Here is a 114785-nt window from a genome sequence, read left to right on the forward strand (position 1 = left end):
GTCAGTTCAGGTCTCGGAAGTACGTCCACGCTCTGAAGAACGCTGGCCTGCGCGGCTCGATGGGCAGGGTCGGCGCGTGCGGCGACAACGCCGCGATGGAGTCCTTCTTCGCGCTGTTGCAGAAGAACGTCCTGAACCGGAAACGCTGGGAGACCCGCGAGGAGCTCCGCCTCGCGATCGTGGTCTGGATCGAGAAGACCTACCACCGACGACGACGCCAAGCAGCCCTCGGGCGACTGACCCCGATCGAGTTTGAGACCATCTACTCAGCAGCAGACGCTGCCTGAGAACCACCCACCCCGAGTGTCAACCAGAGCCTGGGCAGTCCCTTCCGCCAATGCTCCTGCCGCCGGGAGTTCTCGAGAGCCGCTGTGACGGGCTCCCACGGTAGGCGCTGTCGGCTCGAACAGCGCGTGGAGCGATTCTCCTGCGGAATCCCTGCGGAATCTGGCCCATTCTGAGCCAACGGAAACGGCCCCTGATTCTGCGTTTCCGCAGGTCAGGGGCCGTTTCGCGTTCTACGAGAGCTCAGATGTCGTAGTAGAGCTCGAACTCGTGCGGGTGCGGGCGCATCTGCACGGGCAGGATCTCCTGGGTCCGCTTGTAGTCGATCCAGGTCTCGATCAGGTCCGGCGTGAAGACGTTGCCGGCCGTCAGGAACTCGTGGTCGGCCTCGAGGGAGTCGAGGACGGCGTTCAGCGAGGTCGGGACCTGGGCGATGTCGGCCATCTCGTCGGGCGGGAGCTCGTAGATGTCCTTGTCGATCGGGGCGGGCGGCTCGATCTTGTTCTTGATGCCGTCGAGGCCGGCCAGCAACAACGCCGAGAAGGCGAGGTAGGGATTGGCCGACGGGTCGGGGCAGCGGAACTCGACGCGCTTGGCCTTGGGGTTGGACCCCGTGATCGGGATCCGGACGCAGGCCGAGCGGTTGCGCTGGGAGTAGACGAGCGAGACCGGAGCCTCGAAGCCCGGCACCAGGCGGTGGTAGGAGTTGACCGTCGGGTTGGTGAAGGCCAACAGCGACGGGGCGTGCTTGAGCATGCCGCCGATGTAGTAGCGGGCCATGTCCGAGAGGCCGCCGTAGCCGGTCTCGTCGTAGAACAGGGGAGTGCCCTGGTTCCAGATCGACTGGTGGACGTGCATGCCGGAGCCGTTGTCACCGAAGATCGGCTTGGGCATGAAGGTCGCGGTCTTGCCGTTGCGCCAGGCGGTGTTCTTGATGATGTACTTGAACTTCATCACGTCGTCGGCGGCCTTGAGCAGCTCGTCGAAGCGGTAGTTGATCTCCGCCTGGCCGGCCGTGCCGACCTCGTGGTGGGCGCGCTCGACGATGAGGCCGGACTTCTCGAGCTCGATGACCATCTCGTCGCGCAGCTCACCGAAGTGGTCGGTCGGCGCGACGGGGAAGTAACCACCCTTGTACTTGACCTTGTAGCCGCGGTTGTCGTTCTCGAAGCTGTCGCCGGTGTTCCAGGCGCCGGCCGAGGAGTTGATCTCGTAGTAGCCGGCGTTGGCCTTGGTCTCGAAGCGCACGTTGTCGAAGACGTAGAACTCTGCCTCGGGGGCGAAGTAGGCGGTGTCGCCGATGCCCGTGGTGCCGAGGTAGGCCATGGCCTTCTTGGCGATGTTGCGCGGGTCGCGGGAGTAGGGCTCACCGGTCAGCGGGTCGTGGATGAAGAAGTTGACCACGAGCGTCTTGGCCACGCGGAACGGGTCGATGAAGGCCGTCGTCGGGTCCGGGAACAACGACATGTCGGACTCGTGGATGGCCTGGAAGCCGCGGATGGAGGAGCCGTCGAAGCTCAGTCCGTCCTCGAAGACGGACTGGTCGAAGGACGACACCGGGACTGTGAAGTGCTGCATGACGCCGGGCAGGTCGCAGAACCGTACGTCGACCATCGCGACGCCCTCGTCCTTGATGTACTTGAGCAGCTCGTCGCTGTTCTGGAACATTCGTCCTCCTTGGCTGCGACCCGTGGTGGCAACCGTCAAAGCAAGCGAGTGGACACCCGACGCGCCGTTGCGTCGAGGTTATGCCCGCAACGTACGAACGGGCCGTGACGCGACGGTATCGGGAATGTTTCTGCGATGTAACAGGTGGCCCAGCGGCGAGACTGTCACGGGGCCGCCACTAGCCTGGGGGAGTGGTGACCGCCGGCTTCGAGACTGCCTCGTGGGCCCGTCGTGTCCTCGCACTGTTCGTCGACTGGGTCGCCTCGACCCTCGTGGTGATCACCTTCGTCGGGCTGGCGGACTACGCCGAGCCGGGCAGCACCGCGCAGCTCTACGTCCTGCCCGTCTACGTGCTCGAGTCGGCGATCCTCACCTGGCTGCTGGGAGGGTCCTTCGGCAAGCTCGTGACGCGACTACGGGTCGTCCCGGCCGACGGTCGCCTGCGACCGCTGAACCCGCTCAAGACCCTGCTCCGGCAGGTCCTGATCGCATTGGTGATCCCTGCTCTGGTCTACCGACCCGACGGTCGCGGCCTGCACGACGTCCTGGCCGGCACGGCGACGGTGACGCTGGAGGAGTTCAACCGGCTGCTGCGCCCGGTCTGAGCGGCTCCCACCAACTGGTCTGGGCCGGGTGCCAGGCGTCCTGCGGATCGCTAGCCTGAGGGGACCCACCCCCGAAAGGTGCTCCCATGTCGCTCATCCTGCTCCGTCGTACGGCCTCGGCTGCCACGCTGACCCTCGCCCTGGCCGGCCTCGCTGCCTGCGGTGGCGACGACTCCTCCGCGTCGGACCCCAGCTCCGACTCGTCCAGCTCGAGCGCTCCCGACGAGGTCGGGGAGGCGGACGGCGGTGAGGACGTCGGTGCCGAGGAGACCGAGGCGGCGGTCCCCACCGCGGGCGAGGAGATCGACGCCTCCGACATGGCCGACGTGTTCAAGCAGGCCTTCGAGGAGGCCTCGACCGCCACGATCGCCATGTCGATCGGCGGCGCCGCACAGTACGACGCCACGGGCGTCGTCGACTTCACCACCACGCCGGTGTCGATGGCGATGGCCATCGAGCTGGCGCAGGCGCCCCAGCCGATCGAGATGATCATCGTCGACGGGTTCATCTACCAGAACCTCTTCGGCGACAAGTTCACCAAGATGGCCCTGGACGACCCGAGCAACCCAGCCGGCAACCTCAGCGAGCAGCTCGACATCGGCGCGCAGTTCGACACCTTCGAGAAGGCGATCACCGCGGCGACGTACGTCGGGGAGGAGGACGGGCTCGAGCGCTACAGCCTGGTGCTCGACTCCGCGATCCTGCTCCAGGAGCAGGGCGCCGACGTCGGCTCGCTGCCGGCCGGGTCGATCCCCGACGAGTTCACCTACGACCTCTGGTTCGACCAGGACGGCCTCTTCCGCAAGATGGAGAGCAACCTCGGCGGGCTCGGCGGAGACCTCACGGCAACCTATGACAACTGGGGCGAGCCGGTCGAGATCACCGCGCCGGACGCCTCACAGATCGTGGAGTGACTTCGTCACTCCGTCGGGAGTTCTCGCTGCGCTCGAACATCCAGGACCGCAGGTCTTCAGGGGTCAGCGGCCGCGCATGTTGCCGCGCATCCCCTTCATGCTGTTGGGCACAGGGCCCTTCGGCAGGGGGATCGCGGAGCGGTTGGCGTCGAGGGCCTTGAGCCGGTTGAGGACGTCGGTCATCTCGGCGGGCTTGACCTGACGGCCGAGCTTGGTGACGTGGCGGACCAGCTTGGCGAGCGGGACCTGACCCTCCTCGGAGCCGACGACGATCTCGTGGATGGGCGTCTCGGAGGCGACGCGCTCGTGCTTGCGTCGCTCGCTGAGGAGCAGCTGGCGCACGCGGTGGGCGTTGCCCTCGCCGATGAGGACGATGCCCGGAGGGCCGACCACGCGGTGCACGACGTCCTGCTGCTTGGTGAAGGCGATGACGGGGTCGGACTTCCAACCGCGCTTGAGCAGCGTGAGGGCGCTGGCGGCCGCGCCGGGCTGGCCGGCCATGCGGTCGTAGGCCGTGCGCTGGGCGCGGCGCGAGAAGACGATCATCATCGCGAGGAGGCCGAGCATCAGCCCTCCGACGACGGCGATGACCAGGCCGATGGTGCCGCTGCCGGGCAGGACGTAGAAGATCCCGAAGCCGAGGGCGCCGAAGAGCAGGAACGCCCCGAGCATCCACAGGCCGATGCGCTTGTCGGTCTGCTTGGTCATCCGGTAGGTCGCCACGATCTGCTGGCGACGACCCATCTCGGAGGGGTCGGTGGGCTGAGCCTTGTCCTTCTTGGCCATGGAGCAGTGCTGCCTTGTCGACTCGGGCTGACGAGGTCGTTCGTCAGACGGTGGCGGGGGTGACGGCGCCCTCGCGGGCGTCCATCGCCTGACGGTACAGGCGTCCGGCCCGGTAGGACGAACGGACCAGCGGGCCGGACAGGACACCGGAGAACCCGATCTCGTCGGCCTCGTCCTTGAGCTCCACGAACTCCTCCGGCTTGACCCACCGCTCGACGGGGTGGTGCCGCGCGGAGGGGCGGAGGTATTGGGTGATGGTGATGAGCTCGCAGCCGGCCGCGTGCAGGTCGCGCAGGGCCTGTGAGACCTCCTCGCGGGTCTCACCCATGCCGAGGATGAGGTTGGACTTGGTGACGAGCCCGAAGTCGCGGGCCTGGGTGATCACGTCGAGCGAGCGGTCGTAGCGGAACGCCGGACGGATGCGCTTGAAGATGCGGGGGACCGTCTCGACGTTGTGGGCCAGCACCTCGGGCCGCGACTCGAAGACCTCACGGAGCAGGTCGGGCTTGCCGTTGAAGTCGGGGATGAGGTTCTCCACGCCGGTGTCGGGGTTGACCTCGTGGATCACCCGCACGGTCTCGGCGTAGAGCCAGGCGCCGCCGTCCGCGAGGTCGTCGCGAGCGACGCCGGTGATGGTCGCGTAGCGCAGCTGCATCTTCTGCACAGACTCCGCGACGCGACGCGGCTCGTCGCGGTCCAGCGGTTGGGGCTTGCCGGTGTCGATCTGGCAGAAGTCGCAGCGACGCGTGCACTGGTCGCCGCCGATGAGGAACGTCGCCTCGCGGTCCTCCCAGCACTCGAAGATGTTGGGGCAGCCGGCTGCCTGGCAGACGGTGTGGAGCCCTTCGGACTTCACCAGGCTCTGGAGCGCCTTGTATTCGGGCCCCATCTTGGCCCGCGTCTTGATCCACTCGGGCTTCTTCTCGATGGGGGTCTCGGCGTTGCGGACCTCGAGGCGGAGCAGCTTGCGGCCTTCAGGGACAGGAGCGTTGGTCACTCCCGCAACTGTACGCCGCTCCCACAGGGAGGCGAACTCGCCGTGGGGTCGCGATCAGGGCACGTCGCGACGACGGAACGAGAGCACCGAAGCGGCTCCGGCCAGCAGCAGGAACGAGCCGACGTAGATGCTGCCGTTGGCCGCTGGGAGGACCTTCTCCTCGTCGCACGCGATGCCCGGGGGAGGTCGGTCGGTGAAGCACTCGTCGGGGACCTGGACGTAGTAGTCGGCGCCGTCGAGGACCACCGCGGCGATGTTGGTCTGTGGCTGGAACTGCGCGTCGATGCCGAGCACGGCGATCAGCGCCCCTCCCGCGACGGCCACGGCGAAAAGCACCCCGAGCGTCGCCACGGTGCTGCGGAACAGCATGGTGAGGGCGTAGCCACCCAGGGCCGCACCGGCGGCGACGAGGGCGCCGCGCAGGCCGTCCTGGAGGCAGTCCACCAGGATGCCGGTCGAGGACGGGAGGTCGCGTGAGCGCGCCGCCGCCCACAGGGCCAGCCAGTAGCTGGAGAAGACGACGAGCGAGAGGACCAGCGACACCGCGAAGACGACCAGCGCCTTGGCCGTCCAGACCCGGGTGCGCCGGGTCTCGAAGAGCAGCTGGTTGCTCATCGACCCGCTGTTCCAGTCGTGCCCGACCAGGGTGGTGCCGGCGAGCAGGAGCAGCACCGAGACCAGGGCGACGACGGCCAGGCCGGTCTCGTCGCGTTCCTGGACCAGGTCGAGGGTCTCGTAGTAGAGGAACCACTCGCGCTGGGGGAGGACGAAGGACTCGCACTGGGCCTGGAGGTCTGGGTCGTCGGCCGCGAGGCCGAAGCGCTGCGGCTTGGCCAGGCAGCGCTCGAGCTGCTTCTGGACGTAGGGCCGGGCGGTCTCCTCGGCAACCTGCTGGTCGACCCTGGCGAGGTCCTCGGCGGAGGGAGGGGTGGTGCTCCACGCGCGGGCGACGCCGAACACCACGGGCAGCGCGACGACGGCCAGGAGCAGGAGCAGGACGGCCCGCCGCCAGCGCAGGCGGGTGAGCTCGACGTGCAGGAGGCGCCTCATGCGGCACCACCCGACGTGGGGTGGGCGACGTGCTCGTGGCCGAGGGTGTCGGCCTCGGTGAGCTCGAGGAAGACCGACTCCAGGTCGCGGCGTACGGGGGTCAGGGCGGTCAGCCAGATGCCGGCCTCGCCGAGCACCCGCGTGACCTCGGCCGGGCTGTCGGCCTCGACCAGGAGATCCGGCTCGTCGGAGGCCGCCGGCGACACGGCGAAGCCGGCGCCCTCGAGGACGGACCGGGCAGCCGCGGGATCGGGCGCCTCGACGCGTACGACGGCGGGGCCGCCCTGCAGCAGCTCGTCGACGCGGCCGCTGGCCAGGAGCCGACCGTTGCCGATGATCGTCGCGGAGGTGCAGACCTGCTGCACCTCGGCCAGGATGTGGGAGCTCAGCAGGACGGTGACCCCGCGCTCGCCGAGGTCACGGATGGTGTCGCGGATCTCGCGGATGCCGGCGGGGTCGAGGCCGTTGGTGGGCTCGTCCAGGATCAGCAGCTCGGGGTCCTTGAGCAGGGTGGCCGCGATGGCCAGGCGCTGCTTCATGCCCAGCGAGTAGGACTTGAAGCGGTCACGGTCGCGCCCGGTGAGGCCGACCGTCTCGATCGCGGCGTCGACGCGGCCGGTCGGCGCGCCGATGGTGCGAGCCAGCAGCACGAGGTTCTGCCGACCGCTGAAGTTGGGGGAGAACTTGGGGGACTCCACGACGGCGCCGACCCGGTCGATGACCGCCGGCAGCGACTGCGGGACCGGGTGACCGAAGAGCTCCATCGATCCCTTGCTGGCGCGGGCGAGGCCGAGCAGCATCCGGATGGTCGTCGTCTTGCCGGACCCGTTGGGTCCGAGGAAGCCGTGCACGCCGCCCCGGGGGACCGCGAGGTCCAGGCCCTGCACGGCGACGCGCAGGCCGCCCCGCCTGCTGCGGAACTCCTTGTGGAGCCCTGTCGTCTCGATCACCAGGTCATTCACTTGTGTGTTGTCTCCGTCCGTCCCGAGGAAGACGATCCAAACAGGCGAAAGGGTGGTGCTGTGGAGCCGCGCCGTGGGTCCACGTCAGGTGGTCGGGGTCGCCTCGTCCGCGAGCGCCGCCTTGAGATGGCGCCAGATGACGTAGGGCGAGCGCAGCCACCGCAGGTCGTAGACGCCGTCGACGATCTCCAGCACGGGTCCGGGCGCGTGCACGGCCCGGGCCTGCACCCGCTCGTGGGCATCGGTCCAGGCCACGACCTGCTCGTCGACCAGCCGATCGACGGCCGCGCGGCGCTCGTCGCGAGGAGAGCGGGCGAGCGTCTCCGCGAGATCCTGCTCGAGCCGGGCCCAGACGAAGCCGGGGCTGTCGTGGGGCCAGGTGGCCGGCGGTTGCGATGCGTAGGCCCTGCGGCAGGTCCACCGGTGCTGCTGCCACCGGGACCGCAGCTCCACCTCGTCCTGCACCCGGTGCAGCCGTAGGCGCATCTGGGCGGTGGCGGTGCGCATGCGCAGCGGTGGGTCGTCGCGGACCTGCCGTGGCACCCGGACGTCGCGACTGATGTCGCCGAGGCTCTTCGCCAGCCCGACGGTCAGCTCGTCGACCGCTTGCCGAGCCCAGTGCTGGGTGGTGGTGAGCATGGTCGCGACCAGGGGCTGCCAGACCCCACGCCCCGCCAGCTCGAGGCTGGTCACGAGCTCGTCGCTGCCGTCGGGTGCGGCCTCCACGCTCGCGCTGAGTCGCACGCTGAGCCAGGGTAGGTCGACCGCGAGCCGGATCAGCCGCCCCGGCTCCGGCAGCGCCGTGAGGTCCCACGTCAGCTCGGGCAGGGTGCTGGCGGAGCGGAGGGCGACGAAGCGCTCGAGGCAGTCGACGCTCGCGCCGGCGTAGGCCGCCCGGGCTGGAGGTGGGCGCCGCGCAGGAGCCGCATCGGCGCGCTGGCGGCGTCGAGGCGGTAGTGGCCGTCGTCGTCCTGGCTGCGCAGCTCCAGGTCGGCGAGCGAGTCGGCCCAGGCGACGTCGAGCTGGGTCGGCGTCGGCCACGAGACCGGCGCCCGCGAGGTGAGGATCAACGCCCCGGGGTCACCAGGGTGATGCGAGGGGTTCGCCCCGGCTCCGGCCGGGCGTCGTAGTCGGGCGTCGGGACGTAGGCGCCCCAGGCGAGGTAGCGCGCGAGGTGGCGCTCCACGACCGGGATGACGTCGGGGACGGTGACGCGACGGCCGAGCTCCTGGCTGAGCGTGGTGACGCCGGCGTCGGCGATGCCGCACGGGACGAAGCGGTCGTACCAGCCGAGGTCGACGTCGCAGTTGAGGGAGAAGCCGTGCATCGTCACCCCGCGGCTGACCCGGATGCCCAGAGCGGCCACCTTGCGCTCGGGACCCTGGTCGTCGGCGCGCAGCCAGACGCCGCTGCGTCCTGGCACGCGGGCGGTCGTGACCCCGAGCTCGCCGCAAGCCTGGATGAGGGCCTCCTCCACCCGTCGTACGTAGTCGACGACCTTGACGTGGTCGGGGAGCCGGACGATGGGGTAGCCGACGAGCTGGCCGGGGCCGTGGAAGGTGATCTTGCCACCGCGGTCGACGTCGATGACGGCTGCACCGCCGGGGTCGGCGGGCCGCTCGTGGGGCTCGGTGCGCTTGCCGGCCGTGTAGACGGGCGGGTGCTCGAGCAGCAGCACGGTCGGGGGGCGGGTTGCGTCGACCACACCGGCGTGGACCTCGCGCTGCAGGTCCCAGGCCGCGAGGTAGTCGATCGCGTCGGCACCGAGGCCGACCTGCTCGAAGCGAAGCTCACTCACGGGGCGAGGCTACCCCTGCGCCGAGGAAGGCGAGCTGGGCCGGCAGCACGCGGCGCCAGTAGCCCGCGGTGTGTCCGCCAGGCTCGAAGGTCGCGGTGACGTCGGCGTCGGCGGGGAAACCCTCGGCGTAGTCCTCGACGGCGCGGTAGAACGGGTCGCCCGTGCCGCAGTCGAGCCGGAGGGTGATGCCGTCGAGGTCGTCCTGGCGGCCGAAGGGCGTGAACGCGGCCCACTCGGCCTCGTCGTCGAACGCGCGCGGGGTCGCGTTCGTCGCACTCGGTCCAGATGGCGGCGCTCGTCGCCACCGCAGCGGGCACCCGGTCGCTGCCCAGGATGCCGGCCAGGTGGAGGGCGCCGAAGCCGCCCATCGACCAGCCGATCAGGCCGACCTGCTCCGTCGGGACGTCGCGCTCCTGGAGGAGCGGCAGCAGCCCGTCGACGATCATCGCGCCGGCGTCCTCACCATCGGGACGCTCGTGCCAGTAGGTCGTGCCGCCGTCGGCCATCGCGACCTGGAACGGCGGTGCCCCGGCCGCGACGGCCGCGGCGAGGTGCTGGGGGAGGCCGAAGCCGGGACCCAGGAGGGTCTCGACGTCGTGCCCGTAGGCGTGCAGCGCGACGACCAGGGGGAGTGGGCCCGTGATCCCGGGCGGTCTCGCCAGGGCCCACCGGGTCGGAGCACCCAGTCGCGCCGCGGAGACGAAGCTGCCGCGCGCGACCGGGCCGGGCTCGACGTCCGGCACGCCACCCGTGCCCCCGTTGAGGCGCAGCTGCCCCTGGAGCCAGGGTCGCCCCGGCAGGACGCCCTGCTGGATGCCGACGCCCCCGGCCGCGCCGACGGCGAGGGTCGACGAAGTGCCCAGGAGCAGGGCACGGCGGCTGAGCACCCACCCAGGATGTCAGCAGGGTGTCAGGGGGGACCGGTGCCTGTGGATGACGGGTCGCGGCGGGCGGCGGGAGCCGGTAGGAGTGAGGGGTGACCCGAATCCTGGCCTCCGTCCTGGTGCTGCTCGGCCTGCTCGCCCTCCCGGCCTGTACGCCGGACCCGACGGCCGCGAGCCCGGCCGACGGGTCGATGGTGGTCCCGGTGGGCGAGCGAGCCGGCCGGTCGCCGGTGGCGGTCCTCCAGCAGTGGGACCGTCAGCGCGCCCGAGCCTGGGCGGCGGGCGACGCCGAGGGACTTCGCGCCCTCTACGTGCGCGGGTCCCTGGCCGGCGAGCGCGACGTCGCGATGCTGGGGCGGTGGCTCGACCGGGGGTTGAGCGTCGACACGCTCGAGGTGCAGGTGCTCCGCGGCCGCGTCGTCGCTCGGGCGCCCCGGCGACTCACCGTGGCGGTCAGCGAGCGACTGGCACACGCGACGGCGAGTGCCGGCTCGCGCCGCTGGTCGCTGCCCGCAGGTGCGGTCGCGGAGCGTCGCGTCACGTTGTGGCGGACCGGCGGCACCTGGCGGGTGGCGCGGGTGTCAGTCGAGGGCGGCCAGGCCTGAGGCCACGACGGCCTGCACGTCGGGGTCGGCGAAGACGTAGCCCGCGGCCTCGAGAGCGGCCGGTCGCACGTTCAGGGAGCCGAGCAGCTCCGGGCCCATCTCGCCCGCTGCCACCTTGAGGATCGCCCGGGGCACCGTGACGAAACCCGGCCGGGACAACGCCGTGGCGAGGGTCTTGGTGAACTCGGCGTTGGTCGGCGTCCTCACGCAACAGAGGTTGAAGGCGCCGGACGCGGTCGGGTGCTCCGCGAGGTGGGAGACGGAGCCGACCCAGTCGCGCAGCGAGATCATCGCCATGTGCTGCTTGCCGTCGCCGAGCTTGCCGCCGAGGCCGGCCTTGAAGAGCAGCCGCAGCTGCAGCAACGGCGCTGCCCGGCGGTCCATCACGGGAGCGGTGCGCAGGATGCAGACCCGGGCGCCGGCGTCGACGGCGGCATCGGCGGCAGCCTGCCACTCGCGGGTGACGTCGGTCAGCAGCGCGTCGCCGCGGGTGTCGGAGGCCTCGGTCAGGACCTGGTCGCCGTGGTTCCCGTAGTAGGAGATGCCGTTGCCGGCGAGGAACGCCGGCGGGCGCTCGGCCGCGGCGATCGCCCCGGCCAGCACGCGGGTGGTCGTCACGCGGCTCTCACGCAGCTCGCGGGCCCACTTCTTCGAGTGCGGGTTGCCCGCGGTCGGCGACCCGGCGAGGTTGACGACGACGTCGGCGGAGGCGACCAGGTCACGGTCGACCTGGCCTGAGTAGGGGTCCCAGGTGGACTCGTCCGGACCGCTGCCGGCTCGTCGTACGAGCGTGGTGACGGTGTGCCCCCGGCGGACCAGATCGGCGCGGAGGTGGGTGCCGAGGAAGCCGGAGCCCCCGGCGAGGACGACGTGCAGTGGAGCGTGGGGAGGAGCCATGCGGCAAGCCTCCCATCAGGGCCAAGCCGCGGGCACGGGGCCCGCACGAGACGACGCAGCCCCCGCACGAGGAGCTCGTGCGAGGGCGGCGGCGGTGTTGGGGTGGTGCTGCGGTGGTGCTCAGATCTCGAACTGACCCGCCTCGAGGCGCTTCTTGACGTCCTGCAGGAAGCGGCCGGCGTCGGCACCGTCGACCAGGCGGTGGTCGTAGGTGAGCGCGAGATAGACCATGTGGCGCACCGCGATCGTCTCGCCGAGGTCGGGGTCGTCGATCACGACAGGGCGCTTGACGACCGCGCCCGGCCCCAGGATGGCGACCTGCGGCTTGTTGATGATCGGCGTGTCCCAGAGCGCCCCGACGCTGCCGAGGTTGGTGATCGTGAACGTGCCGCCGCCGAGCTCGTCCGGCCCGATCTTGTTGGTGCGGGTGCGCTCGGCGACATCGGCGATCTTCTTGGCCAACCCCGCGATGGAGAGGTCGCCGGCGTCCTTGACGACCGGGGTGATGAGGCCCTTCTCGGTGTCGACGGCGAAGGCGAGGTTCTCGACGTCGTAGTAGGTGATCGTGCCTGCCTCGGTGTCGATCGTCGCGTTGAGCTTGGGGTGCGTCTTGAGCGCGTCGATCGAGGCCTTGGCGAAGAACGGCAGGTAGGTCAGCTTCACACCTTCGCGGGCCAGGAAGTCGGCCTTGGACGCCTCGCGCAGGCGGGCGATGCGAGTGACATCGACTTCGATGACCTGCGTGAGCTGGGCTCCCGAGTGCAGCGAGTCGAGCATCCGCTCACCGATGATCTTGCGCAGTCGGCTGATCTTCTCGGTAGTGCCGCGCAACGGCGACGCTGCGGCCGACGGCGCGGGCGCTGCGGCGGCCGGAGGAGCAGTGGCGGCTGCGGGAGCTGCGGCCGGGACCTCCTTGGCCTTGGCGGCATGGAGCACGTCCTGCTTGCGGATGCGCCCACCGACCCCGGTGCCGGTGATCGTCGAGAGGTCGACGTCGTGCTGGTTCGCGAGCTTGCGGACCAGCGGGGTGACGTAGCCGGCGCTGTCGTTGGACGGAGCGACCTGCTGGGTGTCCTGCTGAGTGTCCTGCTGGGCAGGCTCGGGTGCCTTGGCGGGCTCGGGCTCGCTCTTCGCAGCCGGCGCTGGCGCCTTCTGCTCGGGCTCGGGCTCGGGCTCGGGCTCCGGCTCCGGCTCGGGGGCCTTCTCCTCCTCCACCGGCGCGGCGTCGGCGGCGGCGGGTGCGGGGTTGCCTGAGCCGATGACGGCGAGCTCGGCGCCGACCTCGACGGTCTCGTCCTCCTCGACCTTGATCTCGAGCAGGGTGCCGGCGACGGGGGAGGGGATCTCGGTGTCGACCTTGTCGGTGGAGACCTCGAGCAGGGGCTCGTCGACGGCGACGTCGTCACCGACGGCCTTGAGCCAGCGGGTGACGGTGCCTTCGGTGACGGACTCGCCGAGGGCGGGCAGCGTCACGGACGTGCTGGAGCCAGCGCCGGTCCCGCCGGAGCCGCTGTCGGGACCACCGGACGCAGCGGGCTGCTCCTTGTCGGCCTCGGGCGTCTCGTCGCCGTCGGGGAGGTCGCCGGTCTCCTCGACGATCTCCTCCTCCTGCTCGGCCTTCTTATCTGCCTGGTCGTCGTCCTTCGGCTCGGCCTCGGGCTCGGCGGTCTCGTCGGCGGCGCCGGCGGACTCGCCCTCGTCACCGATCACCGCGAGGATCGCGCCCACCTCGACGGTGTCGTCCTCCTGGGCCTTGATCTCGAGCAGGGTGCCGGCGACGGGGGAGGGGATCTCGGTGTCGACCTTGTCGGTGGAGACCTCCAGCAACGGCTCGTCGACGGCGACCGTGTCGCCGACCTGCTTGAGCCAGCGTGTGACGGTCCCTTCGGTGACGGACTCGCCGAGAGCTGGGAGGTTGACGTCGGTGGCCATGGACTTCCTTTACGAGCTTGTGGTGATGGGGTTCAGGAGTGGGCGTGCAACGGCTTCCCGGCGAGCGCGAGGTGCGCTTCGCCGAGGGCCTCGTTCTGGGTGGGGTGGGCATGCACCAGAGGAGCGACGTCCTCGGCGTGTGCCTCCCAGTTGTAGATGAGCTGGGCCTCGCCGATGAGCTCACCCACGCGGTCGCCGACCAGGTGGACACCGACCACGGGCCCGTCCTTCTGACGCACGAGCTTGACGAAGCCGGCGGTCTTGAGGATCTGGCTCTTGCCGTTGCCGCCGAGGTCGTAGGTCACGGTCTCGATGCCGTCGGCGCCGTAGGTCTCGACGGCGTCGACCTCGTTGAGACCGACCGAGGCGATCTCGGGGTGGCTGTAGGTGACGCGGGGGATCCCGAGCTCGTCGATGGGCTGCGGGTCGAGGCCGGCGATCTCCTCTGCGACGAAGATGCCCTGCTGGAAGCCGCGGTGGGCCAGCTGGAGGCCGGGGACGATGTCGCCGACGGCGTAGACGCCCTCGACGTTGGTGCGGCAGCGCTCATCGGCGAGCACGAAGCCGCGCTCCATCGCCACGCCGATCTCCTCGTAGCCGAGCCCGGCGGTGCTCGGACCGCGACCGACCGCGACGAGCAGCAGCTCTGCCTCGATCACGCTCTGCTCACCACCGGCCACTCCGACGGTGACCGCGACACCGCTGTCGGTCGACTTCACGCTCTGGAACGATGTGCCGGTCCTGAAGGCGATCTTGCGCTTGCGGAACGCGCGCTCGAGCGCCCTGGACGACGCCTCGTCCTCGACGGCGACCAGGCGCGGCAGGGCCTCGATGATCGTGACCTCGGCGCCGAAGCTGCGCCAGACGCTGGCGAACTCGCAACCGATGACGCCGCCGCCCAGCACGATGACCGATGCGGGCACCCGCTCGAGGCGCAGTGCGTGCTCGGAGGTCAGGACCCGCTCGCCATCGACCTCGAGGCCGGGCAGGGACTTCGAGTAGGAGCCGGAGGCCAGGACGAGGTGGCGCCCGGTGTGGGCCTTGCCGTCGACCGTGACCTCACGGGGACCGGTGACCCGGCCCTCGCCCTCGATGACGGTGATGCCGCGGGACTTGATCAGGCCGGTCAGCCCCTTGAAGAGACGCGCGACCACGCCGTCCTTGTAGGCGTTGACACCGGGCATGTCGATGCCGTCGAAGGATGCCCTGACCCCGAACTGCTCCGACTCGCGGGCGCTGTCGGCGACCTCCGCGGCGTGGAGCAGGGCCTTGGTGGGGATGCAGCCGACGTGGAGGCAGGTGCCGCCGAGCGGACCCTTCTCGACCAGGCCGACGGACAGCCCGAGCTGGGCCGCGCGCAAGGCACAGGCATAGCCTCCCGAACCCGCCCCGAGAATGAGAACGTCGAAGTCCGCCTCTGACACGCTGGTCCCTCCATAGTCATCGATGCGCGACCATCCTTGCACTTCTGGCGCGCGTGACAACACCGGCCTCAGCGCGGCCGCCGTGATCCGCGACGAGCCGTTGTGGGGGGTCGTTCGCGCGAGATGACCGGCGAAGGGGCAAACTGGTCACATGGGTTTCATGGACCGCTTCCGCCGCGGGTCAGGCATGCGCATGAGCAAGCCTGCGAAGGACGGACTCCGCACGGGCTCCACACGCGTCCGCGCCTCCGACAAGGTCGACGAGACGCACCTGCACGAGTTCGTCACCGCACGTCGCGGTGTCGAGGGCTTCGTCGAGCCCCGCACCGCGGTCAGCGACGTCACCTTGCTCCTCGTCGCGCATGACGGAGAGTGGACCCGCCGGCGGGTGCCGTCGATCAACTGGGCGCACGACTTCGCCAACAAGCACCAGGTGCCGTCCTACGACGCAGCCGTGGTCGGCATCCCGCAGCGCATGCGTGACTACAACAGTCGGCAGAAGCAGCAGCGCAAGGAGCGCGGCTACTAGCCAGCCATGAGGGTCTCGACGCGTCGTCGCTGACGCTCCACGGGCTCGACCAGGAACACTGCGGTCGATCGCACGCACCAGGTACGTGCGATCGACCGCACTGATGCGTGATCACTGGCTGGCCGCTCGTCGGTCGAGCCCGGCGAGCGCCAGCGAGTCGGCGTCGAGACCTCGGTGAGGTGCTCGCCTGCGTGGGGTGCGCCGCACGCCGCACGCCGCACGCCGTACGTCGCACGGCTGGGGTTGCTGGTCGTCTCGCCGCTCTCCGCTCGCGGCGCGCCGCGCGCCGCGCGCCGCTCGACCGACGAACGGCCGGCCCGGCCCGCGCCTACTTCTCGGCCGAGAGTGCGCGGGCGTAGTCGACGAGGGTGGTGACGGCCCAGCCGGTGCCGCCGCTGGTGACGTGGCCGCGGGGGCCGCCGGAGTTGAAGGCGGTGCCGGCGATGTCGAGGTGCGCCCACGGCAGGCCGTGGGTGAACTCGCGCAGGAACGCGCCGGCGAAGAGGGCGCCGCCCCAGCGGACCCAGTCGTGCTGGGCGAGGTCGGCGATCTTGCTGCCCTTGACCCGCTCGACCATGCCCTCGGGGATCGGCATCGGCCAGTGGTCCTCGCCGGCGACCTCGGAAGCGGCCAGGACGCCCTGGACGATCTCGTCGGTGCCCATGACGCCCGCGACGCGGTCGCCGAGCGCCAGCACCATGTGGCCCGTCAGCGTGGCGACGTCGAGCAGGACGTCGGGCTGCTGCTCGGCGGCGCGACCGAGGGCGTCGGCCAGGACGAGGCGTCCCTCGGCGTCGGTGTTGAGGATCTCGACGGTGGTGCCGCCGTACTGGGTGATGACGTCACCCGGGCGGATCGCGGAGCCGGAGACCATGTTCTCCGCCATTGCGGCGAAGGTGCTGACCTTGATCGGCAGGCCGAGCGCGGCGATGGCGAAGGTCGCCTGGATCACGGCAGCGGCGCCGGACATGTCGCTCTTCATCTCGCCCATGCCCTGGGCCGGCTTGATGGTCAGGCCGCCGGAGTCGAAGGTGATGCCCTTGCCGACGAGCGCCAGGTGGCAGCGCGCGTCCTTGGGGGCGTAGGTGATCTCGACCAGGCGTGGGGGAGCGGCGGAGGCCGCGCCGACGCCGAGGATGCCGCCGCACCCGAGCTCGGCCAGGCGCTTCTCGTCGAGCACCGTGACGGTGACCTTGGGGCCACCGCGGCCCTTGGTCCACTCCTTGCCCGACGCGACAGCGGCTTCGGCGAAGGCGGGCGGCGTGAGGTCGCCAGGAGGGGTGTTGACCCAGTCGCGGGTCTGCGCGACGGCGCGGGCGACGACCTGGGCCTCCTCGAAGGCGGTGGTCATCTCCTTGCGACGCGGGTTGGGGCAGAGGAGCACGACGTCGCCGGGAGCCTCCGAGCCGTTCGCGTCCTTCTTGTACGCCGTGAACGTGTAGGCGCCGAGCATCGCGCCCTCGGTCAAGGCGCGCACCAGCTCGGGGGAGTCGGCCGGCAGCGCGATCGCGACCGAGGCGGCGTTCGTGACGGCGCGGACGGCGCCGCCGGCGGCACGGCGTACGGACGTGGGTGTGGCCTCGTCACCGAGGCCGACCAGCACCAGCAGCGGCGAGGTGATCGTCCCGCTCGTGGGGACCTTGACCACCTCGCCGGCCTTGCCCTTGACGCCCAACGTCGCGAGCAGCGGGGCGAGCTTGCGGCCGTAGGCCTTGGCCACGTCCTCGCCACCGGGCGCGACCTGCGGTCCCTTCGCCGTGGAGAGGATCCCGACCACCACCGCGTCGGCTCGGGTCTTGGCGGGGCTGGCGCTGCGCAGTGTGTACGTCGTGGTCACCGCGGCAGACTAACCCGCACCCCGCGAGGGCTCGCAGGGGCTGCGGTAGGTTCGCCGCCATGGCCGAGCTGTTGCGATCGCCCCTCCATGACCGACATGTCGCCCTGGGCGCCAAGTTCGCCGAGTTCGGCGGGTGGTCGATGCCCCTGGAGTATTCCTCCGGCGTCGTCAAGGAACACACCGCCGTGCGCACCTCCGTCGGCATCTTCGACGTGAGCCACCTCGGCAAGGCGATGGTCTCCGGGCCCGGCGCCGCGGACTACGTCAACCGCACGCTGACCAACGACCTCGCCAAGATCGGTCCGGGCCAGGCGCAGTACACGCTCTGCTGCGACGACGCCACGGGCGGGGTGGTGGATGACCTGATCGTCTACTACCGCGACGACGAGCACGTGCTGCTCGTGCCCAACGCCGCCAACACCGCGGAGGTCGTACGACGGCTCGCGGCGTCGGCACCCGAGGGCGTGGCGGTCGCGGACCACCACCGCGACTACGTCGTGCTGGCCGTCCAGGGCACGCACTGCGACGAGGTGCTGCGGGCGGTCGGCCTGCCGGTCGGCCACGACTACATGAGCTTCGCCGAGGCGGAGCACGACGGCAGCGGGGTCGTGGTCTGTCGCACCGGCTACACCGGTGAGCGTGGCTACGAGCTGATCGCCGCGAACGCGGTCGCCGAGTCGCTGTGGGACGCACTCGTCGCCGCCGGCGCGGCCTACGACATGCTCGCCTGCGGCCTCGGCGCGCGCGACACGCTGCGGACCGAGATGGGCTACCCGCTCCACGGCCAGGAGATCTCGCTGGACGTGACGCCCAACGAGGCCCGCCTCGGCTGGGCCGTCGGGTGGAAGAAGGAGGCCTTCTGGGGGCGCGACGTGCTGCTCGCCGAGAAGGCGGCCGGGCCGAAGCGGACCCTGCGCGGGCTCGTCTCCACGGGTCGCGCCATCCCGCGCCCGCACATGATGGTCAGCCTGACCCCGGACGTGCTGCTCGGCGAGATCACCTCCGGGACGTTCTCCCCGACGCTCAAGAAGGGCATCGGCCTCGCGCTGCTGCCCTCCGACATCCACCCGGAGGCGGAGGTGGGGGTCGACGTCCGTGGACGTCGCGAGATCTTCCAGCTCACCAAGCCGCCCTTCGTCGACACCTCGGTGAGGGAGTCATGAACCTGCCCGACCAGCCACCCACCTTCCGTCCGCCGTCCACCGTGGAGCTGCCGTGGTCCTGGCGCCTCGAGGACAAGACGGGGGCGGAGGTCACCGTCACCGAGGACTACGCCGGCCAGCGCTTCGCCAGCCAGGCCGACGCCGAGTCGTGGGTCGGTGAGTTCTATGCCGAGCTCGCCGAGCAGGGCGTCGACGGTGTGACGCTGCTCGACGTCGACCGCGTTGTCTACGGACCGATGTCGCTCCACGCATGATCCACGCATGATCCCCGCGTGATCCCTGCGGCGGTCGAGGAGGTCTGCGCGACCTTCCTGCGCGTCGCGCCACCGGGCCTGGTCACGGGGCTCTACCTGCGTGGCGGCACCGGCTTCGGCGAGTGGGTGCCGGGGCAGAGCGACGTCGACTTCGTCGCGACGCTGGCCCACCGGCCCGACGCGGGTGAGGTGCACCGGTTGCGGGTGGCGCACGAGCAGGTCGCGGCTGCCCACCCCGACGTCGCCTTCGACGGACCGCACGTCCTGGCCGCCGACCTCGCCAGCGACGCGCGCGGGTGCCCGGACGTCCCGACCGTGCTGGGTCGGCTGTTCGAGCCCGAAGGAGTCGTCCACGACGGTGTCGTGGCGTGGCACGAGCTCGCCTGGCACGGCGTCCGCATCGCGGGCCCGTCTCTCGGCGAGCTCGGCGTCTGGACCTCCGCGCAGGCCCTGCGGGACTTCACCCGCGCCAACCTCGACACCTACTGGCGCGACAACGCCGAGGCCCTGGCGGCGATGCCGGCGGAGGGTGCGAGCGAGGGCGCCTGCTGCTGGTGCGTCCTCGGCGTCACGAGGTTGCACCACCTCCTCGTCACCGGCGAGATGACCACCAAGTCGGGCGCGGGCCGCTGGGGGCTCACCGTCTATCCCGAGCGGTTCCACCGGGTCCTGCGCGAGGCGCTGGGTATCCGGGGGGCCGGGGTGGACGCCAGCCACGCCATCCACGCCATCCACGGTGAGCGCGGCTCCGAATACTCCGACGACAGGGCAGCCCGTGGGAGGGACACCGCCGAGCTCACGGCCTGGGTCGTGGCGCAGGGGACCGAGGAGCAGTAGTCATGCGCGACGAGAGCGACTTCGAAGCCTACGCCGTCGCGCGCTGGACCGCGCTGGTGCGCACCGCCGTCCTGCTCGGCTCCCGCCCGGACGTCGCCCTCCGGCAGGCCCGCTCGACCCTGGGGCTGGTGCGCGCCAGGTGGCGCGGGCGCGACGAGGTCGGCGACCTCGACGTCCACCTCTACCGCACGCTGCTCGACGTGAGGCGGGACGACCCGGTGGCCTGGTGGTCCACCGCCGCCCCGCTCGACGCCGCGCCGCTCGACCCGCAGTGGCCGGCGCTCTCGGCCTCGCTCGACGTCCTGACGCCGGGCGACCGGGCTTCGCTGGTGCTGCGCTCGGTCGCTGCGCTCGCCACCGAGCAGGTCGAGCTGGTGCTGGGTCGCGAGCTCGGTCCGGCGCCGTCCGACGACACCCTTCGCCGAGTCGCTGAGTCCCTCCACGTCACCCCGGTCGTGCTCGCCGACGTGGCCGCCGAGCAGCGGGCCGACCGCCGCGCCCGCGGGCGCCGTACGACGGTCACGGCGGGCGCCGTCGTCGCCGTGCTCGCCGTCGTGGTCGGGGGTGCGACCTGGTGGGGCACCCGACCCGAGCCGCGTGCGCCGCTGACCGACGTGCCGGTCGAGCGCTCCGCCAACCGGGCTCCGGTCGCGTGGTACACCGACGGCACCCTCCACCTGACCGACGTCGAGCTGCGGGTCGAGGCGCTGCGGACCTTCTTCGAGGTCGACAGCGGCGCGGTCTACGCCGACGCCAACGGTGCGATCGTCCACGTCGACACCGACGGGGTCCGCACCCGCATCGGGACGCAGCGTCGCGACGGCACCTACCAGGTCTCGGCCGAGGAGGGGCTCGTCGCCTGGGTCGACGAGAGCGACGACCGTGAGCTCCGCGTGTGGGACCTCGCCGCCGGCGAGGTCGTCGGCACGGTGCCCCTGTCCGACGACGAGGACATCGACGTGGTGGCACTCGATGCCGGCGTCGCCTACTACGTCGAGCGTGGCCGCAGCCAGGCCTACGACGTCGCTGCCGACGACGTCGCGGAGGTGGCTTCCCCACGCGTGCTCGACGTCGAGGGCGGTGCCGTCGCGCGCCAGGAGTCGGACGGCGCCATCAGCATCGCGAGTCCCCGTGATCTGCAGGACCGCATCGTCACCGTGGTCGGTCTCGGTGCGGAGCTCTCGCCCGACGGCGCCTGGGTGCTGACCCGGAGTGTGGAGGAGGACACGGGGCAGGTGACCAGGCGCCTCTACGACGCGCAGCAGAACGCCGAGGTCGACACCGGGCTGGACGCGGGGGCCGTGGTCTTCGACGCCAGCGTCCTGGAGGGCGGGGCGGTGACCTACCTGGTCGAGCTCGCGCAGGAGGACCCCGACGACGGGCCACGACTCTCCAACTCCGGCAGCCTCCAGCTCACGTCCTGCGAGACGCCGCGACCCGGGCTCGAGCCGACCTGCGAGGTCGTGCTGACCTTCCCGCGCAGCACGACGTGGGCGCTGGCCCAGTAGGTCGGCCAGGTCGTCGGTAGCGTGACGGGATGCGTGCATTCCGCCAGGTCGACGTCTTCTCGCCCCTGCCTCTGATGGGCAACCCGGTCGCGGTCGTCCATGACGCCGACGGCCTGGCCGAGGAGCAGATGGCGGCCTTCGCGCGGTGGACCAACCTGTCGGAGACCACGTTCCTGCTGTCGCCGACCACGCCGGGCGCCGACTACCGGCTGCGCATCTGGACCCCGGGCGGGGAGCTGCCCTTCGCCGGCCACCCGACCCTCGGCAGCGCCCACGCCTGGCTCGAGGCCGGGGGAGTGCCTGGCGCCGCGGACACGCTCGTGCAGGAGTGTGGTGCGGGCCTGGTCCGGGTCCGGCGCGGTGAGCGGCTGGCGTTCGTCGCCCCGCCACTGCTGCGCTCCGGACCCGTGGCCGCCGACGACCTGACCCGCATCGCCGAGGCGCTGGCGATCGACGAGAGCGACATCGTCGACGCCGCGTGGATCGACAACGGCCCCGGCTGGGTCGGGCTGCTGCTGCGCGACGCCGACGCCGTGCTCGCCGTACGACCTGACCTGGCGCGGTTCGGCGACCTCGACGTCGGCGTGGTCGGGCTCTATCCCGGTGGTGGAGCCGACCCTGGATCCGAGGGGGCCGCGGTCGAGGTCCGCGCGTTCTGCCCTGGCCTCGGCGTCGTCGAGGACCCGGTCACCGGCAGCCTCAACGCCGGGATCGCCCAGTGGCTGGCGGGCTCGCGCCTGCCCACGTCGTACGTCGCGTCCCAGGGCACGGCGATGGGCCGGCGGGGCCGCGTGCACGTCAGCGTCGAGGGCGAGGGGCCGGACCGGGAGGTCTGGGTGGGCGGCGACACCCGCACGAGCATCACCGGGACGGTCGCCATCTGAGCGGTCCCCGGACGGTAGGTTGGCCCCATGCAGCAGTACCTCGATCTCCTGACGCGGATCCTCGACGAGGGGGTCGACAAGGGTGATCGCACGGGCACCGGCACCCGCAGCGTCTTCGGCCACCAGATGCGCTTCGACCTCACCGCGGGCTTCCCGCTCGTGACGACCAAGAAGGTGCACACGCGCTCGATCTTCGCCGAGCTGCTGTGGTTCCTGCGGGGCGACACCAACGTGAAGTGGCTGCAGGACCGTGGCGTCACGATCTGGGACGAGTGGGCCGACGCCGACGGCGACCTGGGGCCGGTCTACGGCTACCAGTGGCGTTCGTGGCCGACGCCCGACGGACGCCACGTCGACCAGATCGCGCAGGTCGTCGAGCAGATCCGCCGCGACCCCGACTCGCGCCGCCACATCGTCTCGGCGTGGAACGTCGCCGACATCCCGCAGATGGCGCTGGCGCCCTGCCACACGATGTTCCAGTTCTACGTCGCGCCGTCGGAGGCGGGGGGCCGGCTCAGCTGCCAGCTCTACCAGCGCTCCGCCGACGTCTTCCTCGGCGTGCCGTTCAACATCGCGTCCTACGCGCTGCTGACCCACATGGTCGCCCAGGTCACGGGGCTCGAGGTCGGCGACTTCGTCCACACCCTCGGCGACGCCCACCTCTACTCCAACCACGTCGACCAGGCCCGGCTCCAGCTCACGCGGGAGCCGCGCCCGCTGCCACGGCTGGTGCTCGACCCCTCGGTGAGCGCGCTGGACGCCTTCGACCTCGAGCACGTCATCCTCGAGGGCTACGACCCGCACCCGGGCATCAAGGCCCCGATCGCCGTATGACGCACGCATGACGCCCGGCGGCAAACGCGTCGTGATGGTCGCGGCCGTCGCCGACAACGGCGTGATCGGCGCGGCGGGCGACATCCCGTGGCGCATCCCCGAGGACTTCGCGCACTTCAAGGCCACGACGCTGGGCCACACGATGGTCATGGGGCGCGCGACGTACGACTCGATCGGTCGGCCGCTGCCCGGCCGCACCACGATCGTCCTGACCCGTGACCCGTCGTGGGCTGCCGAGGGCGTCCTGGTCGCCCCGTCGTTCACCGCCGCCCTCGCGCTGGCCGACGACCTGCCCGGCGAGGTGATGGTCGTCGGGGGCTCGCTGGTCTACGACGAGGCCCTGCACCTGGCAGACGAGCAGGTGCTCACCGAGGTCCACCTCACGCCCGAGGGCGACACGTTCTACCCCGAGGTCGACCGCACCGCGTGGGTCGAGCAGCGACGCGAGGTGCTCGACGGCTACGACCGGGTGTGGCTGGTCCGCCGACTCGGCGTCCCCGGGTGCGACATCGCGCCGACTCGGCGCCTGCCCGGCGAGGGTCCCGCCTGAGGCTGGACCTCAGAAGCCGAGCGCGGCGCGGCGCAGCGCCGCAACCTTCTCGGTCGGACCCTCGAAGGTCACGTCGTGCAGCTGCCTGCGCCCGAAGAGGAACAGCGTCACCTCGGTCGGGCTTCCGATGATCGTGACGGGCTCGGCGCCGCCGCGCAACGTGACCTCCTTGCCCGTGTCGGCGCGCCGGATTCGCACGGGCACGCCGGCCGGCCTCACCAGGGCGCGGCCGCCGATGCGGATCGCGGTCCAGATCGCATCGTCGTCGGCCGGGGTGTTCTCGCGGGGCTGCCAGTCGGTTTGCGCGCGACGCAGGTCCTCGTGGTGGACGAGGTATTCGAGGGTGTTGCCCAGCACCTCCACCGGCCACAGCGCGTACGGCGTGAGCCCGGGCTCACGCAGTTGCTCGACGAGCACCGCGAAGTCACGCCGGCCGAGTCGTGCCATCGCCCGGTCGGTCAGCCGGGCGAATGTCTCCACGGCGATCCCGAGAGCCCCGAGCGGGCTGTGCTCGCGCACGAGCAGATGGGCGACGAGCTCCTTGGCGGTCCACTCGCCGCACAGCGTGGGCGCGTCCTCCCCGAGCACGAGGGCCAGGTCGCACAGGTCGTGGCGTTCGCGGCGGGCGAGGGTGGGGGAGCGCATCTCCTGAGCCTAGGGACCGGCCTCGGGCACGGCGTAGCGGAGGGGTGAAGGATTGGTCGATGTCGGTGCCCGGGAATAGCCTTCCTCGCGCGACGGTTGGCGCCGTCAACCGATGAGTCAGGGAGACATGGGCGACAAGCGAGCAGACGGCCGGGGGTCGACCCGAGCCGGCTTCGCCGTCCTCGCGGTGGCCATCCGGCGTGAGCCCTGGATCTTCACGCTCTCGACGCTCGGCAGCGTCCTCTTCGGCGCCCTGACCGTGGCCGACGCGTGGGTGCTCGGCTGGTCCACCGACAACGTCGTGCTGCCCGCCTTCGAGACCGGAGAGGTGGGCGCGGGCTCGCTCGTCGCGATCCTCGCGCTGTTCGTCGGCGTCGCGATCCTGCGCGCGGTCGGCATCGTCGCGCGCCGGCTCGGCGCCGGGATCATGCAATACCGCATGCAGGCCCGCACCCGTCGTGCCGTGACCCGGCAATACCTCTCGCTTCCCATGGAGTGGCACCAGCGCCACCCGACCGGTGAGCTGCTGAGCAATGCCAACTCCGACGTCGAGGCTGCCTGGGGGCCGATCGCGCCACTCCCGATGGCCGTCGGCACGGTCGCGATGATGGTCATCGCCGTCGGTCAGATGTTCCTCGCCGACCTGGTGCTCGCGCTGGTCGGTCTGCTGGTCTTCCCGGCCGTGATCGCGGTCAACGTGATCTACCAGAACCTCGCGCAGGGCTGGATGACGCGGGCCCAGCAGCTGCGTGCCGAGGTCAGCGAGATCGCCCACGAGTCCTTCGACGGCGCGATGGTCGTCAAGACCCTCGGTCGCGAACCGGAAGAGACCGCGCGCTTCGCCGCCAAGGCCGAGGAGCTGCGCGACGTCAACATCCGCGTCGGACGGATCCGGGCCGCCTTCGACCCGGCGCTCGCCGCGCTGCCCGGCATCGGCGTGCTGTTCGTCCTCGCCTTCGGCGTCTCGCGGGTCCTCAGCGGTGCCGCCGACGCCGGTGACGTCGTCACCGTCGCCTACCTCCTGACCATCGTGTCCTTCCCGATCCGCTCGATCGGCTGGCTCCTCGGCGAGTTCCCCCGCAGCGTCGTCGGCTACCGCCGCGTCCGCGCCGTCCTCGATGCCGCCGGAGAGATGCCCTACGGCGAGTCCCCGGCGACCGGGGGTCGCTCCGGCGCCCGTCTCGACGTCGACGGCCTCGGCTACCGCTATGTCCCCGACCAGCCGTTGCTCGAGGACCTGACCTTCAGCGTCGAGCCCGGCCGCACCGTCGCCCTCGTGGGGGCGACGGCCTCGGGCAAGAGCACCCTCACCACCTTGCTGACCCGCCTGGTCGACCCCGACTCCGGCCAGGTCGTCGTCGACGGGACCGATGTGCGCGACCTCGCGCCCGGTCAGCTAGCCGCGATGGTCTCCCTGGTCCCGCAGACGGCCTTCCTCTTCGACGACACCGTGCGCGGCAACATCACCCTCGGTGCCGACGTCGGTGACGCCGACGTCTGGGAGGCCCTGCGCATCGCCCAGGGCGACGGCTTCGTCGCGGCCCTTCCCGCCGGCCTCGACGCGCGCCTCGGCGAGCGCGGCACGTCGCTCTCGGGCGGCCAGCGCCAGCGGATCTCGCTGGCTCGCGCCCTGGTCCGGCGACCGCGGCTGCTGATCCTCGACGACGCCACCTCCGCGGTCGATCCCGAGGTCGAGGGCCGCATCCTGGCGGGGCTCCGCTCGGGCCTGGCGGCGGGTGACGGTGCTGACGGCTCCACCTTGGTCGTCGTCGCCTACCGCAAGGCCACGATCGCGCTGGCCGACGAGGTGCTCCACCTCGAGGGCGGCCGCATCGCCGATCGCGGCACGCACGCCGAGCTGCTGGCGCGCAACCCGTCCTACGCCCGCCTGGTCAACGCCTACGAGCAGGACCCCGACCATGCCGGACACCCCGGTCATGGGGGGGAGGAGGTGCGGACGTGACGACCACCCAGCAGCCCAAGGCCGACGGCTCGACGGTCATGGAGACCGGCGAGGACATCGGCGCGATGGACACCATCCGTCGCGGCATCAGCCACTCGCCCGAGCTCAAGGAGGGCATTCGCGGCACCCTGCTGCTCGCCGTCCTCGCCTCGGTCGGCCAGGTCATCGTGCCGATCGCGGTCCAGCAGACCCTCGACCGCGGGCTCAACGGCGCCGACGGACCCGACGTGTCCTACACGGTCTGGATGGGGGTGGCCGCCGCCGTCGGCATCCTGATCACCAGCTATGCCTCCTACGCGATGACGACGCGCCTGTTCACCACCTCCGAGCGGGGCCTGGCGACGCTGCGCATCAAGGCGTTCCGCCACGTCCACGACCTGCCCCTGCTCACGCAGAACACCGAGCGCCGCGGCGCCCTCGTCTCCCGTGTCACCAGCGACGTCGACCAGGTCAGCCAGTTCCTCGTCTTCGGCGGGCTGCTCTTCGTCGTCAGCGTCGGGCAGGTCCTCATCGCCACGATCGTCATGCTCTTCTACAGCTGGCAGCTCGCCCTCGTGGTCTGGCTCTGCTTCGCGCCGCTCTTCCTCTCGCTGCGCTTCTTCCAGCGCAAGCTGTCCGATGCCTACAGCACCGTCCGCCGTCAGGTCGGCCTCTTGCTCTCGGCGATCTCCGAGCCCGTGGTCGGTGCCGCGGTCGTCCGCTCCTACGCCGTCGAGGCGCGTACCCAGGCCCGCATCGACGAGGCCATCTCGGCCCACCAGGTCGCCAGCACCCGTGCGCAGGGCTTCACCGCCTTCTCGTTCTCGCTCGGCGGGGTCTCGGCGGGCCTGGCCAACGCCGGGGTGCTGATCGTGGGCATCTGGCTCGGCTTCGCCGGCGACATCTCCGCCGGCGAGGTGTTGGCCTTCGCGTTCCTCGTGACGCTCTTCGTCGGACCGGTCCAGCTGGGCACCCAGATCCTCACCGACGCCCAGAACGCCATTGCCGGGTGGCGCCGGGTCATCGGCATCCTCGACACCCCTGCCGACCTCGTCGACCCGGGCGTAGACGGCGAAGTGCTGCCGCGCGGCCCGATCGACGTACGGTTCGAGGACGTGGAGTTCGCCTACCCCGGCGGCCCGCCGGTCCTGCGCGAGGTCACGCTCGCCATCGACGCCGGTCGCCGCCTCGCGATCGTGGGGGCGACCGGCTCGGGCAAGTCCACCTTCGCCAAGCTCCTCACCCGGTTGATGGATCCCTCGAGTGGATCGGTGCTGCTCGACGGCGTCGACGTCCGCAAGATCTCCGAGCGGTCGCTGCGCAAGAGCGTCGTGCTGGTGCCGCAGGAGGGCTTCCTCTTCGACGACACCATCACCGCCAACGTCCGCTACGGCAAGCTCGACGCGAGCGAGGCCGAGATCCTCGCCAGCGCCGAGGAGCTGGGGCTCGCCGACTGGGTCGCCGGCCTGCCGCACGGCCTGGAGACCAAGGTCGGCCAGCGCGGCGAGTCCCTCTCGGCCGGCGAGCGTCAGCTCGTGGCGCTGCTGCGCGCCCACCTCGCTGATCCCGACCTGCTGGTCCTCGACGAGGCCACCAGCGCGGTCGACCCCGCCCTGGAGATGCGCATCGGTCGCGCTCTCGAGCGCCTGATGAGTGGCCGCACCTCGGTCACCATCGCGCACCGCCTCTCCACTGCCGAGGGCGCCGACGAGGTCGTGGTCGTGGACCAGGGCCGCGTCGTGCAGCGCGGCCACCACAGCGTGCTGAGGGCCGAGCAGGGCAGCGTCTACGCAGGCCTGCACACCTCCTGGGTCGCGCAGCAGGGCCAGTAGCGCACCGGCCCACCGGCGCGCACGGCTCTCGGGCGTGCCGGTGCCGGGCGAGACCGACGGCACCTACGTCGTTGGTGGCGGCGACCTCAGCGAGTGTCTGGCGGTGCGGGTGACCTAGCCCGGCACCTCCGGTGCCAACCCCGTGCGGGGCACGGTGCGGGTGCTGGTCGACGGGGTCAAGGTCGCCAGCGGGACGCTGAGCAACGGTCAGGTCGTGCTGCGACTGCGCGGTCTCAAGCCCGGACGCCAGGTCATCAAGGTCGTCTACGGCGGCGAGGCACGCGTCCTGGCCCAGAGCGTGGTGCGCAGGGTGACCGTGCGGCGATGATCATCAGCGCGTGACGGTTCGTCAGGCATGAGGCAGGGCGGCGATACTGGGTCGGTGGAGACACTCGACCCGGCCATCGCCGCCCTGCTCAAGCGTTCGGCCGAAGGACTGGTTCCGGCCGTGGTGCAGCAGCACGACACCCTCGAGGTGCTGATGCTGGGCTGGATGGACGACGAGGCGCTGCACCGGACGCTGACGACGGGTCGCGCGACCTACTGGAGCCGCTCGCGTCGGGAGTACTGGGTCAAGGGCGACACCTCCGGCCACGTCCAGTGGGTCAAGGACGTCCGGCTCGACTGCGACGGCGACACCCTGCTCGTCAAGGTCGACCAGGAGGGCGCCGCCTGTCACACCGGCGACCGCACGTGCTTCGACGCCGTCAGCTTCGACGTGGCCGCCCGTGGCTAGGCCGGACGGATCAGCCAGGTCCGCCTTCGTCCCCACGGTCCTCGCCGGCCTCGCGACCGCGGGCCTGACGGCCATCGCGACCAACCAGACCCTGGCCACCGCCCGACCCACCGAGAGCGGGATCGTCTACTCCGACCTGCAGGAGGGCTCCCAGGTCCCGCTCGCACTCACGCTCAGCCTGGTCGTCCTCGCCTGCTGGGGAGTCGTCCTCGTCACCCGTCGAGTCGTACGACGAGGGGTCGCCGTGCTGGGGCTGGCCGCGGCCGTGGGGGCTGCGGCCTCCGTGGTGCTCGGCAGGGGGATGATCATCGACTCCTACCGCGCCGACTTCCGCGACATCGGTGCGACCCCGGTGGTCGACCTCAGCTGGTGGTACTGGCTGGCGCTGGTGCTGTCGGTCCTCGCCGTCCTGCCCGCCGCCGTGGCCGCGCGGCAGGTGGGGCGCTGGCCCGAGATGGGCACCCGTTACGACGCGCCCGGGGACCAGGAGGCGGTCCGCGCGACCCCGGACGAGGACGAGGAGCCGTCCAGCCTCGAACTCTGGAAAGCCATCGACGAGGGTCGCGACCCCACGCGGTGACCACGCCTGAATAGAATGGGCCGCACCACCCGACGTACCGAGATCCCGTGCGCACCTCGCCGCACGACCCATCGCAAGGAGCCCTGCATGACGGACAACCACGGCAACACTCCGGCTGCCTGGACGGCCGTGGTCGTCGCGCTGGTCGGCTTCGTGGTGGGAGGTGTCGGCCTGATGCTCAGCCCGATCAGCTTCGTCATCTTCTGGATCGGCGTGGTCATCACGCTGGCCGCCGGCGTGCTGTTCGGCGTCATGGCCAAGCTGGGCCTCCACGAGTCCGCAACGCACTGACCGATGTCGTGACCCAGCAGCCGACGGCGCCCGCGCTCGCACCGGAGAGCCCCCCGCAGACGCGGGGGCAGCGCCTCGTCGCGCCCCTGGTCACCATCGGCGCCCTCGGTGCCACCACCGTCGCCCTGCACTTCCGTGACCCGCACGCCCAGGGCAGCTGGGGCTTCTGCCCGAGCGCTGCGATGGGCTTCTGGTGCCCCGGCTGCGGCGGCCTGCGAGCCGTCAACGACCTGACCCACGCTCAGCTCGTCGACGCAGCCTCGAGCAACCTGGCCTTCATCGTCGCGCTGCCGTTCCTCGTCGCCGGGCTGGCGCTCTGGACCGTCGACCGCTGGCGGGGGCACCAGCGTCAGATCCCGATGAGGGTCGTCTCCCGGGTCGCGGTCACCGTGATCGCGCTGATGGCCGTCTTCACGATCCTGCGCAACCTCTCGGGATCGTGGCTGGCGCCCTGAGCGTCAGCCGAAGGTGCCGAGCACCAGTGCGGAGGTCGCCAGCACCGAGTTCTTGGGAGGTCGGGAGCCGTAGCCGTAGGGCTGCGGGGCGCCGTACTCGGGCGGCGGCGGCGGGGGCTGGTGGTAGCTCAGGGGAATCCCTTCGACGTGGACCGGTGCAGCGGCGTGACCGCTGTCTGGACCCCAAGGCGTCGCGTGACAGACTCGTGGCAGCGCACAGCCCGACCCGGACCAGCGATCCGACCAGCGATCCGGGCCCGATCCAGGAGGTAGTCATGTCCGTGCTCGACGACATCGTCGACGGCGTGCGGATCGACCTCGCGGAGCGCGAGTCGGTGGTCTCCATGGCCGACCTGCGCGCTGCCCTGGCCGACGTCGGGCCGGCCCGCGACCCGATGCCGCACTTCCGTGCCCCGGGCTCCAGCGTCATCGCCGAGGTCAAGCGCCGCAGCCCGAGCAAGGGCGACCTGGCCGACATCCCCGACCCGGCAGCCCTGGCCGTGCAGTACGCCGCCGGGGGCGCCGCTGCGATCAGCGTGCTCACCGAGCAGCGACGCTTCGGTGGGAGCCTCGACGACCTGCGAGCCGTGCGCGCGGCCCTCGACACCCCGATCCTGCGCAAGGACTTCATGGTCACGAGCTACCAGGTGCTCGAGGCCCGCGCTGCCGGCGCCGACCTGGTCCTGCTCATCGTGGCCTCGCTCGACGACGACACCCTTCGCCGCCTGCACGACGAGGCGCGCGAGCTGGGACTGACCGTGCTGGTCGAGGTGCACGACGAGGCCGAGACCGAGCGCGCCGTCGCGCTGGGCACCGAGCTGATCGGCATCAACGCGCGCAACCTCAAGACCCTGGCCGTCGACAACGAGACCTTCGCCCGCCTCGCACCGTTGGTGCCCGGCGACCGGGTCCTGGTCGCCGAGTCGGGCATCTCCGGCCTTCCCGACGTCGCCCGCTTCGTCAGCCAGGGAGCTCGCGCGGTCCTGGTCGGTGAGGCACTCGTCAAGAACGGCGCTCCCCGCGACGCCGTCGCCGCCATGACAGGAGTCCAGGCATGACCACGACCAGCACTCCGGGCCAGCAGGCGCCCGTGATCCCGCCGTCGAGCTTCGATGCCGACGAGGGCGGCTGGTTCGGCGACTTCGGGGGCCGCTTCATGCCCGAGGCCCTGGTCGCTGCCCTCGACGAGCTGACCGAGGCCTGGCAGGACGCCATGGCCGACCCGACGTTCATCCACGACTTCGAGACCATCTGCCGCGACTACGGCGGCATGCCGAGCTCGCTCTACGAAGCGCGCCGGCTCTCCGACAAGGTCGGCGCCCGCATCCTGCTCAAGCGCGAGGACCTCAACCACACCGGCGCGCACAAGATCCGCAACGTGCTCGGCCAGGCGCTGCTGACCAGGCGCATGGGCAAGCAGCGCGTCATCGCGGAGACCGGTGCCGGCCAGCACGGTGTCGCCAGTGCCACGGCCGCTGCCTACTTCGGGCTCGACTGCACCGTCTACATGGGCGCCGTCGACGTCAAGCGGCAGGCCCTCAACGTCGCGCGGATGCACCTGCTCGGCGCGAAGGTCGTCCCGGTGGACAGCGGCAGCGCCACGCTCAAGGACGCCATCAACGAGGCGATGCGCGACTGGGTCGCCAGCGTCGACCACACGGCGTACCTCTTCGGCACCGCAGCCGGCCCCCACCCGTTCCCGAGCATGGTCCGCGACTTCGCCCGCGGCATCGGCGACGAGGCTCGCGCCCAGTGCCTCGAGCGCTACGGCCGCCTGCCGGACGCCATCGCGGCCTGCGTGGGCGGTGGATCCAACGCCATCGGGCTGTTTCAAGCGTTCCTCGACGACGAGGACGTCGCGATCTACGGCTTCGAGCCCGGCGGTGACGGGATCGAGACGGGACGCCACGCGGCCACGATCCACCAGGGCGACAGTGGCGTGCTGCACGGTGCCCGCACCTACGTCCTCCAGGACGAGGACGGTCAGACGATCGAGTCGCACTCGATCTCCGCAGGTCTCGACTACCCCGGGGTGGGCCCGCAGCACGCCCACCTGGCCAAGGTCGGCCGGGCCACCTACCTGCCGATCACCGACGCCGAGGCGATGGACGCCATGGCGCTGCTCAGCCGCACCGAGGGGATCATCCCGGCCATCGAGTCGGCCCACGCGATCGCGGGGGCCTTGCGCGTCGCCGAGCAGCTCGGTGCCGAGAAGGGTCCCGACGCGACGGTGCTGATCAACCTCAGCGGCCGCGGCGACAAGGACATGGAGACGGCCATGGAGTGGTTCGACCTGTGAGCACCGCTGCTACCACCCTCACCACCAGCACCGCCTTCGAGAAGACGCGCGCCGAGGGCAGGGCTGCCCTCATCGGCTACCTGCCGGCTGGCTTCCCCGACGTCCCCGGCGGCATCGACGCACTGCGCTGCCTGGTCGACTCCGGCTGCGACATCATCGAGGTCGGCCTGCCCTACAGCGACCCCGTCATGGACGGTCCGACCATCCAGCTGGCCGCCCAGCGTGCGCTCGAGGGCGGCGTCCGCACGGCTGACGTCCTGCGCACCGTCGAGGCCGTGGCCGCCACCGGCACCCCCACGGTCGTCATGACTTACTGGAACCCCGTGGAGCACTACGGCGGCCGCGGGGGCCACGCGCAGAGCGTGACGCGGTTCGCCGCGGACCTGGCCGGCGCCGGCGGAGCGGGCCTGATCACCCCCGACCTCACCCCGGACAGTGCGCCGGAGTGGATCGCCGCCGCGGACGAGCACGGGCTCGACAAGATCTTCCTGGTCGCGCCCTCCTCGACCGAGAGCCGCGTCGCGATGACCACCGCCGCATGCCGCGGCTTCGTCTACGCGACCGCCGTCATGGGTGTGACCGGGGCGCGCACGACCACCAGCGACCTCGCCGGTCCGCTGGTCGCGCGCACCAAGGCCACGACCGACCTGCCTGTCTGTGTCGGCCTCGGTGTCAGCAACGGCGACCAGGCCGCCGAGGTGGCGTCGTACGCCGACGGCGTCATCGTCGGCTCCGCCTTCGTGCGGGCCCTGCTCGACAACGACGACCGGGCTGCTGGCCTGCGGGCCCTCGCCGCCCTGACGGAGGACCTCGCCGTGGGATGTCGACGTGGCTAGGCCGGGGGGCCCGGGCCGCGGTCGCGCGGGGCTGGCGGCAGCGCTCCTGACGGTGCTCGTCGCCTCCGGCTGCGGCGGAGGCGCCAGCGCCGACGACGGCTTCAACGGCAAGGCTCTCGACAACCCGCTCCCGGTGCCGGACATCGCGCTGAGCGACACCTCTGGCAACGACTTCTCGCTGGCGGCCGACACCGACAAGCGCCTGAGCCTCGTCTTCTTCGGCTACAGCAACTGCCCCGACATCTGCCAGACGGTCATGGGCCAGCTGGCGGGCGCGATCAACAGGCTCGACGACGCGGACCGCGAGCAGGTCGAGGTGATCTTCGTGACGACCGATCCCGCGCGCGACACCGAGACGGCCCTGCGCCGCTACCTCGACCGCTTCAACCCCGACTTCATCGGGCTGACCGGCGACATCGACACGATCATCGACGTGGGTCGACCGTTGGCGGTCTACGTCAACGACGGCGTCGAGCTGCCCACCGGCGGCTTCGACCTGGGTGGCCACAGCACCCAGATCACGGCCATCGACAGCGACGACCAGGCTCCGGTCTACTGGAGCCAGGACACGTCGCAGTCGGAGTTCGCCGACGACATCCACACCCTGCTCGGCGAGGAGCCCTGACATGACCGATCTCCTGACGCTCACCGCCCTCTCGATTCCCAGCCCCAGCAGCGGCGTCTGGTACGTCGGTCCGGTCCCGCTCCGCGGTTACGCGCTGTCGATCATCCTCGGCATCGTGGTCGCCATCTGGATCGGCGAGCGCCGCTGGGTGGCTCGCGGGGGTCGTCCCGGTGACGTCCAGGACCTGGCGATCTGGGGCGTGCCGTTCGGCCTCGTCGGGGCCCGGCTCTACCACGTGGCCACCGACCACGGTCTCTACTTCGGTGACGGCAACAACCCGATCACGGCGCTCTACGTCTGGCGCGGGGGGCTGGGCATCTGGGGCGGCGTCGCCCTGGGAGCGCTCGGGGTCTACCTCGGGGCCCGCCGGAAGGGCATCAAGCTGCTCCCGGTCCTGGACGCGTTGGCGCCCGGTGTGCTGGTTGCGCAGGCCATCGGACGGTGGGGCAACTGGTTCAACCAGGAGCTCTACGGCCGACCCACCGACCTTCCGTGGGGCCTGGAGATCGATCCGGGCAACTACCCGTCGGGGCTGACCTTCCCCGCGGGCACGACCTTCCACCCGACGTACCTCTACGAGTTCCTGTGGAACCTGGCGGCCTTCGCCCTGGTGATCTGGGCCGACCGGCGTTTCAAGCTCGGCCACGGCCGGGTGATCGCCCTCTACGTGATGGCCTACACCGCCGGTCGCGGCTGGATCGAGGACCTGCGCATCGACACCGTGGAGCTCAGCGACGTGGGGGGGCTGCGCTTCAACGTGTGGGTCTCGATCGTCCTGTTCGTCGCCGCGGCGATCTACTTCGTGGTCAGCCTGCGTCTGCGGCCCGGCCGTGAGGACGACGTGTGGCGCCCGGGCCGGGGACCGGACACCACCGATGAGGGTGACACCGCCGCCACGGCCGCCCCGCCTGCTTCCGGGCCAACCTCCGGGCCTGCTTCGGGGACCACTGGGGAAGCCTCCACCTGAGACGTCCACCGCACAGCCGCGGGCTGCTCCGCGGCGTCACCGGGTGGTAATCTGACGGTTCCTCCGCGTGGGCCAATGTCGTCCCTTGCGCCCACATGTTGCAGCGATGTCTGCACACGACGACGACGGGAGAACCCAGTGCCCTATTCGCACGCGTTCCCGCCGCCCCAGGGGCTCTACGACCCCCGCCACGAGAAGGACGCCTGCGGCGTGGCTTTCGTGGCGACCCTCACCGGGGAGGCCAGCCACGACATCGTGGCGAAGGCACTGACCGCACTACGCAACCTCGAGCACCGCGGCGCCGCTGGTGCGGAGCCCAACTCGGGCGACGGCGCGGGCATCCTCCTGCAGGTGCCCGACGCGTTCCTGCGCGCGGTGGTCGACTTCGACCTGCCGCCTGCCCACGCCTACGCCGTCGGCACGGCATTCCTGCCAGGCGACGAGGACCACGTCGCCCAGACACGTCGTGAGGTCGAGAAGCTCGCAGCCGAGGAGGGCCTTGCGGTCCTCGGGTGGCGCGACGTCCCGACCGACCCCTCGATCCTGGGCGCCACCGCCCAGGGCGTGATGCCGACCTTCAAGCAGATCTTCGTCGCCGGCGCCTCGCAGCGCGTGACGGGCATGAAGCTCGAGCGCATGGCCTTCTGCCTGCGCAAGCGCGCCGAGCGCGACGCGGACGTCTACTTCCCGTCGCTGTCCTCGCGCACCCTGCTCTACAAGGGGATGCTCACCACCGACCAGCTGGACAACTTCTTCCCCGACCTGGTCGACGAGCGCGTCGCCTCCGCCATGGCGGTCGTGCACTCGCGCTTCTCGACCAACACCTTCCCCAGCTGGCCGCTCTCGCACCCGTTCCGGTTCATCGCCCACAACGGTGAGATCAACACCGTCATGGGCAACCGCAACTGGATGCGGGCCCGTGAGGCGTTGCTGTCGAGCGACCTGATCCCCGGGGAGCTGGAGCGGGTCTTCCCGATCGTCACCCCCGGTGCGTCCGACTCCGCGTCCTTCGACGAGGTGCTCGAGCTGCTCCACATGGGTGGGCGCAGCCTGCCCCACGCGATGCTGATGATGATCCCGGAGGCGTGGGAGAACCACACCGAGATGGATGCGAAGCGCCGCGAGTTCTACTCCTTCCACTCCGCGCTGATGGAGCCCTGGGACGGACCGGCCTGCGTCGTCTTCACCGACGGCTCCCAGATCGGTGCCGTGCTCGACCGCAACGGCCTGCGCCCCTCGCGCTACTGGGTCACCGACGACGGTCTGGTCGTCCTGGCCTCGGAGGTCGGAGTCCTCGACCTCGACCCCGCGACGATCGTGCGCAAGGGCCGGCTCCAGCCGGGCCGGATGTTCCTCGTCGACACCGACGAGCACCGCATCATCGAGGACGAGGAGATCAAGGCCCAGCTTGCGGGGGAGCACCCCTACGGCGAGTGGCTCCACGCCGGCCTGATCCACCTCAACGACATCCCCGAGCGCGAGCACATCGTGCACACGCACGCCTCGGTGACGCGCCGCCAGCAGATCTTCGGCTACACCGAGGAGGAGCTGCGCGTCCTGCTCACCCCGATGGCCAACACCGGGGGGGAGCCCCTGGGCTCGATGGGCACCGACACGCCCATCGCCGCCCTCAGCGACAAGCCGCGGCTGCTCTTCGACTACTTCAGCCAGCTGTTCGCGCAGGTCACCAACCCGCCGCTCGACGCCATCCGCGAGGAGCTCGTCACCTCGCTGAACGGCACGATCGGCCCCGAGGCCAACCTGCTCGACCCGACCCCGGCCTCGTGCCGCCAGGTCGTGCTGCCGTTCCCGGTCATCTCCAACGACGACCTGACCAAGATCCGGCACATCAACCGTGACGGCGACATGCCGGGCTTCATCACCCACGTCGCCCGCGGTCTCTACGAGGTCGAGGGTGGTGGCGGCGCGCTCGCGCACCGCATCGACGAGATCTGTGCCGAGGTGTCGCAGGCGATCTCCGACGGCGCGCGGATCATCGTGCTCTCCGACCGCCACTCGACCGCCGAGCTCGCGCCGATCCCGTCGCTGCTGCTCACCGGGGCCGTCCACCACCACCTGGTCCGCGAGAAGACCCGCACCCAGGTCGGTCTGCTCGTCGAGGCCGGCGACGTCCGCGAGGTCCACCACGTGGCGCTGCTCGTCGGCTACGGCGCGGCTGCGGTCAACCCCTATCTCGCGATGGAGTCCGTCGAGGACCTCGCCCGCGAGGGCTACTACGTCAAGACCGAGCCCGAGAAGGCCGTGGCCAACCTGGTCAAGGCGCTGGGCAAGGGCGTCCTGAAGGTGATGTCCAAGATGGGCGTCTCCACCGTGGCCTCCTACACCGGCGCCCAGATCTTCGAGGCCATCGGGCTCTCGCAGTCCGTGGTCGACCCCTACTTCACCGGGACCACCTCCAAGCTCGGCGGCATCGAGCTGGACACGATCGCGGAGGAGGTCGCGCGGCGCCACGCCACGGCGTACCCCCGCGGCGGGATCCTGCCCGCCCATCGCGAGCTGGCCGTCGGTGGTGAATACCAGTGGCGTCGCGAGGGCGAGCCGCACCTGTTCGACCCCGAGACGGTCTTCCGCCTCCAGCACGCCACGCGCACCGGGCGCTACGACGTCTTCAAGCAGTACACCGCCGCGATCAACGAGCATTCCGAGCGGCTGATGACGCTGCGCGGCCTGTTCCGGTTCCGCGACGCCGACGAGGTCGGCCGGCAGCCGATCGCCATCGAGGAGGTCGAGCCGGTCTCCGAGATCGTCAAGCGCTTCTCGACCGGGGCGATGTCCTACGGCTCGATCAGCAAGGAGGCGCACGAGACCCTCGCGATCGCCATGAACCAGCTGGGCGGCAAGTCCAACACCGGCGAGGGCGGCGAGGACGCCGAACGTCTCTACGACCCCGAGCGACGCAGCTCCATCAAGCAGGTCGCCTCGGGTCGGTTCGGCGTGACCTCGGAGTACCTCACGAACGCCGACGACATCCAGATCAAGATGGCGCAGGGCGCCAAGCCCGGCGAGGGCGGTCAGCTGCCTGGCAACAAGGTCTACCCGTGGGTCGCCAAGACGCGCTACTCCACCCCCGGCGTCGGCCTCATCAGCCCGCCTCCGCACCACGACATCTACTCCATCGAGGACCTCGCCCAGCTGATCCACGACCTCAAGAACGCCAACCCGGTGGCGCGGGTCCACGTCAAGCTGGTCTCCGAGGTCGGGGTCGGCACCGTCGCGGCGGGGGTCTCCAAGGCCCACGCCGACGTGGTCCTGATCTCGGGCCACGACGGCGGCACCGGCGCCTCGCCGCTGACGTCGCTCAAGCACGCCGGTGGTCCGTGGGAGCTCGGTCTCGCCGAGACGCAGCAGACGCTGCTCCTCAACGGTTTGCGCGACCGCATCGTCGTCCAGGCCGACGGCCAGCTCAAGACCGGTCGTGACGTCGTCATCGCCGCGCTGCTGGGCGCCGAGGAGTTCGGCTTCGCCACCGCCCCGTTGGTGGTCTCGGGCTGCATCCTCATGCGTGTGTGCCACCTGGACACCTGCCCCGTCGGTGTCGCGACGCAGAACCCGGTCCTGCGCGAGCGCTTCTCCGGCAAGGCCGAATACATCGTCAACTTCTTCACCTACATCGCCGAGGAGGTCCGCGAGCTGCTCGCTCAGCTCGGGTTCCGCACCCTCGACGAGGCCATCGGGCAGGTGGGTGCGCTGGACGTCGCTCACGCGGTCGAGCACTGGAAGGCCTCGGGCCTCGACGTGACCCCGATCCTGCACGCGCCCGACACGAGCGCCTTCCCCGACCAGGACCTGCGGTGCACCAAGACCCAGGACCACGGCCTGGAGCGCTCGCTCGACCTGACCGAGCTGGTGCCGCTGGCCCAGGCGGCCATCGAGAGCGGCGAGCCCGTCCGGGCCCAGGTGGCGATCCGCAACGTGAACCGCACGGTCGGCACGATCCTCGGCCACGAGGTCACCAAGAAGTACGGCGGTGAGGGGCTCCCCGAGGGCACGATCGACCTCACCTTCCTCGGCTCGGCCGGTCAGTCCTTCGGGGCCTTCCTGCCCCGGGGCATCACCATGCGCCTCGAGGGCGATGCCAACGACTACGTCGGCAAGGGGCTCTCGGGCGGCCGGATCGCCGTACGTCCCGACCGGGCGGCGACCTTCAACAGCAACGAGCAGATCATCGCCGGCAACACGATCGCCTACGGCGCGACCAGCGGGCAGATCTTCCTGCGCGGTGGTTGCGGCGAGCGGTTCGCGGTGCGCAACTCCGGCGCCTGGCTGGTGGCGGAGGGCGTGGGCGACCACGGCTGCGAGTACATGACAGGCGGCCGGGTGGTCGTCCTGGGCAAGACCGGGCGCAACTTCGCGGCCGGAATGTCCGGCGGCGTCGCATGGGTGCTCGACCTCAAGGAGTTCCGCGTCAACCGCGAGCTCGTCGAGCTCGGTCCCGTCTCCGGCGACGGGGCCGCCGAGCTTGAGCAGATGGTCCGTGGGCACTTCGAGGAGACGGGCTCACTGGTCGCCGAGGAGCTGCTAGCCGACTGGGACATGTCCCTGACCCGCTTCACCGAGGTCATGCCCCGTGACTACCGGATCGTGCTCGAGGCCAAGGCGAAGGCCGAGGCCGACGGGTGCGATGAGACCGAGATCGCCCACGCGATGATGGAGGCCCTCCATGGCTGACCCGAAGGGATTCCTCAAGGACGGCCGCGAGGTCGCGAAGCGACGTCCGGTCGACGAGCGAGTCCACGACTGGAACGAGGTCTACCCCGACGGGATCGGACGGGCCCTCCTGCCGATCGTCGGCAAGCAGGCCGGTCGCTGCATGGACTGCGGCATCCCGTTCTGCCACCAGGGTTGCCCGCTGGGCAACATCATCCCCGAGTGGAACGACTTGGTCTGGCGTGACGACTGGGAGGGCGCCATCGAGCGTCTCCACGCGACCAACAACTTTCCGGAGTTCACCGGTCGCCTGTGCCCCGCCCCGTGCGAGACCGCCTGCGTGCTGGGGATCAACCAGGACCCCGTGACGATCAAGAACGTCGAGGTCTCGATCATCGACAAGGCCTGGGAGTCGGGCTTCGTGCGCCCCCAGCCGCCGGAGTGGCTCTCGGGCCGCACGGTCGCGGTCATCGGCTCCGGTCCCGCGGGCCTCGCTGCCGCCCAGCAGCTCACCCGGGCCGGCCACACGGTCGCGGTCTACGAGCGGGCCGACAAGATCGGCGGGCTGCTGCGCTACGGCATCCCCGAGTTCAAGATGGAGAAGAAGCACGTCGAGCGGCGCGTCGAGCAGATGAAGCGCGAGGGCACGGTCTTCCGCGCCGGTGTCGACGTGGGTGTCGAGCTCACCGGTGACAAGCTGCGCGAGCGCTACGACGCCGTCGTGATCGCCACCGGCTCCACGGTCGCCCGCGACCTCGACGTCACCGGGCGCCAGCTCTCCGGGATCCACCAGGCCATGGAGTTCCTGCCCCAGGCCAACCGCGTCGCGCTCGGCGAGGAGGTGGCGGACCAGATCCGCGCCGATGGCAAGCACGTCGTCATCATCGGTGGGGGTGACACCGGCGCCGACTGCCTCGGCACGTCCACGCGCCAGGGCGCTGCTTCCATCACGCAGCTCGAGATCATGCCCGAGCCGCCCGAGGCACGTCCGGCTGGTCAGCCGTGGCCCACCTACCCGATGACCTTCCGCGTCTCCTCGGCCCACGAGGAGGCGGGGGAGCGGGTCTACGCCGTCTCCACCCAGGAGTTCCTGGGCGACGAGCACGGCAACGTGCGGGCTCTGCGCCTGGTCGACGTCGTCTTCGAGGGTGGCAAGCTGACCGAGATCGAGGGCAGCGAGCGCGAGATCCCGGCCGAGCTGGTGCTCTTCGCGATGGGCTTCACCGGCCCCGAGAAGCCGGGGCTCGTCGAGCAGCTGGGCGTCGACCTGGACGAGCGTGGCAACGTCGCGCGCGACAAGTCCTACATGTCCTCGGTGCCGGGCGTCTTCGTCGCCGGTGACGCTGGGCGTGGTCAGTCGCTCATCGTGTGGGCCATCGCCGAAGGTCGAGCCGCGGCTGCCGGCGTCGACACGTTCCTGACGGGCTCGACCACGCTGCCCGCGCCGATCCCGCCCACGGCGCGGCCGCTCGTGGTCTGAGGCCGGCCGGTGTCAGCCGTGCGGATGCTCGTGCGCCTGACCTGGCTTGGATCGATCAAAGAACCGCTAGGGTGGGTTTGTGCGTAGAGCAAAGATCGTCTGCACCCTGGGCCCCGCGACCAACTCCGAGCGTCGCATCCGCGAGCTCGTGTATGCCGGGATGGATGTCGCCCGGCTCAACATGAGCCACGGCAGCCACGCGGATCACGCGGAGGCTTACCGCCTCGTCCGGGAGGCCGCTGATGCCAGCGGTCACGGGGTCGGCATCTTCGCCGACCTCCAAGGGCCCAAGATCCGGTTGGAGACCTTCGCCGACGGCCCGGTCCTTCTACGGCGCGGTCAGGTCTGGACGATCACGACGCGTGACGTGCCGGGTGACGCGGAGATCTGCGGCACGACGTACAAGGGGCTGCCCGGCGACGTCCACGTCGGCGACCCGATCCTCATCGACGACGGCAAGGTGCGCCTCCGGGTCACGGCCGTCGAGGACACCGACGTCACGTGCGAGGTGCTCGTCGGGGGCAAGGTCAGCAACAACAAGGGCATCAACCTGCCCGGTGTCGCGGTGTCGGTGCCGGCCCTGTCGGAGAAGGACATCGATGACCTGCGCTTCGCGCTGAGCCTGTCGGTTGACTTCATCGCGTTGAGCTTCGTGCGCAACGCCGCCGACGTCGAGGACGTGCGCCGGATCATGGACGCGGAGGGTGTGCGCCTCCCGGTGATCGCGAAGATCGAGAAGCCGCAGGCGATCGAGAACCTCGACGAGATCATTGCCGCCTTCGACGGCGTCATGGTCGCGCGCGGTGACCTGGGCGTGGAGTGTCCTCTGGAGGACGTGCCGTTCCTGCAGAAGCAGATCATCGAGAAGGCTCGCCTCAACGCCAAGCCGGTGATCGTGGCGACCCAGATGCTGGAGTCGATGATCACCAGCCCGTCGCCGACGCGCGCGGAGACCAGCGACGTCGCCAACGCGGTGCTCGACGGTGCCGACGCGGTGATGCTCTCGGGCGAGACCAGCGTGGGGGAGCACCCGATCCACGTCGTCGAGACGATGGCGCGCATCATCACCGCCACCGAGCGGCATGCCCTCGAGCCGCGGGAGTTCGGTCAGTTCGAGACCATCGACTGGGATCCCCACACGCGCGGTGGCGTGATCGCCAAGGCGGCCGACGAGGTCGCGACCCGGGTGGGAGCGTCCTACGTCGTGGCGTTCACGCAGAGCGGTGACTCGGCGCGGCGGATGTCGCGGTTGCGTGGTCCGATCCCGGTGCTGGCGTTCACCCCGGAGGCGCGGGTGCGCTCGCAGCTCTCGTTGACGTGGGGGGTCGAGACGTTCAAGACGGTCGCGGTCGACCACACCGACGAGATGGTGCGCCAGGTCGACGAGCAGCTGTTGCAGATCGGCCGGGTCGAGGAGGGTGACCTGGTGGTGATCATCGCCGGCAGCCCCCCGGGGATCCCGGGCTCGACCAACGCGCTTCGCATCCATCGCATGGGCGACGCGATCAACGAGGCCGCCCCGGCCTACAAGCGCCAGGGTTGATCGCCGGCCCCGACGACGGGTTATGGTCGATCGATGGCCAGACGAGACGGAGGATCCGACGACTCGACGGGTGCGCTCCGACTGCGGTGGTTCGCCACGCTGCTGTCGCGGTTCGCTGCGGGCTCGCTGATCGACCTCGGGTCGGGGCACGGGCTGTTCGCCCAGCTCGCGGCCGACCGGGGGTGGCGCGTGACTGCCCAGGACGCTCGCGGCGACCGCTTCCCCGAGGACGACCGGATCGCGTGGGAGGTCTCCGACGTACGCGACGTGGACCTGCTTGGCTACGACCTGATCTCGTGCCTGGGGCTCTTCTACCACCTCACGCTCGAGGACCAGCTCTCCCTGCTCGACCGCTCGCGCGGTGTCCCGATCATCCTCGACACGCACGTCGCCAACGAGCGTCCGGCGCCGATGACGTTGTCGGAGCCGGTCGCTCCGCAGGGCTATCGCGGTCGCTATTACCGCGAGCCCGACCAGGTGACCCACTCCACGGCCTCCTGGGGCAACGCGGACTCCTTCTGGCCGCGGCCGCAGGCGCTCTACCGGATGCTCGACGAGCGCGGCTACGACGTCATGGCGTCGGTGCCGTTCTACCTCCCGACCAGGACCTTCTTCCTGTGCCTGCCCCGCGGTGCTGCGGCCGTCACTGCTTGAGCCCGATCAGCTCGTCGAGCCGGGCGACGCCCGCGCGCGTCGAGACGCTGATGTGGTGCCGGTTGGACTGGCGCCACGGCACGTCGACGAGGTCGAGCGCCCAGCAGCACAGCTCCCGGATGTCGTCCGAGTAGTTGGTGAACTGCCAACGGGGGTAGACGTAGTACTTCATGCGGCCGGCGACCATCCGGCGTACGCGGTTGCTGACGCGCGAGCCGTCCGAGTGGAAGAGGCCCCGGAGGAACGGCGCGGGGTGGCTCTCGAGGATCGTGCGCTGCCAGTCCTCGAGGACGATCGGCCGGCTGTGCTTGGGGCCGGGACCGTGCTGGGGGAGCAGGCAGGGCCAGTGCTTCCAGGCCTTCTGCACGACGACACAACCGGGTGCCCGGACGAGGTGGGTGGCGGCGGACGGGTGGGTCGTCTCGAGAAGTCGACGCACGTCCACGATGATCTCGGGATACGCGATGTCGCAGGAGATGCGCAGGGCGAAGCAGCGTCGAGCCGTCGAGACGCAGCCGTCGCCGAGGTAGTAGCCGAGAAGCGCCGCGTAGACCTCTGGGACCAGGGGCGCGTCGCTGCACCGGGGGCACTCGAGGCCCCGGGGAGTGGGGCTGGTGTCACGCCAGGTGCGCAGTGTCGAGCGAGCGACCCCGGACAGACGCGCGCAGGCCGACAGCGACAGACCGGAGGCCAGCAGAGTCTCGGCCTGGCGGCGACGGTCGGGGGAGTGCATGCCTGCAGTGAAGCGGGCACCACCGACGGTGCTGCACGACGTGCCTCGGGTGGTGTGCCCCGGGTGGGATTCGAACCCACACTGAATGCTGTTTGAGAGCATCGACTCTGCCGTTGGTCTACCGGGGCTGAACGGCCGAAACCTTAGCCGATCGGCTCAGTTTCACCGCTACTAGACAAAGACTATAAAGAAACTATAGCTGGACCGGACGAGGACATCGGACGTCGGAGGTTGTGTGTCGAGCGGCTCGAGGTCGAGCTCTTCCTCGACTCCCTCGCCGCCCCGGGGAGGAGCGCGGCTAGCCTGTCGTCGTGACCCAGGACGCCACCGCCACCCCCGTGAGCCGCACCGTCGTGATCGCCGAGGACGAGACCCTGATCCGGATGGATCTCGCCGAGATGCTCACCGAGGAGGGTTACCGCGTCGTCGGTGAGGCGGGCGACGGCGCGAAGGCCATCGAGCTGGCCGAGGAGCTCAAGCCCGACCTGGTCATCCTCGACGTCAAGATGCCCGTCCTGGACGGCATCGCGGCTGCCGAGGCCATCGCCGGCAAGCGCATCGCCCCGGTCGTCATCCTGACGGCCTTCTCCCAGCGAGACCTCGTCGAGCGTGCTCGTGATGCCGGAGCGATGGCCTACCTGGTGAAGCCCTTCTCCAAGACCGACCTGCTTCCCGCCATCGAGATGGCCGTGAGCAGGTTCGCGGAGCTGGGCATGCTGGAGGCCGAGGTCGCTGACCTCACCGAGAGGCTGGAGACGCGCAAGGCGGTCGACCGGGCCAAGGGGGTCCTGCAGAAGCAGCTCCACCTCTCCGAGCCGGAGGCGTTCCGGTGGATCCAGAAGACAGCGATGGACCTCCGCCTGTCCATGCGTCAGGTGTCGGACGGTGTCGTGGAGCACGGCCCGATGCAGACCGGAGACTGAACCGTTACCTAGGCAGGCGCCCGAAGTCGACACCACAGCGGGCACGTGGTGGCTATGCTGCCGCTCTGGACGGGCGTCACCGGACGCTCTACTGACGGGAGTCCTGCGTGCTACAGCGCCTGCTGACCTTGCTCGCCTTGCTGATGGTGCTGCTGTTCCCCGTGGCGGCCGCCCACGCGGGTGGCGAGTCCGAGAGCCCGGCTCCCAGCCCGAGCAGTGAGCCGGCACCCAGGCCGGACGGCCCTTACGTGACGGTGCGACTGGTCGACAAGGACAACGACGACGCACCCGTGGCCGGCGTGACCCTGACAGTCGTGAGCGAAGCAGGCGAGGAGATCGCCTCGGCCCCGACCGACGCGGACGGACGGATCATCGTCCCGATCCCGGCCCTCGGTGTCTACACGGTCACCCTGGACGAGGCGACGCTCCCGGACGGCATCGAGCTGTCCTCCTCGGTCGAGTCCGAGATCGAGGTGCGTGCGATCCTCGACGGCGCCAACGGCGGCCTGTTCCCGATCGGCACCCAGGAGGTCACGACGGTCTCCTTCGCGGAGCGGTTCGTCACCAGCCTGACCTCGGGCATCAAGTTCGGCCTCATCGTCGCCCTCGCCGCCCTGGGTCTCTCGCTCATCTTCGGCACCACGGGACTGACCAACTTCGCGCACGGGGAGCTGATCACCTTCGGCGCGATCATGACCTACGTCTTCAACCGGGGGCTGGGACTTCCGGTGATCCTGGCCGGGGCGGCTGCGGTCCTGGTGTCCGCGCTCTTCGGTTGGGTCCAGGAACGCGGGCTCTGGCGACCCCTGCGCAAACGCGGCACCGGGTTGATCGCGATGATGATCGTCTCGATTGGTTTCGCCCTCCTCCTGCGCAACGTCTACCAGTACACGATCGGCAGCTCGCGCAAGTCGCTGAGCCAGTACGTCAGCCAGGCGCGCACGGACTACGGTCCGATCAGCCTCGCCGACAAGGAGCTCGCGATCATCGTGATCGCATCGGTCACGATCGTCATCGCCTGCGTCCTCCTGCTCAAGACCCGTCTGGGCAAGGCGATGCGCGCGGTCTCCGACAACCCGGCGCTGTCGGCTTCCTCGGGCATGCGGGTCGACGGCGTGATCGCATCGGTCTGGATCCTCGGCACCGCGCTGACGGGCCTCTCCGGGGTGCTCCTGGCGATCAACAGCCAGGTCAACTTCCTCATGGGCTTCAAGCTCCTCCTCCTGGTCTTCGCGGCCGTGACGCTGGGAGGACTGGGCACCATCTGGGGCGCGCTCTTCGGATCCATGGTGATCGGCATCATGGTCGAGGTCGGGCCGTTGTTCGGGGTCCCGTCGTCCATCAAGGAGGTGGGCGCACTGGTCGTGCTCATCCTGGTCCTGCTGATCCGTCCGCAGGGAATCCTCGGACGACGTGAGCGGATCGGATGACGACGATGAGCGCCGAACCCCGTCCCACGTCTGCTTCTCGCGAACGGAGCACCACACGATGACCACGACGCCGCAGCAGAGGACAGCACCCGCTGTCCAGGCAGCCCGACCGCACCCTCAGGCCATCACCTCGCTGGTCCTCGGAGTCGCGGGCCTGACGCTGACCGCCGGCATCACCTCGCCGTTCGCCTGGTGGAAGGGACAGCAGGCGCTTGCCGCGATCAAGGACGCCCCTGACCAGTACCGCGGACGCGCGCTGGCCCAGATCGGTCGTGTGCTCGGCATCCTCGGCACTGTCCTGCTGGTCGTGTGGCTGGTCCTGGGCTTCGCGACCGACGTGCTGCCGGTGGACGTGGGTCAGGTCTTCAAGACCGCGCTCAACCAGGCGCTGGGTCCCAACGCGATCGTCTACGCGCTCGCGGCGATCGGACTCAACATCCACTTCGGCTACACCGGCTTGCTCAACTTCGGCCAGGCAGGCTTCATGGCCGTCGGCGCCTATGGTCTCGCAGTCTCGGTCGTCATCCTGGAGACGCCGTTCTGGCTCGGCATCGTCGCTGCCCTGGTCGCGCCGGTGGTGCTCGCCCTCGTGCTGGGCTTCCCGACGCTGCGGCTCCGGGCGGACTACCTCGCCATCGCGACCATCGCCACGGCGGAGATCCTCCGCCTGGCCTTCGGGTCGGTGGAGCTCAAGGACGCGTTCGGCGGCTCCAACGGACTCACCGGCTACGCCAGCGCCTACCAGGACCTCAACCCCTACGGCGGCCCGCTGGATCTCGGCTTCGTGGAGTTCAGCCAACGGGACCTGTGGTCCGTCACCGTCGGGTGGACGCTCGTGGGGCTGTCGCTACTCCTGGTGTGGGGTCTGATGCGAAGCCCGTGGGGTCGTGTGCTCCGCTCCATCCGTGAGGACGAGGACGCCGTACGCTCGCTGGGCAAGAACGTCTTCGCCTACAAGATGCAGGCACTGATCCTTGGCGGGGTCTTCGGTGGTCTGGCGGGCCTCTTCCTGGCCCTCAAGCAGGCATCGGTGGTCCCGGCCGACTACTCGACCAACATCACCTTCTTCGCCTACACCGCACTGCTCATCGGTGGTGCGGCACGAGTCCTCGGACCCCTCGCGGGTGCGGTGATCTTCTGGTTCCTCATCGCCGGGCTCGGATCGTTCTTCGGCCAGGCCACCTCCGGCCCTGACCCGCTCATGCCGACGTTCATCATGGACGACACCCAGGCCAGCCTCGTGCGCTTCATCGTCACCGGGCTCGGCCTCATGCTGCTGATGATCTTCCGACCACAGGGGATCTTCGGCGACCGAAGGGAGATCGCGATCGATGGACGCTGACGCGCAGTCGACGAGCACGAGCACGACGGCCACCTCCAGGGCGGTCGACCTCACCGCGGTGCCCGCGATCCCGGGAGCCCCCAAGCCGGACGCGGTCATCGTGGGGGACAAGATCACCCGCAAGTTCGGCGGCCTCACCGCCGTCGACGTGGACCACATCGAGATCCAGCGCGGTGTGATCACCGCGCTGATCGGGCCCAACGGTGCGGGCAAGACAACGCTGTTCAACCTGCTCACGGGCTTCGACGTGCCGGACTCCGGGACCTGGAGCCTCAACGGAGGCTCGCTGCAGGGCGTCGCCTCCTACAAGGTCGCCCGGCGCGGCATGGTGCGCACCTTCCAGCTCACCAAGGTGCTGGCCAAGCTCACCGTCCTGGACAACATGCTCCTCGGTGCCACGGGACAGCGGGGCGAGAAGCTGCTCTCGGCGCTCTTCGCCTTCCGCTGGCGCGGGCAGGAGGAAGAGAACGCCGCCCGTGCCCACGAGCTGCTCACCCGGTTCAAGCTCGACGCGAAGCGCGACGACTTTGCCGGCTCCCTCTCCGGAGGTCAACGCAAGCTGCTCGAGATGGCGCGGGCACTCATGGTCGATCCCGAGCTGATCATGCTCGACGAGCCCATGGCGGGGGTCAATCCCGCCCTCAAGCAGTCGCTGCTCGAGCACGTGAAGTCCCTGCGTGACGAGGGTCGCACCGTGCTGTTCGTCGAGCACGACATGGACATGGTGCGCGACATCTCCGACTGGGTCATCGTCATGGCCCAGGGCAAGATCGTCGCGGAGGGCACGCCCCAGGCCGTGATGCAGGACCCCGCCGTCATCGACGCCTATCTCGGCGCCCACCACGACACGGACCTCCGGGAGATGGACGAGGCCGCCCTGGAGGCGGAAGCACAAGCCGAGCTCGAGGCCCAGGCAGACGGAAAGGCGACGCCATGAGTGAGTCCACCACGACCACCCCGGAGCGGGAGGCCCACCTCGCGGCCGCCGGCGACGCCGTCCTGCGCGCCGACGCGCTGATCGGTGGCTACCTGCCGGGGGTCGACATCCTCAATGGCGCCGACCTCTACTGCAACAAGGGCGAGCTCGTCGGCATCATCGGGCCCAACGGGGCCGGGAAGTCGACGTTGCTCAAGGCGCTGTTCGGCCTCGTGAAGGTGCGCACCGGCACGGTCGTGCTGGACGGTGAGGACATCACCAACATGCGCGCCGACGAGCTGGTCACCAAGGGGATCGGTTTCGTCCCGCAGTCCAACAACGTCTTCCCCAGCCTGACGATCGAGGAGAACCTCGAGATGGGCTGCTACCAGACGCCGCAGAAGTTCCCCGAGCGCTTCGCGTTCGTGACCGACATCTTCCCCAGGCTGGGGGAGCGTCGCAAGCAGCGCGCGGGCTCGCTCTCGGGTGGTGAACGACAGATGGTGGCCATGGGAAGAGCCTTGATGATGGCGCCCTCGGTGCTGCTGCTGGACGAGCCGTCGGCCGGTCTGTCGCCCGTGCTGCAGGACGAGGTCTTCGTCCAGACGCGCAACATCAACCGTGCGGGTGTCTCGGTCATCATGGTCGAGCAGAACGCGCGGCGCTGCCTGCAGATCTGCGACCGGGGCTACGTGCTCGACCACGGCCGCAACGCCTACACCGGCACCGGCCAGTCGCTCGGCAGCGACCCCAAGGTCATCCAGCTCTACCTCGGCACGTTGGGCGCCAGCTAGCCCCCACGTGCGCTGTCGACCGGCCCGGGACCATCCATGGTCCCGGGCTTGTCGGCGTTCCCGGTCGGGCCGGCCATCGCTGTCCGCTCGCCCTGGTGCGTCGTCGCTCGGTCCGATGGCGCCCGGGCCGGCTGCTGGGTCGTGGGTCGGAGAGATCGCCCCGGCGCTGGCTGGGGCACACGACTGCCGCGCGCTGCCGGGCATCGTGCTGGCGCGGAACCGGGCCCGAGACCTTGCGGTCTCGGGCCCGGTGGGGTCCTGCAGGTGGGGCCGTGGCCCCGTCAGCGGTGGATCAGATCTGGCCGCTGATGTAGTCGACGGCCTCGATGGTGTTGTCGGCCTTGTACTCGTAGATGCCGATCGAGGCAGCCGTCGGGCTGCCCAGCTCGCCGAGCTCGATGGGACCGGAGACACCGTCGTAGTCGATGTCGGCACCGTCGTCGAGGAGCGCGACACAGTCGGCGAACGTCGTGCACTTCTCGCCACCGATGGTGACGTCGACGATCGCAGCACCGACGGACTCACCGTCGTCGGCACCGGCAGCCACGGCCGCGAGGGCCGAGACGATCACGGTGTCGTAGGACTCGGCCGCGTAGGCGAAGGAGTCCAGGTCCGGGTTGAGACCGAGCAGGCGCTCCTGGAACTCGCCGCCCGTGTCGGCGCCGGGGATGGTGCCCTTGGTGCCCTCGAGCACGCCCGCGGGAAGCGGCGTGCTGCCACCCTCGCTGTAGTCGGCGGTGTTGCCGTCGACGAAGTAGGTCGGGATGTCCTGGGGACCGGCACCGGCAGTGATGAGCTGCGGCACGATGGTCGCGGTCTCCTCGAAGCCGATCAGGACCAGTGAGTCGCCGCCGGCAGCGGCGATCTCGTCGACCTGCGAGTCGAACGACTGAGCGTTCTCGCCGTAGAACACGGTGGTGGCAACGCTGGAGCCGGCGTTCTCGAGGTTCATGGCGACCTGCTCGGCCAGGGTCTCGCCGTAGGCGTCCTGGCGGGCCAGGATGGCGACGTTGGAGCGGCCGTCCTCGATGAGGAGGTTGGCCATCACGGCACCCTGGAGGATGTCCGAGGGGGCGGTGCGGAAGTAGAGGTCCGGCGAGTCGTACGGCGGCTCGTCGAAGGCCGTCGAGGTGTTGGCCGGGGAGAACATGACCACACCGGCAGCCTGGATGGCGTCGATGACGGTCAGCGAGACGCCCGAGGAAGCGGCACCGACGATCACGTCGGATCCGGCGGCCAGGAGCTCGTCGGTCTCGGCGGGCGCGATGCCGGAGTCGGCGTCACCGGAGTCGCCGCGGACGTGGACGACGTCCTCGCCGTTCACGCCACCGGCCTCGTTGATCTCCTGGACGGCCAGGTCGACACCCGCGAACTCAGGGGGGCCGAGGAAGGCCAGGCTGCCGGTCTCGGGCAGCAGCGAGCCGAAGGTCAGGACGCCGTCGCCGGTCTCGGCTGGGGCGCTCGACTCGGACGGCTCGGACGAGTCGGTCGACTCGCCGGCGCTGGGCTCGGTGGTGTCACCGTCGCCGCCGCAGGCCGAGAGTGCCAGCATGCCGGTCACCGCAACTACTGCGAGTCGGGTACGTGTGGTTCTGAGGTTCATGCGTCCTCCGTGTCTTACCGGCACCATCGTGGAGCCAGGGGATTTGCTGCAACGTAATGCCCACAGCGTCGGCTGAGGACGGAATGGGGGATCGTGCGGGGTTTGTGGCCGATTCGTTATCTGTGCCCGAACGGGCTCAGGCGAGCTGCGCGACGGCCCAGACGAGCCCCGGCGCGACCAGCAGGGCGGGCAGCAGGTCGGCGACCGGGATCTGCCGGATATTCAGGAGCCTGAGGGCGACGCCGACGAGGAGTAGACCACCGGTCGCGGTGATGGCGGCCAGCTCCGCCTCCGGAAGGACGTCGCCCAGGCCCAAGCCCAGCAGGGTCAGGCTGCCCTGGACGACCAGGACCGTGAGAGCCGACGCGGCGACGCCCCAGCCGAAGGACGCGGCGAAGGCGATCGCCGCGAACCCGTCCAGGGCGGCCTTCAGGAAGAGCTGGTCGGCACCGTTGCCGAGCCCGTCGTTGAGCGATCCGAGGATGGTCAGGGGTCCGGTGCAGAAGATCAGTGACGAGACGACGAAGCCCTCGACGAACCGCTGCCGCTCGACGGAGTCGCTCGTGGCCGAGAGGCGTCGCTGGAGCCAGCGTCCCAGGGACTCCACCCGGTCCTCGAGACGCAGCAGCGAGCCGAGGATCCCACCGAGGAGGAGGGAGCCGAGGACGATCAGCATCGGGGCGCTGTCACCCACCTTGGCCGCGAGGTCGGCGTCCAGCACCGCGAGGGCGGACGTCGCCGCGATCAGGAGGGTGACCAGGCCCAGGGCATCGGTGACGAGGTCACGCGTCCGGACCGGCAGCCGGTTGCCCAGCAGCCGACCTAGGAGAGCGCCGACCAGCACGGTGGCGACGTTCACGGCGGTGCCGACTCCGGGGATCAACGGGCTCCTCTGTCATGACGGGCGCGCTGAGCGTAGTCTTCGACCGGGCCTTGCGCGTGGTGGGGATGCAGCGCGGTCCATCCGGTGGTCAGCTCTGGAAGGCGGGGATGCATGAGCCGTTCGATGGTGACGTTGCGATGTGCCGAGGTAGACGACGCCCGGGTCCTCGCCGAGCTCTGGGTGGACGCCCTGCGTCGCGCTGACGACCAGGACCAGGTCGCCGACCTCGAGCTCGTGATCAAGGCCGCCGCGGAGTCCCCGGAACAGCGGCTTCTCGTCGCTGACTACGACGGCGAGCTGGCCGGCGCCATCTTCCTGCGGGTAGGCACGCTGAGTCCGATCAACCTCGAGCAGACCGTCCAGGCCATCTCGCCCCACGTCTTCCCGCGGTTCCGGCGTCACGGCATCGGCCGCCTGCTGATGGAGAGCGCGGTCGCGTTCGCCGAGGAGCTCGGCATCGGGCACGTCGCCACGGCTGCCAGCTCTGGCTCGAGGGACGCCAACCGGTTCATGGCCCGCCTGGCCCTGGGGCCCCACGCCACTGTCAGGGTCGCCCCCACCCAGGTGGTCCGCGCCAAGCTGACCGCTCAGCGGCCTGCGCCGCCCTCGACCAGCGGGCGTCAGCTCACCCGCGTGCTCGCCGCACGACGGTCGATGCGTCGCGCCCAGTCGCCGACCGGCTGACCCGGGTCGACGCAGGATCCGCCGTCACCGGGCGAGGCGCTCCGCGGGGATCAACGCGCACGTGATCCGGGCGGTGCAGACCCGCTTGCCGCGGTCGTCACTGATCACGACCTCGAAGCAGGCGCTGGTGCGACCCAGGTGCACAGGGGTCGCCACCCCCGTGACCAGACCCGTCGTCGCCGAGCGGTGGTGCGTGGCGTTGATGTCGATGCCGACCGCCACCCTGTCCGGATGTGCGTGGAGCGCGGACCCGATGGAGCCCAGGGACTCGGCCAGCACCACCGACGCTCCGCCGTGGAGCAGCCCGTAGGGCTGGGTGTTGCCCTCCACGGGCATCGTGGCGACGACCCTCTCGGGTGTCACCTCCACGACCTCGATGCCCAGCTTGTCGCCCAGGGCGCCGTTGGGCATGGCGGCGAGGAACGCCTCGCGGGACAAGGTGGGGGGCTGGTCGTCGGTCATGAGCCCATTGTGGCCGACCCGGTCTCGCGGGACCGTCCGTGGTGGCGGCTAGAGTCAGTGGGTGCCCGAGGCTTCCACGACACCCCGCCCTCGTCTGCTGCTCCTCGACGGACACTCCCTGGCCTACCGCGCGTTCTTCGCGCTGCCCGTCGAGAACTTCTCCACGACGACCGGTCAGCACACCAACGCCGTCTACGGCTTCACCTCGATGCTCATCAACGTCCTGCGCGACGAGCAGCCGACCCACCTCGCGGTCGCGTTCGACGTGTCGCGCCAGACCTTCCGCCTCGAGCAGTACGCCGAGTACAAGGCGAAGCGCAACAAGACGCCGGGGGAGTTCAGCAGCCAGCTGCCGCTGATCGAGGAGGTCCTCGACGCCCTGCGCATCCCGTTCCTCAAGAAGGACGGCTTCGAGGCCGACGACATCATCGCGACCCTCGTGACGCAGGCCCTCGCCGACGACATGGACGTGCTCGTCCTGACCGGCGACCGTGACGCGCTCCAGCTCGTCACCGAGCACTCCACGGTCCTCTACCCGATGCGGGGGGTCTCCGACCTCGCGCGGATGACGCCCGAGGCCGTCGAGACCAAGTACGGCGTGCCACCGCACCGCTACCCCGAGCTCGCCGCGATCGTGGGGGAGGTCTCCGACAACCTGCCGGGCGTGCCAGGCGTGGGCCAGGGCTTCGCGGCCAAGTGGATCAACCAGTTCGACGGCCTCGACAACGTCATCGCCCACGCCGACCAGATCACCGGCAAGAAGGGCGAGGCGCTGCGCGAGCACCTCGGCGACGTCATGCGCAACCGGCACCTCAACGCCCTGGTGCGCGACCTCGACCTCGAGCTGGTGCCCTCCGAGCTCGCCATCCGGCCCTGGGACCGCCAGGAGGTGCACACGCTCTTCGACGGACTGGAGTTCCGGGTGCTGCGCGACCGGCTCTTCGAGACGCTCGAGTCCGAGGAGGACGTCGACGAGGGCGGCTTCGAGCTCGAGGGTGCCGTCCTGGCTCCCGACACGGTGGCCGCCTGGCTGGGCGCCCTCGACGACCAGCGCGTCGGTGTCCACGTGCGCGGCGCCTGGGGGTCCGGGACAGGTCGAGTCGACGGTCTTGCCGTCGCCACTCGCGCGGGGGGTGCGGCCTACGTCGCGGTGGACCAGCTCACCCCGGCCGACGACGAGGCGCTGGCGACCTGGTTGGCCGACCCGGCTCGCCCGAAGGTCTTCCACGACGCCAAGGGGCCGGCGCTCGCGTTGGCCGCCCAGGGCTGGACATTGGCCGGCGTCGTCTCCGACACCGCGCTCGCCGCCTACCTCGTGCGTCCCGACCAGCGCTCCTACGACCTGGCCGACCTGACCCTGCGCTACCTGCGTCGCGAGCTGCGCCAGGAGCAGGAGGCCGAGCAGGACGCGCTCTTCGACTCCGTCGAGGGCGGGGGTGACGACGCGCCGGCCACGGCCATGCTGCACGCGCGGGCCGTCCTCGAGCTCGCGGCGGCTCTCGACGAGGCCGTCGAGGAGCACGGCGGCACCCGCCTGCTCGCCGACGTCGAGCTGCCCCTCGTCGGGCTCCTGACGACCATGGAGCAGACCGGGATCGCGGTCGCCACCGACCACCTCGAGGCGCTGCAGGGCGAGTTCGACACCGAGGTCCGCAAGGCCGCCGAAGCCGCCTACGCGGCGATCGGCAAGGAGATCAACCTCGGCTCGCCCAAGCAGCTCCAGGTCGTGCTCTTCGACGAGCTCGACATGCCCAAGACCAAGCGCACCAAGACCGGCTACACCACCGACGCCGACGCCCTGCAGTCGCTCTACGTCAAGACCGAGCACCCGTTCCTCGAGCACCTCCTGCGCCACCGCGACGTCATCCGCCTGCGGCAGACCATCGACGGGCTGCTCAAGACGGTCGCCCCCGACGGGCGCATCCACACGACGTTCAACCAGACGATCGCGGCGACCGGGCGGCTCTCCAGCACCGAGCCCAACCTGCAGAACATCCCGGTCCGCACCGAGGAGGGGCGTCGGATCCGCGAGGGCTTCGTGGTGGGTGAGGGCTACGACTGCCTCATGACCGCCGACTACAGCCAGATCGAGATGCGGATCATGGCCCACCTCTCCGAGGACGCCCTCCTCATCGAGGCCTTCCGCTCGGGCCACGACTTCCACTCGATCACCGCGGCGCGTGTCTTCGACGTGCCGGCCGACGCGGTCAACGTCGAGATGCGGGCCAAGATCAAGGCCATGAACTACGGCCTGGCCTACGGTCTCTCGGCGTTCGGGCTGTCCCAGCAGCTCGGCATCGAGCCGGTCGAGGCGCGGGGCCTCATGGACGAATACTTCGAGACGTTCGGCGGCATCCGCGACTACCTCGGCGGGATCGTCGAGGAGGCCCGCAAGACCGGCTACACCGAGACGATCATGGGCCGGCGCCGCTATCTCCCCGACCTGACGAGCGACAATCGTCAGCGACGTGAGATGGCGGAGCGCATGGCGCTCAACGCCCCGATCCAGGGCTCGGCTGCCGACCTGATCAAGGTCGCGATGCTCCAGGTCCAGCGCGCCGTCGAGGCCGAGGGGCTGCGCTCACGGATGCTGCTGCAGGTCCACGACGAGCTCGTGTTCGAGGTCGCCACGGGTGAGCGCGGGAGGCTCGAGGCCCTGGTGCGGGAGCACATGGGCAGCGCTGCCGACCTGGCGGTGCCGCTCGACGTCTCTGTCGGCACCGGGCACAGCTGGCACGACGCCGCTCACTGAGCCGCGTCGGCCTCGGACCTCTCGGGGGTGGTGGCGTCCTTGGTGACCGAGGAGGTTGGGGAGGTCGGCTGGGCGCGCCAGGCGGTGATGGTGAGCCCGACGAGGAGCACCGTGTCGAGGACGCACACCAGCGTGACCAGTGACGTCACCGAGTGCACGGTCACGGACAGTGCGAGCAGGGCCACGAGCGTCGTCCAGATCATCAGCACCGCACGACCCTGGCGCTGCGCCAGCGCCGAGTAGAGGAGCAGCTGGAGCATCGACAGCAGCGTGCCGACGATCGCGAAGAGCCACAGCTTGTCCTTGATCCCGGCGAAGTCGGAGCCGCCCACGAAGACCAGCGCGAGGTCGGGGAGGGTGAGGGTCGCGGCGAGGCCGCAGGCGCCGAGGACGGCCGAGACTGCGAGCGCCTTCACCAGGGTCGATCTGCCGGCGTCCTTGGTCGACATCGCAGGGAACGCGATGACCACGACGAACTGGGGGAGGAACAAGATCGCCTTCACCAGGATCAGGCCGCCGGCGTAGAGGCCGGCGACGTCGGCGTCCAAGACCGCCCGGGCGAGCAGGATGTCGGCGTTGGAGAGGGCGAAGAAGGCCAAGAGTGCCTGGCTGCTGCCCGCCACCTCGTTGAGGATGTCGGTGCGGGGGTGGCCCTCGACCGGAGTGTCGTTGGCGGCGCGTGGACGCCGCAGGGCGACGTAGCCGACCACGGCCGGCACCCAGCACCCGATCGCCACTCCGAGCATCGCGGCGAACTCGGTCTGCCACACGACCATGAAGCCGGTGCCGAGCACGACACGGCCGAGCCCCTGGGAGAGGTAGACGAAGGCCAGCGGCTCCCAGCGGCGCTCGCCCTGGAGGACCCCCGCCTGCCCACCCATGACGGTCAGCGGCACGGCGGCCACGGCGACGAGGGCGGCCGTGGCGAGGCTCTCGAGCTGGAGCACCCAGTTGAGCACCGGGGCGAGGGCCAGCAGGAGGAGGCCAAGGACGATGGCGACGCGATAGGCGACCTCGAGGACGTTGCGCTCGATCGTCTTCACCTGGTCGGGGTCGGCGCTGATCCGGCGGGCACCCGTGGCCTGGAGGCCGAGCGACACCACGCTCACGACCAGCAGCACGCCCATGAGGGCGGAGAAAGCGCCGAACGGGACCCGGCCGATCAGGTGGGCGGCGGCCACGGTGTAGCCGTAGGTGGCGATGTTCATGATCCCCATGGCCACCGCGATGGCGGCGCCCCCGCGCAGCCCGCGCGAGGTGGCGGCGGTCGTTGACGTCACGGTCCGAGCGTACGTGGGCATCGTGCCTGCGCGGGCATCGATGTGCGAGGTGGTTGGATCGGCGCCACCCCACGCGATCGCGAGCGGGCAGAACGCGTGAGAGGAGAGCCTGCGTGAGGCAGTGGCGCAGCTGGGTGCTCCCGGCGTGGTCATCGGTCCTGGCACTCGTGCTGCTGGGGCCGGCGCTGGGGCGCGGCTACGTGCTGAGCTTCGACATGGTCTGGGTGCCGGACCTGGCCCTACGACCCGACTTCCTCGGCGTCGCGACGGGGCTCCCACGGGCGGTGCCCTCCGATGCGGTCGTGGCGCTCCTGGACGAGGTGGTGCCGGGGATGCTCCTGCAGAAGGCCGTCCTGCTCGGCTCGCTGGTCGCCGGGGGACTCGGCGCAGCCCGGTTGGTGCCGCACACGGCCCTCGTCGCGCGTGCCGTCGCGGTCGGCCTCTTCCAGTGGAACCCCTTCGTCGCAGAGCGGCTCGTGCTGGGTCACTGGCCGGTGCTCGTGGGCTACGCGGTCCTGCCGTGGTGCCTGGTCGCTGCGCGGGAGTGGCGGCAGACGAGGCGCTTCCCGAGACGGCTGCTGTGCTTGGTGCCGCTCGGCAGCCTCAGCGCCGGCGCCGGCCTCGTCACGGCCCTCGTGGTGCTGGCCTTCGTCGCCGGAGGTGCGCGGACGCTCCGGGCACTCCTGCTCGTGGTGGCTGCCAACGCCCCGTGGCTCGTCGCCGGTCTGCTGCACGCCTCCTCCTCGGTGACCGACGCGGACGGGGCGAGCGCGTTCGCTCTGCGTGACGAGGGCCTCCTGCCGGGCCCGCTTGCTGCCCTCGGGCTCGGCGGCGCATGGAACGCCGAGACGATGCCGTCCTCCCGGGCGGGGATGCTCGCCGTCGTGGCGCTGCTGGTGGTCCTGGGCCTCGCGGCCGTCGGTGCGCGCACCTGGTGGCGCCGCCTCGGCGCCCGCGACGGTGTCGCGTTCCTCGTCTGCGCCGTGACGGGCTGGGCGCTGGCCGTCCTCACCTGGGTTGCGCCGGGTGCGACGGGATGGCTCGTCGAGCAGGTCCCCGGGGCCGGGCTCCTGCGGGACGGGGCGCGCCAGCTCGCGCTCCTCGCGCCCCTGCTGGCGGTGACCGCCGCCACCGGGGTCGACGTGCTCTGGTCGCGCGGCCCGTCGGGCCTCGTGGGGCGCCTGGCAGTCGCCGTGGCGGTCGTCCTCGCGCCCGTCGCTCTCCTGCCCGACGCTGCGTGGGGTGTCACCTCGCGCCTGGGCAGCGCCACCTACCCCCCGTCGTACGACGAAGCGCGCGACGCGGTCGCCTCGGCCGTTGCCGAGCAGCCGGGAGACGTCCTGGTGCTGCCCCTCTCCAGCTATCGCCAACCCGCCTTCAACGACGATCGCAAGGTGCTGGACCCGGTCGGCCGTTACCTCACGCCCGACTACGTGGCCAGCGACGAGCTCGTGGTCTCGGGCGTCGTCATCGCCGGCGAGGACCCCCGGGTCCGCGAGGCCCGGGCGGCCCTCGACGCGGGGACACCGGGGGAGCGCTCGGAGCTGCTGGGCGAGCTGGGGATCGGCGTCGTGATCGTCGACGTGACGGCTCCGGGGCCGGCGCCGCTGGTGGCCGGTGAGCAGGTGCTCGCGACGTCCGACCTCGTTGTCGTGGTCCTGCCGGACACGGCCGAGAGGGACGTCCCGACCGGGTGGATGGTGGCGATGGCCGGCGCCTGGTCGGCGTTCGGGGGCCTGCTCCTCGCGGCCGTCGTGGTCGGCCTCGGAAGCCTGCGCGGCGCACGCCGCCGCCGACGCATCACGATTTGACCCAAGGTCTCCAGAAACACGATGGAAACGTGAGCCGCTGCTAGGCTGAGCTCGAAACTCAGGGAGGGGTCTTCAATGGGAACGATTTTGACCACTATCGGCGCGCTCGTGCTCGGTGGTGTCGTGGCAGCTGCCACTATCGTGGGTGTGGTGTCCTCGCAGACTGCGGCTCCGGACAAGTCTCCGACCAACGTCAACGCGCCGGTCATCGAGTACGGCTCCAACTGACCTCGAAGCGTCACACGTCTTGACGACGGCCCGGCCTCTCGGCCGGGCCGTTCTTGACGTCCCTCACACCTCCGCTCAGGCGTCGATGTCCTGGACGTCCTCGGGGTCCTGGCTGTCGACCAGGCGACCGTGGAGGCTGGCGAGCAGCACCAGGGCGAACGCCTGCTGCGCGGTCTCCCAGGTGAAGGCATGGCTCTTGGCCAGTGCTCCGGCGCCGAGTCGCGCCCGAAGGTCGTCGTCGCGCAACAGGCGACCGAGGGTCTCGGTCAGCTCGTCCTGCGTGTCCACGAGCAGCCCGGAGACGCCGTCCTCGATGGACTCGCGGGTCCCTCCGGCCGACGCGTAGGCGACTGAGGGGGTCGAGTGCATCCCGGCCTCGCCGATCACCAGGCCCCAGCCCTCCTTGAGGGAGGGAAGGGCGAGCACCCAGGCGCGCTCGTAGACCTCGTGCTTGCGCTCCTCCTCGACGTGCCCCTCGAAGGTCACGACGTCCTCGGCGCCCACGGCGCAGACGTGCTCGCGCAGCTGGGCGTCCCACCAGCCGCCGCCCACCACCACGAGCTCCAGGTCGGGCAGCTCTGCCCGCAGGGCCAGCACCGCGTCGACCGCGTGCTCGACCTGCTTGTGGGGGACCAGCCGTCCGACCACGGCGACCAGCGGCGTGGGCGATGGGCCGGGGTCGACGGCGACGTAGGGGTCGGTGCCGTTGTGCACGACCGCGATGCGCGGTCCCCGCACTCCGAGCTGGCGCAGCTCCCCGCGGGTCGCACGCGACACCGCGACGTACTGGCAGTGGCGGTAGAGCCAGGGTGCGAAGCGTCGCTCGATCCACCAGCCGACCCGGCCCGACAGCCCTGGGTAGACCACCGGCCACTGCTCGCGGTGGACGTGGTGGACCAACACCACGACCGGCGCCCGGGTGACGAGCCGGGAGAAGAAGGGCAGGCCGTTCTGGACGTCGACGACGACGTCGGGTCGGCCGAGATCGCCGCGGCGGAGGGCGCGCATGCCGGCGAGGTAGACCGACAGCTTGGAGCCGCGTCGTACGAACCGGATGCCGTCGACGACCTCCTCCGGAGCAGCTGCTGCGTGGGCGGCGCAGAAGACCGTCACCGTGCAGCCACGGGCCACGAGCCCGGCGGCCATCTTCTCGAGGTAGCGCTCGGCGCCGCCGCCCTCGGGGTTGCGGGTGTCGCGCCAGCTGAGGAAGACCACGTGCTTGCCCACCAGCTCGGGCAGCTCGGGCGCCTCGGCGAGCTCAGGCAGGTCGTGCATCCGGCACACCCTAGGCCAACCCCCCTCGCGGTCCGCTACCACCGGGTAGGGTCGCCCGCGTGCCGACGCCGACGACCCTCTCCAGCCCTCGCTGGAAGGCCACCCTGCGACGTTCACGGCACCTGCTCGGCGAGTTCGGCCACGAGCAGACCGACCCGGCCCGCTTCTACTCAGCCATCGCCGACGACTCCGTCGGGCAGCTCTCGCAGTACGTCGACCTCGACGGTCAGCGCTTCCTCGACGTGGGTGGTGGGCCCGGCTACTTCCGCGATGCGTTCCGGGCCGCCGGTGCGACGTACGTCGCCCTGGACGCCGACGCCGGCGAGCTCGCCGGCCTCGGTGACATCGCCGAGGGAACCGTCATCGGGTCGGGCATGCAGCTGCCGTTCCGCGACGCCTCGATCGACGTCTGCTACTCCTCCAACGTGCTCGAGCACGTGCCGGACCCGTGGCTGATGGCCGACGAGATGCTCCGCGTGACCCGACCTGGTGGCACGGTCTTCATCAGCTACACCCTGTGGTTCGGGCCGTGGGGCGGCCACGAGACCGCACCCTGGCACTTCCTCGGTGGTCGCTTCGCGCGCCGCCGCTACGCCCGCAAGCACGGGCACGAGCCCAAGAACAGGTATGGCGAGTCCCTGTTCGCCGTGACCGCCAGCGACGGGCTGCGCTGGGCGCGCACCCAGGCCGACGCCGACGTCGTCGCCGTGGTGCCGCGCTACAACCCGTCCTGGAGCTACTGGCTGCTCAAGGTCCCGCTGGTGCGTGAGGTGGTGACGTGGAACCTCGTGCTGATCCTTCGCAGGAAGTGACTGCGGACGCGCTCGGTCGCACCAGGTTCCGGCTCCGTCGCCTCGCAGCGTGCGCGCTGCTGGTCGGCCTGGCCATGATCCAGTCGCCCGGCCAGCTGGTCAGCGACACGAAGTTCGACCTCGCGGTCGCGCCGGCAGGGTTCCTCGCCCGCACGCTGCACCTGTGGGACTCCGTGGGGGCGCTGGGCCAGCTGCAGAACCAGGCCTACGGCTACCTCTGGCCGATGGGACCGTTCTTCCTGGCCGGCTCCGCGCTCGACTTCGAGCCGTGGGTGGTCCAACGGCTCTGGCTGGCGCTGGTCCTGTGCGTGGCGTTCCTCGGCGCGGCCACGCTCAGCAGGCTGCTCGGGGTCCGCAGCGACCTCGCGTGCCTCCTGGCCGGGTTCGCCTACGCCCTCTCGCCGCGGATGCTCACGACCCTCGGACCGATCTCGATCGAGGCCTGGCCCAGTGCCTTGGCCCCGTGGGTCCTGGTGCCTCTCGTCATCGGTTCGCAGCGCGGCTCCGCACGGCGGGCGGCAGCGCTCTCCGCCCTGGCCGTGGCGATGGTGGGCGGCGTCAACGCTGCCGCGACCTTCGCGGTGCTGCCGCTCGGCGTGCTGTGGCTGCTGACCCGCTCGCCGGGGCAGCGGCGCCGGACCATGATGGTGTGGTGGCCGGTGTTCACGGCTCTCGGGACGCTCTGGTGGCTGGTGCCGCTGGCGCTGATGGGCGCCTACAGTCCGCCGTTCCTGGACTTCATCGAGTCCGCCTCCAACACGACGTTCCCCACCTCGTTGTTCGACGCGCTGCGCGGCACCTCCAACTGGGTGCCCTACATCGACACCTCCTCACGCGCGGGCAACGACCTGATCCGCGACTACGTGCTGATCATCAACAGCGGTGTGGTGTTGTTCCTCGGCTTCGTGGGCCTGCTCTGGAAGGGCAACCCCCATCGCCTGTTCCTCGCGAGCGGGCTGCTGCTGGGTCTGCTGATGGTGACCATGGGCCACCTCGGAAACGTGCAGGGCTGGGCGGCGGTCGACCTGCACTCGCTGCTCGACGGGGTCCTGGCGCCGCTGCGCAACGTCCACAAGTTCGACCCGCTCATCCGGCTGCCGCTCGTCCTGGGGCTCGCCTGGCTGGTGGGGGCCCTCGTCGAGGACCTCGCCGAGCGCCGGAGCAGGCCCGACAGCGAGGACCGCGTCGAGGCCTCCGTACGTCGGGTCAACACGCGGGCAGTGCTCGTCACCGCCGTCGTCGCCGTCCTCGGCGCGGCGCTGCCGGTCGCCGTGGGCCGGGTGACCCCGACGGGGGGTGTGCTGGCGGTGCCGGACTACTGGACCGAGGCCTCGGCCTGGCTGGACGCCGAGCAGAGCACCGCGCTGCTGGTGCCCGGGTCCTCCTTCGGGACCTACGTCTGGGGCACCCCGCGCGACGAGCCGCTGCAGTGGTTCGACGCCGCCGACTGGACCGTCCGCAACGCCGTGCCGCTCACCCCGGCGGGCAACATCCGGATGCTCGACGCGATCGAGGCCCGTTTCGCGCAGGGTGAGGGCTCGCCCGGGCTGGCGTCCTACCTGCGCCGCGCCGGCATCACCCACCTGGTCGTCCGCAACGACCTGCAACGCTCGGGCGACGTCCCCGACCCGGTCCTGGTCCACCAGGCGATCGAGGACTCTCCCGGGCTCACCGCCGTGCGGACCTTCGGCCCTGAGGTCGGTGGCGAGGCCCGCCTCGAGGGCAGGGACGGCAGCCGCATCCTGGTCAACGCCGGCTGGCAGAACTCCTACCGCGCCATCGAGGTCTTCGAGGTGGAGGGCGCCGCGTCATTGGCGGTCGGCAGCACCGAGCCTCCCGTGGTGGTCGGCGGCCCGGAGGACCTGCTCGACCTGAGCGACCTGGGGCTGCTCGGCGACGAACCGACGATCCTGGCACCCGATGTCGTGGCTGCTCCTCCTCCAGGATCGGAGCTGGTGCTGACCGACGGGCTGCAGGCGGTCGAGCGCAACTTCGGTCGTGTCCACGACGGCGCCTCGGCGACTCTCGTGCCGGGGGAGACCCGGCGGCTCGGCAACCCCACCCGCGACTACCTCATCGACACCGACGACCGCTGGTCGACCTTCGCCAGGCTGGACGGCGTCGCCTCCGTCGAGGCGTCGTCGTCGATGTCGGACTCGACCGCGATCGGACCCGTGCAGCGCGGTCAGCTGCCCTACGCGGCACTCGACGGCGACGCCAGCACCGCCTGGGTCGGCAACTTCACCGCCGAGGCCGCCTGGTGGCAGGTCGACTTCGACCGTCCGCGCGACCTGGCCACGATCACCGTGACGGCCGGTCCCGACGAGCGCGAGGTCGTCGAGGTCTCGACCCCCGGCAGCGTCCTGGGCCCCTTCGCCGTCCCGCGCGGCGCCACGCGCACGGTCACCGTCGACGAGCCGGACGCCACGTGGTTGCGAGTCGACGACGTGTCCGGACGACCGGGCAACCGCCTCGCCCTCGCGGAGGTGGACGTGCCCGGGCTCCAGGTCACCCGCTCCCTGGTGCTGCCGACGCTGCCCGAGGCGTGGGGGAGCCCCGACACGATCGTGCTGCGCGCCATCGACGACGCCCGCCGCGGCTGTGCCGTCGTCGACCGGGCCGTGCGCTGCGTCGAGGGTCGCGACGTCGCCCCCGAGGAGCCGGCCGGCATGCGACGTGACATCACGCTCCCGCAGCCCACGACGTACGACGGACGGCTCACGGTGCGTGCCCGCCCCGGCAGCTCCACCACGCGACTGATGCAGCAGGGCCTGCCCATCGGCGTCTCCGCGTCCTCCACGGGCAACCCGGACCTGCGGGCCTCCATCGTGGCGGCCGTCGACGGGGACCGCAGCACGACCTGGACGGCGGTCCTCGCCGACATTGACCCGATCATCCGGATGAACTGGCTGGAGCGCCAGACCATCACCGGCCTGGACCTCTCGGTCGCGCCGGACACCGCTGCCCGGGTCCCCACCGAGCTGACCCTGACCTGGCCGGGTGGGAGTCGCGAGGTGTCGGTCGACGACGACGGCGAGGTGAGCTTCCCGGCGATCCGGGTGGACCAGCTGACGCTGGCGGTCCGCGAGGCCGAGCCCGCCTCGAGCCTCGACTTCGCCTCCAACGGCTCCCAGATCCCGGTCGGCATCACCGAGCTCGACGTGCGGGGCCTGTCCTACCTCCCGCTGGTCCTTCCCGAGGAGCCCCGCGCCTACGCGTGCGGCCAGGGCCCCACGATCGACACCGGGCGGCAGGCGATCCCCACCAGCGTGATCGCCAGCCCGCGCGAGCTCTTCGAGGGCGGCGCCCTCGAGGCCCGGCTGTGCGGCAGTGGCGAGGTGGCGCTGCCGGAGGGTCCGGGCCAGGTCGCGATCGAGGCGACGGATGCCTTCACCCCGGTGTCACTGGTGCTCACCGACGGCGTGGACCAGGTGGGATCCGCGGAACCCGTCATCAACAGCCGCACCAGTCCTGCCCACCTCGAGCTGTTGCCGGGCGGCACCGACACCCTCCTCACGGTCCGGGAGAACACCAACCCGGGCTGGGTGGCGACCCGGGGAGGCCGCGAGCTCACCCCGGTCGTGGTCGACGGGTGGCAGCAGGGCTACTGGTTGCCGGAGGTCGGCTCGCGCGAGACCGTCACGATGGACTTCGCCCCCGACACCCTCTACCGAGGTGCGCTCGTCGCCGGGTTGCTGGGGCTGCTCGCCCTCTTCGCGCTGTGCTGCGTGCCGCGTCGGCGCTGGACCGACACCCTCGGCGCCCCCCTGGGCGCAGCGCGCCTGCCCGCCGCTGCCCTCGCGGCGTTCGCCGTCCTCGGGGGCGGGTTGTTGGCCGGCTCGCTCGGTGCCGGCCTGGCGGCGGTGGGCTTCGTCGTCGCAGCGATCCTGCGCCGCCGCTCACCCGACTCCGCGCCGTGGTTGCTCGCAGCCGTCGTGCTCCCTGCTGCCGGCGCCTTTGCGCTGCGGCCCTGGGGCGGCGCGACGGGCTGGGCCGGCACCTTCGAGTGGCCGCACTACCTGGTCGTGGTGGTCTGCGCCGTGCTCTTCGGGTGGCTGGTCGAGGAGCGGCCCCAGGGCGGTCGCAGGCCGCCGAGACGCATCCCGGGCCTCTCGACCACGCGGTAGAGCACCTCGGAGGCGACCAGGCTGACCACGAGGGTGAGGGCCCAGATCTGCCACCCGTGGCCCTGGAAGAGCCCGTAGTCGGTCACCGACATCACCAGGTGCAGCACGGGCAGGTGGATGCAGAAGGTGCTGTAGGAGATGACGCCGAGGTGGCGCAGCGCCGGAGCGGACATGACCCGGGCATAGCTGCCGGGCACGGTGAAGATCCCCGTGAGCACGACCAGCCCGCCGATCACGGCGTAGAGCACGTGCTTGGTGAGTGCCTCGGCGGGACTGGCGACGAAGAGGAACGACGGACCGGCGAGCGGGGTCGCGGCGACCAGCAGCAACCCGGCGACGACCGCCCAGCAGGCCCCGGGCATGCCGGCGAGGGTCGTCAGGTGCCGCAGCGGAGCCGGGGCTGCGTCACCTCGGGACTGGTGCAGCACGTGCGCGAGTGCCAGGGCCATCCCGACGGCGAACCACGTGAGGTACGCCGGCAACCAGCTCATCGGCACGCCGGCGGAGGACTCCGCGACCACCCCGGCCAGCGACAGCACCCACCACACGCTGACGGCGACCAGCGCGCCGAGCACGGCACCCACACGCCCCGGCCGGAGCCCCTTGCCGCGACCGAGGGCCGCGAGCATCAGCAGCGGCAGCACGAGGTAGAACATCGCCTCGACGGCCAGGCTCCACATCTGGGTCAGCCCCTGGGGGAGTCGCGGCGAGGTGTAGATGTCGACCAGCAGCAGCGACCGGAACCACTGCACGACCCCGAGACCACGGTTCTCGTCGATCAGTGCGAGGGCGATGACGACGGTGACGGCGTAGACCGGGTAGATGCGCAGGAAGCGCTTCCAGTAGTAGCGCCCCGTTGACGGGTGCTCACGTCCGGCTGCCGCCCGCGCGAGGTAGGGCCGCGAGAGCAGGAAGCCCGACAGGACGAAGAAGATGGCGACGCCGACGTCGAGGCGCGACAACAGGGTGCCGACGGCACCGTTGCGGCCGTACTCACCGGACTGGAACGTCGTGTGCGTGGTCAGGACGGCCAGCGCGCCGACGGCGCGCAGGGTGTCCAGCACGGGGAACTCCGGCCGCTGCTCGACGACCTGCGTCACGTGCTCACTCACTCCAGCGTCCCTCCGGGCTCGGGTTGACCCACCTCGATGATGTCCACGCACAGGGTCGCACCTGCGTCGAGCCCGGTGAGTCGAATGGCGTCGAACGACCCGTCCACCCGGGCGAAGAGGCTGTTGAGGCCGGCCTGGACCTGGGTCTCCAGCACCGTGTCGCCGGCGGAGACCACGACCGGGGAGTCGGTCGAGGAGAGGTAGCCGATCCGGATCCACCACTGCCACGGGAACGCGCGCCCCGTCAGGGGCACTCTCAGGCCGTCCTCGTCGACGCGCCAGCCGCAGCCGCTCTCCGGTCCTGGCCGCGAGGTGACTCCGGTGTCGATCAGGGCCTTGCGCACGCTGCCGTCCGGGGCCACGACCGCCAGCGCCGGGCTCGACTCGGGGAAGGACGCCCGGTCCGAGACGAGCTCGACGATGCGGCGTACCTGGTTGTCGGGCGTGAACTCCGCCGGCACGACGTCCTCGGGCACGGCCTGGTCCGCCAGGTCCACGGCACCATAGGTCCGCAGCTCGGCCTGGAGCCGGTGGACGTAGGCATCGCTGACGTTCTCGGTGTGCCAGATGTGCACGTGGCGCGCCGAGCTGATGAGTCCGGACACGCTCACGACCGCGACGAGCCCGACCGTGACCCAGGGAGGCAGGGGAGCGCGCAGGAGGGGCTCGGGACGTGGCCGGCTCGGCTGCTGCGCGCCGCGCAGGTCCAGGAACGCCAGGCCCAGGCAGAGCGCCACGACGCACGCGGCGTCGGTGAGGTAGCGGTACTCGAGGCCGATCACGTCGCCGTAGACGGGCGCCCGGCTGACGGCGAGGAGCGCGACGAGCACCGCGAGGTAGCCGACGAGCAGCCCCCAGGCGCGTCCGGTGCGTTCGCGACGGAGGAGACCGTGCAGCACGGTCAGGGAAACCAGCACCCACGCGACGTGGACGGTCCACCCGGGAGGGTCGGCGAAGGAGTTCGGCGGCGCCAGCGGCGACCAGCTCCACGGGCCACCGGCGAGGGCGGAGGCGAAGGCGGTGCCGACCATCGTGTCCGTGAGCTCGCCGACCAGGGCGAGGGAGGGGGAGACGAAGGGCTCATCCACCGCGTGCACGTAGTAGGCCACGTAGGCGAGCACGGGCGGCAGCCCGACCACCGCGGCGAGCCGACGTCGTACGACGACGTGCTTGATCCGCGCCCAGGCGGAGCCCTCCGCGAAGTAGGCCAGCGCGACGAAGACCAGCACGGGCAGGATCAACAGCGCCTTGACGTCGAAGAGGAGGCCGAGCGCGACCGCGCCGTAGGCGGCGAGCAGCCAGCGGGCGCCGTCGTCTCGCAGGTAGCGGACCCAGCACCCCACGGCGAGGAAGAAGCCGAGCTGGATCGCCAGCTGGCTCAGGCACGCGGTCCACCACATCGTGGCCGGGACGGTCATCGCGGTCGTGAGGTAGAGCGCGAACGGCGCCAGGACCGCCCATCGGTTGCCGAAGAGCGTCACCAGCATCCACAGGCAGGCGATGCTGGCGAGCAGCTGGATCAGCAGGGTGATCGTGGCGGCCAGCTCCCAGTTGAGGGTCCCCGACGCCGACACGAGCGAGGCGATCCACCTCCCACCGGGCATCAGGTGGCCGTTCCACGGTGTCATGGCGTAGCCGAGGGTCGGGCTCTGGTCCTGGGCCTCCAGGAGGAGGCCGTAGTCGTCGAGGTAGAACCAGCTCGGGTAGAGGGCCCACGCCCGGAAGACCAGCTGGCCGATGACCATGGCCGCCCCGGTGATGACCACGAGCTGCGGGTGTTCGACCCACCCTGCTCGCTCGGCCCAGGAACGGCGCGGTCGTGCTCCCTGCGCGCCCACCCTTGCCTCCTCAGGCGCGGACTATGCCACACCGCGCCACACCTCGAGGGCGCGGAGGCCGGCTGGCGTAGGTTGTCGCCGAACGTCCGGGGGACGACGGGTCCGGGCCCACCAGGAGAGGCGGAACGTGGCGGCAGAGTTCGAGTTCGACGTCTGCATCATCGGCGGCGCCGGGCATGTGGGATTCCCGCTCGCGGTGGCGTTCGCCACGCGCGGACTGCGGGTCTGCATCTATGACATCAACCAGGGCGCCGTCGACCAGATCACGGCCGGCCGGGCGCCGTTCCTGGAGCCGGGCGTCCAAGCCCCCCTCGAGGCCGCCCTGGCGGACGGCACCCTGGTCGCTGGGGCCGATCCCGGTCTCGTGAGCCGCTCCGAGCACGTGGTCGTGGTCGTCGGCACCCCCGTCGACCAGCACCTCAGCCCGGACCCCGAAGCCGTCCCGCGAGCGTTGGGCGCGCTGCTCGACCGCCTGCGTCCGGGCCAGCTGGTCGTCCTGCGCAGCACCGTGTTCCCCGGCGTCACGCGCCGGGTGGAGCAGCTGGTGGCATCGGTCCACCCCGACCTCGACCTGGCCTTCTGCCCCGAGCGCATCGCCGAGGGCCACGCGATGACCGAGCTGTTCTCGCTGCCCCAGATCGTCGCGGCCCGGACTGCCCGCGCGACAGCGCGTGCGTCCGCCCTGTTCGGCACCCTCACCGGGTCGATCATCGAGATGGAGCCCGAGGAGGCCGAGCTCGCCAAGCTGTTCACCAACGCCTGGCGCTACATCAAGTTCGCCGCCGCCAACCAGTACTTCATGATCGCCAACGACCTCGGCCTCGACTTCGCCCGCATCCGTGAGGCGATGATGCAGGACTACCCGCGCACCGCCGACCTGCCGGGAGCCGGCTTCGCGGCTGGGCCGTGCCTCTTCAAGGACACGATGCAGCTCGCCTCCGTCACCGGTGGGGCCTTCGCGCTCGGACACTCGGCGATGCTCGTCAACGAGGGCCTGCCGGACTACCTCGTCAAGCGCATGGAGCAGCGGCACGACCTGTTCTCGCAGACGGTCGGCATCCTGGGCATGGCCTTCAAGGCCGAGAGCGACGACCGGCGCTCGAGCCTGTCCTACCGGCTCAAGCGCGTGCTGGCGTTCCGGGCGCAGCGGGTGCTGACCACCGATCCCTACGTCACCGACGACCCCGAGCTCGTGCCGCTCGAGCAGGTGCTCGCCGAGGCCGACGTGCTGGTCATCGGCGCCCCGCACGCGCAGTACGCCGACCTGGTCACCGACCTGCCCGTCGTCGACGTCTGGGACCTGCGCGGCAACGGGAGCCTCACGTGAGCACCCCCAGCGTGACCGTGGTCGTCCCGGCCTACCACGAGGAGGAGGGCGTCGCGCGGGTCCTCGACCGCCTCGTCGAGGGCATCTCGCTGGACTTCGAGATCCTCGTGGTGGTCGACGAGCCGGATGACCCCACCATCGCCGCCGTGCACGAGCACGTGGGTGACGACGAGCGGGTGCGGACCCTGGTCAACACCTACGGCCGGGGGCCGGCCCACGCCGTGCGCTACGGCATCGACCACGCCAGCCACCCGGTCGTGGTGGTCACCATGGCCGACGGCAGCGACGACCCGCGGATGATCGACCCGCTCGCCCGGCTGGTGGAGCGCGGGGTCGTCGTGGCGGCAGCGTCTCGCTACTCACCCGGAGGGCAACAGGTCGGCGGGCCGATCTTCAAGAGCCTGCTGTCCCGCACGGCCGGTCGCACGCTCGGGGTCTTCGCCCGGGTCGGAACCGACGACGCGACCAACAGCTTCAAGGCCTACGACACCGAGTTCGTGCGCGAGGTCGGCATCGACAGCCGCAGCGGCTTCGAGATCGGTCTGGAGCTGACCGCCAAGGCGCGCCGTCTCAGGCGTCCGGTCGCGGAGCTGCCGACGATCTGGCTGGACCGGACCCTGGGGGAGTCGCGCTTCGACCTCCAGGGGTGGGTGCCGAAGTACCTGCGCTGGTACCGCTTCGCGTTCGGTCCCGAGCTCACCCTCGACGAGGTCAGACAGCAGGCTGCAAGGATCGCCGCACGCAACCAGGGAAAGCAGGGCACGACGTGATGGACACCGTGGTGGAGGGCGCCGGGGCCGGTCTCCGGGTGCTGGTGACGGGATCGGCCGGCTTCATCGGGGGCTACGTCGTGGAGGAGCTCCTGGCGCGCGGCTACGCCGTGACCGGCATCGACAACTACTCCAAGTACGGCCCGGTGACGAAGTCCTACGACTCCCACCCGCGGTACCGCTTCGTGGAGGGCGACGTGCGCGACGTCGACCTCGTGACGGACCTGCTGGTCGACTGCGACCACCTCGTCGCCGGCGCGGCGCTCATCGGCGGGATCTCCTACTTCCACACCTACCCCTACGACCTGCTCGCCACCAACGAACGGATCATGGCCGCGACGTGCGACGCAGCGATCCGGGCGCTGCCGGGCGGACGGCTGCAGAAGGTGACCTACATCAGCTCCTCCATGGTGTTCGAGTCGACCGACCACTGGCCCTCGGTCGAGGGTGACGAGCGGAAGATCCCGCCGCCGCTGTCGTCGTACGGCTTCCAGAAGCTGGCGGTGGAGTACTTCGCGAAGGCGGCCTGGGACCAATACCAGGTGCCGTTCACCATCGTCCGGCCGTTCAACTGCGTCGGGGTCGGCGAGGGGCGCGCCCTGGGTGACGTCGAGATCCCGAGTGGCAACGTGAAGCTCGCGATGAGCCACGTGGTGCCCGACCTGATCCAGAAGGTCCTCAAGGGGCAGGACCCGCTGCACGTCCTGGGCGATGGGCAGCAGGTGCGTCACTACACCTACGGCGCCGACCTGGCCCGCGGGATCGTGTCCGCCCTGGAGTCCGAGGCGGCGCACAACGAGGACTTCAACCTCTCGACCGCCCAGTCCACGACCGTGCTCGAGCTGGCCGAGCTGATCTGGACCAAGTGCCACGGCGACGGTCGGCGGTTCGCGTTCGTCAGTGACGCGGCCTTCGAGCACGACGTGCAGAAGCGGGTGCCCGACGTGACCAAGGCCCGTGAGGTGCTGGGCTTCACGGCCGCCACGACGCTCGACGACATGCTGGACATCGTCGTCCCCTGGGTCCGCCAGGCGATGGACGACGGCATCATCTGACGCCGCCCACGCGCTCAGCGACGGCGGCCGACCACCAGCATCTGCTTGCCCAGGAAGCGCCAGGCCAGGGGTAGGCGCAGGTAGGCGCGCACCATCAGGGGTCGCACCTCGAACTTCGCGTCCTTGACCGTGTAGGGCAGGAAGCGGGCGATCGACTCTACGACCTCGTAGCCGGAGAGCTCGAGCGCCTCCGCGACGCTGAGGTGCGTCAGGGGGAGGTGGTGGTCGAGGTAGTCCCAGTAGCGCCCGGGCAGGTAGCGGATGTTGGGCATGAGGACGACGATCAGACCGCCGGGGCGGGTCACCCGTCGGCATTCCTCCAGCGTGGTCATCAGGTCCGTCTTGGTGGGCAGGTGCTCGAAGAAGTTGGACGTGAAGACCGTGTCGACGCACGCGTCGTCCAGCTCGTCCATCGCGTCCGAGCGGGTCGTGAGGACCTCCACCCCGGGTCCCGCCCAGGTGGCGGTGTCGGGGTTGAGGTCCACCGCGACGCGCCGGGCCGCACGGACCTCGTTGACGAACTCGCAGCTGCCGGCACCGAGGTCGACGACCACACCCTCGCGAGGGACGTAGCGCTGGAAGAAGTCCTGCACCAGCACGCGCCACAGGACCCGCTTCGAGGCGAGCTCGCGGTCATCGAAGCGGTTGCGGTAGATGGCCTCGAGGTCCTCGGTCCGCTTCTCGTTCACGGCCGAACTGTAGCCCGGAGCATCGATGCCGTTTCGTGTCCCGGAATAGCCATGAACGCCTATGAGATGCGTTACTGTGCCCCGATATCTTGATTTCCTGGGGAGGGAATGCAGTGCGCAAATTCATCGGTCCGGTCCTGCTCGGCTTGGGAGGCTTCCTCCTGATGGCGGCCATCATCTGTACGGCGTGGGCTCCGGGCGTCGTCAAGAAGACGCCCACGGACGTCAACACGACGACGTACCTGAGCGGCACGGCCAACAAGCTCAACCCGGCCACAGGGGAGCTGGAGTCCAACCCCATCAACACCACCAGCGTGACGATGGTCGACTCCGACATCTCCGACGACTCCGTCGTCGGCTGGGTCAACACCTCGTGCACCGTCATCAACGTCGACAACCCGCCCAACTGCGTCGATGGTGACGACGAGCGCCTCATCGCGGCGAGCATCGACACCTTCGCCACGAGCCGCACGACCGGGCTCGCGGTCAACGACGAGAAGTACCGCGCGGACGAGTCCACCCCGCACGACGGCCTGGTCAACAAGTGGCCCTTCGACTCCGAGAAGAAGACCTACCCCTACTGGGACGGCACCGCCGGCGGAGCCTACGACGCGGTCTACGACCGCACCGAGAACCTCGACGGGCTCGAGGTCTACGTCTACAAGGTGAGCATCGTCGACGCGCCGATCGACATCGCCGAGGGCATCCCGGGCACCTACAGCTCGGCGAAGGAGATCTTCGTCGAGCCCGGCACCGGTGCGATCGTCAACCAGACCGAGGACCAGCAGCGCTTCCTCGAGTCCGGCGACATGGTGCTCGACCTGCAGGCCGCCTTCACCGACGACCAGCAGAAGCTGAGCATCTCCGAGAGCAAGGACAACCTCGCCAGCGTCAAGCTCATCCTCACCACCGTCCCGATCGTCGGCTTCGTCGGCGGCATCCTGTGCCTGCTCGCCGGTGCGCTCCTGGTCTTCCGTGGCCGTGGCTCCTCCGAGCAGTCGCCGGCCAAGCGTCGCGAGACCGTCGGCGTCTGACGCACCACCTGTCCTCTCCGGCACGCCGGGTCACGCTCTGCGTGGCCCGGCGTTCGGCTTTCCTGTGGGCGCCTTGGTGCAGCCGAAGATCGCGGTGCCGGGGGTGAATCGTCCTCGCACCGCCGACCACCCGCCCCAGAGCCGGTCGTGACCGGCGGGCCACTCGGGCTCCAGCAGCGTCGTGATGACGAAGCCGCTTGCCGCCAGGACCCTGACCCAGTCGCCGAGGGTGCGGTGGTGCTCGACGTAGGCGACCTGCCCGGTGTCGTCTTCGACCTCCACGTAGGGGGTGCGGTCCCAGTAGGACTGGCTGGCGACCAGGCCCGCCTCGGTGGGGTCGTCGGGGAACATCCACCGCGTCGGGTGGGTGATGGAGAACGCGAAGCGTCCGCCGGGGCTCAGGACCCGAGCCGTCTCAGCGACCGCGAGCTCGATGTCCTGGACGAACTGCAGGGCGCCGAAGGAGCAGAAGACGACGTCGAAGGACCCGTCGGCGAAAGGCAGGTCGGTCGCCGTGCCGAGGACTGAGGGCACCGCGACCCCGGTCTGCTCGTCGAGGCGTCGTGAGTGCTGCAGCTGCCGGTGCGACAGGTCGAGGCCGAAGGACAGGCCACCCTGGCTGCGCACCCAGCGCGAGCACTGCCCAGCACCTGATCCGACCTCGAGCACGTGCTTGCCGACGACGTCGCCCAGGATCCCGGCCTCGCTCTCGGTGAGGCCCTCGGGCCCCCACACGAAACCGGCGTCGCCGAGGAACTCGCCGTGGGTGGCTTGGTACTCATCGGCGTAGCGGTCCCAGTCGGGGCCGTTCGCCGCTCGTGACTCGGCCTCGCTGACGCCTCGACGCTCGACGCGGACCGGCGGGTGCGGCCAGTGTTCCTGCACGCCGTCACGCTAGCCCACCTCCGCTCCCGTGCGAGCCGGGTCGCGTGGTGTTGGCACGATGGCCTGATGGACTTCGCATCCCTGACCCCGCTCGAAGGTGGCTGGTCGGGCCAGACCTTCCTGGCCGAGGCGGCGGGCGAGCGGCACGTCGTACGGATCTATGCCGAGCCCGGGCCGCGCGGCGAGCAGGCCCATGAGGTCGACGCCGCGCTGCTGCGCCTGGTGCGCGGGCTGCTGCCGGTCGCCGACGTCCTGGAGGTGCGCCGCGGTGACCCGGCGACCGGGATGCCGGCGCTGCTGGTGACGAGCCTGCTCCCCGGCGAGCGTGGCGACCTGGTGCTCCCGCGCCTGGACGACGCACAGCTGGCGATCCTCGGGCGTGAGGTCGGCGCCCTGGTGGCCACCCTCGGCGCGATGCCCCAGCTGCGACCCGGCCCCTTCGTCGACGGCGACCTGCGGGTCGGGACGTTCGAGGGAGCGGACGGGCTCGTCGACTGGGTCCGCCAGCACGAGCCGACGCTGGCCCACTGGTCCGACGACGAGCGAGCCGGTCTCGCGGTGGTGGCCGAGGAGGCCCAGGAGCTGCTCGACTCCGTCGGTCGTCGCTGCCTGGTGCACAGCGACCTCAACCCGAAGAACCTGCTGGTGGATCCCACTACCTTGCGGATCACGGGCCTGGTCGACTGGGAGTTCGCCCACGCCGGTCACCCCTTCACCGACCTCGGCAACGTGCTGCGGTTCGACCGGGCCCCGCGCTACGCCGATGCGGTCCTGGCGACCTACGCCGGAGCCCGCGGCACCCCGCCGGCCGTTGCACTCGACCTGGCCCGCGCCGCCGACCTGTGGGCGTTGGTCGACCTGGCCTCACGTCACGGGCACAACCCGGTCGCTGATCGCGCCGAGCGCCTCCTCCGCGCGATCGCGGGGGAGCGGGATAGCCACGCCTGGCCTGCTTCCGACTGACCGAGGTGTCACCGTCAGGACGCAGAACTCCCCCCGGGACCAGGTCCCGGGGGGAGATTCCGCCCCGCCCTTGGTGCGGCAGGAGTGACCGGGCTCGCGGGCTCAGGGCCGGCGAGCAGCGGTCACCCTCGGCCGGCGGCGGCCTTGGGGTTCATCGGGGTCGACAACACGTTGCTGGGGTCGCTCCCGGAGGCGATCTCGTCTCCGTCACTGACGCCACCACGGTCGGTGTCCCAGTGGGTGGGGTCCGTCTTGTGCCGGTCGAAGCGCGTGTTGCGGGACCCGGTCTCCTCGATGTCGCTGAGACCGTCACCGTCGGTGTCGACCGCCGGGCCGCCCGGGTCGAGGGGGTCGTTGGGGTCGGTGCCGCCGTCGATCTCGTCGCCGTCGTCGATGCCGTCACCATCGGTGTCTGCGGTGTTGGGGTCGGTCGGCTCGTTGCCGTTGGCGTCGTTCTCCGAGCCGGTCGTCTCCTGGCCGTCGAGCAGGCCGTCGTTGTCGCTGTCGGCGTCGTTGGGGTTCATCATCGGGTTGGGGAACGGGTTCTGCGAGCCCGTGGTCTCCTCGGTGTCGGTCAGGCCGTCACGGTCGGTGTCGACCCCACCGGCGCTGTCGCCGCAGGTGACGCCGCCCGCGGGTGCCTTGGCCGTCGCGGTCATCGGGAAGAGGTCGACCTCGGCCACGTCGATGACGCCACCCAGGGTGAGCTTGAGGTGCACCGCGGCGGCGCTGGCGGTCACCGTCAGCCCGTCGGGGCTCTTGGTGATCGTGGGGGTGCCGACGCTCAGCTCAGGAGCATTCCCGCGTCGGCGGGCACGCTCACGGGGTCGCCGGGGATGATCGTCATGCCGCCGAGCTCGACGATCGGGGTGGTGTAGGTCGCCTTGGTGCCGCCGGTGGTGCCGTCGGCCGTGACCTTCAGCTCGGGTGCCGACGTCACCTCCAGCACGTTGTTGCCGGCGAGCTGCAGCGAGGCGGTGCTGCCCGTGACGGTGCTGACCACGTTGCGACCCCCGTTGGGGCGACCATTGGCGAGCAGCTCGGTCTTCTGGCTCACCGAGGCCGTGCCCGGGAGGTTGACGAGCCCGCCCGCGAGACCCGAGACCCCCAGGACGCTCACGTCGGCGGTCGAGACGCTCGACTGGCTGACCGGCACGTTGGCGCCCAGGCAGGTGCCGTCCGCGGCGAAGCGGGCCTGGGCGGAGGAGTTGGAGACCCCGAGGTCGAGCACACCCGGGATGGTGAGCGGGACCGTCCCCGCGACGATCGAGTCGGTGGCGGGTGCCGGGTTGTCCGGCGGTGCGACCTGCGTCGCCTCGGAGAGGATGTTGAGCGGGACGGCCGTCAGGGCCGTGCCCTCGAGGTTGCGCGACTCGGCCGTCGAGCGCGGGTTGGTGGCGTTGAGGGTCCCCTCGACCTGGCCGAGGATGACCTCGGCGGCCGAGGCCACGAGCGGGACACTGAGGACGGTGACGTGGAGGACCTCACCGGTGGCTGCGGTCGTGGCGCCGGCCGGCACGGGCAGCGTGGCGGCCGAGGCGGGCGCCGCGAGCGGCACGGAGACGAGGGAGAACAGGGCGAGGGTCGAGAGACTGACCGTCGCCCCGAGAGGGCGCGGGATCTTCATGGGTGACTCCGAGGGGGCGGGGGCGGGGATATGGACGCTCACCGGCCGGCTCGCACGTGGCGAGAGGCGGAGGGAGCGTTCCGAGGGCTTCCGAGAAGGAAAGGGATCGCGGGTGCCCGATCGTGGAGGAAGCAGGCGCGAGGGTTGGTGTCCCCATGACGCCGAGGAGGCCGTACCCCCCTGGCATGGGATATACGGAGATCAAGGTAAAGATGGCTACTGGTTCAGACCGGTGCCGGTTGGACGCCCGCACGAAGCGCGGCGTAGGCTGGGGGGTGCGCTAGAGGTCTGCCTTGGTCCCAGACAGAGTGGACTCTCGCTCACTGACGATGTCAGCCGGGTTCCGCCGGCACGACGCTCGATCCCATCGGAACGTGAAACCGACCTCCGCGCGCGCCCGCACGACATCTGCCCACCAAGGAATTCTTTCCCTTATGACGAGCACCATCATCCAGCCGGACTATGACGCACCGCAGGTCGCGATCAACGACATCGGGTCCGAGGCTGACTTCCTGGCCGCCATCGACGCCACGATCAAGTACTTCAACGACGGCGACATCGTCTCCGGCACCATCGTGAAGGTCGACCGCGACGAGGTCCTCCTGGACATCGGCTACAAGACCGAGGGTGTCATCCCCTCGCGCGAGCTCTCGATCAAGCACGACGTCGACCCCTCTGAGGTCGTCTCTGTCGGCGACGAGGTCGAGGCCCTGGTCCTCCAGAAGGAGGACAAGGAAGGCCGCCTGATCCTGTCCAAGAAGCGCGCCCAGTACGAGCGCGCCTGGGGCACCATCGAGCAGGTCAAGGAGGAGGACGGCGTCGTCGAGGGCACCGTCATCGAGGTCGTCAAGGGCGGCCTCATCATCGACATCGGCCTGCGCGGCTTCCTGCCCGCCTCGCTGGTCGAGATGCGCCGCGTGCGCGACCTGCAGCCCTACGTGGGGCAGGTCCTCGAGGCCAAGATCATCGAGCTCGACAAGAACCGCAACAACGTGGTCCTGTCGCGCCGGGCCTGGCTCGAGCAGACCCAGTCCGAGGTGCGCCACGGCTTCCTGACCCAGCTCCAGAAGGGTCAGATCCGCAAGGGTGTCGTGTCCTCCATCGTCAACTTCGGTGCGTTCGTGGACCTCGGCGGCGTCGACGGTCTCGTCCACGTCTCGGAGCTGTCCTGGAAGCACATCGACCACCCCTCCGAGGTCGTCACCGTGGGCGACGAGGTCACCGTCGAGGTCCTCGACGTCGACATGGATCGCGAGCGCGTCTCGCTGTCGCTCAAGGCCACGCAGGAAGACCCCTGGCAGCACTTCGCCCGCACCCACCAGATGGGCCAGATCGTGCCGGGCAAGGTCACCAAGCTGGTGCCCTTCGGTTCGTTCGTGCGCGTCGAGGAGGGCATCGAGGGCCTGGTGCACATCTCCGAGCTGGCCGAGCGCCACGTGGAGATCCCCGAGCAGGTCGTCCAGGTCAACGACGACGTCATGGTCAAGATCATCGACATCGACCTCGAGCGTCGCCGCATCTCGCTGTCGCTCAAGCAGGCCAACGAGACCGCGACCGCGGCCGACGTCGAGGAGTTCGACCCCACGCTCTACGGCATGGCGGCGACCTACGACGACCAGGGCAACTACGTCTACCCCGACGGCTTCGACCCCGAGACGGGCGAGTGGCTCGAGGGCTTCGACGAGCAGCGTGCCGTCTGGGAGGAGCAGTACGCCAAGGCGCACGCTCGCTGGGAGGCGCACGTCAAGCAGCAGGCCGAGGCCAAGCAGGCTGACGTCGAGGCCGGCGAGGCCACGACGTACTCCTCCGGCGGCGACGTCGACACCGAGGAGGGCGGCGCTTCCGAGGGCGGCTCGCTCGCCTCGGACGAGGCGCTGCAGGCTCTGCGCGAGAAGCTGACCGGCGGCCAGGCCTGATCGCCTAGCCCCACCGCAGCGCGAAGGCCCGGCTCCCCGCGAGGGGGGCCGGGCCTTCGGCGTGCGGGAGCGAGGGGGCTCAGGATGCACGGTCGAACGACGATCGCGCCGACGGCGGCAGGAAGTCGGGGTCGACGCGGTGGGAGCGTGGCGGGCGCGCGGACCCGTCGTGGAGGACGGAGCGGAGCGTCGCGACCAGCGCGGCGACCGAGAGGGCCAGGACTGCGATCATGAGGGTCATGGCAGTAATCATGCATGCAACGAATTAATGCCACTAGTGGCAGATAAGACCCGTCCGATCGATTTCCTGCCAACTCACCGCTAGGGTCGGGTCATGCAGAGCGTCGCGGTGATCGTGCAGGACGGGGCCGAGCCGTTCGGGCTCGGCTCCCTCGTCGAGGTGTGGGGCGAGCCCTACCACCCCGAGGACGACAACCCCGTGTTCGACTTCCGGGTGTGCACCCCCCGTCCCGGGCGGGTGCGGGGCCGGGGCGGCTTCGACCTGCACGTCGACCGCGGGCTGGAGGCGACCGAGGACGCCGACCTGGTCTGCTTCTCGCCACGCTCCGACTTCCTCGACTTCGACCCCGCGGTGCTCGACGTCGCGCGCGCCGCCCACGACCGGGGGGCGATCGTCTACGCCCACTGCAGCGCGGCGTTCATGCTCGCCGAGGCCGGCCTGCTCGAGGGCAAGGAGTGCACGACGCACTGGCGCTACACCGACCTGATGGCCCAGCGCTACCCGGGTGCGATCGTGCGCCCAGACGTCCTCTACGTCCAGGCCGGAAACGTCCTCACCGGCGCGGGCAGTGCGGCCGGCATCGACGCCTCGCTCCACCTAGTGCGCCAGACCTTCGGCGCGCGCGTCGCGGCCACCACGGCCCGCCGGATCGTGGTCCCGCCCCACCGCGACGGTGGCCAGGCCCAGTTCATCGCCCGGCAGGTGGTCGACTACCAGGCCGAGACCCTGGGTGCTGTCCTGTCGTGGGCCCAGGAGAACCTCGCCGAACCGCTCGACGTGGACACCCTCGCCCGCAAGGCCCACATGTCGCCGCGCACCTTCGCCCGACGCTTCCGCGACGAGACCGGCACGACCCCGCACGCGTGGGTGACGTCGCAGCGGTTGCACCTGGCGGAGGAGATGCTCGAGCGCACCGACAACTCCGTGGACCAGATCGCCGATGCCGTGGGATTCGGCAACGCCGCCACCCTCCGGCACCACTTCAGTCGTGTGCGCGGGGTCAGTCCGCAGCAGTACCGTCGCCAGTTCGCCTGCTGAGCTGGTCGCGACGCACCTTGCCGGTCAGGGTGCGCGGCAGCTCGTCGAGCCGGACCCAGGTCTTGGGCCGCTTCGGTGGCGCCAGGCGCTCGCGCGCGTAGGCGTCCAGCTGAGCCTCGCTCGCCTTGCCGACGACGGCGGCGCACACGCGCTGGCCCCAGGTGTCGTCCGGCAGGGCGAAGACGGCGACGTCGTCGACGCCGGGGTGCTCGCCGAGCACCAGCTCGACCTCCAGGGGGTAGACGTTGACGCCGCCGCTGATGATCAGGTCCTCGCGGCGACCGTCGAGGTAGAGGTACCCCTGGTCGTCGAGGCGACCGTGGTCGCCCACGGAGAAGGCGCTATGCCCGTCCGGGAGCTCGCGCCAGGCAGCGGCGGTCTTGATGGGATCGCGGAAGTAGGTGAAGCGCGCATGCGACGGCACGACGCACCAGATCGTGCCGTCGTCGTCGACCGAGAGCTGGCGACCGGGTCGCGCGCGACCCACGGTGCCGGGGTGCTCGAGCCACTCCTCGCTCCGGCAGGCGGTGAACTGACCCTCGGTGGAGCCGTAGAACTCCCAGGTGGAGCCTGCCGGGAAGTCTGCGACCAGCCGGCGCTTCACGTCCGGTGGGCACGGGGCGCCGGCGTGGGCGACCAGCCGGAAGCAGGACAGGTCAGGCGCGCCGACGTCGTCCCAGTAGGCGTTGAGCCGCTGCAGGTGGGTCGGCACGCAGAACATCGAGGTCGGTCGGTCGCGCTCGATCGCGGCGGTGACGGTGGCCGGGTCGAACGGTCCGGGGGCGACCACCCGGCCACCCGCGAGCGTCGTACCGAGGGCGAAGCGCAGGGGCGCGGAGTGGTAGAGCGGGCTCAGCACCAGGTGGACGTCGTCGCCCCGGAAGCCCCACAGGTCACGCTCCTCGGCGACCAGCGCTGCTGCGGCCTCGTCGTCGAGCAACCCGCTGAAGACGCCCTTGGGAGTGCCGGTGGTGCCGCTGGTGACGTGCATCGGGCGGGCACGGGGCAGGCCGCGGTCCCCGGTTGCCAGCTCCTGGAGCGTGGCCTCGTCCTCGACCACCAGGTCGGGGGCGAGTTGGGTCAGGATCCGCTCGCGCTCGTACGTCGTCAGGCGCGGATCCAGCGGGATCGGGATGATCGCTCGGGCCAGTAGCGAGTGGACCGCAGCGAGGTAGTCGAGCGAGCCCGGGACCAGGAGAGCGACCCGGGAGCCCTCGCCGAGGAGTGCGTCGGTCATGGGGCCAGTTCTACTACGGTGACGCCATGAGGGTGGGACTGACTGGTGGGGTCGCGTCGGGCAAGAGCACGGTCTCGGCGATGCTCGCCGAGCTCGGCGCCGTGGTGATCGACGCGGACAAGCTCGCCCGCGAGGTCGTCGCGCGCGGCACTCCTGGGCTGACGTCGGTCGTGGAGGCGTTCGGTGCCGAGCTGCTGACAGCCGAGGGCGACCTCGACCGGCCGGCGATGGGGGCCGTGGTCTTCAACGACGAGCAGCAGCGGCGCACCCTCGAGGGCATCATCCATCCGCTGGTGTTCGAGCGGATCGTGGCGCTCGAGGAGGCGGCGCCCAGGGACGCCCTCGTGGTCCACGACATCCCGCTGCTGGCGGAGTCGGGTCGTGCCGACACCTTCGACGCCGTGGTCGTCGTCGACGTCCCGACCCAGCTCCAGGTCGAGAGGATGCTGCGGGACCGGGGTTGGACCCAGCAGGACGCCGAGTCGCGGATCGCAGCCCAGGCCACGCGCGAGGACCGGCTCTCGATCGCCACCCACGTGATCGACAACAGTGGCAGCCTCGCGGACCTGCGGGTGCGCGTCGGCGAGGTCTACGCCGAGCTCACTGCCGGGCTCACCGCCGGGCTCACAGCTCCCGGGTCATGAACGTGCTCTGGGGGTCCGCAGCGTAGTCGCCGAACGGCTCGCACTCGACGAAGCCGTGGCGCGCGTAGAGCATGCGGGCCGGCGCGAAGAAGTCGAACGACCCGGTCTCGAGGCTGATCCGTGAGAAGCCGGCGGCGCGTGCCTCGTCGAGCAGGTGGACCAGGAGCCGCTGGGCGATGCCCTCGCGGGTGCGGTGGGCCGCGGTGCGCATCGACTTGAGCTCGACGTGGAGCGGTGTGAGCGCCTTGAGGGCGCAGCAGCCGACCAGCTCAGCGTCGTCGTGGGCCGACCAGAAGCGCACGTCCGGGGAGCGCAGCCCGTCGAGGTCCAGGGCGTGGCTGCTGCCGGGAGGGGTCACGGCCCGCAGCTGGGCGACGTGGTCCTCGAGGAAGGCCACGATCGTGGTACCCCGCAGGTCGTCGGGCTCGATCCTCACCCTACGAAGGCTAGCCAGGGCGGGACGAGAACGACCGAGCCCCCACCGCGTGGGGCAGGGGCTCGGTCGTCGTGATGCCAGATCAGGCGGCGAGGTCCGGGTCGCCGAGACGGCGCAGCTTCTGCAGCGCCTCCCGCTCGAGCTGACGCACGCGCTCGGCGGAGATGCCGTGCTTGACGCCGATGTCGGCCAGCTTGTGCTGACGTCCGTCGGCGAGGCCGTAGCGCGCGCGGATGATGTCGGCGGCCCGGTCGTCGAGCTGCCCGACCAGCGAGTTGAGCCGGTCGCGGGCCTCGACGTCGAGCACCGTGAGGTCGGGACCCGGGGCCGTCTCCTGGGCCATCAGGTCACCGAGGGAGGTGTCGCCGTCCTCGTCGACGGGGGAGTCGAGGCTGACGTGCTCGCGTCCCCACGCCATCAGGTCGAGCACCCGGTCGAGCTCCATGCCGAGCTCGATCGCGATCTCCTGCGGGTCGGGGTCGCGGCCCAGCTGGCGCTCGAGCGTGCGACGGGCGCCGCCCACCTGGTTGAGCTCCTCGACCACGTGGACGGGGAGGCGCACGACACGGGCCTGCTGCGCGATGCCGCGCGTAATGGCCTGACGCACCCACCAGGTCGCGTAGGTGGAGAACTTGTAGCCCTTGGTGTAGTCGAACTTCTCAACCGCACGGATCAGGCCGGTGTTGCCCTCCTGGATCAGGTCGAGCATGGGCATCTGCGCCCGGCCGTACTTGCGGGCGATCGAGACGACCAGCCGCAGGTTGGCGGAGATGAACAGGTCGACGGCGTTGCGACCCTCCTCCGCCATCCACTCGAGCTCCTCCAGCGTGGCGGAGCCCGGGGCTCCGCCCTTGCGGCGACCGACGCGACCCTCGGCGATGAGGGCCTCGGCCATGAGGCCGACCTCGATCGTCTTGGACAGCTCGACCTCGGAGGCCGCGTCGAGCAGAGGAGTGCGCGCGATCTCGTCGAGGTAGAGCCCGACGCTGTCGCGTCCCTCGATCTCGCGGGTGACCGTAGTGGTCCGTGCAGCCATGGGGACCCTCCTCACTTGCGGGGTGACCTGGCACCCTGCATTAATCCCAAACGCCCGTGGGGGACAGAGGATTCCCGGTCCCTTTGTAGAGCCTTCGGTATGAAGGACGCTTTGGATTGCCCCGGAGTTGCTGAACCGTCAACTTCTCAGGGACTTCTCAGCAGTACCCCGCAACGCGGTCAGGCAAGCGCCATCTTGTCGAGGATCCACGCGAGCGAGAACGCCCGGTCGTGCCAGGCTTTGTAGCGCCCCGACACCCCGCCGTGACCGGCCGACATCTCGGTGCGCAGCAGCACGTCCGCCTCGGTCGCCGTGGCCCGCAGCCGGGCGACCCACTTGGCGGGCTCGACGTAGAGGACGCGGGTGTCGTTGAAGGAGGTCTCCGCGAGGATCGGCGGGTAGCGCTTGGCCGCCACGTTGTCGTAGGGCGCGTAGGAGGCGATGTAGTCGTAGACCTCGGCGTCCGCCTCGGGGTTGCCCCACTCGTCGTACTCGGTCACCGTCAGCGGCAGCGTCGCGTCGAGCATCGAGGTCAGGTTGTCGACGAACGGCACTCCGGCGACGACGCCGCCGAACTGCTCCGGTGCCTGGTTGGCGATCGCTCCCATCAGCAGGCCGCCGGCGCTCGCGCCCTCCGCGATCGTCTGCTGCGGCGTGGTCCACCCGGTCTCGACCAGGTGCCGCGCGCAGGCCACGAAGTCGGAGAACGTGTTGGTCTTGTGCAGCATCTTGCCGCCGTCGTACCAGCGTCGGCCCATCTCGCCGCCACCGCGCACGTGGGCGATCGCGAAGGCCGCGCCCCGGTCGAGCAGGGAGAGCCGGGCGATGGAGAAGTAGGGGTCGATCGAGGCCTCGTAGGCGCCGTAGCCGTAGAGCAGCACCGGGATCGGACCGGCCTCGTGCAGGCCCTTGCGGGCGACGATCGAGATCGGGACCCGCTCGCCGTCGTCGGCCGTGGCCCACAGCCGGTGCTCCTCGTAGTCGGCCGGGTCGTAGCCGCCGAGCACGGGCGCGCGGCGCAGCAGGGTGAGCTCGCGCGTGCGCACGTCGTAGTCGTAGACCGACGAGGGGATCGCCATCGTCGTGTAGCCCAGCCGCACCACCGGCTGTGCGAAGGTCGGGTTGCCCCCCGAGCCGACGGTGTAGACCGGCTCGTCGAACTCCACGAGGTAGTCGTCGGTGACGCCCGCGTCCCCGAGCTCGAGGATGCGCAGCTGGGTCAGGCCCTGGCTGCGCTGGTGCACGACGAGGTGGCCAGCGAAGGCATCGACGTCCTCCAGGCGTACGGCGGGGTCGTGGGCGACCAGCGGCTCCCAGCCGTCCGACGCGGTGGGCTCGGCGGGGGTCACGGCCAGCTCGAAGTCGGCGCCGGTCGCGTTGTGCAGCACGAGGAACCGGTCCTGGCCGCCGATGACGGCGTGGTCGAGGGAGTACTCCACGCCCTCGACGCGCGGGCAGAAGACCCGGAAGCCGAGATCGGGGGCGTCCGCGTCGAAGACGTGCCACTCGGAGGTGATCTTGGAGCCGATCGCGATCACCAGGAAGCGGTCGCTGCGGGTGCGGCCCAGGCCGACGTTGAAGCGTCCGTCGGGCTCGTGCAGGACCAGCTCGTCGGACGCCTGGTCGGAGCCGATCGCGTGGCGCCAGATCTTGTCGGCACGCCAGGACTCGTCGACCGTGGAGTAGTAGACCGATCCGCCGTCACGGTCCCAGGTGACGCCGCCGAGCACCCCGGTGATGACGTCCTCGAGCAGCTCGCCCGTGGCGAGGTCCTTGAAGCGCACGGTGTAGCGCTCGTCGCCGACGGTGTCGGTGGCGTAGGCCAGGCACATCCCGTCGGGTCGCATGCTCGACCCGCCGAGCGAGAAGAAGTCGTGGCCCTCGGCCAGCTCGTTGAGGTCGAGCAGGACCTCCTCGCCGGGCAGCGCCGGCTCGTCGGCCGACGAGTCCTCCGCCGGGGTCGGCGGGGTCCAGTCATCAGGTCCGGCGACCGGCACGCGGCAGCTGGCGCCGTACTCGCGACCTTCGAAGGAGCGCGCGTAGTACCAGTGGTCGCGGTTGCGCGTCGGCACCGAGAGGTCGGTCTCGAGGGTGCGCGCCTTGATCTCGTCGAAGAGCGTCTGGCGCAGGTCGGCGAGGTGCGCGGTGCGCTCCTGGGTCCACGTGTTCTCGGCCTCCAGGTAGGCGACCGTCTCCGGCGACTCCTTGTCACGCAACCAGTCGTAGGCATCGACACGGGTGCGTCCGTGGTGCTCGGTCGTGACGGGACGGGCGGTGGCGAGGGGTGCGACGGGCTGTGACATGTCGTGAACGCTATCCACCCCCTCCACCACGGTGGTGAGAGAGTCGCACCGTGGGTGAGCCCGGGGACCAGCAGCGCGTCGTCGACCTCAACGCCGACCTCGGCGAGGAGGTCACCGACGACGTCGCCCTGCTGGGGGTCGTGACCAGCGCCAACGTCGCCTGCGGCTACCACGCCGGGAGCGCCGCCATCATGCGCGCGGTGTGCGCGGAGGCCGCTCGCCGAGGGGTCTCGGTCGGCGCCCAGGTGTCCTACGCCGACCGCGAGGGCTTCGGTCGTCGGCGCACCGACGTCGAGGGCCAGGTCCTGCGCGAGCAGGTCGCCGACCAGGTGGGCGTTCTCGGCGAGATCGCCCTCGCGGAGGGGACGCAGGTGCGCTACCTCAAGCCCCACGGCGCGCTCTATCACCGCGTGCTCGACGACGTGGAGCAGGCCGGCGCCGTGCTGGCCGGGTCGGGCGCGTTGCCGGTCCTCGGGATGGACGGCGTGCTGCTGGCGCTCGCCGCGGACGCCGGACGCGGGGTGTGGCACGAGGGCTTCCCCGATCGCGCCTACGACGAGACGGGTCGGCTGGTCGCACGCGACCGACTCCGTGCCGTCCTCGACGACCCCGGGGCGATCACCGAGCAGGCGCTGGCAATGGCGCCCCGCGTCGACTCGTTGTGTCTCCACGGCGACGAGCCCGGGGCGGTCGCGAACGCTCACGCCGTACGACGGGCGCTCGAGGCGGCCGGCTGGGTGCTGCGCGGGCTGTGACCTCCTGTCCACAGATCTCGCCCGGACCTGTGGAGATCCTCGAAAATCTGTGCACTCGCGGGCCTCTTCTGTGGAGGAGCCTGTGGGACCAGAAGTTTGTCGCAGAAACCTCCGTGGTGCTCTTGCGCGGGTCGTGCGCCGACACGTAGAACTCTCCTTACCAGATCGGCGCGGACCGCAAGGGAGGCAACGGACTGGGGATCGGACAAGGCTCGAAGACCCACACCGCGAGGCAACTCGAGGCGTCGGCCCGGTGACGGGGGCGGCGGGGGCGGAGAGCCCGTCATGATCGGCCGGGCGTCACCGTTTCCGGTCAAGCCGAGGGCCTCTTGATGCTCATACCACCAAGAGGTCCTCACCCTATTTCGGCCATGGCCCCTCGCGCCCACCGGCAGACTGGTCCCGTGCACCTGCGTCCCTTCGGCCCTCACGCCCTGCTGGCGGAGGTCGCCGACGCGTCCGCAGCCCTGGCGTTGGCGACCTGGGCCCGCACGGTCGGGATCGCGGCGGGCGAGGTCGTGCCGGCCGCCCGCACGGTCCTGTTCGACGGGCTGGCGACCGCGGCGGTCGAAGACCTGCGCGACCGGCTCTTGACCTGGACCCCCGACGCCGTCGCCCCCGACATCGCCCCCGACATCGTGGCCGGCAGACCGGTGGGGCCGGTGGGGCCGGTGGGGCCGGTCGTCGAGGTGCCCGTGGTCTATGACGGCGCCGATCTCGCCTACATCGCCGAGCAGTGGGGCACCGACGTCGAGGGGGTGGTCGCCCGGCACATCGGAACTGCCTTCACCTCGGCCTTCTGCGGCTTCGCTCCGGGCTTCGCCTACCTGGCCGGTCTGCCCTCGGAGCCGGCGGTGCCGCGGCTGGACTCTCCGCGCGCCGCGGTGCCTGCCGGGGCGGTGGCGCTGGCCGGCTCGTGGTGCGGCGTCTACCCCACGGCGTCGCCCGGCGGGTGGCGTCTGCTCGGTCGCACGGACGTGGTGCTCTGGGACGCCACCCGCACGGACCCGGCGCTGCTCCCGCCCGGCACCCGGGTGCGGTTCGTGCGCGCGTGAGCCTCCACGTCCTCGCCTCCGGCACGCTCACCACCGTCCAGGACCTCGGTCGTCCAGGCCTGGCTCACCTCGGCGTCCCGCGCGCCGGGGCGCTCGACCCGCCGGCAGCTGCCCTCGCCAACCGGCTGGTCGGCAACGACCCCGACGCCGCGGTGCTGGAGGTGACGCTGGGCGGACTCGTCGTCACGACCGACGTCGGGGCGTGGGTCGCCGTGACCGGCGCCGTGTGCCCCATCGAGGTCGACGGCGCCCCACGCGGCCAGGCCCGACCCGAGTGGCTCGCCCCCGGCTCCCGCCTGCGCCTCGGTACGACGAGCAGCGGGGTCCGCAGCTATCTCGCGGTCGGCGGCGGCATCGCGGTCGAGCCCGTGCTGGGCTCTCGCGCGACCGACACGCTCGCGTGGGTCGGCCCGCCCCGCGTCGAGCCGGGCACCCGGCTGCCGGTCGGGCCGCTGGTGCGGCGACCGGCCCCGCACGACACCCCACGGCCGCCCCGCGCCGGTGCGCTGCGGGTGCACCCCGGACCGCGGGCCGACTGGTTCGTGCCCCGCGCCCTGACGACCCTGTGCGGATCGACGTACGAGGTGGGCAGCGCGAGCAACCGGATCGGGCTGCGGCTGGAGGGCCCGGCGCTCGAGCGGGTGCGCGACGGCGAGCTGCCCAGCGAGGGCCTGGTGCTGGGTGCCGTGCAGGTGCCGCCGGACGGGCAGCCCGTGGTGCTCCTGGCCGACCACCCCCCGACGGGTGGCTATCCGGTGCTTGCGGTCGTCGAGGAGGCCGACCTGTGGCAGTGCGCGCAGCTCCGGCCCGGGGAGACGGTGCGGTTCACGCCCGCCTGAGGAACTCCACCGACGCCTCCACCGGGCTGAAGCCGATCTGCTCGTTGATCGAGATCATCCAGCCGTTGGTCTCGCCGTTCTGCGTCACGACCCGTCGGATCTGAGAGCGCTGCTCCTGCATCGCCCGCAGGTTGGCGGTCTTGACGGCCAGCCCGAGCCGGTGGCCCCGGTGCTCGCGGTGCACGAAGGTGCCCCACTGGAAGGCATCAGTGCCCTCGACAGGGACCTGGAGCGTCGACTGTGCCGCGACGAGCCCCTCGGGGGTGACCGCGACGGTCTCGAACGTCTCACGGGCCATCGCCTTGGACATCGCGTAACGCTCGGCGAGCCGCTCGGGCGTCATGACCTCCTCCTCGTAGTCGACGTCGCCGGTGGGGGCGTCGACCGCGAGCTGGCCGAGCAGCACGCACAGTGACTCCGCGAGCTCGCCGGGGAAGTGGCCGACGTAGGTCTCGAGGCGGTAGCCGGCCGACTTCTCGGCCGCCAGGTCGGCCCAGTCCTGGAGCCGGACCTCCTCGACGGGCAGCGGCAGGTGCCGCACGACCTCGATGTTGGACTGGGTGAAGCCGTGACGCTCGGCGAACGACCGGTAGGGATGCTCGGCCAGCTGCTCGAAGGGGATCTTCGCGTCCGAGCAGATCACGGTGCGGCCGTCGGCCTCGGCGATCTCGACCAGCCGGGCGAGGAGCGCGGTGCCAACACCGCGGCGTCGGTGGTCGGGGTCGACGACGACCTCCAGCCAGGCCTTGTCGGTGTTGTCGAGGAGGAACAGGTAGGCGATGCCGACGCCGACCAGCGTCTCGTCCACGAAGACCCCGAGGTGCTCCGCGCGCTCGCCGCTGTCCGGGGCGCGCGCCGCCTCGACCCACTCCGTGAGGGTCCACCGGGGCATGCCGTCGCGACCGTGCTGCTCGCCACGGTCGACCACCCGGTGCACGTGGCGCATCAGGTCGTCGTCGTGGATGTCGAGCACTCGCAGGTCCATGCGTCGCAGGCTAGGCCCGCCGGGGTCTGCACCGCGACCGAGTTTTCAGGCGTCGTGTTCGGGGAGTGGCAGTCGCCACGGCGCCAGGTCGGGGTCGTCGATGGGGTAGGACCGCACCGGTCCGGGCGGTGTCTGCGCGGTCTCGAACCGCACGGTGACCACGCCGCGACCCGAGCCCCACACCCAGCCCCGCCCCATCGCTGCGTGCACGACGTCCATCCCCGGCGCCCACGTCGTACGACGAGACGTGGGCGCCTCGATCATCGGTAGGTCGTCGTCGGCAGGGGCCCCGGGGTCGGACTCGCCGAAGAGGTCGTCCTGGATCCAGTCGGCCAGGCCGGAGACGCCGACCCCGAGCAGCCGGACCCCGCCGGAGGTGTCCAGGTCGGCGAGCAGGGCGCGGGCCAGGCGGGCGATCGTGGCGGTCGCGTCGGTGGGGGAGCTGAGGGTGCTGGAGCGGCTCAGGGTGGTGAAGTCGTGGAGCCGGACCTTGATCGAGATCGTGCGGCCCGAGAGCCCGTGCTTGCGCAGCCGGGCGGCGACCTCGCCGGCCTGCCGGGTGAGCAGCCCCTCCATCAGCCTGCGGTCGGTCAGGTCGGTCTCGTAGGTGCCTTCCACGCTCACCGACTTGGCCTCGCGCTCGGAGACGACTGGGCGGTCGTCCAGGGCGCGGGCGAGGTGCCACAGGCCGGAGCCGTGCGCCTTGCCGACCAGGCGCACCAGCTCGTCGAGGTCCACCGCCTCGAGGTCGGCGACGGTGCGGAGGCCGGCCCGACGCAGCCGCTCGTCGGTGGCCGGACCGACGCCCGGGATCACGCTCACGGCCATCGGGCGCAGCAGGTCCCGTTCGGTGCCGGGCGGCACCACGGTCAGTCCGTCGGGCTTGTCGAGCTCGCTGGCCACCTTGGCGATGAACTTCGACGTGCCGAGCCCCACCGACGCGGTCAGGCCGTGGGTCACCTCGTGCACGCGCTGGCGGAGCTCCTCGGCGAAGGCCGTCACGGTGGTGAGCTCGAGGTCGGGCAGGTCGGCTCGCGCGAGGTCGACGAAGGCCTCGTCGAGGGAGAGTGGCTCGACCAGCGGGGAGACCGAGCGCAGCAGCCCCATCACCGCGGCGCTGGCCTCGCGGTAGGCCGGGAAGCGTCCGCCCAGGAATGCCGCGTGGGGGCACCGCGACCGCGCCTCGCGCGTCGACATCGCCGAGCGCACGCCGTACTGGCGGGCCTCGTAGGACGCCGTCGCGACCACACCCCGGCCGCCGACCCCGCCGACGACGACGGGCTTGCCGCGCAGTGAGGGCTTGTCGCGTTGCTCCACAGCGGCGAAGAAGGCGTCGAGGTCCAGGTGGAGGACCGAGGCCTGGGCGCGCACCAACGCAACGTACCCGCGGTCATCCACAGGCTGCGAAGTGCCAGGGGTGGGTCCGGTCGCTCGGGGGGACGGGTTGTGCATGAGACCTCACGATCTGACCCCGATGACCGCCCGCTGCCCCGACGACCTGCTGGCCATGGTGGCGGTGACGCTCGGCTTCACCCCCACCGACTCCGTGGCGATGCTGACCTTCGGTGTCACCCATCCCTTCCACGCACGTGTGGACCTGCCCGACGGCAAGGACGACGTGCCGGACGTTGTCGAGTGCCTGGTGGACCCGGCGGTGCGCAACGGCGTGCGCCGGGTCGTCCTGGTCCTCTTCTCCGAGGACGAGGCGATGGCCGGCCGGGTCTGGCGCGCCCTGCGCGACGGCTTCCGTGACGCGGGCATCGTCGTGCTGGAGGCGCTGCGCGCCGACGGACGACGCTGGTTCCCGCTGCTCGGGGGTGACCGCCTCGCAGCCGACCTCGGCATGCCCTACGACGTCAACGCGCACCCGTTCGTCGTCCAGGCCGTGCTGTGCGGCCGCGTCACGCTGGCCGACCGCGCCGAGCTGGCCCGCACGCTGCTCCCGGTGCCGGCGCGGGTCGGCGAGGTGGCCGCCGCGCTCGAGCTGCAGCCCCTCCGCTGGGGTCGCGACGACCCGCCCGAGGGCGACGTGATCCTGGCGGAGGGGGAGTGGACCGAGCTGCTGGTCGAGCACCTGGTCGCGCGGGGGAGCGCGCCGGAGGCCGACATCGTGGCACGGCTGCTGCGTGGCCTGGTGCTGCTGCGGGTGCGCGACGCCGCCTGGGCGACGATCACGGCCGACAGCGCCGAGGAGCATGTCGCGTGGTGGAGCGACCTGCTGCGCCGCACGCCGCCGGAGCTCGCGGCCCCCGCGGCGACGCTCCTCGCCTGGTCGGCCTGGCAGGCAGGTCACGGCGCCCTGGCCTGGTGCGCCCTCGACGTGGCCTTCGCGGCCGAGCCCGACTACACCCTCGCCACCACCCTCGCCGAGCTGCTCACCGCCGCGGTCCCGCCCTCGGCCTGGGCGGAGATGGGCCCGATGGACTGGCGGCTGGGTCTGCACAGGGTCGCCTGATCAGGGCCGCCTGAGCGGAGCTGGGTCTAGGCTCCCCGGCATGGGAGAAGAGGTCGACGCACAGGAGTTCACCCGGGCCGACCGCACGCGTCACCGCGAGAAGGTGCGGCGCAACCTCGACGTCTTCGCACGGATGCTGCGCGAGGCCGCGTTCGACACCGATGACCCGATGACCGGCCTCGAGGTGGAGCTCAACCTCGTCGACGAGCTCGGCGATCCGGCGCTGCGCAATGCCGAGGTGCTCGAGGCGATCGCCGACCCCGGCTTCCAGACCGAGCTCGGTCAGTTCAACATCGAGATCAACGTGCCGCCCGCGCGACTGCGCGAGGGTGGGCTCACGACCTTCGAGGACACGCTGCGGCGCAGCCTCAACAACGCCCAGACCAAGTCCACCGAGGTAGGCGCGCACCTGGTCATGATCGGCATCCTGCCCACCCTGGCCGAGGGCCACATGGGGCGGGACTCGATCAGCGGCAACCCGCGCTACCGGTTGCTCAGCGAGCAGATCCTCGACGCCCGCGGAGAGGACATCACGATCAACATCGGGGGTCACGAGCGTCTCGAGACCACCGCCGACTCGATCGTGCCCGAGGCGGCCTGCACGAGCGCGCAGCTCCACGTGCAGACCTCGCCCGACCAGTTCGCCGACTACTGGAACGCCTCGCAGGCGATCTCGGCCATCCAGCTCGCGGTCGGGGCCAACTCGCCCTACCTGCTCGGCAAGGAGCTGTGGAGCGAGACCCGGATCCCGCTGTTCGAGCAGGCCACCGACACCCGCAGCGAGGAGCTCAAGTCCCAGGGCGTGCGCCCGCGCGTGTGGTTCGGCGAGCGGTGGATCACCTCGGTCTTCGACCTCTTCGAGGAGAACGTCCGCTACTTCCCGGCGCTGCTGCCGATCACCGACCAGGAGGACCCGCTCGAGGTCCTCGAGGCGGGCGGCACGCCCACGCTGTCGGAGCTGCGGCTGCACAACGGGACGATCTACCGCTGGAACAGGCCCGTCTACGACGTCAACGCCGGCGTCCCGCACCTGCGCGTCGAGAACCGGGTGCTCGCGGCCGGTCCGACCGTCGTCGACACGATCGCCAACGCCGCCTTCTACTTCGGCCTGGTGCGCGCCCTCGCCGAGAGCGAGCGGCCGCTGTGGTCGCAGATGTCCTTCAGCGCGGCCGAGGAGAACTTCCACGTCGCCGCCCGGCAAGGCATCGACGCGCAGATCTACTGGCCCGGCGTCGGCCAGGTGCAGGCCACCGAGCTGGTGCTGCGCCGGCTGCTGCCGCTGGCTCAGGAGGGGCTCGAGGCCTGGGGTGCCACGGCCCAAGAGATCGACCGGATGCTCGGCATCATCGAGCAGCGGTGCCTGACGGGTCGCAACGGTGCCGAGTGGTTCACCCGGCAGATGCACCAGCGCACCGACCAGGACCGCTACGACGCCCTGCGGGCGGTGCTGCTCGACTATGCCGAGCGCATGCACACCAACGAGCCTGTCCACACCTGGTAGCGCCCCCGGCTCGGCGCTCGGCGCTCGGCGTTCGGGCTCAGCGCCCGCGCAGCCGCTGCCACCGGTGCGTGGCTCCGCTGCGCGGGTCACGCCAGCCCTGTCGGGTGACGACGACCATGGTCAGCGCCAGCCCTGCCTCTGCGTAGGCCGCGCGCGCGGCGGCCAGCCAGGCCAGGTCGACGTCCTCCGGCTCGAGGTCGCCCGAGCGGGTGAGCCAGACCAGCGGAGGTGGCCCGGGGCGGAGGGCTCGTCGTACGAGTGCGGCGACGAGGTCGCAGCGCAGCCCGTGGTCGGTGTGCTCACCGCGCCGCAGGCCCAGCACCGCCACCTCGCCGCCGGGGACGCCGACGTGGAGCAGCGGCTCGAAAATCCGACGGTGCTCGTGGGAGGCGTGGTCGAGCACGGCGCGCCGCAGCGCGCGGTGCGCGGACGCGCTGACGGGCTGATGCAGTCCTTCGGCCACAGCGGCAGCGTGTCGCATTCAAGGCGTCGACCGCTCCGGCCCTCCACAGGCTCCCGCGGCACCGCCGGTTGGGCTAGGTTCGGGGCATGGGAAAAGTCGTGGTCGGTTATGTGCCCAAGCCCGAGGGTGAAGCTGCTCTCGCCCGAGCGATCGCCGAGGCGCAGCTGCGAGGCTCGGACCTGGTGGTCGTCAACTCGCACCGCGGGGGTGCCGGCTTCGACAAGGAAGCCTCGTCGCAGGCTGACGCCGAGATGGACGCGGTCCGCGCCAAGCTCGACGCCGCGGGGGTTGCCTTCGAGATCCGTCAGCTCGTGCGCGGCTTCGAGCCTGCCGAGGACCTGATCAGCATCGCCGAGGCCAACTCCGCCGAGCTGATCGTCATCGGCCTGCGTCGTCGCACCCCGGTGGGCAAGCTGATCCTCGGCTCCAACGCGCAGCGCGTGCTCCTCGACGCCCACTGCCCGGTGCTCGCGGTCAAGGCCGACTGAGCCCCTTCGCGACCGCTCCTGCCTCGATCAGGGCGAGCACCTCGGTGGTCGGCCGCACGTCACCGAACGAGCGATAGAGCGTGTGCAGCGTCGCGTTGTGGTCCTGGTCGCGCATCGCCGCGCACCCGTCGGCTACCACCACCACGCGGTAGCCCAGGGTGCTCGCGTCCCGTGCCGTCGATTCGACGCACACGTTGGTCACCGTCCCCGTGAGGAGGACCGTGTCGATGTCCCGCTCCTCGAGCAGCCCCGGCAGCGGGCTGTGCCCGGGGAAGAACGCACTCGGGGCGGTCTTCTCCACCCACAGGTCGGTGGTCTCCGCGTCGAGCCCCGACCACAGCCGGTCGGCCATGGCACCCTGGCCGCCCGAGGCGTCGTAGAGGCGGGCGACCTCGGGGCCGTAGAAATCCTCGGAGACCTGCAGCCTCGTGCTCGGCAGGACCCACGCGACCGTCCCGCCCGCCGACCGCAGGGCCGTGGCGAGGGCATTGACCTGCGGCACGATGCCACGGCAGTAGTCGTTGGCCTCGACGAAGAAGTCGACGACGTCGACCACCACCAGCGCCGTACGACGTGGGTCCAGCCACTCGTAGGCGTGCCGTCGTCCTCGACGTTGCTCCTGGCGGGAGTACTCCCGCTCCTCGATGTGCCACGCGTGCAGGCGACCGGTCATCGCGTCAGGCTAGAGGCGCCTTGGTCCGATCGCGGTTGCGCCACGGGTCGCAGGTAGCGCCTTCGGATCCCAGCTGTCCTGCATGCTTGCGACATGGCCATCCACATCACCGGCGACGACGCCGCCGACCAGGTCCTCACCGACAACCCGTTCGCGCTGCTGGTCGGGATGATGCTCGACCAGCAGTACCCCATGGAGCACGCGTTCCGTGGACCCGCCAAGGTGTTGGAGCGTCTCGGCGCGATGGATCCCGAGACCGTCGCCGCCGCCGATCCCCAGGAGTTCGCAGAGCTGTGTGCCACCACGCCCGCGGTGCATCGCTTCCCGGGGTCGATGGCCGAGCGCATGCAGGAGCTTGCGGCGCTCGTCTGCGGTCAGTACGACGGGAGCACCGAGCGCCTCTGGACCGAGGCGACCGACGCCCAGGACCTGATGAAGCGGCTCCTCGAGCTGCCCGGCTTCGGCAAGCAGAAGGCGCGGATCTTCATGTCGCTGCTGGCCAAGCAGCTCGACGTGCGTCCCGAGGGCTGGGAGGCGATCGCGGGCGACTACGCGTTGGAGGGCTACCGCTCTGTCGCCGACGTGGTCGACCCGGCATCGCTGCAGAAGGTGCGCGCCCACAAGAAGGAGATGAAGGCCCTCGCCAAAGAAGCCACGGGAGACAAGGCGACCTGACCCGGCGGTGCTCAGCCCTGCGGGTGAGCCGCTTTCGGGGCGGAGTGTCCGTTGCCGCCGGCGCCGTGGCAGAATGACGACGCGGCTCTTGACGTTACCGGGCCGAGCCGCGCCCAATGCCAGTCTGACGAGAGGTGTTCGTGTCTTCGAACGCGCGCAAGATCCCCGCTGACGTGCTGTCCCACCCCGCTGTGGAGGCGCTGTTCCTGCAGGCTGCCCCGACCGGGAGCGTGACCCCCGAGCAGGTGAGGAGGGCAAGTGAGGACGCGGCCGTCGAGCCGCGTCACCTCAAGGCCCTCCTGGCCCACCTGAGCGGCCTCGGCATCTCGGTGGCGCTGCCCGTAGCCTCGGCCCGCGTGGCCGCCGCCGCGAGCACACGGAAGACCACGACCGCGGCGGCCAAGAAGGCGCCGGCCAAGAAGGCTGCTGCCGCCAAGACGGCGGAACCGGCCGAAGAGGCCAAGGCCCCCGCTCCCGCCAAGAAGGCTGCCGCGGTGAAGGCGCCCGCCAAGACCGCCGCCAAGACCGCCGCCAAGCCTGCCGCCAAGACCGCCGCCAAGAAGACCGCGGCGAAGAAGACCGCAGGGGCGGTGGTCGAGGTCGACGCTGCTGCGGTCGTCATCGGCCCTGACGGCAAGAAGATCCTCCCCGACATCCCCGACGACCAGTTCGAGAAGGACGTCAAGACCGACCCGACGATCGTCGAGGACGAGAAGTCCGCAACGTTCATCGTCTCCGCGGCCGACGACACCGACGAGCCCGAGCAGCAGGTCATGGTCGCCGGTGCGACCGCCGACCCGGTCAAGGACTACCTCAAGCAGATCGGCAAGGTGCCCCTCCTCAACGCCGAGATGGAGGTCGAGCTCGCCAAGCGCATCGAGGCCGGCCTCTTCTCCGAGGAGAAGCTCAACAAGGGCGGCAAGATCACGCCCAAGATCCTCGAGGAGCTCGGGTGGATCTCCGAGGACGGCCGCCGCGCCAAGAACCACCTCCTCGAGGCCAACTTGCGACTCGTGGTCTCGCTGGCCAAGCGCTACACCGGCCGCGGCATGCTGTTCCTCGACCTGATCCAGGAGGGCAACCTCGGTCTGATCCGCGCGGTGGAGAAGTTCGACTACACCAAGGGCTACAAGTTCTCCACCTACGCGACCTGGTGGATCCGTCAGGCGATCACCCGTGCCATGGCCGACCAGGCCCGCACCATCCGCATCCCCGTGCACATGGTCGAGGTCATCAACAAGCTCGCCCGCGTCCAGCGCCAGATGCTGCAGGACCTGGGTCGCGAGCCCACGCCCGAGGAGCTCGCCAAGGAGCTCGACATGACCCCGGAAAAGGTCATCGAGGTCCAGAAGTACGGCCGCGAGCCCATCTCGCTGCACACGCCCCTCGGCGAGGACGGCGACTCCGAGTTCGGTGACCTCATCGAGGACTCCGAGGCCATCGTGCCCGCCGATGCCGTGTCCTTCACGCTCCTCCAGGAGCAGCTGCACGCGGTCCTCGACACGCTCTCCGAGCGCGAGGCCGGCGTGGTCTCGATGCGCTTCGGCCTCACCGACGGTCAGCCCAAGACACTGGACGAGATCGGCAAGGTCTACGGCGTGACCCGCGAGCGGATCCGCCAGATCGAGTCCAAGACCATGTCCAAGCTGCGTCACCCGTCGCGCTCGCAGGTCCTGCGCGACTACCTCGACTGATCCTTGGTGACCGACCTCGCCGGGGGTGGGGTCGTCCACCTCGACTCCGCCGCCGCCGGGCGCATGGCACCGGGGACTATCGAGGCCATCCGTGCGCACCTCCACCGTGAGGCCCTGCGTGGTGCCTACGTCGCCGAGGAGGAGGCAGGCGAGGGCCTCACCGGCCTCCGGCGTGACCTGGCCGGGCTCTTCGGGGTGCCGGACGACGGTGTCGCTCTCGTCGAGAGCGGTACGACGGCGCTCCAGGCGCTGATCGACTCCTGGCCCCTGCGCCCCGGCGACCGCGTGGGGATCGCCCCCTCGGAGTGGGGTCCCAACCTCGAGGCCTTCGAGGCAGCGGGCGCCGTGTGCGTGCCGCTGGCCGTCGACGCCGACGGGGCCGTCGACACCGAAGCCCTCCGGGTCGACCTGGAGGGTCTCGCGCTCACCCTCGTGCACGTCGACCAGGTCACCTCGCACCGGAGCCTGGTCCAGCCGGTCGCCGAGCTCGTGGCTGCCTGCACGCCAGCCGGGGTGCCCGTGTGGGTCGACGCGGCCCAGGCCCTCGGGCACCGTGAGCTGTCGGCGGGAGTCGCGGCGGCCTACGCCACGAGCCGCAAGTGGCTGCGCGGCCCACGCGGGGTCGGGATGCTCGCGGTCGCCTCCGAGCACTGGGACCGGCTGCGGGTGCGACCCCAGCGCAAGCACCCTGGTGCGGGACCCGTCCGGCTCCTGGAGTCGGGGGAGAGCAACGTGGCCGGCAGGATCGGACTGGCTGTTGCCGTGCGGGACTATCTCGCAGCCGGTCCGCGCGAGGTGGAGTCCGGCCTGGACCTGGTGGGGGACCTGACCCGCGAGCACCTCGCTGACGTGCCCGGCTGGAGCGTCGTCCTCGGGCGGGGTGCGATCACCGCGCTGCGACCCACAGCCGGCCAGGACGTCAGCGACGTGCGCCAGCGACTGCTCGACCAGCACGGCATCCTGACCACGGCATCGCTGCCCTGGCGGGCGCCACGAGACCCGGTCGAGCCGACCCTCCGCCTCAGCCCGCACCTCGACTGCACCCTCGAAGACCTGGCTCGGGTCGCTGCGGCGCTCCGCTGAGGACCCCTTCGGCTGCGTTGCCACTTCTGACGGTTCCGTGAACAACCCGTTCGGGTGCTTGGGTCCGTCGGTCCCGTCGGGTAAGCATGGACCTGCACATCGAGGACGGCCGATCCTGGCCGCCCCCGCACCGACCCGCGGTCGACTCGTCGACCGGTCCGGACCTGGAGGGGGCGGAATGACCGCCGAGACAGTCACAGCGCCCACGGACGTGGAAGACGTCCTGGACACCACCGACCCGGTGGCGGCAGCAACGGCGTACGTCGCAGCCGGGGCGCTGAGCCACGGCACCGACCGTCGTGTCGGCCTCGAGCTCGAGCTGCACCTCGTGAACCTCGCGACCCCGGCCCGTCGCCCTTCGTGGGCGGAGGTGCAGGCCCTGATGGCCGACCTGCCGTCGATGCCGTCCGGCAGCACGGTCACGCTCGAGCCCGGCGCCCAGGTCGAGCTCTCGACACCACCTCGTGACGACGTGTCGGCTGCGGTCGCGGCGTTGAGAGCGGACCGCGAGGTGCTCCGACGAGCGCTGGGCGAGGCGGGCTACGGGGCAGCACCGCTGGGGGCCGACCCCGCTCGTGAGGTGCGTCGCTGCAACCCTGCCCCTCGCTACGCCGCGATGGAGCAGCACTTCGAGGCCCGGGGCTGCGGCTCACCGGCGCGCGCGATGATGTCGGCCACCGCCGCGCTGCAGGTCAACCTCGACGCCGGTCCCGCGGCCAGCTGGTCGGCCCGGGTCGAGCTGATCCGCTCGCTGGTCCCGATGTTCGTCGCAGCCTCCGCCACCTCGCCCTACCTCGGCGGCCGGGCCTCGGGCTGGCACTCGATGCGACAGGAGACCTGGCACGGCATCGACCACGGGCGCAGCGACCCGATCCCGGTGGGGGAGCCGACGGTCGCGTGGGCGCTGTACGCGCTCAACGCCCCGGTGATGCTGCTGCGCGGCGACGAGGGCATGACGCCGGTCCAGACGCTGGTGTCCTTCGGTGACTGGCTGCGCGAGCCGGACCGGTTGGGGCGGCGGGCCTCCCAGGCGGACCTGGACTACCACCTGACGACGCTCTTCCCGCCGGTGCGCCCGCGGGGCTATGTCGAGATCCGCTGCATCGACGCCCTGCCTGATCGTTGGTGGCCGGCGCTCGCCGGGCTCGCGGTCACCCTGGTCGACGACCCCGAGGCCGCGGACCTGGCGGCCGACCTGTGCGCGCCCGTCGCCCACGCGTGGGAGGCGGCCGCGCGCCACGGCCTGGCTGATCCCGCCCTGCGCCGGGCCGTGACCGGCTGCGCCGAGGTGGCTGCCCGCCTCGGGCCGCACGACCTGCGCAGCGAGCTCGAGGCCTTCGCCGAGCTGGTCGCCTCGGGCCGCACGCCCGCCGACGAGATCCGGTCGAGGGCCGAGAGCCGCGGCCCCCTGCGCGTCCTCGAGGAGGAAGCCCATGCGTGAGATCGTCGCCGGCGGCCTGGAAGCCGCCCGCACCCGCACCGCCCACCTGACCGACATCGACGAGGCGGAGCTGATCGCCCAGCACAGCCCGCTGATGAGCTCGCTGGTCTGGGACCTCGCCCACATCGGGCAGCAGGAGGACCTCTGGCTCCTGCGGGGCGGACAGGCCGCGACCCAGGGCGTCCTCGCCGCCGACGTCGAGAAGCTCTACGACGCCTTCGAGCACCCGCGCGCCCGTCGCGTGAGCCTGCCGCTGCTGACCGCCCGCGAGGCGCGAGGCTTCCTCGCCGACGTACGCGGCCGGGTGCTGGACGGCCTGGAGCGGGCCGACGAGCAGGAGCTCTTCGCCTACGTGATGGTCGAGCAGCACGAGCAGCAGCACGTGGAGACCATGCTTGCCACGCACCAGCTGCGCGACGGTGAGCCGGTGCTCGGTCACGGGACGCCGCTCCCGCCCGGACGGCCTGTCCCGGCCGACGCGGTGCTGGTGCCCGCGGGTCCGTTCACGATGGGCGTCGACGTCGAGCAGGAGCCGTGGTCGCTCGACAACGAGCGCCCTGCCCACGAGGTCGACCTGCCGGCCTTCCGGATCGCCCGGGTGCCCGTCACCAACGCCGAGTGGCAGCGGTTCATCGACGCCGGCGGCTACGAGGACCCGGCCTGGTGGTCGCCCCGCGGCTGGGAGCACCGCCTCGAGGCCGGGCTGGAGCGTCCGTTGTTCTGGTCGGCCGACGGCTCGCGACGACGCTTCGGCATCGTCGAGGACATCCCCGCCGACGAGCCCGTGCAGCACATCTGCTTCTTCGAGGCCGAGGCCTACGTCACCTGGGCCGGCGCACGGCTGCCCACCGAGCAGGAGTGGGAGAAAGCCTGCACGTGGGACCCCGTCGCCGGTCGCCGTCGCCGGTGGCCCTGGGGGGAGACCGAGTGGACGCCCGCGCTCGCCAACCTCGGCGGCGACGCCCTCCGCCCGGCGCCGATCGGCGCCTACGAGGCCGGCGCGTCGTCGTACGGCGTCGAGCAGCTGATCGGGGACGTCTGGGAGTGGACGTCCTCGGGCTTCGACCCGTGGCCGGGCTTCTCCACGATGCTCTACGCCGACTACAGCGCGCCGTTCTTCGGCGGCGACTACCGGGTGCTGCGCGGGGGAGCGTGGTCGGTCGGCGGGTCTGCGATCCGACCGTCCTTCCGCAACTGGGACCACCCCGTCCGGCGCCAGATCTTCTGCGGCCTGAGGCTGGCCTGGGATGTGTAGGCACCTCGCCTGGCTCGGCGAGTCGCGCAGCATCGCAGCCCTGGTGCTGGAGCCGTCCCACGGGCTGCTGCGCCAGTCCTACCAGCCGCGACGCCAGCAGCGCGGGCTGCTCAACGCCGACGGCTGGGGCGTCGGCTTCCTCGTCCCCGGGCAGGCCGAGCCCGTGCGATGGCGATCGGCGCGGCCGCTGTGGAGCGACGCGTCGTTCGCCTCCGTCGCGCCCGTCCTCGCCTCCGGCGCCGTCCTGGCGGCGGTGCGCTCGGCCACCGAGGGCATGCCGATGGACGAGAGCGCCGCGGCGCCGTTCACCGACGGCCGCACGCTGCTCTCGCACAACGGTCGCGTGGACCGATCCGTCCTGCCGCTGCGTCACGGCGCCGAGTCGGTCTGCGACTCGGCCGTGCTCGCCGCGCACGTGCTCGCGGCCGGCACCGCGACGGCGGAGTCGGTCGGTCGCACCGTCCTCGACGTCGCGCGTCTCGACCCGACCGCGACCCTCAACCTGCTCCTGCACCACGGCGACCGGGTGACGGCGGTGAGCTGGGGCGATCCCCTGAGCTACCTCGTCGAGCCCGACGGTGTCGTCGTCGCCAGCGAGCCCTGGGACAACGACCCTCGGTGGGTCGACGTCCCCGACCACCACCTGCTGGAGGTGACCTCGGACGGGGTCGCCGTGACCACCCTGGAGACCCGATGAGCCTCACCGACATGGACGTGCACCTCGACCCGAGCAGCCTCGTGACCCAGATGGCACAGGAGGTCCGAGCCGGGCTCAGCACCCGCCCCCTGACCCTGCCGCCCAAGTACTTCTACGACGCCCACGGCAGCGACCTCTTCGACCAGATCACCCGCCTCGAGGAGTACTACCCCACCCGCACCGAGCGTTCGATCCTCGAGGAGCGGGTCGCCGAGATCGCCGAGGTCACCGGCGCGGAAACGCTGGTGGAGCTCGGCAGCGGCACCTCGGAGAAGACCCGACTGCTGCTGAGCACCCTGCGCGAGGCCGGCACGCTGACCCGCTTCGTGCCCTTCGACGTCGACCCCGCGATCCTCACGCTCGCCAGCGAGCAGGTGGCCGCCGAGTTCCCCGGGCTCGTCGTCCAGCCCGTCGTCGGCGACTTCGAGCGCCACCTCGGCAAGCTGCCCCGGGGCCCGCGCCGGTTGCTCGCCTTTCTCGGCTCCACGATCGGCAACCTCGACCCCGACCAGCGCGCGGTCCTCCTGCGCGACGTGCGGGGCACGTTGGGCGAGGGCGACTTCTTCCTGCTCGGCACGGACCTGGTGAAGTCCCCCGAGCGTCTCGTCGCGGCGTACGACGACGCGCTGGGCGTGACGGCCGCCTTCAACAAGAACGTCCTCACCGTCCTCGATCGCGAGCTCGACGCCGACTTCGACCTGGACACCTTCCAGCACGTCGCGGTGTGGAACGAGGCCGACGAGTGGATCGAGATGCGGCTGCGCTCCACCGAGGCCCAGCGGGTCCACGTGCGCGGGCTCGAGATCGAGGTGGAGCTGGCGCGAGGGGAGGAGATCCGCACCGAGATCTCCGCCAAGTTCCGCCGGGAGGGCGTCACGGCCGAGCTCGCCGGAGCGGGCCTGGAGCTGACGCACTGGTGGACCGATCCGGCCGGTGACTTCGCTCTCTCGCTGTCGCGGCCGACCTGAGATCTGCGGGCGGATCCCCCAGCCCGGACACGGCCTTCCCAGCAGGATCACGCTGATCACGGGTGATGCTCACCCGTCGCGGGTGCTCGCCGGAACGTCCCGGGGGCCGCAGTTGCTGGCCCCGGGCCACTGTCATTTCCTCCCGGGACGGGGCACCGTGGAGGTCGACCGGTCGTCGGTTGCAACCATCCGGGGCCCGGTCGCATCTACCTGGGCAACACCAAGCACCCCTCACTTCTGGAGCTGACGATGTCGCACACCCCCCGCCTCGCCCCCCGCCTCGCCCGCCGCCTCGCCCGCCGCCACGGCAGCCCCCTCGCTGCTGCCACCGTGGTGGCACTCGCCGTGGGGCTCGCTTGCGTCGCTGCCCCCGCCTCCGCCGAGTCCACGGCCGCCAACGACCCGGCCGACGCGACCGCCTCACTCACCGACATCCGCCGCGTCACGGTCAACCACGGGCCCGAGCAGGTCATCACCAAGGTCCGGTTCACCGACCTGGTGAGGTCCTCGGACGCAGGGCCGTCGGGAATGACGGTGTTCTTCGACAGCAGGCCCGGTCGCAAGGGCCCCGAGCTCCGCTTCGACACCGGCCTCCAGGAAGGCACCGACTACCAGGTGACCAGGACGAAGGGTTGGGCCCAGTCGGGAGACCGGCTGACCTGCCCGGCAAGCCTGCGGCTCAAGTGGGCCGAGGACGTCGCCGTCGTACGGGTGTCACGTGAATGCCTCGGCGACCCCGCCAAGGTGCGGGTCGCGGTCAAGATGGTCGACCTCTTCGACGGCTCGCACCCGGTCACCGACTGGCTGGGCAACCCGCGCTCGTTCACGTCGTACGTCGCGGCCGGCTGAGGCACGTCGGGCTCAGCCCACGGCGACCAGGACCACGGCGACGGCGCACAGGCCCAGGCCCACGGCCTGGGCCTGGTGCACGCGCTCGCGCAGGAGGCCGGCCGCGAGCACGACGGTGAACGCCGGGTAGAGCGAGGTGATGACCGCTGCGACGGCGAGGAGCCCGTCCCTCGTGGCCAGGAGGAACAGGCCGGTCGCGGCGGCGCCGAGGGCTCCGCCGAGCAGCCCCACCAGCGCCACGGGCTGCCGGGGGAGCCACGCCTGGCGCAGCGCCGTCGCCACGCCCACCACGACGGCGGCCCCGATGACCTGGTTGAGGGCCAGCGGGAGGAGCCCCGCCGACTCCGGCACCTGGGCCAGCGCCGCGAACAGCGTGCCGAAGCCGAGCCCGGCCAGGACGGCGTCACCGAGCCCGGTCCGGGTCGGCCCGTCGTGGGCGCCGTCGTGGGCGCCGCCCTCGGCGCCGGCGGGCACCCGGGCGACGAGCCAGATCGCGGGGATCGCGGCGACGATGCCCAGCCACACCACCGCTCCGGGTCGCTCACCGAGCGCGAGCCCTGCGACGATCGGGACGAGCGCCGCTCCGACGCCGGAGACGGGCGCCACCACGCCCATCCGCCCGGTCGAGAGACCGCGGTAGAGGAATGCCGTGCCGACGCCGTTGCCGAGGCCGGCCAGCACCGTCCAGCGCAGGGTGTCGCCGCTGACGGTGCCATCCACGAACAGGGCACCACCCAGGAAGAGCACCGCGCCGCCGAGCTGGGCGACCAGGGCGATCGCCCAGGGGCTGGTGCGCTGGGAGGCCAAGCCTCCGATGAAGTCGGACAGCCCGTAGGCGGCCGCTGCCAACAGGGAGAAGAGGATCGACATCGACAGCCAGCTCAGGTGGCGACGACGCCGACGACCCAGGTCAGCGTGGCCAGCAGGCCGGCCGTGAGCTCGATGAGGATGCTCAGCCCCACCGCCCGCAGGGCGTGCTTGGTCGAGGGCCAGGCCTGGGCGGGGCCCACACGACGGTGCTCGGCGAGGTAGACGCCCAGCACGAAGCCGATGACGATCCCGACGACAGGGACCACGAAGAAGCCGACGATCGCCGTGCCGGCCCCGATCCACTGGGTCGAGGCGGGGATCCCGGCGTCCTTGAGGTGCTTGCCCGGGACGGCGTACTTCACCACGGTGCCGACCAGCAGCAGTGCCGTTGCGATCGTGAGCACCGCCCACCCGCCAGCGGTGCCGATGGTGATCGCCCAGGCGAGGACCGCTGCGAAGATCAGCGCGGAGCCGGGCAGCAGAGGCACCAGGATGCCGGCCAGGCCGACCGCCAGGGCGACGGCGACGAGGACTTCGGTGAGGCTCACGCCGGACACCTTGTCACGCAGCCCAGGAAAATGACCGATGGCCCCGGACTCGCGTCGGGGGCCATCGAGATGTCGGTGGGTGGCGTGGTCAGCGCTCTCGTTCCGGCTACGTCGCCGGCGTGTTGGTGAGCTTGTGCGTCTCGTCGATCACCTTGACGGCGACCTCCTTGAGCTTGTCTCCGTGCTCACGCGCGTGGTGGGCGCAGAACAGGAGCTCAGCGCCAGCTTGGAGCTCGACACGCAGGTAGGCCTGCGCACCGCAACGGTCGCAGCGGTCCTCAGCAGTCAGAGGAGCACTAGGGGCAACAGCAGTTGTCACTTCGGCCTCAATTCTTTCGGTGGTGTCCTTCTCAACGTTAGCGAGGGGTCCCAACATTCCTGGCGGTACCCCCGCCCTACGTGTCGTAGCCCACGTCGATCGGAACACAGGAGTTCTTCCCTCCCTGCCGGCGTTCATGCACTGGACGCTGATCTGTCCAGACCGGTGGGGAGCTGGTGCTGCCTGTAACGGTGAGTCTGAACCTTCATCGGCCCAGGGGCGGCCGATCCAAGGAAAGTCGCCGAGATCGTGTCCACTTCGTGACGTCCTCAGCGGGTCGAACGGTGGTGCGGTCGTGTCCTCACCGTAGAGCGGCCCCTGCGAGCGTGCCTTCACCAGTGCACGGCGTGTCGCGGGTAGATTCGGAGCCTGCACACCGCCCCACCACGCGGCCCACGTGAACCCCCGGTCGCCCGTTGCCCAGCAGGAGCCCCACGATCGCCGACAACACCTACAACGCAGCCCACCTCCTCGTGCTCGAAGGCCTGGAGGCGGTCCGCAAGCGACCCGGGATGTACATCGGCTCGACCGACACCCGCGGTCTCATGCACTGCCTGTGGGAGATCATCGACAACGGCGTCGACGAGGCGCTGGCCGGCGAGGCGCACCGCGTCGAGGTGACGCTGCACGCCGACGACTCGGTGGAGGTGCACGACGACGGTCGCGGGATCCCGACCGACAAGGAGCCCAAGACCGGGCTCCCTGGCGTCGAGGTCGTGGCGACCAAGCTGCACGCGGGCGGCAAGTTCGGTGGCGGCTCCTACGTCGCGACCGGTGGTCTGCACGGCGTCGGTCTCTCGGTCGTCAACGCGCTCTCCTCGCGCATGGACATCGACGTCGACCGCAGCCCGAGCCAGCAGGGCCTGAGCTTCCAGCGCGGGGTCCCGGGCGTCTTCGACCACGAGGGCCCGCGCGCCGGCTTCACTGGACAGTCCGGCCTGACCCGCAAGGGCAAGCGGGTGGCGAAGGACAAGACGGGCACCCTGGTCCGCTTCTGGCCCGACCGACAGATCTTCACCAAGGACGCCCGCGTCGAGCTCGAGGGCCTGCTGGGCCGTGCGCGGCAGACGTCGTTCATCGTGCCCGGGCTCGAGCTGGTCATCCGTGACCTGCGCGGACCCGACCCGGTCGAGGAGAAGTTCCGCCACGACGGTGGCATCGCGGAGTTCGTCGACTTCCTGGCCCACGACGAGCCGGTGACGGACGTGCTGCGGCTCCAGGGCAGCGACACCTTCACCGAGACAGTGCCGATGCTCGACGCGCAGGGCCACATGACCCCTCAGGACGTCGAGCGCGAGCTCCACGTCGACATCGCGGCCCGCTGGGGCAAGGGCTATGACACCGAGGTAAAGAGCTTCGTCAACGTCATCGCGACCCCCAAGGGGGGCACGCACGTCAGCGGCTTCGAGGCGGCACTGACCAAGACGTTCAACGACGCCATGCGGGCGACCAAGGCGTTGAAGGTCAACGACGACGACGTGATCAAGGACGACGTGCTCGAGGGCCTGACCGCGGTCGTGACCGTGCGCCTGGCCGAGCCGCAGTTCGAGGGGCAGACCAAGGAGATCCTGGGCACCCCGGCCGCGCGCTCCGTCGTACGCAAGGTGGTGGCGGCGGAGCTCAAGGAGTTCCTCACCTCCACCAAGCGGCACGAGAAGGCGCAGGCCAAGCTGCTGATGGAGAAGGTCGTGGGGGCCTCCAAGACGCGCCTGGCTGCGCGTCAGCACAAGGAGACCCAGCGCCGCAAGAGCGCCCTGGAGTCCTCGGCGCTGCCTGCCAAGCTGGCCGACTGCCGGGCCAACGACAACGACCGCACCGAGCTGTTCATCGTCGAGGGTGACTCGGCACTCGGCACGGCCAAGCTGGCGCGCAACTCGGAGTTCCAGGCGCTGCTGCCGATCCGCGGCAAGATTCTCAACGTGCAGAAGGCCTCGGTCGGCGACATGCTCAAGAACGCCGAGTGCGCCTCGATCATCCAGGTGGTCGGGGCCGGCTCCGGGCGCACGTTCGAGCTCGAGGCCAGGCGCTACGGGCGGATCATCTTCATGGCCGACGCCGACTCCGACGGCGCCCACATCCGGTGCCTGCTGGCCACTCTCTTCTTCAAGTACATGCCCGAGCTGATCGCCGAGGGGCGCGTCTACTCCGCCGTCCCTCCGCTGCACCGGATCGAGATCTCGGCCCCCAAGAAGGGCCAGGACAAGTACGTCTACACCTATTCCGACGACGAGCTGCAGCGCAAGCTCGCGGAGCTGAAGAAGAAGAACACGAAGTGGAAGGACCCCGTTCAGCGCTACAAGGGGTTGGGGGAGATGGACGCGTCACAGCTCGCCGAGACGACGATGGACCCGCGGCACCGCACGCTGCGACGCATCACCGTCGATGACGCCGACGCGGCCTCCACCGTCTTCGAGCTCCTGATGGGCTCGGACGTCGCGCCGCGCAAGGAGTTCATCGTGCAGGGTGCCTACGAGGTCGACGTGGAGTCGTTGGACGCCTGAGGTAACCGTGGCACGGGTTGCACGACCCGATCAGAAGGACGTGGCGTGCAGGCACTGCATCGTGTCGGGGTCGATGGTGGTGAAGTACTCACCCACCGAGTAGTCATCGTGACCGCCGAACAGCTGCGGCTCGTAGCGGTGGGGCGCCACCGTGGTTTCGTCGTCCTCGTACGTGGCGCCGAGCCGGTCGGCATCCCTGGCCAGTGATGCCGTCTTTGCCTGGTCGGGAACGGAGGAAGGTCGTGCACTGGCCCTCCATCGAGGCAATCTGGGCCTTCGAGCGCGGCGGGTAGTTCGCTTCGTAGCCATCGTCGGGACGCTGCTCCACCACGAGCGGGCGCGTCGTCGAGCCCCTGGAGTTGGCGGCCCCATTCGAGGAGCAGCAGCGGCATGAGCGCGACGTCCCCTCGCCTACGTGCCCGACGAGGTCATCAACCAGTGGGACGACCAGGTGTGGCGACACCTGAGCGAATCCCCGCGACCTGCAACGTCGGGCCCGGAGCGGCAAAGACCGGATCCCGCCTCAGGATCCCCCGACATTGTGGTCGATCCGGTCTCCCTGGTGGACCAGATCGATCGCAATGTCGGGGGGCACGGCGCACCACTCACCACGTCCGGTCATCGGCCATGACCGGATGGGCCGTCACCCACGGCTCCCACTCCCGTGGCAGCGATGACCGCTGTCGCTGTCAACGCGCACGATGGGGCTGCGGCGACGGGAGGCTGGCTCCAACGTGAGCAGGCATTGATGCGCGGCGCCGATCGACGAGATGCGCCCTGAGCGATGGTGGCCCCTCGCGCGATCGTCGTCGTGCAGTGCGCCCGGCGCCGCGGTCACGTAACCGTGGCACTCGCGCGCCGTTGAGCCCGTGGAAGATCTCGGGCTCTAGCGAAGGACAACGCGATGCGGCGTCGACTGCTCCCTCTTTTCCTCGCGCTGGGGCTAGCCCTCGCGGGTGCAGTGCTGACCGGTCCCGCACCGTCGCGCGCCGACCCCGTGGTGGTCCCGGACATCGACGGTGGGCTCGCCACGTGCACCCAGCTCACCCCGCACGCGGTGGCGGTGACCGGGGAGCCGGTGCGCCTCGACGTTCGGATCCTGCTCGACGGGGTCACCCGCGACCACGCCGAGCAGGGGGTGGTCTCGATGCGCAAGGCCTACCGCCCCCTGGGCATCGGCGTCGCGGCGACGTACGACGTCGTGGACCTCTCGGGGGTCGACGCCCAGCGGCTGATCGAGCAGGCCAAGGACCGCTACGGCGGTCGGCGTCCGGCGGGGGTCGACGTGGTCTACGCGATGACCGTCAAGGACATCACGAGCACCGGTCCGACCGGCGGCCAGCTGATCGGGCAGGCCGACTGCATCGGCGGCGTCCGCACCGCGCGCACGGCGTTCGCCGTGGGTGAGATCGGACGGGTCACCATCCCCACGACCACCGAGGGCACGGGCAAGGTGATGGCCCACGAGGTCGGGCACCTGCTCGGTGGGCACCACCACTACGCGAGCGCCGAGGGCCTGTTGGCGAGCGACCCGGCGACGATGTCCCTCATGGGACCGGCGATCGACCTCGACGCCCTGCGCTTCTCGAGCCTCAACCAGCTGATGGTGCGAGGGCACGCGCAGCGCTACGCCGACTGAGGTCCTGCGGGCGGTGTCTCAGACGTGCTGCTCGAGCAGGCCCGTGTCGACGTCGTAGACGAAGCCCGCGACGTCGGTGGTGGTCGGGATCAGCGGGTGGGCGCGGATCTTGGCGATGTCGTCGGTGAGTGCTGCGAGCTGGTCGGTGATGACACCGAAGGACTGCCACGAGGCGTCCTGGCCGGAAGACTCCGAGACCCGGCGCCGCAGCTCGTCCTCGGTGTGGGACGCCATGGCGCAGCGGGTGTGGGGCACGACGAGGATCCGGCTCACGCCGAGCAGGTGGGTGCCCAGGACGAGGGCCTCGAGGGCCTGTGGGGTGACCCGGCCCCCGGGGTTGCGGAAGATCTTGGCGTCACCGGGCTGGAGCCCGACCATGCCGAGCGGGTCGATCCGGGAGTCCATGCAGGTCACGATGGCGACGCCGGCGTGGGCGACGCCGTCGAAGCCGCTGAGGTCGAAGTGGGCGGCGAAGTCACGGTTGGCTGCGAGCAGGTCCTCGAAGTCGGTCACGAGCGCGAACTTAGCGGAGATCAACGCGGCCGTGAGCCGGTCTCGGCGAGACAGGCGGTGGTGTTGGTCACCCGGCGGAGCGCAGCAGCCGGGCGGCGTCCACGCTGCGGGTGGCCGCCCCGCGGAAGAGCACCAGCGCCGCCACGGCAGCGAGAACGGCACAGACGGCCGCCCCGGCAAACACGGCGTGCTCCTGGGGGATCCCGGCGCCGGCGAGCAGGTCGCTGAACTCCGCGCAGCGACTCTTGCCGTCGCAGACTTCCTTGGCGGAGGGCAGGGGGTTGTCCACGAGGTAGGAGTAGTAGCGGCGCAGACCGAGCGCAGTCAGGGCCGAGATGCCGATCAGCATGCCCACCATCCGCGCGACGACGACCATCGCGCTGGCCAGGCCGTGCACGGCGTCGTCGGTGCTGACCAGGATCGCGGCGTTGACGGGCGCGAGGGCCAGCCCGAAGCCGAAGCCGCAGAGGACCAGGGTCAGGTCGGAGTGCAGCTGCTCGAGGCTGGTGATGTCCCACTGAGCCATGAGGACGAACCCGACGGCCGCCATGAGCATGCCGGCCGCCGTGATGACTCCGGCGCTCACGCGGCGCGTGAGGTAGCCGCCGACGATCGCCCCGACCGGCAGTGCGACCAGGAAGCGGACCAGCACGAGGGCGGCGCTGAGCTGGGAGTCGCGATAGATCGTCGTGCGGGCGAAGAGCGGGATGTCGATGAGGGCAGCGATGAGGGCGGCGCCGACGAAGAAGCTGACGACGATCGCGCCCCAGGCCGGCGTGCGGCGCAGTGCGCCGGCGGGGATGAGGGGCGCCTCGGCGCGGCGCAGGTGGACCACGAGCGCCAGCGCCGCGATGGCCGACCCCGCCAGGTAGTAGTAGCCCTGGTCGGCGAAGAGCTGGATCTTGGGATCGGCTGTGGCGAAGGCCAGGATCACCCCGCCCAGGGTGACCGCCAGGAACAGGGCGCCGACGAGGTCGGCGTCACGCATGCTGCGGACCCAGCCCCTACCGTCGACGATCGGTCGCCGGGCGGTGAAGCAGCGCACCACGAACAGCACGCCGGCGACCATGCTGACGGCACCGACCGGGGTCAGCCAGCGGCCCTCGCCCGCGAAGGGGATGAAGATCTGCCCCCAGGTGAGGTCCTGGAGCAGGGACGGCGGCCGCACGAAGACCAGCCCGCCGGCGCCGATCGCGATGAGCAGGAGGAGGGCGCCGAGGCCGTCGCGACGCCCGCGGTTGGTGACCAGACCGCGTCCTGGGGGGTCGGATCCCTGCGGTTGGTGACCAAACCGCAGTGCCGAGATCGCCGCGGCCAGCACCAGTCCGACCGCCACGTTGATCAGGAAGATGGCCCGCCAGTCGGCGACGGCGAGCACGACGGCCCCGAAGAGCGGGCCGATGACGCTGCCGAGCTCCTGGACGGCGGAGACGATCCCGAGCGGGATGCCGCGCCGGTCGGCGGGGTAGAGGTCGGCGACGAGGGCCAGCGTGGCGGGGACGAGACCGCCGCCGCCGACGCCCTGGAGGAAGCGGCCCGACACCATCGTGGGCAGGTCGTAGGCCAGGCTGGTGACGAGGGACCCGAGCGCGAAGATGACGAGGGCGGCGACCAGCACCGGGACGCGGCCGCGCAGGTCGGCGATGCGACCGATCAGCGGCAGCATGGCGACGTAGCCGAGCAGGAAGCCCGAGATGATCGGGGCGGCGCGCTGGAGCTCCTCGGTGGACTCGCCGACGCCCCCCAGCATCTCGGGCAGCGCCAGCACGACGACGTAGGTGTCGGCGGCGGCGAACGCCACCGCCACGGACGCGAGGCCCAGCAGCAGCCGCGGCGAGGACCTCAGGGCGTCCACGTCACCTCACGCCCCCGTCGTGCGGTCCGTCATGGGGCGGTGATGTCCTGCTGCGTGCCGTAGTCGTCGAACCCGACCGTGTAGGTCATGGAGTCCTCGCCGGCGTAGAACTCGCCGGTGAGCACGGCCTCGCGCAGCTCGCCGTCCTCGGTGACCGTGTAGGTGGCGTCGAAGTCACCCGAGGCGCCCGGGATGATGTTCTCCACGACCGAGCCCGCGACCGTCCCGGTGTAGGCGGTGAGGATCTCGTCGTTGTTGGCGCCGCCGCGGATCGACTCGCCCTCCTCGACGCCCGTGGTCTCGGGCAGCAGCGAGGAGAAGCCGCTCTCGGGGCTCACGAGACCGGCCGGGTCGGGTGCGCCGTACTCGCCGGGGTCGACCTCCTGGTAGCCGGAGGTGAGCGGCAGCTCGGCGTAGACGAGGCCGTCGACCGCGACCACGGGCACCTCGAAGGCCTGGCCGGACAGCGACACGGTGATCGATCCCTCGAAGGCCGGGGCGTTCGTGCCGACGCCGGATGCCTCGAGGATGCCGGTGACGCCATCGGGCAGGTCGTCGGTCGAGAGGGTGAGCTGGAGGCCGCTGGTCTCGTCGAGGGTGCTCTTGGCCAGTGCCAGGACCTCCTCGGGCGTCTGGTCGGCGGCAGCGGGGGACTCCTCGTCGCCTCCGCTGCAGCCGGAGACGGCGAGCAGCAGGGCGCCGGTGAGGGCGAGGGGAGCAAGACGGGCGCGCATGCGCTCAGCCTTCCACATCGATGGGCAAGGTCGGCGGATCGTCGGGGTCCTCGTCGGCGTCCGCGAACCTCGCGGCCACCGGGCCGCCGCAGGCCGCGATGGCCTGCGAGCCGGGGATGCCGGAGCCGTCTCGGCGCCCATTTGCTTCCGGGAGGTCGATCGGGGCGCCGCTGGCGGCCGCCGCCCGCGCGGGGGCGGTGCCGGCCCAGGCGAAGACCAGCGCGTCCTCGCCCTTGAGGAAGCGGTGGCAGCGCACCCCGCTGGTCGCGCGGCCCTTGGGCGGGTATTCGTCGAACGGCGTCACCTTGACCGCGCCGGGCTCGGTGCCGGGCAGGGCGGTCGAGGAGCCGGAGGCGGTCACGACGACCGAGCCCGCGGGGTCCACGACGCCGAACCACGCCACGGACTCACCGGTGGTGACCCGGATGCCGTTCATGCCGCCGCCGGAGCGACCCTGGGGCCGCACGCCGTCGGCGCCGAAGTGCAGCAGCTGGGCGTCGGTCGTGATGAAGCACAGGGTCTCGTCGCCGGTGGTGAGCTGGACGGCGCCGACCACCTCGTCGTCGTCGTCGAGCCGGATCACCTCCCACTCGTCCCGGTTGAGGACCTCGGGGTTGACCCGCTTGACCGTGCCGGCCCTCGTGCCGAGGGCGAGGCCGGGGCCGGCGGCGGTCAGCGTGCACAGCGCCAACGGCCTCTCGTCCTTCTCCAGGGGCAGCACCTCGCTGACCTGGAGCCCGCCGTTGAGGTTGGGGTCGTTGGCCGAGGGGGGCAGCACCGCGGTGATCTCGAGCATGTCGACGCGCAGCAGCCGACCGGTCGAGGTGAGGACGCCGATCTCGCCGCGAGCGGTGGTGCGGACCGCGGAGACCACGACGTCGTGGTTGGTGCGGTCGCCGCCGGAGCCGAAGGACTCGGCGGTGCGGGTCCGGGCCAGGAGGCCGCTCGAGGAGAGCATCGCGAAGCACGCGTCGTCGGTCATCTCGATCGACGCCGCGGCGGCGATGGGTGCGGCTGCGCCGAGCAGGACCGTACGACGAGGGGTGCCGTAGGTCTTGGCGACCTCGGTCAGCTCGTCCCCGACCACCTTGCGCAGCAGCTGCTCGTCGCCGAGGATCGCGTCGAGCTCCTCGATCTGGCGACGCAGCTCCTGCCGCTCCTTCTCCAGCTCGAGCCGGCTGAAGCGGGTGAGCCGACGCAGCTGCATCTCCAGGATGTAGTCGGTCTGCGCGAGGGACAGGTCGAAGACCTCCATGAGTCGCTGGCGGGCGGCAGCGGTGTCGTCGCTGGTGCGGATCACCTGGATGACCTCGTCGATGTCGAGCAGCGCGACCAGCAGGCCCTCGACGAGGTGAAGCCGCTCGGCCATCTTGTTGCGCCGGAACTGCGAGCGACGGCGTACGACGTCGAATCGGTGGTCGAGGAAGACCTGCAGCATCTCGCGCAGGCCGAGGGTGCGTGGCTGGCCGTCGACGAGAGCGACGGCGTTGATGCCGAAGGAGTCCTCCATCGGGGTCAGCCGGTAGAGCTCCTCGAGGATCGCTTCGGGCACGAAGCCGTTCTTGACCTCGATCACCAGTCGCAGCGGGTTGTCGAGGTCCTGGAGGTTCTTGACGTCGGCGATGCCCTGGAGCTTCTTGCCCTGGACCAGGACCTTGATCCGCTCGACGACCTTCTCGGTGCCGACCGTGTAGGGCAGCTCGGTCACCACGATGGCCTTGCGGCGACCGATCGTCTCGATGCGGGCGGTGGCACGCATCTTGAAGCTGCCACGGCCGGTCTCGTAGGCGTCACGGATGCCATCGAGACCGACGATCTTGCCGCCGGTGGGCAGGTCGGGACCGGGCACGAAGCGCATCAGGTCGTCGATGGTGGCCTTCGGGTGCGAGATCAGGTGCCGCAGCGCCTGGACGACCTCGACCAGGTTGTGCGGCGCACAGTTGGTGGCCATGCCGACCGCGATGCCGGTGGTGCCGTTGACGACCAGGTGGGGGATGGCCGCCGGCAGCACCGACGGCTCGAGCTCGCGGCTGTCGTAGTTGGGCTTGAAGTCGACCGTGTCCTCATCGATTGAGGCCGTCATCGCCACCGCGGAGGGCGCCATGCGGCACTCGGTGTAGCGCATGGCGGCGGGGGAGTCGTCGGGCGAGCCGAAGTTGCCGTGGCCGTCGACCGTCGGCAGGCGCAGCGAGAAGGGTTGGGTCATGCGCACCAGGGCGTCGTAGATGGCGCTGTCGCCGTGCGGGTGCAGCCGGCCCATCACCTCGCCGACCACCCGGGCGCTCTTGACGTGCCCGCGGTCGGGCCGCAGGCCCATGTCGTTCATCGTGTAGAGGATGCGGCGCTGGACCGGCTTGAGGCCGTCGCGGGCGTCGGGCAGTGCCCGGGAGTAGATGACGGAGTAGGCGTACTCCAGGAACGACGAGCGCATCTCGTCACCGACATCGGTGTCGATGATGTGCTCCTCGAAGTCGTCGGGGAGGGGTTGGTTGGTCGTACGCCTTGCCATGCCCCGCATCCTTCCTTGCGCCGACCGTTCACCCGACGGTGGCACGCCGCCCAGGTGAAACGGGATAGATTGCCGAGCGTGACCGCCGAGGCTTCCCCCCAGCCCGACGAGGCCCCCACCGCTCCGCGGCACTGGGAGGCAGACGTGCTCCTGCGCGACGGGCGCACGGCCCACCTCCGCCCCATCGCCCCCAACGACGCCGAGCTGCTCGTCGAGTTCTACGCGCGAGTGAGCGACCAGTCGAAGTACTACCGCTTCTTCAGCCCGATGCCGAAGCTCTCCGAGCGTGACGTGGCCCGCTTCACCCAGGTCGACCACCAGGACCGCGTCGCCTTCGTGCTCCTGCTCCAGGGCCACATGATCGCCGTGGGCCGCTTCGACGTGGTCAAGCCCGGCGAGGCGGAGGTCGCCTTCCTCGTCGAGGACCAGCACCACGGCCGCGGGATCGCCCAGCTGCTGCTCGAGCACCTCGCCCAGGCCGGTCGCGAGCGCGGGGTCGAGCGGTTCACCGCCGAGGTG

General features: G+C 70.9%; 106 protein-coding genes and 1 tRNA gene (1 of these 107 running past the window's edge). 64 read left to right on the plus strand and 43 right to left on the minus strand.

All coding sequences use genetic code 11. The annotated features are described in order from the left end of the window. Window positions 1–287, plus strand: a 287-nt coding sequence (locus BM204_RS07470) for an integrase core domain-containing protein (protein ID WP_143099687.1), incomplete at its 5' end; no start/stop codon positions are given. Between the two features lie 241 nt (window positions 288–528). Here BM204_RS07470 and glnA read toward each other — a convergent pair. Beyond that, the gene (glnA, locus tag BM204_RS07475; protein WP_091111727.1) at window positions 529–1953 is read right to left on the minus strand and encodes a type I glutamate--ammonia ligase; all 1425 of its coding nucleotides are present in this window, start codon (window positions 1951–1953) and stop codon (window positions 529–531) included. Between the two features lie 191 nt (window positions 1954–2144). Here glnA and BM204_RS07480 point away from each other — a divergent pair, with 191 nt between their 5' ends. Beyond that, window positions 2145–2558, plus strand: a complete 414-nt coding sequence (locus tag BM204_RS07480) for an RDD family protein (RefSeq protein ID WP_091111729.1) — start codon at window positions 2145–2147, stop codon at window positions 2556–2558. A gap of 86 nt (window positions 2559–2644) precedes the next feature. Next, the gene (locus BM204_RS07485; RefSeq protein ID WP_091111730.1) at window positions 2645–3472 is read left to right on the plus strand and encodes a hypothetical protein; all 828 of its coding nucleotides are present in this window, start codon (window positions 2645–2647) and stop codon (window positions 3470–3472) included. A gap of 63 nt (window positions 3473–3535) precedes the next feature. On the opposite strand, the gene BM204_RS07490 is transcribed toward BM204_RS07485, so the two are convergent. The 8 genes from BM204_RS07490 to BM204_RS07525 all read right to left on the minus strand — a co-directional run bounded on the left by BM204_RS07490 (window position 3536) and on the right by BM204_RS07525 (window position 9952). Next, window positions 3536–4258 (minus strand): DUF4191 domain-containing protein, encoded by a 723-nt coding sequence (locus tag BM204_RS07490; RefSeq protein WP_091111732.1) that lies wholly within the window; start codon window positions 4256–4258, stop codon window positions 3536–3538. Window positions 4259–4301: 43 nt separating this feature from the next. Next, on the minus strand, window positions 4302–5255 hold the full coding sequence (gene lipA, locus BM204_RS07495; RefSeq protein WP_091111734.1) for a lipoyl synthase: 954 nt from the start codon (window positions 5253–5255) through the stop codon (window positions 4302–4304). A gap of 54 nt (window positions 5256–5309) precedes the next feature. Further along, window positions 5310–6305 (minus strand): hypothetical protein, encoded by a 996-nt coding sequence (locus tag BM204_RS07500; protein WP_091111735.1) that lies wholly within the window; start codon window positions 6303–6305, stop codon window positions 5310–5312. Continuing rightward, the gene (locus BM204_RS07505) at window positions 6302–7255 is read right to left on the minus strand and encodes an ABC transporter ATP-binding protein (protein ID WP_246165945.1); all 954 of its coding nucleotides are present in this window, start codon (window positions 7253–7255) and stop codon (window positions 6302–6304) included. The genes BM204_RS07500 and BM204_RS07505 overlap by 4 nt, the downstream gene beginning before the upstream one ends. Window positions 7256–7351: 96 nt before the next feature. Next, window positions 7352–8011, minus strand: a complete 660-nt coding sequence (locus BM204_RS07510) for a hypothetical protein (protein ID WP_143099688.1) — start codon at window positions 8009–8011, stop codon at window positions 7352–7354. A 71-nt stretch (window positions 8012–8082) separates the two neighbouring features. After that, window positions 8083–8337 (minus strand): hypothetical protein, encoded by a 255-nt coding sequence (locus BM204_RS07515; RefSeq protein WP_091111741.1) that lies wholly within the window; start codon window positions 8335–8337, stop codon window positions 8083–8085. Next, window positions 8334–9065: a lipoyl(octanoyl) transferase LipB gene (gene lipB, locus BM204_RS07520; RefSeq protein ID WP_091111742.1), complete on the minus strand. Its 732-nt coding sequence runs from the start codon at window positions 9063–9065 to the stop codon at window positions 8334–8336. The genes BM204_RS07515 and lipB overlap by 4 nt, the downstream gene beginning before the upstream one ends. Then, on the minus strand, window positions 9062–9952 hold the full coding sequence (locus BM204_RS07525; protein ID WP_091111744.1) for an alpha/beta hydrolase: 891 nt from the start codon (window positions 9950–9952) through the stop codon (window positions 9062–9064). The genes lipB and BM204_RS07525 overlap by 4 nt, the downstream gene beginning before the upstream one ends. An 89-nt stretch (window positions 9953–10041) precedes the next feature. Here BM204_RS07525 and BM204_RS07530 point away from each other — a divergent pair, with 89 nt between their 5' ends. Then, entirely contained in the window at window positions 10042–10554 is a 513-nt protein-coding gene (locus tag BM204_RS07530; protein ID WP_091111745.1) for a hypothetical protein, read from the plus strand. Here BM204_RS07530 and BM204_RS07535 read toward each other — a convergent pair. From BM204_RS07535 to lpdA, 3 genes are all read right to left on the minus strand, one after another. Beyond that, the gene (locus tag BM204_RS07535) at window positions 10531–11451 is read right to left on the minus strand and encodes a TIGR01777 family oxidoreductase (protein ID WP_091111747.1); all 921 of its coding nucleotides are present in this window, start codon (window positions 11449–11451) and stop codon (window positions 10531–10533) included. The two genes, BM204_RS07530 and BM204_RS07535, sit on opposite strands and share 24 nt — an antisense overlap. A gap of 120 nt (window positions 11452–11571) precedes the next feature. Continuing rightward, complete coding sequence (gene sucB / locus BM204_RS07540) at window positions 11572–13383, minus strand: 2-oxoglutarate dehydrogenase, E2 component, dihydrolipoamide succinyltransferase (protein WP_091111749.1); 1812 nt, start codon at window positions 13381–13383, stop codon at window positions 11572–11574. A gap of 32 nt (window positions 13384–13415) precedes the next feature. Further along, on the minus strand, window positions 13416–14870 hold the full coding sequence (gene lpdA / locus BM204_RS07545; RefSeq protein ID WP_439895890.1) for a dihydrolipoyl dehydrogenase: 1455 nt from the start codon (window positions 14868–14870) through the stop codon (window positions 13416–13418). A 130-nt stretch (window positions 14871–15000) separates the two neighbouring features. On the opposite strand from lpdA, the gene BM204_RS07550 reads away from it, so the two are divergent. Then, on the plus strand, window positions 15001–15336 hold the full coding sequence (locus BM204_RS07550; RefSeq protein WP_091112058.1) for a hypothetical protein: 336 nt from the start codon (window positions 15001–15003) through the stop codon (window positions 15334–15336). 328 nt (window positions 15337–15664) lie between these two features. Here BM204_RS07550 and BM204_RS07555 read toward each other — a convergent pair whose 3' ends face one another. Further along, complete coding sequence (locus BM204_RS07555; protein ID WP_246165950.1) at window positions 15665–17173, minus strand: leucyl aminopeptidase; 1509 nt, start codon at window positions 17171–17173, stop codon at window positions 15665–15667. 59 nt (window positions 17174–17232) lie between these two features. Between BM204_RS07555 and gcvT the strand changes: the two genes are divergently transcribed. The 7 genes from gcvT to BM204_RS07590 are packed head-to-tail and all read left to right on the plus strand — an operon-like array spanning window position 17233 to window position 23203. Continuing rightward, entirely contained in the window at window positions 17233–18336 is a 1104-nt protein-coding gene (gcvT, locus tag BM204_RS07560) for a glycine cleavage system aminomethyltransferase GcvT (RefSeq protein WP_091111752.1), read from the plus strand. After that, window positions 18333–18590 (plus strand): hypothetical protein, encoded by a 258-nt coding sequence (locus tag BM204_RS07565; protein ID WP_174812980.1) that lies wholly within the window; start codon window positions 18333–18335, stop codon window positions 18588–18590. The genes gcvT and BM204_RS07565 overlap by 4 nt, the downstream gene beginning before the upstream one ends. An 18-nt stretch (window positions 18591–18608) precedes the next feature. Beyond that, the gene (locus BM204_RS07570) at window positions 18609–19427 is read left to right on the plus strand and encodes an aminoglycoside adenylyltransferase domain-containing protein (protein WP_091111753.1); all 819 of its coding nucleotides are present in this window, start codon (window positions 18609–18611) and stop codon (window positions 19425–19427) included. Window positions 19428–19429: 2 nt separating this feature from the next. Beyond that, the gene (locus BM204_RS07575) at window positions 19430–20935 is read left to right on the plus strand and encodes a SigE family RNA polymerase sigma factor (RefSeq protein WP_091111755.1); all 1506 of its coding nucleotides are present in this window, start codon (window positions 19430–19432) and stop codon (window positions 20933–20935) included. 29 nt (window positions 20936–20964) lie between these two features. Further along, window positions 20965–21819: a PhzF family phenazine biosynthesis protein gene (locus BM204_RS07580; RefSeq protein WP_091111756.1), complete on the plus strand. Its 855-nt coding sequence runs from the start codon at window positions 20965–20967 to the stop codon at window positions 21817–21819. 27 nt (window positions 21820–21846) lie between these two features. After that, window positions 21847–22653, plus strand: coding sequence for a thymidylate synthase (locus tag BM204_RS07585; protein ID WP_091111758.1), 807 nt, complete (start codon window positions 21847–21849; stop codon window positions 22651–22653). Window positions 22654–22660: 7 nt separating this feature from the next. Continuing rightward, window positions 22661–23203: a dihydrofolate reductase gene (locus tag BM204_RS07590; protein WP_091111759.1), complete on the plus strand. Its 543-nt coding sequence runs from the start codon at window positions 22661–22663 to the stop codon at window positions 23201–23203. Window positions 23204–23212: 9 nt separating this feature from the next. Here BM204_RS07590 and BM204_RS07595 read toward each other — a convergent pair whose 3' ends face one another. Continuing rightward, entirely contained in the window at window positions 23213–23848 is a 636-nt protein-coding gene (locus BM204_RS07595) for a TIGR03085 family metal-binding protein (protein WP_091111761.1), read from the minus strand. Window positions 23849–23960: 112 nt separating this feature from the next. Between BM204_RS07595 and BM204_RS07600 the strand changes: the two genes are divergently transcribed. The 16 genes from BM204_RS07600 (at window position 23961) to BM204_RS07675 (ending at window position 42756) form a co-directional block, all read left to right on the plus strand. Further along, on the plus strand, window positions 23961–25811 hold the full coding sequence (locus tag BM204_RS07600) for an ABC transporter ATP-binding protein (protein ID WP_246165953.1): 1851 nt from the start codon (window positions 23961–23963) through the stop codon (window positions 25809–25811). After that, window positions 25808–27622, plus strand: coding sequence for an ABC transporter ATP-binding protein (locus BM204_RS07605; protein ID WP_307725889.1), 1815 nt, complete (start codon window positions 25808–25810; stop codon window positions 27620–27622). Before BM204_RS07600 ends, BM204_RS07605 begins: the two co-directional genes overlap by 4 nt. A 142-nt stretch (window positions 27623–27764) precedes the next feature. After that, on the plus strand, window positions 27765–27950 hold the full coding sequence (locus BM204_RS07610; protein ID WP_091111764.1) for an Ig-like domain-containing protein: 186 nt from the start codon (window positions 27765–27767) through the stop codon (window positions 27948–27950). Window positions 27951–28004: 54 nt separating this feature from the next. Beyond that, complete coding sequence (gene hisI / locus BM204_RS07615; protein ID WP_246165955.1) at window positions 28005–28358, plus strand: phosphoribosyl-AMP cyclohydrolase; 354 nt, start codon at window positions 28005–28007, stop codon at window positions 28356–28358. Further along, complete coding sequence (locus BM204_RS07620) at window positions 28351–28938, plus strand: Trp biosynthesis-associated membrane protein (protein WP_091111767.1); 588 nt, start codon at window positions 28351–28353, stop codon at window positions 28936–28938. The genes hisI and BM204_RS07620 overlap by 8 nt, the downstream gene beginning before the upstream one ends. 87 nt (window positions 28939–29025) lie before the next feature. After that, a complete protein-coding gene (locus BM204_RS07625) occupies window positions 29026–29229 on the plus strand; it encodes an HGxxPAAW family protein (RefSeq protein ID WP_091111769.1) in 204 nt (67 codons plus the stop codon). An 8-nt stretch (window positions 29230–29237) separates the two neighbouring features. Further along, entirely contained in the window at window positions 29238–29684 is a 447-nt protein-coding gene (locus BM204_RS07630; RefSeq protein WP_091111771.1) for a DUF2752 domain-containing protein, read from the plus strand. 275 nt (window positions 29685–29959) lie between these two features. Beyond that, window positions 29960–30742 carry an indole-3-glycerol phosphate synthase TrpC gene (gene trpC / locus BM204_RS07635; protein ID WP_091111773.1) on the plus strand — a complete coding sequence of 261 codons (783 nt, stop codon included), beginning with the start codon at window positions 29960–29962 and terminating at the stop codon, window positions 30740–30742. Then, window positions 30739–31983 carry a tryptophan synthase subunit beta gene (trpB, locus tag BM204_RS07640; protein WP_091111774.1) on the plus strand — a complete coding sequence of 415 codons (1245 nt, stop codon included), beginning with the start codon at window positions 30739–30741 and terminating at the stop codon, window positions 31981–31983. Before trpC ends, trpB begins: the two co-directional genes overlap by 4 nt. Further along, window positions 31980–32819 carry a tryptophan synthase subunit alpha gene (gene trpA / locus BM204_RS07645; RefSeq protein ID WP_091111776.1) on the plus strand — a complete coding sequence of 280 codons (840 nt, stop codon included), beginning with the start codon at window positions 31980–31982 and terminating at the stop codon, window positions 32817–32819. The genes trpB and trpA overlap by 4 nt, the downstream gene beginning before the upstream one ends. Further along, on the plus strand, window positions 32812–33444 hold the full coding sequence (locus BM204_RS07650) for an SCO family protein (protein ID WP_091111778.1): 633 nt from the start codon (window positions 32812–32814) through the stop codon (window positions 33442–33444). The genes trpA and BM204_RS07650 overlap by 8 nt, the downstream gene beginning before the upstream one ends. A gap of 1 nt (window position 33445) precedes the next feature. Then, window positions 33446–34411: a prolipoprotein diacylglyceryl transferase gene (gene lgt / locus BM204_RS07655; protein WP_091111780.1), complete on the plus strand. Its 966-nt coding sequence runs from the start codon at window positions 33446–33448 to the stop codon at window positions 34409–34411. A gap of 138 nt (window positions 34412–34549) precedes the next feature. Then, complete coding sequence (gene gltB, locus BM204_RS07660) at window positions 34550–39100, plus strand: glutamate synthase large subunit (protein WP_246165958.1); 4551 nt, start codon at window positions 34550–34552, stop codon at window positions 39098–39100. Beyond that, window positions 39093–40559: a glutamate synthase subunit beta gene (locus BM204_RS07665; RefSeq protein ID WP_091111783.1), complete on the plus strand. Its 1467-nt coding sequence runs from the start codon at window positions 39093–39095 to the stop codon at window positions 40557–40559. The genes gltB and BM204_RS07665 overlap by 8 nt, the downstream gene beginning before the upstream one ends. Before the next feature lie 79 nt (window positions 40560–40638). Further along, on the plus strand, window positions 40639–42102 hold the full coding sequence (gene pyk, locus BM204_RS07670; RefSeq protein ID WP_091111784.1) for a pyruvate kinase: 1464 nt from the start codon (window positions 40639–40641) through the stop codon (window positions 42100–42102). 33 nt (window positions 42103–42135) lie between these two features. Then, window positions 42136–42756, plus strand: a complete 621-nt coding sequence (locus BM204_RS07675; RefSeq protein ID WP_091111786.1) for a class I SAM-dependent methyltransferase — start codon at window positions 42136–42138, stop codon at window positions 42754–42756. Here BM204_RS07675 and BM204_RS07680 read toward each other — a convergent pair. Together BM204_RS07680 and BM204_RS07685 are read right to left on the minus strand one after the other, a co-directional pair. Beyond that, complete coding sequence (locus BM204_RS07680) at window positions 42746–43489, minus strand: transcriptional regulator (RefSeq protein ID WP_091111787.1); 744 nt, start codon at window positions 43487–43489, stop codon at window positions 42746–42748. The two genes, BM204_RS07675 and BM204_RS07680, sit on opposite strands and share 11 nt — an antisense overlap. A 55-nt stretch (window positions 43490–43544) precedes the next feature. Continuing rightward, window positions 43545–43617: transfer RNA gene (locus tag BM204_RS07685), tRNA-Leu, on the minus strand. A gap of 183 nt (window positions 43618–43800) precedes the next feature. Here BM204_RS07685 and BM204_RS07690 point away from each other — a divergent pair. The 5 genes from BM204_RS07690 to BM204_RS07710 all read left to right on the plus strand — a co-directional run bounded on the left by BM204_RS07690 (window position 43801) and on the right by BM204_RS07710 (window position 48894). Then, the gene (locus BM204_RS07690) at window positions 43801–44412 is read left to right on the plus strand and encodes an ANTAR domain-containing response regulator (protein ID WP_091111789.1); all 612 of its coding nucleotides are present in this window, start codon (window positions 43801–43803) and stop codon (window positions 44410–44412) included. 107 nt (window positions 44413–44519) lie between these two features. After that, on the plus strand, window positions 44520–45842 hold the full coding sequence (locus BM204_RS07695; protein WP_091111791.1) for a branched-chain amino acid ABC transporter permease: 1323 nt from the start codon (window positions 44520–44522) through the stop codon (window positions 45840–45842). Between the two features lie 58 nt (window positions 45843–45900). After that, on the plus strand, window positions 45901–47184 hold the full coding sequence (locus tag BM204_RS07700; RefSeq protein ID WP_091111792.1) for a branched-chain amino acid ABC transporter permease: 1284 nt from the start codon (window positions 45901–45903) through the stop codon (window positions 47182–47184). Continuing rightward, window positions 47174–48121 (plus strand): ABC transporter ATP-binding protein, encoded by a 948-nt coding sequence (locus tag BM204_RS07705; RefSeq protein ID WP_091111794.1) that lies wholly within the window; start codon window positions 47174–47176, stop codon window positions 48119–48121. Before BM204_RS07700 ends, BM204_RS07705 begins: the two co-directional genes overlap by 11 nt. Next, window positions 48118–48894, plus strand: coding sequence for an ABC transporter ATP-binding protein (locus BM204_RS07710; RefSeq protein ID WP_091111795.1), 777 nt, complete (start codon window positions 48118–48120; stop codon window positions 48892–48894). The genes BM204_RS07705 and BM204_RS07710 overlap by 4 nt, the downstream gene beginning before the upstream one ends. A 292-nt stretch (window positions 48895–49186) precedes the next feature. On the opposite strand, the gene BM204_RS07715 is transcribed toward BM204_RS07710, so the two are convergent. Both BM204_RS07715 and BM204_RS07720 read right to left on the minus strand, forming a co-directional pair. Then, a complete protein-coding gene (locus BM204_RS07715; protein ID WP_246166032.1) occupies window positions 49187–50446 on the minus strand; it encodes an ABC transporter substrate-binding protein in 1260 nt (419 codons plus the stop codon). A gap of 187 nt (window positions 50447–50633) precedes the next feature. Continuing rightward, complete coding sequence (locus tag BM204_RS07720) at window positions 50634–51380, minus strand: DUF554 domain-containing protein (protein WP_174812981.1); 747 nt, start codon at window positions 51378–51380, stop codon at window positions 50634–50636. A 111-nt stretch (window positions 51381–51491) separates the two neighbouring features. On the opposite strand from BM204_RS07720, the gene BM204_RS07725 reads away from it, so the two are divergent. Continuing rightward, on the plus strand, window positions 51492–52064 hold the full coding sequence (locus BM204_RS07725) for a GNAT family N-acetyltransferase (RefSeq protein WP_246165961.1): 573 nt from the start codon (window positions 51492–51494) through the stop codon (window positions 52062–52064). A 24-nt stretch (window positions 52065–52088) separates the two neighbouring features. Here the strand turns inward: BM204_RS07725 and BM204_RS07730 are convergent, their stop codons facing one another. Then, a complete protein-coding gene (locus BM204_RS07730) occupies window positions 52089–52526 on the minus strand; it encodes a PaaI family thioesterase (protein ID WP_091111799.1) in 438 nt (145 codons plus the stop codon). A gap of 61 nt (window positions 52527–52587) precedes the next feature. Between BM204_RS07730 and polA the strand changes: the two genes are divergently transcribed. Then, window positions 52588–55278, plus strand: coding sequence for a DNA polymerase I (polA, locus tag BM204_RS07735; RefSeq protein WP_091111800.1), 2691 nt, complete (start codon window positions 52588–52590; stop codon window positions 55276–55278). Here polA and BM204_RS07740 read toward each other — a convergent pair. Beyond that, entirely contained in the window at window positions 55272–56558 is a 1287-nt protein-coding gene (locus BM204_RS07740; protein WP_143099689.1) for an oligosaccharide flippase family protein, read from the minus strand. The two genes, polA and BM204_RS07740, sit on opposite strands and share 7 nt — an antisense overlap. 113 nt (window positions 56559–56671) lie before the next feature. On the opposite strand from BM204_RS07740, the gene BM204_RS07745 reads away from it, so the two are divergent. Then, window positions 56672–58369: an MmpA family trehalose lipid delivery protein gene (locus BM204_RS07745; protein ID WP_091111804.1), complete on the plus strand. Its 1698-nt coding sequence runs from the start codon at window positions 56672–56674 to the stop codon at window positions 58367–58369. 75 nt (window positions 58370–58444) lie between these two features. Next, window positions 58445–58597, plus strand: a complete 153-nt coding sequence (locus BM204_RS22585; protein ID WP_170259080.1) for a hypothetical protein — start codon at window positions 58445–58447, stop codon at window positions 58595–58597. 75 nt (window positions 58598–58672) lie between these two features. Here BM204_RS22585 and BM204_RS07750 read toward each other — a convergent pair whose 3' ends face one another. Further along, window positions 58673–59872: a glycosyltransferase family 4 protein gene (locus BM204_RS07750; RefSeq protein ID WP_091111806.1), complete on the minus strand. Its 1200-nt coding sequence runs from the start codon at window positions 59870–59872 to the stop codon at window positions 58673–58675. A 59-nt stretch (window positions 59873–59931) separates the two neighbouring features. Between BM204_RS07750 and BM204_RS07755 the strand changes: the two genes are divergently transcribed. Further along, a complete protein-coding gene (locus BM204_RS07755; protein ID WP_091111808.1) occupies window positions 59932–60684 on the plus strand; it encodes a class I SAM-dependent methyltransferase in 753 nt (250 codons plus the stop codon). Beyond that, entirely contained in the window at window positions 60681–64811 is a 4131-nt protein-coding gene (locus tag BM204_RS07760) for an alpha-(1->3)-arabinofuranosyltransferase domain-containing protein (RefSeq protein ID WP_091111809.1), read from the plus strand. Before BM204_RS07755 ends, BM204_RS07760 begins: the two co-directional genes overlap by 4 nt. On the opposite strand, the gene BM204_RS07765 is transcribed toward BM204_RS07760, so the two are convergent. Together BM204_RS07765 and BM204_RS22590 are read right to left on the minus strand one after the other, a co-directional pair. Then, on the minus strand, window positions 64700–65923 hold the full coding sequence (locus tag BM204_RS07765) for an acyltransferase family protein (RefSeq protein ID WP_170259082.1): 1224 nt from the start codon (window positions 65921–65923) through the stop codon (window positions 64700–64702). The two genes, BM204_RS07760 and BM204_RS07765, sit on opposite strands and share 112 nt — an antisense overlap. Continuing rightward, a complete protein-coding gene (locus BM204_RS22590; RefSeq protein ID WP_170259079.1) occupies window positions 65920–67761 on the minus strand; it encodes a glycosyltransferase family protein in 1842 nt (613 codons plus the stop codon). The genes BM204_RS07765 and BM204_RS22590 overlap by 4 nt, the downstream gene beginning before the upstream one ends. Window positions 67762–67888: 127 nt before the next feature. Between BM204_RS22590 and BM204_RS07770 the strand changes: the two genes are divergently transcribed. The 3 genes from BM204_RS07770 to BM204_RS07780 are packed head-to-tail and all read left to right on the plus strand — an operon-like array spanning window position 67889 to window position 70913. After that, window positions 67889–69088 carry a nucleotide sugar dehydrogenase gene (locus tag BM204_RS07770; protein WP_218031142.1) on the plus strand — a complete coding sequence of 400 codons (1200 nt, stop codon included), beginning with the start codon at window positions 67889–67891 and terminating at the stop codon, window positions 69086–69088. Next, on the plus strand, window positions 69085–69858 hold the full coding sequence (locus tag BM204_RS07775; protein WP_091111810.1) for a glycosyltransferase family 2 protein: 774 nt from the start codon (window positions 69085–69087) through the stop codon (window positions 69856–69858). The genes BM204_RS07770 and BM204_RS07775 overlap by 4 nt, the downstream gene beginning before the upstream one ends. After that, window positions 69858–70913, plus strand: coding sequence for an NAD-dependent epimerase/dehydratase family protein (locus tag BM204_RS07780; protein ID WP_091111812.1), 1056 nt, complete (start codon window positions 69858–69860; stop codon window positions 70911–70913). The genes BM204_RS07775 and BM204_RS07780 overlap by 1 nt, the downstream gene beginning before the upstream one ends. A gap of 14 nt (window positions 70914–70927) precedes the next feature. On the opposite strand, the gene BM204_RS07785 is transcribed toward BM204_RS07780, so the two are convergent. Continuing rightward, the gene (locus tag BM204_RS07785) at window positions 70928–71602 is read right to left on the minus strand and encodes a class I SAM-dependent methyltransferase (RefSeq protein WP_246165964.1); all 675 of its coding nucleotides are present in this window, start codon (window positions 71600–71602) and stop codon (window positions 70928–70930) included. Between the two features lie 113 nt (window positions 71603–71715). Between BM204_RS07785 and BM204_RS07790 the strand changes: the two genes are divergently transcribed. Beyond that, window positions 71716–72636, plus strand: a complete 921-nt coding sequence (locus tag BM204_RS07790) for a PorA family protein (protein WP_091111815.1) — start codon at window positions 71716–71718, stop codon at window positions 72634–72636. A 30-nt stretch (window positions 72637–72666) separates the two neighbouring features. Here the strand turns inward: BM204_RS07790 and BM204_RS07795 are convergent, their stop codons facing one another. Then, window positions 72667–73521 (minus strand): class I SAM-dependent methyltransferase, encoded by an 855-nt coding sequence (locus BM204_RS07795; RefSeq protein WP_091111817.1) that lies wholly within the window; start codon window positions 73519–73521, stop codon window positions 72667–72669. A 66-nt stretch (window positions 73522–73587) separates the two neighbouring features. Between BM204_RS07795 and BM204_RS07800 the strand changes: the two genes are divergently transcribed. After that, a complete protein-coding gene (locus BM204_RS07800) occupies window positions 73588–74484 on the plus strand; it encodes a phosphotransferase family protein (RefSeq protein ID WP_091111819.1) in 897 nt (298 codons plus the stop codon). 122 nt (window positions 74485–74606) lie between these two features. Here the strand turns inward: BM204_RS07800 and BM204_RS07805 are convergent, their stop codons facing one another. Continuing rightward, window positions 74607–75224, minus strand: a complete 618-nt coding sequence (locus BM204_RS07805; protein ID WP_091111820.1) for a hypothetical protein — start codon at window positions 75222–75224, stop codon at window positions 74607–74609. Window positions 75225–75268: 44 nt separating this feature from the next. Beyond that, window positions 75269–76111, minus strand: a complete 843-nt coding sequence (locus BM204_RS07810; RefSeq protein ID WP_091111822.1) for a hypothetical protein — start codon at window positions 76109–76111, stop codon at window positions 75269–75271. 434 nt (window positions 76112–76545) lie between these two features. Here BM204_RS07810 and rpsA point away from each other — a divergent pair, with 434 nt between their 5' ends. Beyond that, on the plus strand, window positions 76546–78027 hold the full coding sequence (rpsA, locus tag BM204_RS07815) for a 30S ribosomal protein S1 (RefSeq protein WP_091111824.1): 1482 nt from the start codon (window positions 76546–76548) through the stop codon (window positions 78025–78027). Between the two features lie 79 nt (window positions 78028–78106). On the opposite strand, the gene BM204_RS22595 is transcribed toward rpsA, so the two are convergent. Next, window positions 78107–78268 (minus strand): hypothetical protein, encoded by a 162-nt coding sequence (locus BM204_RS22595; RefSeq protein ID WP_170259083.1) that lies wholly within the window; start codon window positions 78266–78268, stop codon window positions 78107–78109. Window positions 78269–78361: 93 nt separating this feature from the next. Here BM204_RS22595 and BM204_RS07820 point away from each other — a divergent pair, with 93 nt between their 5' ends. Next, window positions 78362–79306, plus strand: a complete 945-nt coding sequence (locus BM204_RS07820; RefSeq protein ID WP_091111826.1) for a GlxA family transcriptional regulator — start codon at window positions 78362–78364, stop codon at window positions 79304–79306. Here BM204_RS07820 and BM204_RS07825 read toward each other — a convergent pair. Next, window positions 79269–80543 (minus strand): class I adenylate-forming enzyme family protein, encoded by a 1275-nt coding sequence (locus BM204_RS07825; protein WP_091111827.1) that lies wholly within the window; start codon window positions 80541–80543, stop codon window positions 79269–79271. The two genes, BM204_RS07820 and BM204_RS07825, sit on opposite strands and share 38 nt — an antisense overlap. Window positions 80544–80569: 26 nt before the next feature. Between BM204_RS07825 and coaE the strand changes: the two genes are divergently transcribed. Then, window positions 80570–81187, plus strand: a complete 618-nt coding sequence (coaE, locus tag BM204_RS07830) for a dephospho-CoA kinase (RefSeq protein WP_091111829.1) — start codon at window positions 80570–80572, stop codon at window positions 81185–81187. On the opposite strand, the gene BM204_RS07835 is transcribed toward coaE, so the two are convergent. From BM204_RS07835 to BM204_RS07845, 3 genes are all read right to left on the minus strand, one after another. Continuing rightward, complete coding sequence (locus tag BM204_RS07835) at window positions 81168–81623, minus strand: GNAT family N-acetyltransferase (protein ID WP_091111831.1); 456 nt, start codon at window positions 81621–81623, stop codon at window positions 81168–81170. The two genes, coaE and BM204_RS07835, sit on opposite strands and share 20 nt — an antisense overlap. An 82-nt stretch (window positions 81624–81705) precedes the next feature. After that, window positions 81706–82659 carry a sigma-70 family RNA polymerase sigma factor gene (locus BM204_RS07840; RefSeq protein WP_091111832.1) on the minus strand — a complete coding sequence of 318 codons (954 nt, stop codon included), beginning with the start codon at window positions 82657–82659 and terminating at the stop codon, window positions 81706–81708. A gap of 179 nt (window positions 82660–82838) precedes the next feature. Next, on the minus strand, window positions 82839–84962 hold the full coding sequence (locus BM204_RS07845) for a S9 family peptidase (RefSeq protein ID WP_091111834.1): 2124 nt from the start codon (window positions 84960–84962) through the stop codon (window positions 82839–82841). A gap of 50 nt (window positions 84963–85012) precedes the next feature. Between BM204_RS07845 and BM204_RS07850 the strand changes: the two genes are divergently transcribed. From BM204_RS07850 to BM204_RS07860, 3 genes are all read left to right on the plus strand, one after another. Then, window positions 85013–85717 (plus strand): 5-oxoprolinase subunit PxpA, encoded by a 705-nt coding sequence (locus tag BM204_RS07850; RefSeq protein WP_091111836.1) that lies wholly within the window; start codon window positions 85013–85015, stop codon window positions 85715–85717. Window positions 85718–86121: 404 nt separating this feature from the next. Further along, entirely contained in the window at window positions 86122–86772 is a 651-nt protein-coding gene (locus BM204_RS22955) for a 5-oxoprolinase subunit B family protein (RefSeq protein ID WP_246165967.1), read from the plus strand. Beyond that, the gene (locus BM204_RS07860; protein WP_218031143.1) at window positions 86769–87611 is read left to right on the plus strand and encodes a 5-oxoprolinase subunit C family protein; all 843 of its coding nucleotides are present in this window, start codon (window positions 86769–86771) and stop codon (window positions 87609–87611) included. The genes BM204_RS22955 and BM204_RS07860 overlap by 4 nt, the downstream gene beginning before the upstream one ends. Here the strand turns inward: BM204_RS07860 and BM204_RS07865 are convergent. Continuing rightward, the gene (locus BM204_RS07865; protein WP_091111839.1) at window positions 87598–88596 is read right to left on the minus strand and encodes a GNAT family N-acetyltransferase; all 999 of its coding nucleotides are present in this window, start codon (window positions 88594–88596) and stop codon (window positions 87598–87600) included. The genes BM204_RS07860 and BM204_RS07865 overlap by 14 nt on opposite strands. Before the next feature lie 45 nt (window positions 88597–88641). Next, window positions 88642–89967: a DNA polymerase IV gene (locus tag BM204_RS07870; RefSeq protein WP_091111840.1), complete on the minus strand. Its 1326-nt coding sequence runs from the start codon at window positions 89965–89967 to the stop codon at window positions 88642–88644. A gap of 79 nt (window positions 89968–90046) precedes the next feature. Between BM204_RS07870 and BM204_RS07875 the strand changes: the two genes are divergently transcribed. Continuing rightward, window positions 90047–91051 (plus strand): DUF4192 domain-containing protein, encoded by a 1005-nt coding sequence (locus tag BM204_RS07875; RefSeq protein ID WP_091111842.1) that lies wholly within the window; start codon window positions 90047–90049, stop codon window positions 91049–91051. A gap of 40 nt (window positions 91052–91091) precedes the next feature. Continuing rightward, window positions 91092–92552 carry a glutamate-cysteine ligase family protein gene (locus BM204_RS07880; RefSeq protein WP_091111844.1) on the plus strand — a complete coding sequence of 487 codons (1461 nt, stop codon included), beginning with the start codon at window positions 91092–91094 and terminating at the stop codon, window positions 92550–92552. Between the two features lie 37 nt (window positions 92553–92589). Here BM204_RS07880 and BM204_RS07885 read toward each other — a convergent pair whose 3' ends face one another. Further along, a complete protein-coding gene (locus tag BM204_RS07885) occupies window positions 92590–93015 on the minus strand; it encodes a hypothetical protein (RefSeq protein WP_246165970.1) in 426 nt (141 codons plus the stop codon). Window positions 93016–93101: 86 nt separating this feature from the next. On the opposite strand from BM204_RS07885, the gene BM204_RS07890 reads away from it, so the two are divergent. Further along, window positions 93102–93503 (plus strand): universal stress protein, encoded by a 402-nt coding sequence (locus BM204_RS07890; protein ID WP_091111845.1) that lies wholly within the window; start codon window positions 93102–93104, stop codon window positions 93501–93503. Here the strand turns inward: BM204_RS07890 and BM204_RS07895 are convergent. Beyond that, window positions 93490–94176, minus strand: a complete 687-nt coding sequence (locus BM204_RS07895; protein ID WP_091111847.1) for a cysteine hydrolase family protein — start codon at window positions 94174–94176, stop codon at window positions 93490–93492. The two genes, BM204_RS07890 and BM204_RS07895, sit on opposite strands and share 14 nt — an antisense overlap. A gap of 93 nt (window positions 94177–94269) precedes the next feature. Here BM204_RS07895 and BM204_RS07900 point away from each other — a divergent pair, with 93 nt between their 5' ends. The 8 genes from BM204_RS07900 to BM204_RS07935 all read left to right on the plus strand — a co-directional run bounded on the left by BM204_RS07900 (window position 94270) and on the right by BM204_RS07935 (window position 102838). Further along, window positions 94270–94851, plus strand: coding sequence for an HhH-GPD-type base excision DNA repair protein (locus BM204_RS07900; RefSeq protein WP_091111849.1), 582 nt, complete (start codon window positions 94270–94272; stop codon window positions 94849–94851). Window positions 94852–95150: 299 nt separating this feature from the next. Further along, the gene (locus BM204_RS07905) at window positions 95151–96545 is read left to right on the plus strand and encodes an RNA polymerase sigma factor (RefSeq protein WP_371863245.1); all 1395 of its coding nucleotides are present in this window, start codon (window positions 95151–95153) and stop codon (window positions 96543–96545) included. A gap of 6 nt (window positions 96546–96551) precedes the next feature. Then, window positions 96552–97628, plus strand: a complete 1077-nt coding sequence (locus BM204_RS07910) for an aminotransferase class V-fold PLP-dependent enzyme (RefSeq protein ID WP_091111853.1) — start codon at window positions 96552–96554, stop codon at window positions 97626–97628. A 178-nt stretch (window positions 97629–97806) separates the two neighbouring features. Continuing rightward, the gene (egtA, locus tag BM204_RS07915) at window positions 97807–99069 is read left to right on the plus strand and encodes an ergothioneine biosynthesis glutamate--cysteine ligase EgtA (RefSeq protein WP_091111854.1); all 1263 of its coding nucleotides are present in this window, start codon (window positions 97807–97809) and stop codon (window positions 99067–99069) included. After that, on the plus strand, window positions 99062–100324 hold the full coding sequence (gene egtB / locus BM204_RS07920; RefSeq protein WP_091111856.1) for an ergothioneine biosynthesis protein EgtB: 1263 nt from the start codon (window positions 99062–99064) through the stop codon (window positions 100322–100324). Before egtA ends, egtB begins: the two co-directional genes overlap by 8 nt. Then, window positions 100317–101021, plus strand: a complete 705-nt coding sequence (egtC, locus tag BM204_RS07925) for an ergothioneine biosynthesis protein EgtC (protein WP_091111857.1) — start codon at window positions 100317–100319, stop codon at window positions 101019–101021. Before egtB ends, egtC begins: the two co-directional genes overlap by 8 nt. Then, window positions 101018–101989: an L-histidine N(alpha)-methyltransferase gene (gene egtD / locus BM204_RS07930; RefSeq protein ID WP_091111859.1), complete on the plus strand. Its 972-nt coding sequence runs from the start codon at window positions 101018–101020 to the stop codon at window positions 101987–101989. Before egtC ends, egtD begins: the two co-directional genes overlap by 4 nt. 249 nt (window positions 101990–102238) lie before the next feature. Beyond that, window positions 102239–102838, plus strand: coding sequence for a hypothetical protein (locus BM204_RS07935; protein ID WP_091111860.1), 600 nt, complete (start codon window positions 102239–102241; stop codon window positions 102836–102838). 12 nt (window positions 102839–102850) lie between these two features. On the opposite strand, the gene BM204_RS07940 is transcribed toward BM204_RS07935, so the two are convergent. From BM204_RS07940 to BM204_RS22960, 3 genes are all read right to left on the minus strand, one after another. Then, window positions 102851–103708, minus strand: coding sequence for an EamA family transporter (locus BM204_RS07940; RefSeq protein WP_091111862.1), 858 nt, complete (start codon window positions 103706–103708; stop codon window positions 102851–102853). Window positions 103709–103719: 11 nt separating this feature from the next. Further along, window positions 103720–104196: a DUF456 domain-containing protein gene (locus tag BM204_RS07945; protein WP_091111864.1), complete on the minus strand. Its 477-nt coding sequence runs from the start codon at window positions 104194–104196 to the stop codon at window positions 103720–103722. A gap of 106 nt (window positions 104197–104302) precedes the next feature. Beyond that, window positions 104303–104572 (minus strand): DUF7455 domain-containing protein, encoded by a 270-nt coding sequence (locus BM204_RS22960; RefSeq protein ID WP_371863246.1) that lies wholly within the window; start codon window positions 104570–104572, stop codon window positions 104303–104305. Between the two features lie 359 nt (window positions 104573–104931). On the opposite strand from BM204_RS22960, the gene BM204_RS07955 reads away from it, so the two are divergent. Further along, window positions 104932–107016 (plus strand): DNA gyrase/topoisomerase IV subunit B, encoded by a 2085-nt coding sequence (locus BM204_RS07955; protein ID WP_091111867.1) that lies wholly within the window; start codon window positions 104932–104934, stop codon window positions 107014–107016. A gap of 904 nt (window positions 107017–107920) precedes the next feature. Next, window positions 107921–108655 carry a zinc-dependent metalloprotease family protein gene (locus BM204_RS07960; RefSeq protein ID WP_143099690.1) on the plus strand — a complete coding sequence of 245 codons (735 nt, stop codon included), beginning with the start codon at window positions 107921–107923 and terminating at the stop codon, window positions 108653–108655. An 18-nt stretch (window positions 108656–108673) separates the two neighbouring features. On the opposite strand, the gene BM204_RS07965 is transcribed toward BM204_RS07960, so the two are convergent. The 4 genes from BM204_RS07965 to BM204_RS07980 form a co-directional block, all read right to left on the minus strand. After that, on the minus strand, window positions 108674–109168 hold the full coding sequence (locus BM204_RS07965) for a beta-class carbonic anhydrase (RefSeq protein WP_091111870.1): 495 nt from the start codon (window positions 109166–109168) through the stop codon (window positions 108674–108676). Between the two features lie 67 nt (window positions 109169–109235). Continuing rightward, a complete protein-coding gene (locus tag BM204_RS07970; protein ID WP_246165975.1) occupies window positions 109236–111023 on the minus strand; it encodes an MFS transporter in 1788 nt (595 codons plus the stop codon). A 29-nt stretch (window positions 111024–111052) separates the two neighbouring features. Then, entirely contained in the window at window positions 111053–111757 is a 705-nt protein-coding gene (locus BM204_RS07975; RefSeq protein WP_170259084.1) for an LppX_LprAFG lipoprotein, read from the minus strand. A gap of 4 nt (window positions 111758–111761) precedes the next feature. Then, window positions 111762–114266 (minus strand): DNA gyrase/topoisomerase IV subunit A, encoded by a 2505-nt coding sequence (locus BM204_RS07980; protein WP_091111874.1) that lies wholly within the window; start codon window positions 114264–114266, stop codon window positions 111762–111764. A 78-nt stretch (window positions 114267–114344) separates the two neighbouring features. Here BM204_RS07980 and BM204_RS07985 point away from each other — a divergent pair, with 78 nt between their 5' ends. Continuing rightward, window positions 114345–114785, plus strand: the 5' end (the start) of a protein-coding gene (locus BM204_RS07985; RefSeq protein ID WP_091111876.1) for a bifunctional acetate--CoA ligase family protein/GNAT family N-acetyltransferase. 2274 nt of this gene lie beyond the right edge of the window; the window shows 441 of its 2715 coding nt (coding positions 1–441); its start codon is at window positions 114345–114347; its stop codon lies off the right edge, out of view.

It is taken from the genome of Nocardioides psychrotolerans (genome assembly GCF_900113685.1).
Lineage (GTDB): Bacteria > Actinomycetota > Actinomycetes > Propionibacteriales > Nocardioidaceae > Nocardioides > Nocardioides psychrotolerans.

Coding starts and splice junctions, on each gene's coding strand:
- glnA (WP_091111727.1), bottom strand. CDS start 1,953: ATGTTCCAGAACAGCGACGAGCTGCTCAAGTACATCAAGGACGAGGGC.
- BM204_RS07485 (WP_091111730.1), top strand. CDS start 2,645: ATGTCGCTCATCCTGCTCCGTCGTACGGCCTCGGCTGCCACGCTGACC.
- BM204_RS07490 (WP_091111732.1), bottom strand. CDS start 4,258: ATGGCCAAGAAGGACAAGGCTCAGCCCACCGACCCCTCCGAGATGGGT.
- BM204_RS07500 (WP_091111735.1), bottom strand. CDS start 6,305: ATGAGGCGCCTCCTGCACGTCGAGCTCACCCGCCTGCGCTGGCGGCGG.
- BM204_RS07535 (WP_091111747.1), bottom strand. CDS start 11,451: ATGGCTCCTCCCCACGCTCCACTGCACGTCGTCCTCGCCGGGGGCTCC.
- sucB (WP_091111749.1), bottom strand. CDS start 13,383: ATGGCCACCGACGTCAACCTCCCAGCTCTCGGCGAGTCCGTCACCGAA.
- BM204_RS07550 (WP_091112058.1), top strand. CDS start 15,001: ATGAGCAAGCCTGCGAAGGACGGACTCCGCACGGGCTCCACACGCGTC.
- gcvT (WP_091111752.1), top strand. CDS start 17,233: ATGGCCGAGCTGTTGCGATCGCCCCTCCATGACCGACATGTCGCCCTG.
- BM204_RS07565 (WP_174812980.1), top strand. CDS start 18,333: ATGAACCTGCCCGACCAGCCACCCACCTTCCGTCCGCCGTCCACCGTG.
- BM204_RS07575 (WP_091111755.1), top strand. CDS start 19,430: ATGCGCGACGAGAGCGACTTCGAAGCCTACGCCGTCGCGCGCTGGACC.
- BM204_RS07580 (WP_091111756.1), top strand. CDS start 20,965: ATGCGTGCATTCCGCCAGGTCGACGTCTTCTCGCCCCTGCCTCTGATG.
- BM204_RS07585 (WP_091111758.1), top strand. CDS start 21,847: ATGCAGCAGTACCTCGATCTCCTGACGCGGATCCTCGACGAGGGGGTC.
- BM204_RS07590 (WP_091111759.1), top strand. CDS start 22,661: ATGACGCCCGGCGGCAAACGCGTCGTGATGGTCGCGGCCGTCGCCGAC.
- BM204_RS07595 (WP_091111761.1), bottom strand. CDS start 23,848: ATGCGCTCCCCCACCCTCGCCCGCCGCGAACGCCACGACCTGTGCGAC.
- BM204_RS07600 (WP_246165953.1), top strand. CDS start 23,961: ATGAGTCAGGGAGACATGGGCGACAAGCGAGCAGACGGCCGGGGGTCG.
- BM204_RS07625 (WP_091111769.1), top strand. CDS start 29,026: ATGACGGACAACCACGGCAACACTCCGGCTGCCTGGACGGCCGTGGTC.
- trpC (WP_091111773.1), top strand. CDS start 29,960: ATGTCCGTGCTCGACGACATCGTCGACGGCGTGCGGATCGACCTCGCG.
- trpB (WP_091111774.1), top strand. CDS start 30,739: ATGACCACGACCAGCACTCCGGGCCAGCAGGCGCCCGTGATCCCGCCG.
- lgt (WP_091111780.1), top strand. CDS start 33,446: ATGACCGATCTCCTGACGCTCACCGCCCTCTCGATTCCCAGCCCCAGC.
- BM204_RS07665 (WP_091111783.1), top strand. CDS start 39,093: ATGGCTGACCCGAAGGGATTCCTCAAGGACGGCCGCGAGGTCGCGAAG.
- BM204_RS07675 (WP_091111786.1), top strand. CDS start 42,136: ATGGCCAGACGAGACGGAGGATCCGACGACTCGACGGGTGCGCTCCGA.
- BM204_RS07680 (WP_091111787.1), bottom strand. CDS start 43,489: ATGCACTCCCCCGACCGTCGCCGCCAGGCCGAGACTCTGCTGGCCTCC.
- BM204_RS07700 (WP_091111792.1), top strand. CDS start 45,901: ATGACCACGACGCCGCAGCAGAGGACAGCACCCGCTGTCCAGGCAGCC.
- BM204_RS07705 (WP_091111794.1), top strand. CDS start 47,174: ATGGACGCTGACGCGCAGTCGACGAGCACGAGCACGACGGCCACCTCC.
- BM204_RS07710 (WP_091111795.1), top strand. CDS start 48,118: ATGAGTGAGTCCACCACGACCACCCCGGAGCGGGAGGCCCACCTCGCG.
- BM204_RS07715 (WP_246166032.1), bottom strand. CDS start 50,446: ATGCTGGCACTCTCGGCCTGCGGCGGCGACGGTGACACCACCGAGCCC.
- BM204_RS07725 (WP_246165961.1), top strand. CDS start 51,492: ATGAGCCGTTCGATGGTGACGTTGCGATGTGCCGAGGTAGACGACGCC.
- BM204_RS07730 (WP_091111799.1), bottom strand. CDS start 52,526: ATGACCGACGACCAGCCCCCCACCTTGTCCCGCGAGGCGTTCCTCGCC.
- BM204_RS22585 (WP_170259080.1), top strand. CDS start 58,445: ATGGGAACGATTTTGACCACTATCGGCGCGCTCGTGCTCGGTGGTGTC.
- BM204_RS07750 (WP_091111806.1), bottom strand. CDS start 59,872: ATGCACGACCTGCCTGAGCTCGCCGAGGCGCCCGAGCTGCCCGAGCTG.
- BM204_RS07780 (WP_091111812.1), top strand. CDS start 69,858: ATGGACACCGTGGTGGAGGGCGCCGGGGCCGGTCTCCGGGTGCTGGTG.
- BM204_RS07800 (WP_091111819.1), top strand. CDS start 73,588: ATGGACTTCGCATCCCTGACCCCGCTCGAAGGTGGCTGGTCGGGCCAG.
- BM204_RS07810 (WP_091111822.1), bottom strand. CDS start 76,111: ATGAAGATCCCGCGCCCTCTCGGGGCGACGGTCAGTCTCTCGACCCTC.
- rpsA (WP_091111824.1), top strand. CDS start 76,546: ATGACGAGCACCATCATCCAGCCGGACTATGACGCACCGCAGGTCGCG.
- BM204_RS22595 (WP_170259083.1), bottom strand. CDS start 78,268: ATGACCCTCATGATCGCAGTCCTGGCCCTCTCGGTCGCCGCGCTGGTC.
- BM204_RS07820 (WP_091111826.1), top strand. CDS start 78,362: ATGCAGAGCGTCGCGGTGATCGTGCAGGACGGGGCCGAGCCGTTCGGG.
- BM204_RS07825 (WP_091111827.1), bottom strand. CDS start 80,543: ATGACCGACGCACTCCTCGGCGAGGGCTCCCGGGTCGCTCTCCTGGTC.
- coaE (WP_091111829.1), top strand. CDS start 80,570: ATGAGGGTGGGACTGACTGGTGGGGTCGCGTCGGGCAAGAGCACGGTC.
- BM204_RS07840 (WP_091111832.1), bottom strand. CDS start 82,659: ATGGCTGCACGGACCACTACGGTCACCCGCGAGATCGAGGGACGCGAC.
- BM204_RS07845 (WP_091111834.1), bottom strand. CDS start 84,962: ATGTCACAGCCCGTCGCACCCCTCGCCACCGCCCGTCCCGTCACGACC.
- BM204_RS07865 (WP_091111839.1), bottom strand. CDS start 88,596: ATGGACCTGCGAGTGCTCGACATCCACGACGACGACCTGATGCGCCAC.
- BM204_RS07875 (WP_091111842.1), top strand. CDS start 90,047: ATGAGACCTCACGATCTGACCCCGATGACCGCCCGCTGCCCCGACGAC.
- BM204_RS07880 (WP_091111844.1), top strand. CDS start 91,092: ATGGGAGAAGAGGTCGACGCACAGGAGTTCACCCGGGCCGACCGCACG.
- BM204_RS07890 (WP_091111845.1), top strand. CDS start 93,102: ATGGGAAAAGTCGTGGTCGGTTATGTGCCCAAGCCCGAGGGTGAAGCT.
- BM204_RS07895 (WP_091111847.1), bottom strand. CDS start 94,176: ATGACCGGTCGCCTGCACGCGTGGCACATCGAGGAGCGGGAGTACTCC.
- BM204_RS07900 (WP_091111849.1), top strand. CDS start 94,270: ATGGCCATCCACATCACCGGCGACGACGCCGCCGACCAGGTCCTCACC.
- egtA (WP_091111854.1), top strand. CDS start 97,807: ATGACCGCCGAGACAGTCACAGCGCCCACGGACGTGGAAGACGTCCTG.
- egtB (WP_091111856.1), top strand. CDS start 99,062: ATGCGTGAGATCGTCGCCGGCGGCCTGGAAGCCGCCCGCACCCGCACC.
- egtC (WP_091111857.1), top strand. CDS start 100,317: ATGTGTAGGCACCTCGCCTGGCTCGGCGAGTCGCGCAGCATCGCAGCC.
- egtD (WP_091111859.1), top strand. CDS start 101,018: ATGAGCCTCACCGACATGGACGTGCACCTCGACCCGAGCAGCCTCGTG.
- BM204_RS07935 (WP_091111860.1), top strand. CDS start 102,239: ATGTCGCACACCCCCCGCCTCGCCCCCCGCCTCGCCCGCCGCCTCGCC.
- BM204_RS07940 (WP_091111862.1), bottom strand. CDS start 103,708: ATGTCGATCCTCTTCTCCCTGTTGGCAGCGGCCGCCTACGGGCTGTCC.
- BM204_RS22960 (WP_371863246.1), bottom strand. CDS start 104,572: ATGTTGGGACCCCTCGCTAACGTTGAGAAGGACACCACCGAAAGAATT.
- BM204_RS07960 (WP_143099690.1), top strand. CDS start 107,921: ATGCGGCGTCGACTGCTCCCTCTTTTCCTCGCGCTGGGGCTAGCCCTC.
- BM204_RS07975 (WP_170259084.1), bottom strand. CDS start 111,757: ATGCGCGCCCGTCTTGCTCCCCTCGCCCTCACCGGCGCCCTGCTGCTC.
- BM204_RS07980 (WP_091111874.1), bottom strand. CDS start 114,266: ATGGCAAGGCGTACGACCAACCAACCCCTCCCCGACGACTTCGAGGAG.